The 90629-nt window shown below is 54.3% G+C and carries 86 protein-coding genes; 52 read left to right on the forward strand and 34 right to left on the reverse strand.

Features of this window, described 5'->3' with window-relative positions:
• Nucleotides 1-138: 138 nt before the first annotated feature.
• Nucleotides 139-1416: an MFS transporter gene (locus ACI2I2_RS18055; RefSeq protein ID WP_404659206.1), complete on the reverse strand. Its 1278-nt coding sequence runs from the start codon at nt 1414-1416 to the stop codon at nt 139-141.
• A 323-nt stretch (nt 1417-1739) separates the two neighbouring features.
• Here ACI2I2_RS18055 and ACI2I2_RS18060 point away from each other — a divergent pair, with 323 nt between their 5' ends.
• Nucleotides 1740-2828, forward strand: a complete 1089-nt coding sequence (locus tag ACI2I2_RS18060) for a potassium channel family protein (RefSeq protein ID WP_404659135.1) — start codon at nt 1740-1742, stop codon at nt 2826-2828.
• An 84-nt stretch (nt 2829-2912) separates the two neighbouring features.
• The gene (locus tag ACI2I2_RS18065) at nt 2913-4535 is read left to right on the forward strand and encodes an isovaleryl-CoA dehydrogenase (protein ID WP_404659136.1); all 1623 of its coding nucleotides are present in this window, start codon (nt 2913-2915) and stop codon (nt 4533-4535) included.
• 36 nt (nt 4536-4571) lie between these two features.
• Here the strand turns inward: ACI2I2_RS18065 and ACI2I2_RS18070 are convergent, their stop codons facing one another.
• Nucleotides 4572-4847, reverse strand: coding sequence for a DUF1471 domain-containing protein (locus tag ACI2I2_RS18070; protein ID WP_404659207.1), 276 nt, complete (start codon nt 4845-4847; stop codon nt 4572-4574).
• Nucleotides 4848-5097: 250 nt separating this feature from the next.
• A complete protein-coding gene (gene bsmA / locus ACI2I2_RS18075) occupies nt 5098-5409 on the reverse strand; it encodes a biofilm peroxide resistance protein BsmA (RefSeq protein WP_404659137.1) in 312 nt (103 codons plus the stop codon).
• 208 nt (nt 5410-5617) lie between these two features.
• Between bsmA and yjfP the strand changes: the two genes are divergently transcribed.
• Nucleotides 5618-6331 (forward strand): esterase, encoded by a 714-nt coding sequence (yjfP, locus tag ACI2I2_RS18080; protein WP_404659138.1) that lies wholly within the window; start codon nt 5618-5620, stop codon nt 6329-6331.
• Here the strand turns inward: yjfP and ulaR are convergent.
• Nucleotides 6328-7083 carry an HTH-type transcriptional regulator UlaR gene (gene ulaR, locus ACI2I2_RS18085; RefSeq protein WP_404659139.1) on the reverse strand — a complete coding sequence of 252 codons (756 nt, stop codon included), beginning with the start codon at nt 7081-7083 and terminating at the stop codon, nt 6328-6330. The two genes, yjfP and ulaR, sit on opposite strands and share 4 nt — an antisense overlap.
• Nucleotides 7084-7210: 127 nt before the next feature.
• Nucleotides 7211-8275, reverse strand: coding sequence for an L-ascorbate 6-phosphate lactonase (ulaG, locus tag ACI2I2_RS18090; protein ID WP_404659140.1), 1065 nt, complete (start codon nt 8273-8275; stop codon nt 7211-7213).
• Nucleotides 8276-8631: 356 nt separating this feature from the next.
• Between ulaG and ulaA the strand changes: the two genes are divergently transcribed.
• From ulaA to ACI2I2_RS18120, 6 genes are read left to right on the forward strand one after another with little or no spacing between them, the layout of a single operon-like run.
• Nucleotides 8632-10032 carry a PTS ascorbate transporter subunit IIC gene (ulaA, locus tag ACI2I2_RS18095; protein WP_404659141.1) on the forward strand — a complete coding sequence of 467 codons (1401 nt, stop codon included), beginning with the start codon at nt 8632-8634 and terminating at the stop codon, nt 10030-10032.
• A gap of 12 nt (nt 10033-10044) precedes the next feature.
• Complete coding sequence (gene ulaB / locus ACI2I2_RS18100; protein ID WP_404659142.1) at nt 10045-10350, forward strand: PTS ascorbate transporter subunit IIB; 306 nt, start codon at nt 10045-10047, stop codon at nt 10348-10350.
• Between the two features lie 9 nt (nt 10351-10359).
• On the forward strand, nt 10360-10827 hold the full coding sequence (gene ulaC / locus ACI2I2_RS18105) for a PTS ascorbate transporter subunit IIA (RefSeq protein ID WP_404659143.1): 468 nt from the start codon (nt 10360-10362) through the stop codon (nt 10825-10827).
• A gap of 12 nt (nt 10828-10839) precedes the next feature.
• A complete protein-coding gene (locus tag ACI2I2_RS18110) occupies nt 10840-11493 on the forward strand; it encodes a 3-keto-L-gulonate-6-phosphate decarboxylase UlaD (protein WP_404659144.1) in 654 nt (217 codons plus the stop codon).
• 9 nt (nt 11494-11502) lie between these two features.
• Nucleotides 11503-12357: an L-ribulose-5-phosphate 3-epimerase gene (locus ACI2I2_RS18115; RefSeq protein WP_404659208.1), complete on the forward strand. Its 855-nt coding sequence runs from the start codon at nt 11503-11505 to the stop codon at nt 12355-12357.
• Nucleotides 12358-13044 carry an L-ribulose-5-phosphate 4-epimerase gene (locus ACI2I2_RS18120; RefSeq protein WP_404659145.1) on the forward strand — a complete coding sequence of 229 codons (687 nt, stop codon included), beginning with the start codon at nt 12358-12360 and terminating at the stop codon, nt 13042-13044. It abuts the gene before it with no gap.
• A gap of 67 nt (nt 13045-13111) precedes the next feature.
• On the opposite strand, the gene yjfY is transcribed toward ACI2I2_RS18120, so the two are convergent.
• Nucleotides 13112-13363, reverse strand: a complete 252-nt coding sequence (yjfY, locus tag ACI2I2_RS18125) for a DUF1471 family protein YjfY (RefSeq protein WP_404659209.1) — start codon at nt 13361-13363, stop codon at nt 13112-13114.
• A gap of 362 nt (nt 13364-13725) precedes the next feature.
• Between yjfY and rpsF the strand changes: the two genes are divergently transcribed.
• The 5 genes from rpsF to ACI2I2_RS18150 all read left to right on the forward strand — a co-directional run bounded on the left by rpsF (nt 13726) and on the right by ACI2I2_RS18150 (nt 16240).
• Complete coding sequence (rpsF, locus tag ACI2I2_RS18130) at nt 13726-14121, forward strand: 30S ribosomal protein S6 (RefSeq protein WP_404659146.1); 396 nt, start codon at nt 13726-13728, stop codon at nt 14119-14121.
• A gap of 6 nt (nt 14122-14127) precedes the next feature.
• Nucleotides 14128-14442 (forward strand): primosomal replication protein N, encoded by a 315-nt coding sequence (gene priB / locus ACI2I2_RS18135; protein ID WP_404659147.1) that lies wholly within the window; start codon nt 14128-14130, stop codon nt 14440-14442.
• A gap of 4 nt (nt 14443-14446) precedes the next feature.
• Nucleotides 14447-14674: a 30S ribosomal protein S18 gene (gene rpsR, locus ACI2I2_RS18140; protein ID WP_000135199.1), complete on the forward strand. Its 228-nt coding sequence runs from the start codon at nt 14447-14449 to the stop codon at nt 14672-14674.
• A 41-nt stretch (nt 14675-14715) separates the two neighbouring features.
• On the forward strand, nt 14716-15165 hold the full coding sequence (gene rplI, locus ACI2I2_RS18145) for a 50S ribosomal protein L9 (protein WP_103177988.1): 450 nt from the start codon (nt 14716-14718) through the stop codon (nt 15163-15165).
• 145 nt (nt 15166-15310) lie between these two features.
• Entirely contained in the window at nt 15311-16240 is a 930-nt protein-coding gene (locus ACI2I2_RS18150; RefSeq protein ID WP_404659148.1) for a DMT family transporter, read from the forward strand.
• A gap of 38 nt (nt 16241-16278) precedes the next feature.
• Here ACI2I2_RS18150 and ACI2I2_RS18155 read toward each other — a convergent pair whose 3' ends face one another.
• Nucleotides 16279-16953, reverse strand: a complete 675-nt coding sequence (locus ACI2I2_RS18155; protein WP_404659149.1) for a LysM-like peptidoglycan-binding domain-containing protein — start codon at nt 16951-16953, stop codon at nt 16279-16281.
• Nucleotides 16954-17084: 131 nt separating this feature from the next.
• Between ACI2I2_RS18155 and fklB the strand changes: the two genes are divergently transcribed.
• A complete protein-coding gene (gene fklB, locus ACI2I2_RS18160) occupies nt 17085-17705 on the forward strand; it encodes an FKBP-type peptidyl-prolyl cis-trans isomerase (protein WP_404659150.1) in 621 nt (206 codons plus the stop codon).
• 307 nt (nt 17706-18012) lie between these two features.
• The gene (cycA, locus tag ACI2I2_RS18165; RefSeq protein ID WP_404659151.1) at nt 18013-19416 is read left to right on the forward strand and encodes a D-serine/D-alanine/glycine transporter; all 1404 of its coding nucleotides are present in this window, start codon (nt 18013-18015) and stop codon (nt 19414-19416) included.
• A 113-nt stretch (nt 19417-19529) separates the two neighbouring features.
• Here the strand turns inward: cycA and ytfE are convergent, their stop codons facing one another.
• The 4 genes from ytfE to ACI2I2_RS18185 all read right to left on the reverse strand — a co-directional run bounded on the left by ytfE (nt 19530) and on the right by ACI2I2_RS18185 (nt 23075).
• On the reverse strand, nt 19530-20192 hold the full coding sequence (gene ytfE / locus ACI2I2_RS18170; protein ID WP_404659152.1) for an iron-sulfur cluster repair protein YtfE: 663 nt from the start codon (nt 20190-20192) through the stop codon (nt 19530-19532).
• 82 nt (nt 20193-20274) lie between these two features.
• Nucleotides 20275-21249, reverse strand: a complete 975-nt coding sequence (locus tag ACI2I2_RS18175) for a DMT family transporter (RefSeq protein ID WP_404659153.1) — start codon at nt 21247-21249, stop codon at nt 20275-20277.
• A gap of 73 nt (nt 21250-21322) precedes the next feature.
• Nucleotides 21323-22147 (reverse strand): AraC family ligand binding domain-containing protein, encoded by an 825-nt coding sequence (locus ACI2I2_RS18180; protein ID WP_404659154.1) that lies wholly within the window; start codon nt 22145-22147, stop codon nt 21323-21325.
• A 79-nt stretch (nt 22148-22226) separates the two neighbouring features.
• Nucleotides 22227-23075, reverse strand: coding sequence for an SDR family oxidoreductase (locus ACI2I2_RS18185; protein ID WP_404659155.1), 849 nt, complete (start codon nt 23073-23075; stop codon nt 22227-22229).
• Nucleotides 23076-23165: 90 nt separating this feature from the next.
• Here ACI2I2_RS18185 and ACI2I2_RS18190 point away from each other — a divergent pair, with 90 nt between their 5' ends.
• On the forward strand, nt 23166-23546 hold the full coding sequence (locus tag ACI2I2_RS18190; protein WP_404659156.1) for a winged helix-turn-helix transcriptional regulator: 381 nt from the start codon (nt 23166-23168) through the stop codon (nt 23544-23546).
• Nucleotides 23547-23601: 55 nt separating this feature from the next.
• Here ACI2I2_RS18190 and ACI2I2_RS18195 read toward each other — a convergent pair whose 3' ends face one another.
• Nucleotides 23602-25545 (reverse strand): bifunctional 2',3'-cyclic-nucleotide 2'-phosphodiesterase/3'-nucleotidase, encoded by a 1944-nt coding sequence (locus tag ACI2I2_RS18195; protein ID WP_404659157.1) that lies wholly within the window; start codon nt 25543-25545, stop codon nt 23602-23604.
• Nucleotides 25546-25736: 191 nt separating this feature from the next.
• Between ACI2I2_RS18195 and cysQ the strand changes: the two genes are divergently transcribed.
• Nucleotides 25737-26477 (forward strand): 3'(2'),5'-bisphosphate nucleotidase CysQ, encoded by a 741-nt coding sequence (cysQ, locus tag ACI2I2_RS18200; RefSeq protein ID WP_404659158.1) that lies wholly within the window; start codon nt 25737-25739, stop codon nt 26475-26477.
• On the opposite strand, the gene ACI2I2_RS18205 is transcribed toward cysQ, so the two are convergent.
• Nucleotides 26471-27028 (reverse strand): YtfJ family protein, encoded by a 558-nt coding sequence (locus ACI2I2_RS18205; RefSeq protein ID WP_404659159.1) that lies wholly within the window; start codon nt 27026-27028, stop codon nt 26471-26473. The two genes, cysQ and ACI2I2_RS18205, sit on opposite strands and share 7 nt — an antisense overlap.
• Before the next feature lie 323 nt (nt 27029-27351).
• Between ACI2I2_RS18205 and ACI2I2_RS18210 the strand changes: the two genes are divergently transcribed.
• Nucleotides 27352-27558: a DUF1107 domain-containing protein gene (locus tag ACI2I2_RS18210; RefSeq protein WP_097162707.1), complete on the forward strand. Its 207-nt coding sequence runs from the start codon at nt 27352-27354 to the stop codon at nt 27556-27558.
• A 183-nt stretch (nt 27559-27741) separates the two neighbouring features.
• On the forward strand, nt 27742-28221 hold the full coding sequence (locus ACI2I2_RS18215; RefSeq protein ID WP_404659160.1) for a GNAT family N-acetyltransferase: 480 nt from the start codon (nt 27742-27744) through the stop codon (nt 28219-28221).
• Nucleotides 28222-28473: 252 nt separating this feature from the next.
• Here ACI2I2_RS18215 and ACI2I2_RS18220 read toward each other — a convergent pair whose 3' ends face one another.
• The 5 genes from ACI2I2_RS18220 to ACI2I2_RS18240 all read right to left on the reverse strand — a co-directional run bounded on the left by ACI2I2_RS18220 (nt 28474) and on the right by ACI2I2_RS18240 (nt 35080).
• Nucleotides 28474-29442 (reverse strand): carbohydrate kinase, encoded by a 969-nt coding sequence (locus ACI2I2_RS18220; RefSeq protein ID WP_404659161.1) that lies wholly within the window; start codon nt 29440-29442, stop codon nt 28474-28476.
• Entirely contained in the window at nt 29442-30818 is a 1377-nt protein-coding gene (locus ACI2I2_RS18225) for a NosD domain-containing protein (RefSeq protein ID WP_404659162.1), read from the reverse strand. The genes ACI2I2_RS18220 and ACI2I2_RS18225 overlap by 1 nt, the downstream gene beginning before the upstream one ends.
• A gap of 39 nt (nt 30819-30857) precedes the next feature.
• Nucleotides 30858-32543, reverse strand: coding sequence for a glycoside hydrolase family 32 protein (locus ACI2I2_RS18230; protein WP_404659163.1), 1686 nt, complete (start codon nt 32541-32543; stop codon nt 30858-30860).
• The gene (locus ACI2I2_RS18235) at nt 32527-33948 is read right to left on the reverse strand and encodes a glycoside-pentoside-hexuronide (GPH):cation symporter (protein ID WP_404659164.1); all 1422 of its coding nucleotides are present in this window, start codon (nt 33946-33948) and stop codon (nt 32527-32529) included. Before ACI2I2_RS18235 ends, ACI2I2_RS18230 begins: the two co-directional genes overlap by 17 nt.
• Nucleotides 33949-34069: 121 nt before the next feature.
• Nucleotides 34070-35080 carry a LacI family DNA-binding transcriptional regulator gene (locus tag ACI2I2_RS18240; protein ID WP_404659165.1) on the reverse strand — a complete coding sequence of 337 codons (1011 nt, stop codon included), beginning with the start codon at nt 35078-35080 and terminating at the stop codon, nt 34070-34072.
• A 609-nt stretch (nt 35081-35689) separates the two neighbouring features.
• Between ACI2I2_RS18240 and ACI2I2_RS18245 the strand changes: the two genes are divergently transcribed.
• Nucleotides 35690-35935 carry an ash family protein gene (locus ACI2I2_RS18245; protein ID WP_404659210.1) on the forward strand — a complete coding sequence of 82 codons (246 nt, stop codon included), beginning with the start codon at nt 35690-35692 and terminating at the stop codon, nt 35933-35935.
• Nucleotides 35827-36264, forward strand: a complete 438-nt coding sequence (locus ACI2I2_RS18250) for a hypothetical protein (protein ID WP_404659166.1) — start codon at nt 35827-35829, stop codon at nt 36262-36264. Before ACI2I2_RS18245 ends, ACI2I2_RS18250 begins: the two co-directional genes overlap by 109 nt.
• A 109-nt stretch (nt 36265-36373) precedes the next feature.
• On the opposite strand, the gene ACI2I2_RS18255 is transcribed toward ACI2I2_RS18250, so the two are convergent.
• The 6 genes from ACI2I2_RS18255 to ACI2I2_RS18280 all read right to left on the reverse strand — a co-directional run bounded on the left by ACI2I2_RS18255 (nt 36374) and on the right by ACI2I2_RS18280 (nt 43927).
• Entirely contained in the window at nt 36374-37711 is a 1338-nt protein-coding gene (locus ACI2I2_RS18255) for a hemolysin family protein (protein ID WP_404659167.1), read from the reverse strand.
• Nucleotides 37712-37861: 150 nt separating this feature from the next.
• Nucleotides 37862-39406, reverse strand: a complete 1545-nt coding sequence (locus tag ACI2I2_RS18260; protein ID WP_404659168.1) for an MFS transporter — start codon at nt 39404-39406, stop codon at nt 37862-37864.
• 76 nt (nt 39407-39482) lie between these two features.
• Nucleotides 39483-40505 (reverse strand): Gfo/Idh/MocA family protein, encoded by a 1023-nt coding sequence (locus tag ACI2I2_RS18265; protein ID WP_404659169.1) that lies wholly within the window; start codon nt 40503-40505, stop codon nt 39483-39485.
• Between the two features lie 12 nt (nt 40506-40517).
• The gene (locus ACI2I2_RS18270; RefSeq protein ID WP_404659170.1) at nt 40518-41582 is read right to left on the reverse strand and encodes a Gfo/Idh/MocA family protein; all 1065 of its coding nucleotides are present in this window, start codon (nt 41580-41582) and stop codon (nt 40518-40520) included.
• The gene (locus ACI2I2_RS18275) at nt 41579-42763 is read right to left on the reverse strand and encodes a Gfo/Idh/MocA family protein (protein ID WP_404659171.1); all 1185 of its coding nucleotides are present in this window, start codon (nt 42761-42763) and stop codon (nt 41579-41581) included. The genes ACI2I2_RS18270 and ACI2I2_RS18275 overlap by 4 nt, the downstream gene beginning before the upstream one ends.
• Before the next feature lie 9 nt (nt 42764-42772).
• Complete coding sequence (locus ACI2I2_RS18280; protein ID WP_404659172.1) at nt 42773-43927, reverse strand: Gfo/Idh/MocA family protein; 1155 nt, start codon at nt 43925-43927, stop codon at nt 42773-42775.
• 190 nt (nt 43928-44117) lie between these two features.
• Here ACI2I2_RS18280 and ACI2I2_RS18285 point away from each other — a divergent pair, with 190 nt between their 5' ends.
• On the forward strand, nt 44118-45176 hold the full coding sequence (locus ACI2I2_RS18285; protein WP_404659173.1) for a LacI family DNA-binding transcriptional regulator: 1059 nt from the start codon (nt 44118-44120) through the stop codon (nt 45174-45176).
• Nucleotides 45177-45301: 125 nt separating this feature from the next.
• On the forward strand, nt 45302-46639 hold the full coding sequence (locus tag ACI2I2_RS18290) for a Fic family protein (protein WP_404659174.1): 1338 nt from the start codon (nt 45302-45304) through the stop codon (nt 46637-46639).
• A gap of 49 nt (nt 46640-46688) precedes the next feature.
• On the opposite strand, the gene msrA is transcribed toward ACI2I2_RS18290, so the two are convergent.
• Nucleotides 46689-47327, reverse strand: coding sequence for a peptide-methionine (S)-S-oxide reductase MsrA (gene msrA / locus ACI2I2_RS18295; protein ID WP_404659175.1), 639 nt, complete (start codon nt 47325-47327; stop codon nt 46689-46691).
• A gap of 212 nt (nt 47328-47539) precedes the next feature.
• On the opposite strand from msrA, the gene tamA reads away from it, so the two are divergent.
• The 5 genes from tamA (at nt 47540) to ACI2I2_RS18320 (ending at nt 54200) form a co-directional block, all read left to right on the forward strand.
• Nucleotides 47540-49273 (forward strand): autotransporter assembly complex protein TamA, encoded by a 1734-nt coding sequence (tamA, locus tag ACI2I2_RS18300; RefSeq protein ID WP_404659176.1) that lies wholly within the window; start codon nt 47540-47542, stop codon nt 49271-49273.
• The gene (gene tamB / locus ACI2I2_RS18305; protein WP_404659177.1) at nt 49270-53046 is read left to right on the forward strand and encodes an autotransporter assembly complex protein TamB; all 3777 of its coding nucleotides are present in this window, start codon (nt 49270-49272) and stop codon (nt 53044-53046) included. Before tamA ends, tamB begins: the two co-directional genes overlap by 4 nt.
• A gap of 2 nt (nt 53047-53048) precedes the next feature.
• Nucleotides 53049-53393 carry a gamma-glutamylcyclotransferase gene (locus ACI2I2_RS18310; RefSeq protein WP_404659178.1) on the forward strand — a complete coding sequence of 115 codons (345 nt, stop codon included), beginning with the start codon at nt 53049-53051 and terminating at the stop codon, nt 53391-53393.
• A gap of 208 nt (nt 53394-53601) precedes the next feature.
• A complete protein-coding gene (locus ACI2I2_RS18315; protein ID WP_404659179.1) occupies nt 53602-53856 on the forward strand; it encodes an AbrB/MazE/SpoVT family DNA-binding domain-containing protein in 255 nt (84 codons plus the stop codon).
• On the forward strand, nt 53850-54200 hold the full coding sequence (locus ACI2I2_RS18320) for a type II toxin-antitoxin system ChpB family toxin (protein ID WP_404659180.1): 351 nt from the start codon (nt 53850-53852) through the stop codon (nt 54198-54200). Before ACI2I2_RS18315 ends, ACI2I2_RS18320 begins: the two co-directional genes overlap by 7 nt.
• Nucleotides 54201-54240: 40 nt before the next feature.
• Here the strand turns inward: ACI2I2_RS18320 and ppa are convergent, their stop codons facing one another.
• Nucleotides 54241-54771, reverse strand: coding sequence for an inorganic diphosphatase (gene ppa / locus ACI2I2_RS18325; protein ID WP_330983385.1), 531 nt, complete (start codon nt 54769-54771; stop codon nt 54241-54243).
• A gap of 294 nt (nt 54772-55065) precedes the next feature.
• On the opposite strand from ppa, the gene ytfQ reads away from it, so the two are divergent.
• From ytfQ to ACI2I2_RS18350, 5 genes are all read left to right on the forward strand, one after another.
• Nucleotides 55066-56022, forward strand: coding sequence for a galactofuranose ABC transporter, galactofuranose-binding protein YtfQ (gene ytfQ / locus ACI2I2_RS18330; protein ID WP_404659181.1), 957 nt, complete (start codon nt 55066-55068; stop codon nt 56020-56022).
• A gap of 218 nt (nt 56023-56240) precedes the next feature.
• The gene (gene ytfR, locus ACI2I2_RS18335; RefSeq protein WP_404659182.1) at nt 56241-57743 is read left to right on the forward strand and encodes a galactofuranose ABC transporter, ATP-binding protein YtfR; all 1503 of its coding nucleotides are present in this window, start codon (nt 56241-56243) and stop codon (nt 57741-57743) included.
• 13 nt (nt 57744-57756) lie between these two features.
• Nucleotides 57757-58779: a galactofuranose ABC transporter, ATP-binding protein YtfT gene (ytfT, locus tag ACI2I2_RS18340; protein WP_404659211.1), complete on the forward strand. Its 1023-nt coding sequence runs from the start codon at nt 57757-57759 to the stop codon at nt 58777-58779.
• On the forward strand, nt 58766-59767 hold the full coding sequence (yjfF, locus tag ACI2I2_RS18345) for a galactofuranose ABC transporter, permease protein YjfF (protein WP_404659183.1): 1002 nt from the start codon (nt 58766-58768) through the stop codon (nt 59765-59767). The genes ytfT and yjfF overlap by 14 nt, the downstream gene beginning before the upstream one ends.
• A 95-nt stretch (nt 59768-59862) precedes the next feature.
• Nucleotides 59863-61431 carry a methyl-accepting chemotaxis protein gene (locus ACI2I2_RS18350; protein WP_404659184.1) on the forward strand — a complete coding sequence of 523 codons (1569 nt, stop codon included), beginning with the start codon at nt 59863-59865 and terminating at the stop codon, nt 61429-61431.
• A 160-nt stretch (nt 61432-61591) separates the two neighbouring features.
• Here ACI2I2_RS18350 and fbp read toward each other — a convergent pair whose 3' ends face one another.
• Nucleotides 61592-62590, reverse strand: coding sequence for a class 1 fructose-bisphosphatase (gene fbp / locus ACI2I2_RS18355; protein WP_404659185.1), 999 nt, complete (start codon nt 62588-62590; stop codon nt 61592-61594).
• 180 nt (nt 62591-62770) lie between these two features.
• Here fbp and mpl point away from each other — a divergent pair, with 180 nt between their 5' ends.
• Nucleotides 62771-64144 carry a UDP-N-acetylmuramate:L-alanyl-gamma-D-glutamyl-meso-diaminopimelate ligase gene (mpl, locus tag ACI2I2_RS18360; protein ID WP_404659186.1) on the forward strand — a complete coding sequence of 458 codons (1374 nt, stop codon included), beginning with the start codon at nt 62771-62773 and terminating at the stop codon, nt 64142-64144.
• Nucleotides 64145-64260: 116 nt separating this feature from the next.
• Here mpl and yjgA read toward each other — a convergent pair whose 3' ends face one another.
• Nucleotides 64261-64815 carry a ribosome biogenesis factor YjgA gene (yjgA, locus tag ACI2I2_RS18365; RefSeq protein ID WP_404659187.1) on the reverse strand — a complete coding sequence of 185 codons (555 nt, stop codon included), beginning with the start codon at nt 64813-64815 and terminating at the stop codon, nt 64261-64263.
• Between the two features lie 94 nt (nt 64816-64909).
• Between yjgA and pmbA the strand changes: the two genes are divergently transcribed.
• The 12 genes from pmbA (at nt 64910) to ACI2I2_RS18425 (ending at nt 75759) form a co-directional block, all read left to right on the forward strand.
• The gene (gene pmbA / locus ACI2I2_RS18370) at nt 64910-66262 is read left to right on the forward strand and encodes a metalloprotease PmbA (protein ID WP_404659188.1); all 1353 of its coding nucleotides are present in this window, start codon (nt 64910-64912) and stop codon (nt 66260-66262) included.
• Between the two features lie 67 nt (nt 66263-66329).
• Complete coding sequence (gene cybC, locus ACI2I2_RS18375; RefSeq protein ID WP_404659189.1) at nt 66330-66716, forward strand: cytochrome b562; 387 nt, start codon at nt 66330-66332, stop codon at nt 66714-66716.
• Nucleotides 66717-67062: 346 nt separating this feature from the next.
• Nucleotides 67063-67392: a glycine dehydrogenase gene (locus ACI2I2_RS18380; protein WP_404659190.1), complete on the forward strand. Its 330-nt coding sequence runs from the start codon at nt 67063-67065 to the stop codon at nt 67390-67392.
• 10 nt (nt 67393-67402) lie between these two features.
• On the forward strand, nt 67403-67765 hold the full coding sequence (locus ACI2I2_RS18385) for an SFCGS family glycine-rich protein (protein ID WP_404659191.1): 363 nt from the start codon (nt 67403-67405) through the stop codon (nt 67763-67765).
• Between the two features lie 2 nt (nt 67766-67767).
• A complete protein-coding gene (locus tag ACI2I2_RS18390) occupies nt 67768-68067 on the forward strand; it encodes a DUF4312 family protein (RefSeq protein ID WP_330985380.1) in 300 nt (99 codons plus the stop codon).
• A 21-nt stretch (nt 68068-68088) separates the two neighbouring features.
• Nucleotides 68089-68865, forward strand: a complete 777-nt coding sequence (locus ACI2I2_RS18395; RefSeq protein WP_330985381.1) for a DUF4311 domain-containing protein — start codon at nt 68089-68091, stop codon at nt 68863-68865.
• Between the two features lie 11 nt (nt 68866-68876).
• Nucleotides 68877-69521: a DUF4310 family protein gene (locus tag ACI2I2_RS18400; RefSeq protein WP_097162682.1), complete on the forward strand. Its 645-nt coding sequence runs from the start codon at nt 68877-68879 to the stop codon at nt 69519-69521.
• Between the two features lie 18 nt (nt 69522-69539).
• Nucleotides 69540-70673 (forward strand): amidohydrolase/deacetylase family metallohydrolase, encoded by a 1134-nt coding sequence (locus ACI2I2_RS18405; RefSeq protein WP_404659192.1) that lies wholly within the window; start codon nt 69540-69542, stop codon nt 70671-70673.
• On the forward strand, nt 70657-71775 hold the full coding sequence (locus tag ACI2I2_RS18410; protein ID WP_404659193.1) for a DgaE family pyridoxal phosphate-dependent ammonia lyase: 1119 nt from the start codon (nt 70657-70659) through the stop codon (nt 71773-71775). Before ACI2I2_RS18405 ends, ACI2I2_RS18410 begins: the two co-directional genes overlap by 17 nt.
• The gene (locus tag ACI2I2_RS18415; protein WP_404659194.1) at nt 71772-72512 is read left to right on the forward strand and encodes a KDGP aldolase family protein; all 741 of its coding nucleotides are present in this window, start codon (nt 71772-71774) and stop codon (nt 72510-72512) included. Before ACI2I2_RS18410 ends, ACI2I2_RS18415 begins: the two co-directional genes overlap by 4 nt.
• 137 nt (nt 72513-72649) lie before the next feature.
• Nucleotides 72650-73795: a lactonase family protein gene (locus tag ACI2I2_RS18420; protein ID WP_404659195.1), complete on the forward strand. Its 1146-nt coding sequence runs from the start codon at nt 72650-72652 to the stop codon at nt 73793-73795.
• A gap of 53 nt (nt 73796-73848) precedes the next feature.
• Entirely contained in the window at nt 73849-75759 is a 1911-nt protein-coding gene (locus tag ACI2I2_RS18425; RefSeq protein ID WP_404659196.1) for a BglG family transcription antiterminator, read from the forward strand.
• A gap of 3 nt (nt 75760-75762) precedes the next feature.
• Here ACI2I2_RS18425 and nrdG read toward each other — a convergent pair whose 3' ends face one another.
• From nrdG to ACI2I2_RS18440, 3 genes are all read right to left on the reverse strand, one after another.
• Nucleotides 75763-76227, reverse strand: coding sequence for an anaerobic ribonucleoside-triphosphate reductase-activating protein (gene nrdG / locus ACI2I2_RS18430; protein WP_404659197.1), 465 nt, complete (start codon nt 76225-76227; stop codon nt 75763-75765).
• 279 nt (nt 76228-76506) lie between these two features.
• On the reverse strand, nt 76507-78645 hold the full coding sequence (gene nrdD, locus ACI2I2_RS18435; RefSeq protein ID WP_404659198.1) for an anaerobic ribonucleoside-triphosphate reductase: 2139 nt from the start codon (nt 78643-78645) through the stop codon (nt 76507-76509).
• A 372-nt stretch (nt 78646-79017) separates the two neighbouring features.
• Nucleotides 79018-79761 (reverse strand): MurR/RpiR family transcriptional regulator, encoded by a 744-nt coding sequence (locus ACI2I2_RS18440; RefSeq protein WP_404659199.1) that lies wholly within the window; start codon nt 79759-79761, stop codon nt 79018-79020.
• Between the two features lie 255 nt (nt 79762-80016).
• Between ACI2I2_RS18440 and ACI2I2_RS18445 the strand changes: the two genes are divergently transcribed.
• The 3 genes from ACI2I2_RS18445 (at nt 80017) to celB (ending at nt 83090) form a co-directional block, all read left to right on the forward strand.
• On the forward strand, nt 80017-80325 hold the full coding sequence (locus ACI2I2_RS18445; RefSeq protein WP_404659200.1) for a PTS sugar transporter subunit IIB: 309 nt from the start codon (nt 80017-80019) through the stop codon (nt 80323-80325).
• An 83-nt stretch (nt 80326-80408) separates the two neighbouring features.
• A complete protein-coding gene (locus ACI2I2_RS18450) occupies nt 80409-81716 on the forward strand; it encodes a 6-phospho-beta-glucosidase (protein ID WP_404659201.1) in 1308 nt (435 codons plus the stop codon).
• Between the two features lie 21 nt (nt 81717-81737).
• Nucleotides 81738-83090 carry a PTS cellobiose transporter subunit IIC gene (gene celB, locus ACI2I2_RS18455; RefSeq protein WP_404659202.1) on the forward strand — a complete coding sequence of 451 codons (1353 nt, stop codon included), beginning with the start codon at nt 81738-81740 and terminating at the stop codon, nt 83088-83090.
• Between the two features lie 85 nt (nt 83091-83175).
• On the opposite strand, the gene treC is transcribed toward celB, so the two are convergent.
• From treC to treR, 3 genes are all read right to left on the reverse strand, one after another.
• Nucleotides 83176-84834 carry an alpha,alpha-phosphotrehalase gene (gene treC, locus ACI2I2_RS18460; RefSeq protein WP_404659203.1) on the reverse strand — a complete coding sequence of 553 codons (1659 nt, stop codon included), beginning with the start codon at nt 84832-84834 and terminating at the stop codon, nt 83176-83178.
• Nucleotides 84835-84886: 52 nt separating this feature from the next.
• Nucleotides 84887-86305 carry a PTS trehalose transporter subunit IIBC gene (treB, locus tag ACI2I2_RS18465; protein WP_330985393.1) on the reverse strand — a complete coding sequence of 473 codons (1419 nt, stop codon included), beginning with the start codon at nt 86303-86305 and terminating at the stop codon, nt 84887-84889.
• Between the two features lie 140 nt (nt 86306-86445).
• Complete coding sequence (gene treR / locus ACI2I2_RS18470) at nt 86446-87393, reverse strand: trehalose operon repressor TreR (protein ID WP_404659204.1); 948 nt, start codon at nt 87391-87393, stop codon at nt 86446-86448.
• A gap of 188 nt (nt 87394-87581) precedes the next feature.
• Between treR and mgtL the strand changes: the two genes are divergently transcribed.
• Together mgtL and mgtA are read left to right on the forward strand one after the other, a co-directional pair.
• Nucleotides 87582-87635, forward strand: coding sequence for a mgtA regulatory leader peptide MgtL (gene mgtL / locus ACI2I2_RS18475; protein ID WP_404659212.1), 54 nt, complete (start codon nt 87582-87584; stop codon nt 87633-87635).
• Nucleotides 87636-87789: 154 nt separating this feature from the next.
• Entirely contained in the window at nt 87790-90498 is a 2709-nt protein-coding gene (mgtA, locus tag ACI2I2_RS18480; RefSeq protein ID WP_404659205.1) for a magnesium-translocating P-type ATPase, read from the forward strand.
• The last annotated feature ends 131 nt before the right edge of the window (nt 90499-90629 follow it).

Genomic DNA, 90629 nt, shown 5'->3' on the forward strand with positions numbered 1-90629 from the left:
GAATGAATATAGTTAATGCACTGAAATTATTAGGGAAAGAGTACAGTAATATGGTCACAGGCGAATGACCATATTACTGGGGATCCCTCAGCCCTGTGGGAGAGGGTCGGGGAGAGGGCACCAGACAGCACAGAACTTTTATTCATCCAGCGACCGTAAATGGTCATCCTTTCTCAGCGTCATCAACGCAAAAATACTCACCACGGCGGTTGCCATCACGTAGTACGCAGGAATATCAAGATTCCCTGTCTCTTTGATTAAACCAGTAATGATGAGCCCTGCACACCCGGAGAAAATGGCGTTCGACAGCGAATAGGCCAGCCCTAGTCCGGTATAACGCACTCGGGTTGGGAACATTTCGGACAGCATTGCTGGGCCGGGGCCTGCCAGCATACCCACTAATCCGCCTGCAACTAACACCACAACGGCTTTGACCAGCAACGTGCTGGATTCCGCCTGAAGAATTTTCAGCAATGGCAGGGCCAGAACCAGAAGTAACACCGCGGCCAGCACCATGACTTTTCGACGGCCTATTTTGTCACTGAGTATTCCCGAAGGAATGATGGTCATGGCGAAACCAATGTTAGAAATAACGGCGATCAGCAGCGCCTGGTTAAACCCGGTATGCAGGGCAGACTGCAGGTAGGAAGGCATGATAACCAAATAAGTATAACCGGCGGCTGACCAGACCATCAGGCGGCCAATACCGGTCGCAATGGCTTTAAAGGTGCTGCTGACGCTGGCTTTCACCACCGTAGCCTCTTCTTGTTGCTGACGGACAAAACTGGGGGTTTCCTCCATGTGCATTCGCAGCCAAAGCGCAATGACGCCCATCGGCAAGGCAAGGAAGAAAGGAATTCGCCAGCCCCAGTCGTGCAGTTCTTCAGGGGTAAGCACAAAGGACAGCAATGCGACAATACCGGCACCCGCCAGCAGGCCAAGCGCGACGGTGAAAGATTGCCAGGCACCGTACAACCCACGTTTACCTCGCGGCGCAAATTCCGTCATCAGCGACACGGCACCCCCATACTCACCGCCAGCAAACAAGCCTTGAAGAATGCGCAGGCAGGTCAGGATCAGCGGTGCCGCGATGCCAAGCGTGGCGTAAACCGGCACAAGGCCAATCGCCGTGGTGGCGAGCGTCATCATCACCAGTACCAAAATCAGCGTCGGCTTGCGGCCGATTTTGTCACCGATTCGACCGAAAACAATGGCGCCCAGAGGGCGGAAGAAAAAGGCTACCGCGAAAGAAGCGTAGGTCAGAATCAATCCAGTGAGCGGTGCTTCACCGGCCAGCTGGAAGAAGTTTTTGGCGATCACCGTTGCCAAAAAACCATACACCGCAAACTCGTACCATTCGATAAAGTTACCAATAGATCCAGCGATAAGAGCCCGCTTGTGTGCTTGTGCTGCCATTGATCCTGATTGCATAGAAAATTCCGCCCTGACCATCGCATTAACATGTGAATAAATTATTCCATACATAAATCACAAGAAAATTTAAAATTCTTATGGCTGTGATGAAGTTCACGAAGGAAGTAAGGTGGATACTCGCTTTATTCGAAAAGCAAATCCGGACACGCTGTATTTCATTGCTGCGCCGTAACGGGTAAACTGCGAGCTGTATGCATATAACGCAATGATTTTATTAAATATATAATTTTGATTTTTAAAATGGCGCGTCTGACACTCTTCCCTGTTTCTGTCCTTGCTCTGTGCATCAATGCGGCGAACGCCTGATGCAAAGCTCTCCCGTATCTGAATTTTGCCTGCGTAACCTGGCGCGATTGACCTGGCCAGGTTTACTGACCCTTTTTCTCTGTCACTACTGCATTTGCTATCTGGTGCTGCGTGGGCTCCATGAATATCAACTGACTACCCCGTTGAGCACCTTTATTTACTATTGCTCGGTGGTGGGATCTTCATTGGGATTTGGTGATATCAGCCCAAACAGTGAAGCAGGGCGGCTGTTTACAGGGTTATGGCAGATTCCCGTGGGCGTTGTGCTTTTTGGCACGCTGCTAGGGAAAGTGGTGAATTCAGTGCGAGGCGCTTTTACAAAAGGACGCAAAGGAATGGGGAATTTCAGCCACCTAAGAAATCATCTACTGCTGATAGGCTGGCGCAGCCAACAGACTGAGAAAATGCTCTCTTTGCTGCTGTTTGATAAGAAGCGTACGTTCGGACGGGTTTTGCTTTGCGCACAGAATGAGTTGCTTCACCATCCTGCGCCAGAGACTCAAGGGGTAGATTTTATCCGGGTCAGTAACTTTACTGCGCCTGAAGAGCAGCAGCGAATCGCGCTTAAACACTGTAACCGAATCATTGTTTTCGCGCCGGCAGATGAGCAGACATTCACTATCGCGTTGTCTCTTGCTGAGAATGTGCCTGAAAGCTGCCATATGGTGGTTTATCTTGAGGATGAGCGTTATGCCACGTTGCTCAGCCAGTATTGTCCCGAGATAGAGGTCGTCAGAAATCTCTGCGCTGAACAGCTGACGCATTCTGCGATGGAGCCAGGCTCTTCCCATTCCATCACTTCAATGCTCAATCCGATGATTGGTGACACCGGCTGTGTGGTTTATACGCCGATGGGCATTAAGCCTGTGCAATACGGTGCGATGATGCACTATCTGAAACTTCATCACAATGCGACGCTGCTGGGTGTCAGCCGCTCGCGGAATGGCCGAAATCTTGAATTGAATCCGGATATTAACACCGAGGTTGTGGGAGGAATGTGGCTGCATATGATCAGTAACGGGCCGCTTCAGACCGGGGCTATCGACTGGGCGCAAGCGTCTGCTATCCCTCCTTTCAATCTGCGCTAAGGTCACGTTTTCTGCCTTTTCCTGCGCGTGAACAAAAGTGGCTGACCATACTTACGGCTAACGCTGATAAAGGAGGGATGCACCTTGGAATGGCAAACACATACCGTTTTCAACCAGCCTCAGCCCCTGAACAACAGCAACTTGTTTCTGTCAGACTCGGCATTGCGTGAAGCCGTTGCCCGGGAGGGCGCTGGCTGGGACAGCGATTTACTGGCGAGCATTGGTCAGCAGTTGGGTACGGCAGAATCTCTCGAACTGGGAAGGCTTGCGAATGTGAATCCGCCGGAGCTACTGCGCTATGACGCTTCAGGCGAGCGCCTTGATGACGTGCGCTTTCATCCCGCCTGGCATTTACTGATGCAAGGGCTGTGCGCCAATCGTGTACACAATCTGGCATGGGAAGAAGACGCTCGTGAGGGCGCATTTGTCGCTCGCGCTGCGCGTTTTGTACTGCACGCTCAGGTTGAAGCGGGCACGCTCTGCCCGATAACCATGACCTTTGCCGCCACGCCGTTACTCCAGCAATTACTCCCCAAACCCTTTGCCAACTGGCTGACGCCGTTGATGAGCGATCGCTATGATGCCCATTTGCTGCCAGGCAGCCAAAAACGTGGTCTGTTAATTGGGATGGGGATGACCGAGAAACAGGGCGGGTCTGATGTACTCAGCAACACCACGCGCGCAGAGAAGATTGACGGTTCGATGTATCGTCTGGTCGGGCACAAATGGTTTTTCTCGGTGCCGCAAAGTGACGCACACCTGGTGCTGGCGCAGGCCAAAGGCGGGCTTTCCTGTTTCTTGTTACCGCATTTTCTGCCTGATGGGCAACGTAATGCCGTGCGTCTGGAACGGTTAAAGGACAAACTCGGCAACCGCTCTAATGCTAGCAGCGAAACCGAGTTCACCGATGCGACAGGCTGGCTGCTGGGTGAAGAAGGGGAGGGCATCCGCCTCATCTTAAAAATGGGTGGGCTAACTCGTTTTGACTGCGCTTTGGGCAGTCACGGGCTCATGCGCAGGGCGCTTTCCGTTGCGCTGTATCATGCCCATCAACGGCAAGTGTTCGGCAAGACCCTGATCAATCAGCCTTTAATGCGCCAGGTTCTCAGCCGTATGGCTTTACAGCTCGAAGGACAAACAGCCTTTCTGTTCCGACTGGCGCGTGCGCTGGGCAATCGGGTTTCCCCTGAAGAAATGATCCTGGCCAGATTGTTGACTCCCGTCGCCAAATTCGCGGTCTGCAAAGCAGGTATCCCCTTCGTGGCTGAAGCCATGGAGGTGCTGGGGGGAATAGGGTACTGCGAGGATAACGAACTGCCGCGCCTCTACCGTGAAATGCCGGTGAACAGTATCTGGGAAGGCTCAGGCAATATTATGTGCCTCGATGTGCTGCGCGTGCTGACAAAACAGCCGGGGGCATTGGAGGTGTTAAGCACAGAATGTAATGAGGTCAAAGGGCAGGACAGGCATTTCGATCGAGCCTGGCGTCAGCTTCAGCAGCGATTACGTAAACCGGATGAGGCGCAAGGGCGTGAAATTGCTCAACAGCTCTATTTGCTGGGAAGCGGTGCGCAAATGCTGAAGTTTGCCTCGCCGCCACTGGCTCAGGCGTGGTGTCGAATGATGCTGGATACGCGTGGGGGGGTTTTGCTCAATGAACAAACTCAGGATGACTTGCTGCTGCGTGCGACAGGCGGTGTCGGATAATGTGCTGGGGCAGGCTGCTAGGGCCTGCCCGTGCTCTCAGGCATACAGAATCGCCTGCACCCGCCAGTTGTCAGGATGCTGCTCTTCATACATCTGAATAATGCGATACCACGAAGCCCCCTGCTCATCCGCCTTGAGCGCAATAACATGTTCGACATCCTGAAGGCTGCCTTCAATGTTATTGACGGAAATCAGGCCGATTTCATTCAATCCGGTCACGCAATCGGCGCTGGCGAACTCCGCGGACTGGGCCGTGGTTCTTGAAAGTCCAGGTAAGAAAGCAAAGGCATGTTTCATCGTCGTCAGCTCCATTTCACGTAACCCGAGGGGAATCCGGGCATTCCATCGCAGACGCATATCCAATTATCCCCGTCATACTTCAAGCTGCAGGTGCGTTGGCTGCACTCCCTCACCCCAGTCACTTACTAAAGTAAGCTCCTGGGGATTCACTCCCTTGCCGTCTTCCTGCAACTCGAATTATTTAGGGGATATCATCACGTCATTGTGCACAGAGAAACGTGAATGGCTGAAAAGCAATGTAAAACAGGCTAAAGAATGATCGCTACGGTTTGCGATACAAAATTGCCTGTGAATACCATTGCCCCGGCACGACGGTGTCATCAATCATGACGACGACGTAGTAGTCTGCTTTGGCGGCTGTCACTTTTTCCTTGAGAGCGGCCTCAACATCCATCGGTGAGCCGTACACCAGCGCGCTAGCGGTGCCTATTTTTTGCAGGCCTTCCGTTTGATTCCGCTTAATTTCTTGCGGATGACTGGTCAGTGGTGGCGGTGCTTCAGGTGTACCTTGAAGCACCGTGCAACCACTCAGTAAAACCGCCAGCAGTATTGGCGCAAAACGTCGCATAGCCATATCCCGTTTCCTGATAACCATTAGTGTAGTGATTAATTGATTTGCCTTTGGGGGGAATGTTCCCGAACTGTTAGCTCCCGCGCTATTTTCGAATGAAAATAGCGTAAAAGCGTAATCCACCTCTCAACATTAGCAGGCCTGAGGGGCGCGATAAACTTGCACCTGCCACAGCCGCGTGTCATACCAGCATAAAAGAAGGAGACGGCGAATGATTGAACTTGAAATGCGCAACCTGGCGGGCAGCGAAGTTTTGCACGCCTACCCAAAGGCGGCGGCAACCTCCGCTTTACCTTGCATAGTTTTTTACCATGGTTTTACTTCGTCAAAAGTCGTCTACAGCTACTTTGCTGTCGCGTTGGCGCAGGCCGGGTTTAGGGTGATTATGCCTGATGCGCTCGATCATGGCTCACGGTATGAAGGTGATGCAGCGCAAAGGCTGCAGCGCTTTTGGCCTATTCTGCTTAACAGTATTGAGGCGTTTCCCGCATTGCGAGAGGCCATTATTTCGCAGGGTTGGCTAGCGGATGAGCGGTTAGCTGTGGCGGGTGCCTCAATGGGCGGGATGACCGCTTTGGGTATTGCAACGCATCATCCGGAAGTGAAGTGTGTTGCGAGCCTGATGGGATCAGGTTATTTCTCTTCACTTTCCCAGACGCTGTTCCCTTCACCGAATTTCCCGCAGACGCTACATCAGTGGGACGTTGGCCAGCATCTGGAAACCCTGGCTACGCGCCCTCTGTTTTTGTGGCATGGTGAAGAGGATGACGTAGTGCCTGCCATTGAGTCGTTCCGCTTGCAGCAGGCGCTGAAGCAACAGGGGCTGGATAAAAATCTCACCAGCCAATGGCAAGCGGGCGTTAAGCACCGCATTACTCCGGAGGCGTTGGAAGCTGCGGTAAGTTTCTTTCAGCAACACCTTTAAACGCGAAGGATTTTTACACCCTGAGCTTCGAGCTGTTTAAGAATTTCAGGGTTAGCATCTTTGCCGGTGATCAGCATATCGATTTCATCGGCACGGCTGAATAACATGCCTGCGCGTTCACCCACTTTACTGCTATCAACCAGCACCACCAGTTTCCCCACGCCGTTCAGCATTTTCTGTTCGGCCATGGCGGTCAGCATATCGGTTTTGTAGAGCCCATCAGCGGTAAGCCCCTTCCCGCTGGTGAACATCCAGTGGCCGGCATACAGCGTATTTTCGCTGCCCTGAGGGCTCAGGGTGATGGACTGGCTACGGTTATATTGCCCCCCCATGATGATCACGCTGTCATGCTCTTGATCGATAAGGTAATTCGCTAATGGTAGATAGTTGGTGATTATCTGCACTGGCTTGCCGCACATCTCGCGACCCAGCAAGAACGCAGTTGAACCGCAGTTAATCACCACGCTTTCGCCAGGGCTGACTAACTGGGATGCTGCACGGGCGATCCTGACTTTTTCGTCATGGTTCATCGCCTCATGAAGATTCATCGGTGTCCAGCGAGGGCGTTGCTGGCTGATAGCCTCAGCGCCATTGCGCACTTTCTTAAGCTTGCCGCTTTCGTCCAGCTTATTGATATCTCTGCGAGCGGTGGCCGGGGAGATGCCCAATTTTTCAATCACCTGTTCCACGGTGACAAAGCCTGACTGCGCCAGGTGGTCAAGCAGGATTTGGTGTCGTTGTGCTTCCGTCATGAGCTATTCCGGTCATTCGTGATTTTTACTGATGATATTTGAAATAGCCTGTAATTACTAAATCAAAAAAGTCTCCTGAACGGACGCTGCAACATCCCCCCGGATCGGTGCAGCGTCTGCGTGATGCTTACAGGAAGGATTTAAACGGCAGGTCAGGCTCAGTCGTAAAGCAATCTTCAAAACCACGAGGGTAATGATATTCAAAATTGTCTTTATCGAGCGGCCAGGTGAATTTGCCGCCAACCTGCCAGATGAACGGCTTGAAGCCATATTTCAGGCGATCTTTTTTCATCTCCCACAGCATGCGGATCTCTTGAGGATCGGCCTGGAAATTCGACCAGATATCGTGATGGAAGGGGATAACGACCTGAGTCTTGAGCGCTTCTGCCATGCGCAGAATGTCCGCGCTGGTCATTTTGTCGGTAATCCCGCGTGGGTTTTCACCGTACGAGCCCAGTGCGACGTCGATATGATGTTCATTGCCGTGTTTAGCGTAGTAGTTGGAATAGTGTGAGTCACCGCTGTGATACAGCGAGCCACCCGGCGTTTTGAACAGATAGTTGACGGCGCGTTCGTCCATTCCGACCGGAAGAATACCTTCTGCTTTCTGATCGGCTGGCAGCGTAATCAATGCGGTGCGATCAAATGCATCAAGTGCATGAATTTCCACATCCTTCACTCTCACCACATCACCCGGTTTGACCACAATGCAGCGTTCTTTTGGCACGCCCCAACCGATCCATAAATCGACACAGGTTTGCGGCCCGATAAACGGCACATCACTGGCGCAATTCTGCAGTACAGCGGCGGCCACGTTGACATCAATGTGATCGTTATGATCGTGGGTGGAGAGCACCGCATCAATCTCACGAATGGCAAAAGGGTCCAGCACAAACGGCGTGGTGCGCAGATTAGGCTGCAGTTTTTTCACTCCAGCCATTCGCTGCATCTGATGCCCTTGCTTCATCAAAGGGTTGCCGTGACTTTGCTTACCCGTTCCGCACCAGAAATCGACGCACAGGTTGGCATTCCCTTCTGATTTTAACCAGATACCGGTGCAGCCTAACCACCACATGGCGAAGGTCCCTGGTGCTACTTTTTCTGCGGCGATCTCTTCGTTTAGCCAGCTTCCCCACTCTGGAAATGTGCTCAGGATCCAGGACTCACGGCTGATTGTGTCAATTTTACTCATTGCATGACTCTCCGTTTTCAAAATAAATCACCAAATGATTGCTTTTGATTAACGTTGACACCCTTTGAACATAAAATCAAGAGTTGGTTTTGGCTCTTATGAGAGGCCGTTACGCTTTTCGTTCAACGACCACTCCAGCGCGTTTTAGTTAAAATAAACAACAGTATCAATTGTTTGATTGATTTTTCGTGTTGGGTAAGCCGCTCAGCTGCAAAACCCTTGTCGTATTGTGGAAATAAATTGCGCAGTCAATCACATTTAATCAAATGTGCTCTTGTGGTGATTAATTTTGATTATTAAGGTGGGCGCACTGCTCGGCGACGTTTGTCCTCGCCGTCTACAACATGGAGATCGTTATGGAGTTCCTCTACACCGTCTTTACCGTGTTCTTCAATCAGGTGATGACCAATGCTCCGTTGCTATTGGGCATCGTCACCTGTCTGGGCTACATCCTGTTACGGAAAAGCGTCAGCGTGATCGTTAAAGGGACCATCAAAACGATCATCGGTTTTATGCTGTTGCAGGCAGGGTCGGGCATTTTGACCAGTACCTTCAAACCGGTCGTGGCCAAAATGTCCGAGGTTTATGGCATTAATGGCGCTATCTCAGATACTTATGCCTCGATGATGGCCACTGTTGAAAGAATGGGAGAGGCCTACAGTTGGGTGGGGTATGCCGTCTTACTGGCGCTGGCCTTAAACATTTTGTATGTCGTATTCCGCCGCCTGACGGGCATTCGAACCATCATGCTGACGGGGCATATCATGTTCCAGCAAGCAGGATTGATTGCCGTCTTCTTCTACATTTTCGGCTACCCGATGTGGACGACGATCCTTTGCACAGCCGTGCTGGTGTCGCTCTATTGGGGCATCACTTCCAACATGATGTACAAGCCGACGCAAGAAGTGACTGAGAACAGTGGTTTCTCCATCGGGCATCAACAACAGTTCGCCTCATGGATTGCCTACAAGATCGCCCCGTACCTCGGTAAGAAAGAAGAGAGTGTTGAAGATCTTAAGCTCCCAGGCTGGCTGAATATTTTCCATGACAACATCGTCTCCACGGCGATTGTCATGACCGTATTCTTTGGGGCCATCTTGCTCTCTTTCGGTGTGGATACCGTGCAGGCCATGGCAGGCAAAGTGCACTGGACCATCTACATCCTGCAGACCGGTTTCCAGTTCGCAGTGGCGATTTTCATCATCGTTCAGGGTGTGCGCATGTTTGTGGCGGAGCTCTCTGAAGCATTTAACGGCATCTCCCAACGGCTTATTCCTGGTGCAGTCCTGGCGATTGACTGTGCGGCTATCTACAGCTTTGCGCCGAACGCAGTCGTATGGGGCTTTATGTGGGGCACCATCGGGCAGCTTATTGCCGTCGGCATTTTGATTGCGATGGGCTCTTCCATTCTGATCATTCCTGGCTTTATCCCCATGTTCTTCTCTAACGCCACCATCGGCGTCTTTGCTAACCACTTTGGTGGCTGGCGCGCGGCACTCAAAATTTGCCTGGTGATGGGAATGATAGAAATTTTTGGCTGCGTCTGGGCGGTGAAACTCACCGGCATGAGCGCCTGGATGGGGATGGCTGACTGGTCCATTTTGGCGCCACCGATGATGCAAGGCTTTGCTTCACTCGGCCTGATCTTTATGACCGTCATTATCCTGATTTCACTGGTTTATATGGTCTTCGCGGGCCGCACATTGCGCGCCGAAGAAGATGCGGAAAAACAACTGGCAGACAACCCTGCTCAATAAGGAGTTCCGATTATGACCGTACGTATTTTGGCTGTTTGTGGCTGTGGGCAAGGCAGTTCCATGATCATGAAAATGAAAGTCGACCAGTTCCTTACCCAGCAAAACGTGGTGCACACCGTCAACAGTTGCGCGGTGGGGGAGTACAAGAGCGAGCTCAGCGGGGCAGACATCATTATCGCGTCGACACATGTCGCCAGTGAAATCGAGGTCTCCGGGAATAAGTATGTGGTGGGCGTGCGCAACATGCTGTCGGCGGCGGATTTTGGCCCAAAACTGATGGAAGTGATCAACGCGCACTTCCCGGCAGATGTGAAGTAGGGGCCCGCCATGAAGCTACGTGATTCATTAGCGCAAAACCACTCGGTCAAACTGCAGGCAGAAGCCAGCACCTGGCAGGAGGCGGTGAAAGTCGGTGTTGATCTGCTGGTGGCAGCAGACGTGGTTGAGCCGCGCTATTACCAGGCCATCCTGGATGGCGTTGCCGCATTTGGGCCTTACTTTGTGATAGCGCCAGGCCTTGCAATGCCGCATGGCCGCCCGGAAGAGGGCGTTAAACAGACGGGTTTCGCGCTAGTCACCCTGAAAACCCCGTTGGTCTTTAACCATGAGGATAACGATCCTGTCGATATCCTCATCACCCTGGCGGCCGTGGATGCCAACACCCATCAGGAAGTCGGCATCATGCAGATAGTGAATCTGTTTGAAGATGAAGCCAATTTTGACCGATTACGTGCCTGCCGCACTGAGCAGGATGTGCTTGATTTGATTGATTCCGCCACCGTGGCGGCCGCTTAAGAGGAAATGGACATGTCTCAGTTACCGATGCTCCAGGTTGCACTGGATAACCAAACGCTGTCTCACGCTTATGAAACGACACGCCTGATTGCTGAAGAAGTCGACATTATTGAAGTGGGCACCATCCTTTGTGTGGGTGAAGGCGTTCGTGCGGTTCGTGACCTGAAAGCGCTGTACCCACTTAAAATTGTGCTGGCCGATGCCAAAATCGCCGATGCAGGCAAAATCCTCTCGCGTATGTGCTTTGAGGCGAATGCCGATTGGGTCACCGTGATTTGCTGTGCCGATATCAACACCGCTAAAGGGGCGCTGGAAGTCGCAAAAGAATTTAACGGTGATGTGCAAATTGAGCTGACTGGCTTCTGGACCTGGGAACAGGCGCAGGAGTGGCGTGATGCCGGGATTCAGCAGGTGGTTTATCACCGCAGCCGGGATGCGCAGGCGGCAGGCGTTGCCTGGGGCGATGCGGATATCAGTGCGGTGAAGCGTCTGGCAAGTATGGGCTTCAAAGTAACCGTGACAGGCGGGTTAGCACTGGAAGATTTACCCCTGTTCCAGGGTATTCCTATTCATGTCTTTATCGCAGGGCGAAGCATTCGTGACGCTGCCTCTCCCGTTGAAGCGGCGCGCCAGTTCAAACGCTCCATCGCCCAGCTGTGGGGGTGAAATGCGATGATGCTGTCGAATCCCGTGCCACTTGGCATCTATGAAAAAGCGCTCCCTGCCGGGGAGTGCTGGCTGGAAAGGCTCACTCTGGCGAAAACGCTAGGTTTTGATTTCGTTGAAATGTCTGTGGATGAAACCGATCTGCGGCTCTCCCGGCTTGACTGGAGCCGTGAACAGCGGCTGGCACTGGTGAAGGCAACCGCCGAAACCGGTGTTCGCGTGCCATCGATGTGCCTTAGTGCTCACCGTCGTTTCCCGTTAGGCAGTGAAGATGATTCCGTGCGTGAGCAGGGGCTGGACATTATGCGTAAAGCCATCCTTTTTGCTCAGGATGTCGGCATTCGGGTTATCCAGCTGGCGGGCTACGACGTCTATTATCAGCAGGCCAATGATGAAACTCGCCGCCGTTTTCGTGAAGGGCTGAAAGCCAGCGTCGAGATGGCAAGCCGGGCTCAGGTTACGCTGGCGATGGAAATCATGGACTCTCCGCTCATGAACTCCATCAGCAAAGCGCTGGGTTATGCGCACTATCTTAACAACCCGTGGTTTCAGCTTTACCCCGACATCGGCAACCTTTCTGCCTGGGATAACGACGTGCAAATGGAGCTTCAGGCGGGGATTGGGCATATCGTGGCGGTGCATGTGAAAGACACCCGTCCAGGTGAGTTTAAAAACGTGCCGTTCGGTGCGGGCGTGGTGGATTTTGAGCAGTGCTTCGCCACCCTGAAACAGCATGGCTATTGCGGCCCGTGGCTGATTGAAATGTGGAGCGAAACGGCAGAAGACCCGCTTGCTGAAGTCGCCAAAGCGAGAGAGTGGGTGCTGGCGAAAATGGCACTAGCCGGACTGCGGGAGGTGGCATAAATGCAGCAGCTAAAAGAGCAAGTTCTCGAAGCGAATCTTGCGCTTCCTCGCTTTGGGCTGGTGACGTTTACATGGGGTAACGTAAGCGCTATAGACCGCGAACGAGGTTGGGTAGCCATTAAACCGAGTGGTGTATCCTATGAGGGCATGCGCGCGGAAGATATCGTGGTGATCGACCTGCAAGTTAACGTCGTTGAAGGGAAATGGCGGCCGTCTTCAGATACGGCGACGCATTTGGCACTTTACCGGCGCTATCCTTCTCTTGGCGGAATTGTTCATACCCATTCAACCCACGCGACGGCATGGGCTCAGGCGGGGCTTGCCATTCCCGCATTAGGAACAACGCATGCAGATTATTTCTATGGCGATATTCCCTGCACACGTCCGCTAAATGAAGCCGAAGTGCAGAACGACTACGAGTTGAATACTGGCAACGTCATTATCGAAACGCTGGGCGAATGCGAGCCACTACATATGCCGGGTATGGTGGTGTATCAGCACGGTCCTTTTTCATGGGGAAAAGATGCTCATGATGCTGTGCACAACGCGGTTGTGCTGGAAGAAGTCGCCAAAATGGCGTGGATAGCGCGTGGGATTAACCCGCAGTTGAAACCTATCGACCGCTATCTGATGAACCAACACTATTTGCGTAAGCATGGCCCTGACGCCTGGTACGGGCAGAAATAAAAAAAGCCCCCGGAGTCCGGGGGCAGGGTTCAACTATGGCAAAGTGCGTTTTGGTGTTGTCCTGGTGCTAGCGGTAAACGTCAGCGCTGGCATGAATCAAGCCATTGCTGCCGGGTTCATGAAGAAGAATTGGGTGATAGTATTTGGCGCCGCGCGCGTCACTCTCCTCACTCAAGGCTTGATCTGCTTCGCTTTCAGTGGCGATGTTATGATTGATGTAGATAACGCCTAAGCTCTGCACATCGTCCATATTTCTGGCCTGTCGGCCGTCTATCTTGATGGCTGCCATCGCGTTTGCACTGAGCAAAACCGCAGCCATTACGGCGATTGCGATGTTTTTCATGATAGTCACTCCCTACAGCCTGCTGTGTTTAGGTGGGGCTCCTTCTGCGTCCAGATGGGGTCTGATTTAAGTGTAATCGCTCCTGATCGATTCTTAAGCGACCATTTCTGATGCAGTTGTTCAAAAAAATGGCGCATTCCGTGTTGATTAATTTTAAGCCACTGAGTCAACGCAGCTTTGCGCTTAGTGCGAATTATTTGCGCAATCACCTTGAGTTTCCTGGGTAGCGCAAGTATGATTACGCGTCAATTTTTCAGCCGCCCTTTAACACGTTCCTTGCCTCCATGGGCCGCGGCTGACCCAGACAGGAGGCTGAATAATCCGTAAGGAGCAATTCGATGCGTCATTACGAAATCGTTTTTATGGTCCATCCTGACCAGAGCGAACAGGTTCCGGGTATGATCGAGCGTTACTCTGCTGCCATCACTGGTGCAGAAGGCAAGATCCACCGTCTGGAAGACTGGGGCCGCCGTCAGCTGGCTTATCCGATCAACAAACTGCACAAAGCTCACTACGTTCTGCTGAACGTTGAAGCACCGCAGGAAGTTATCGATGAGCTGGAAACTACTTTCCGCTTCAACGATGCCGTTATCCGCAGCATGGTTATGCGTACTAAAACCGCTGTCACTGAAGCATCTCCGATGGTTAAAGCGAAAGACGAGCGCCGTGAGCGTCGCGATGATTTCGCAAATGAAACCGCAGATGATGCTGAAGCTGGGGATTCTGAAGAGTAATCGCTGATGGCCAACCGTCTGGTGTTGTCAGGCACAGTGTGCAGGGCGCCCCTTCGAAAGGTCAGTCCATCAGGAATTCCTCACTGCCAGTTCGTGCTTGAGCACCGTTCGATGCAGGAGGAAGCCGGTTTTCACCGGCAGGCATGGTGTCAAATGCCCGTGATTATTAGCGGACAAGCGAACCAGGCCATTACTCACAGTATAACGGTCGGCACGCAAATCACTGTTCATGGCTTCGTAAGCTGCCACAAGGCGCGAAACGGGCTAAGTAAAATGGTTCTGCATGCCGAGCAGATTGAATTGATAGATTCTGGAGACTAGCCAAATGGCACGTTATTTCCGTCGTCGCAAGTTCTGCCGTTTCACCGCGGAAGGCGTTCAAGAGATCGACTATAAAGATATCGCAACGCTGAAAAACTACATCACCGAAAGCGGTAAGATTGTCCCAAGCCGTATCACCGGTACTCGTGCAAAATACCAGCGTCAGCTGGCTCGCGCTATCAAACGCGCTCGCTACCTGTCTCTGCTGCCGTACACTGATCGTCATCAGTAATCGGGCACGGTCCATTAATACGACTTTAAGAGGATAAGGTAATGCAAGTTATTCTGCTTGATAAAGTAGCAAACCTGGGCAGCCTGGGTGATCAGGTTAACGTTAAAGCGGGCTACGCTCGTAACTTCCTGGTTCCACAGGGTAAAGCTGTTCCTGCTACTAAGAAAAACGTAGAGTTTTTCGAAGCACGTCGTGCTGAACTGGAAGCCAAACTGGCTGACGTTCTGGCGGCTGCTAACGCTCGCGCTGAGAAAATCAACGCACTGGGCACCGTTACCATCGCGTCTAAATCTGGCGACGAAGGTAAACTGTTCGGTTCCATCGGTACTCGCGACATCGCTGATGCAGTTACCGCTGCTGGTGTTGACGTTGCTAAGAGCGAAGTTCGCCTGCCGAACGGCGTTCTGCGTACCACTGGTGAGCACGAAGTGGACTTCCAGGTTCACAGCGAAGTGTTCGCTAAACTGGTAGTAAACGTTGTTGCTGAGTAATTCATTACTCTGAAATAACGACGAAGCGCCGGCCTTGTGCCGGCGTTTTGCTTTTCTGCCTCCCAACTTTTCACTTGTATGGTAGCTATTGCCTCGCCCTTTACGGATAATGAATTGAAACGCTATTTTGATTCAGGTGTCAGTAATGGAAATGGTTACACCCGCCCCGCTTTTTACCCGTAAGAATGTTGTCTACCTCGGCGCTACGCTTTGCTGTCTGCTGTGGGGGAGCTCCTATCCCGCCATTAAAAACGGCTATGAAATTTTCCAGATTGCGACGGACGATATTCCGTCGAAAATAATCTTTGCGGGTTATCGCTTCCTGTTCGCCGGGCTGCTTCTGTTGTTATTTGCCATGGCGCAGCGCAAACCGATCGCCCGGCTTAGTGGCCGTCAATTTGGCCAACTGACGCTGCTTGGCCTCACGCAAACGTCTCTCCAGTACGCCATTTTTTATATTGGCCTGGCTTTCACTACGGGCGTGAAAGGGTCAATCATGAATGCCACGGGCACGTTCTTCAGCGTCCTTTTGGCACACTTCATTTATCAGAATGACAAACTGAGCTACAACAAAACGCTCGGCTGTATCCTCGGTTTTGCTGGCGTCATGCTGGTGAACTTCAGCCATTCGCTGGTGGACTTCAGTTTTGTCTGGCAAGGCGACGGGTTTGTGGTGCTGGCGGCCTTCATCCTTTCCGCAGCAACACTCTATGGCAAACGTATTTCGCAGACAGTTGACCCCACGGTGATGACTGGCTGGCAGCTAGGCATTGGCGGTGCTGTGCTGGTGGCGGGGGGCTATCTGAGCGGTGGATCGTTGACGTTTCACGGCGTTGAATCGGTCGCGGTGCTGGGCTACCTGACGCTGCTTTCCTCGGTGGCCTTTGCGCTTTGGAGCACTTTGTTGAAGTACAACCGCGTCAGCATGATTGCGCCTTTCAACTTCGTTATCCCGGTGGCGGGAACGGTGCTTTCAGGCATTTTCCTTGGGGAAAATATTCTGGAGTGGAAATATGCGGTGGCGCTGGTGTTGGTGTGCTCGGGGATTTGGTGGGTAAACAAACGCACTGAGTAACGGATGGCCCGGCCGCGCGAGAGCTGCCGGGCGAAAACTTAGCGGACGCGGATGTAGCTTCCGTCTGCCTGACGGGTGAACAGAGCCTGTTGGCCATTGCCGCTATCGACGGTTAAGCCTGTCACCACGCCGTTGGCGTTCTGTCGCACCTGAACCATTTGCCCGGCTTGCAGCGAGCTCAGAGGCTTGCCGGCACCTTCCACTTTTGACATCGCATAAACATCGGTGGCGGGCAGGTTATGATCGCGGAACAACTGTGCCAGCGTTTTGCCCGGCTCAACGCGATAAGAACGCCATTGCTGCTCAATACCCGGTAAGGATTGCGATGTTTCTGAGGTGGATTGTGGTTGAGTCTGAACCTGAGCCTGAACTTGAGGCTGGTCGTCCGGTTGCTCTTCCTGCACGACTTCCGGTGCAACAGGTGCGGCCTGGCCCGGATCGTTGACCGGCGGAGAAGAAACAATCGGCGGCAGCGGCTGCTGAAGATTGCCCTGTTGCGGCTGAGATTGCGATTGCAAATCGAGCTGCGCATCACGGCTTACAGGTTGCGTAACGTTATCATTCGTGGGAAGCAGAAAGCCGATAATGACCAGGACAAACCCCGCGATGATACCGCGACGGTGCAGCGGAGGCAGCGGGTCCATCAGTCGAATGTTATCCGGAGCATGCCAGATTTTTTGTAATGTCGGTTTTAATGCGAATCGCCCGGGCATGGGTTACCTCCTGCTCCGCGTTTCCCTGTTTGCCCCTCAGTATATACATTATTTTGCCGAGACAAAGTTTTACCCAATGCGGCCTGGCTGATATGCTGCCCGCTGATTTTCATCCGATGAAAGGAAAGACCATGGCAACCCCGACTTTTGACACCATTGAAGCCCAGGCGAGTTACGGCATTGGCCTGCAGGTAGGACAACAGCTCAGCGAATCTGGCCTGCAGGGCCTGCTGCCAGAAGCGCTGGTCGCGGGCATTGCGGACGCGCTGGAAGGCAAGCAGCCGCAGGTACCGGTAGATGTGGTGCACCGTGCTCTGCGTGAGATCCACGAGCGTGCTGATGCGGTACGTCGTGAGCGTTTTGAAGCCATGGCGGCGGAAGGCGTGAAATATCTGGAAGAAAACCGTGAGAAAGAAGGCGTGAGCAGCACCGAATCCGGCCTGCAATTCCGTGTTCTGACTCAGGGCGAAGGCGCTATCCCGGCTCGTACTGACCGCGTACGCGTTCACTACACGGGTAAGCTGATTGACGGCACCGTGTTTGACAGCTCTGTCGCTCGTGGCGAACCTGCTGAATTCCCGGTTAACGGCGTTATCGCTGGCTGGATTGAAGCCCTGACCCTGATGCCGGTTGGCTCTAAATGGGAACTGACCATTCCTCATAACCTCGCTTACGGCGAGCGTGGCGCTGGCGCGTCCATCCCTCCTTTCAGCACCCTGGTCTTCGACGTCGAACTGATCGAAATCCTGTAAGTCCGCTGAATCCTCTCCCGGCAACGGGAGGGGAGCATAAAATCAGCGCTAAATCCTTAAGTTATAAATTTGTTAGCATTTAATCTTGCATTACTGCACGGTGAGTGTATTTTTGTGAGCTGTTTCGCGTTAACAGAGTGATATAACACTCACTTCCAACATCTTATTAACATAATAACCATTTCAGTGTATTCAACCCGCCGATTCTTACCTACTATCGATAAGTCTTAAAAATGAAACCTCAGCAGAGGTATTCAATGGCCAAAGAGCCAGCACAACACAACAGGAACAACAGGAAGAAAATCACATGGTAGATCAGGTAAAAGTCACCGCCTCTGAGGAACCGGAGACGGAACAGTCGCTACGGCGCAATCTCACCAACCGACACATTCAGCTCATTGCCATTGGCGGCGCTATCGGCACCGGCTTGTTTATGGGCTCCGGTAAAACTATCAGCCTCGCCGGGCCGTCGATAATCTTCGTCTATATGATTATCGGCTTCATGCTCTTTTTCGTCATGCGTGCAATGGGGGAGTTGCTGCTGTCGAATCTCGAATATAAATCGTTCAGTGATTTTGCCGCGGACCTGTTGGGCCCGTGGGCAGGCTATTTCACCGGCTGGACCTATTGGTTCTGCTGGGTGGTGACGGGGATGGCGGATGTGGTCGCCATTACGTCGTATGCGCAATTCTGGTTCCCCGGGTTGTCCGATTGGGTGGCATCACTCGCGGTTATCTTGCTGCTGCTGGGCTTAAACCTTGCCACGGTGAAGATGTTCGGCGAGATGGAGTTCTGGTTTGCGATGATCAAAATCGTCGCCATCGTCGGGCTGGTGATTGTCGGTCTGGTGATGGTGATGACGCACTTCACCTCCCCAAGCGGCGTGCAGGCCTCTTTCGACCATTTATGGAATGACGGCGGCTGGTTCCCGAAAGGGCTCAGTGGCTTCTTTGCAGGCTTCCAGATAGCGGTGTTTGCCTTCGTGGGGATTGAACTGGTTGGCACCACGGCGGCGGAAACCAAAGATCCGGAGAAATCCCTGCCACGGGCGATTAACTCCATTCCAATCCGCATCATCATGTTCTACGTGTTCGCGCTGGTGGTGATTATGTCGGTCACACCATGGGGTTCCGTGGTGCCGGATAAGAGCCCGTTTGTTGAACTGTTCGTTCTGGTTGGGCTGCCTGCTGCGGCAAGTATCATCAACTTCGTGGTGCTGACTTCTGCCGCTTCTTCAGCCAACAGCGGTGTGTTCTCAACCAGCCGCATGCTGTTCGGCCTGGCGCAGGATGGCGTGGCCCCGAAAGCGTTCGCAAAACTGTCTAAGCGTGCGGTTCCGGCAAAAGGCCTGACCTTCTCCTGCATCTGCCTGCTGGGCGGCGTGGTGATGCTCTATGTGAATCCAAGCGCCATCGCGGCGTTCACAATGATCACCACCGTGTCGGCGATTCTGTTTATGTTCGTGTGGACCATTATTCTGTGTTCATACCTGGTTTACCGCAAACAGCGCCCGCAGCTGCACGCGGCATCCAAATACAAAATGCCTCTTGGAAAGCTGATGTGCTGGGTGTGCATGGCGTTCTTTGTGTTCGTACTGGTTCTGCTGACGCTGGAAGACGACACCCGTCAGGCGCTGATTGTCACGCCGCTGTGGTTTGTCGTGCTGGGTGCTGGCTGGTTGTATGCGGGTAAGAAACGTCTGCTGAAATAATCGTTTTTACCCTCACCCTAACCCTCTCCCTGAAAGGGAGAGGGGACTGACCGGAGCCGGTTTTGGTTTTCTCCCTCGCCCCTTTGGGGAGAGGGCCGGGGTGAGGGGATAAATTACTCCCCTGCTAAAGCCCGGGGAAACAGCACATTATTCTCAAGACTGATGTGCTCCATCAAATCATCAATCAGCTCGTTAATGCCGTTGTACATCGCTTTCCACGTGGTGCACGCTTCCGGCGGCGGCGTCACGTTATTGGTCACATGCTTGATCACTTCCAGCAGTTCACCCGCCTCATCATGTTCGCTTTCCATCACGCTGATAGGCCCCATCGCCTGGTTGCCCATGCCTTGTTTGATCATCGGGAACAGGATTTGCTCCTCTTTAATCATATGGCTCGAAAGCTCCTGATGCAGCGCTGTCAGATATTTAGCTAAGCCGCGCGGCACGTTAGGTTTATCAGCATGAACGCGTTCGACTTTTGTGGCCTGCAGAATCAGCTCCGGCAACTGCTCACGATGCCTGTCGTGGTAGCGCACCAGAATATACTCGATGATTTCCGCCAGCGGCGTGGTGCGCCACTCTTTCTCCACTGGTGCTTCTGCCAGTGCAGCCAGTTCGGCTTCAATAACTGCCACGTCCAGCTCCTTGCGGGCGGCTGCGCGTTCCAGCGTCTGTTTACCGCCACAGCAATAATCCATATCGTATTGGCGGAACAACGCAGATGCGCGTGGAATGGAGAGTGCCAGTTCACCTAAAGGTTGATCGCGAAAGGCCATAGCCGTTACCTCATGTAGAAAATATAAGATGCATATTAAATGCATCTTTAAGTCAAGGGAATACCCCTTTGGGAATACGGCATTATTTGGCCGGATCTTGCTGGAGCGCCTGGAGCTGCGGTTTTTGTGGTTTAGCCCGAACGGCAACCACCACGCCGATAACCAACAGTGCGATGCCCGTCAATGTCAGCACCGACGGAAGGCTTTGGCGCAGCAAAAAGGTGTACAGCAATCCGGCCAGGATTTCGAAGACGATCAGCGGCCCGACGATCACTGTCGGCAGGCGTTGGCTGGCGATATTCCAGCACAGCGCCCCGACCCATGAACAAAAGACGGCAATGGCGATCATCAGTGTGATGAATACCGCCGGACGCGGCCCAAACGGCAGGGGGAAGCTTTGCCCCTGGCCGTTCAACCATAAACAAGCCAGAACATAGCCCAACAGCGATACGGGCAGTGTCACCAAAGCTTGTGCGGTCGCCCACATCATCGGATGCTTGTCAGGGTTATCTCGCAACCAGCGGGCGTTGCGCAGCGCATACCATGCCCAGCACACCACAGAGATGAGCGCCAGCCCAATCCCCGTGCTGTAGCGCCACCAACTGAAATCAGGCAGGCCATGGCTCAGTTCCGCGATGTTCACACAAACCAGCCCCGCCGCTGTGCACAACAGCGCAGGCGCCATCCGCATCCACGAGAGTTTGCCGTCATGTCGGCTGTACAGCAGGTTGGCAAAAATGGGAATAACGACCGGCAGCGTGCCGATAATCATGGTCGAGACGGGCGCGCCTGCACGTTGAATGGCACTGGCAAGGCAGACGTAATAAATCAGGTTACCCATCATCGTCAGGCCCAGCGCGGTGAACCAGTCACGTCTGGCTAGTCGCTTTAACTGCGCGCGGCCCAGCCAGGCTAAAGGCAGGGCAATTAATCCTAACGCCAGATAGCGGCCCATTGATTGCAGCACCGCCGGGTATTCTGGCACCAGCAACGGCCCAACAAAAATCAGTCCCCACATTAACCCTGCCAGCAGGGCGTACAACACACCACTCATCATTGTTCATCCCTTCTATGTTGATGGCGGCAGTGTAGGAAGCCTGGCGTGGGTGCGTATTGTATGAGGTTGCGCATTAGCGCGGGAAAACCTGCTTTTGATAGCGAACAGGCGTAATACCGTAGCGGCGAGTAAAGGCGCGGGTGAGATGCGATTGATCCGTCAGGCCCGTTGCAGCGGCCACTTCAGCCGCTGGCATACCCCGCGTCAGAAACTCTTTGGCGCGCCACAAACGAATGGCCATCAGCATTTGATGAGGCGTAACGTGATAACGAGCTTTGAACTGACGCTGGAAATGGTACGGGCTAAGTGACACCACGCTCGCGAGTTCGTCCAGCGTCATGGCATGCATATAGTTATCGTGCAGATAATCGCGAACTCGTTCAAAGCGGTGCGCGGCTTCGGCATGCAGAGGAGCATGGCGAGCGAAAGGGCGGAAGGTATCAATCAGATCTAACAGCAAACCTTTTTGCGCCAGCGGATCGTCAGTGTTCCACAGACCATATATTTGCTGGCACAACCGAGAGGAACGCTGCGCGTCGTGGCGCAAAACATCGCTGAACCACCAGTGACGAATGCCGGTGACTTCTTCCAGCAAATCAGGCTCCAGATACACCATGCGATAACGCCAACCGTCGGCGGTTTCTGCTTCACCGGTGTGCAACTCATCGGGGTTCATGGTGACGACAGAATTGACGGGCGCAACGTATTGCGTGCCGCGATAACGGAAGCGCTCAGCGCCCAGTTCAATAGCGCCAATGCCGAAGGCTTCGTGGGTATGGGGTTCGAAGGCGTAGCGTGAGATATGGGCGTGATAAAGCTCCACGCCCGGCAGGTGAGGCAGATGGCGGAAGCTCGCACTGTCTCTTTCATCGATGAACTGATCAGGAACGCCCTGCACAACACCCTCCCGTGAACTATCCCGTCATTATCGAAGATAGCCCACGGTGATGCCACAAAAATTAACCAACGGTTAACTTTTACAGCAGGGTTTTGACGCTCTCAGCCAGCGGTGTCGTCGGGCGGTTGATGAGCTTGCTCAGGGTATGACTGTCATCAAACAGGCCGCCTTTGGACGCACCAATGTCTGAATCCGCCAGCATATCTGCCAGTCCTGCTGGCAGGCCAACGCCTTTCAACGCTGCAGCAAAATCGGCTTCGCTCAGGTTCTGGTAGCTGACGGGTTTGCCGCTTTGCTTGCTGAGTTCCGCCGCCAGTTCGCTGAGCGTCCAGGCCGTGTCGCTCGCCAGTTCATACACTTTTCCGGCATGGCCGTCGGTGCTGATCACTTTCGCCGCAGCTGCTGCGTAGTCTGCGCGAGGAGCCGCAGCGATTTTGCCTTCACCTGCCGCCCCGATAAACACGCCGTGTTCGATAGCCGGTGGCGCACTGGCCAGATAGTTTTCGGTGTACCAGCCGTTACGCAGCAGCGCATAAGGAATACCGGATTCAGCCAGCATTTTCTCGGTGGCAACGTGTTCAACGTGCAGGCCAAGCGGCGATTTATCCGCATGAAGTAGGCTGGTGTAGGCGATAAATTTCACCCCAGCCGCTTTTGCCGCACGGATGGCATTGCCATGCTGTTCTGCGCGTTTGCCTACTTCGCTCCCGGAAATCAGCAGCAGTTTGTCCACGCCCTGCAAAGCAGCCTGCAATGAAGCCTGGTCGTTGTAATCGCCCTGACGAACAGTAATGCCTTTGTCACTCAACGCCTGAGCTTTCGCCGGGTTGCGAACAATCGCCACTAGCTGATTGGCAGGTACGGTGGTGAGCAGGTTTTCAATAACGAGTTGGCCAAGCTGGCCGGTAGCGCCGGTAATCGCGATCATGGGGTGACTCCTTCGTGTTTGTCTTCAGTTGTGATACGCTAACACTCAAGCTAACTTTTAGTAAGTACGTACAAAAAGGTAAGTATCAAAATGACGAATCCGACCCTGAGTGAGCAACTGCGTGATGGCAATTTGTTTGCGGAGCAGTGTCCGTCCCGCGACGTGCTTAAACATGTGACCAGCCGCTGGGGCGTGCTGATCCTCGTGGCCCTGCGTGATGGCACGCACCGTTTTAGCGATCTACGCCGGAAAATGGGCGGCGTGAGTGAGAAGATGCTCGCGCAATCATTACAGGCACTGGAGCAGGATGGCTTTGTCGACAGAGTGTCTTATCCCGTGGTGCCGCCTCATGTGGAATATAGCCTGACGCCGCTGGGTATGCAGGTGAGTGAGAAAGTGGAGGCGCTGGCGGACTGGATTGAACTGAATCTGCCGCAGGTGATGGCGAACTGGAACGAGCGCGCGGCATAAGTAGCCTGGCTGATTTTGTAGGCCGGGTAAGCGCAAGCGCCACCCGGCATTGAAATTACTTCGACAAATCAACCTGATACACCGCGAAACCAATCTCGTCGGTGCCCACTTGCTTCATCGGATACTGCGCTTTCTCTTTGATAAAGGCGGCTGCTTTTTCAGAAGGTGAGGTTTCAAAACGGATATCCAGCGGCGTGGTGGAATGGATTGGCGCCAGACGCCAGTTGTTATCCGCTGCCGGGTGAATTTCACCGTTTTTCTTCGACTCAGCACCAATCCACGCAGCCAGCACCGAACGGTTCTCATCCGGGGAAGCGAAGGCGATATGGCTGTCGCCAGTGCCCGCAAACTTCCCGCCGTAGGCGCGGTAATTGTTGGTTGCCACCAGGAAGGTCGCTTTCGGATCGATAGGTTTGCCCTCAAACGTCAGGTTTTTAATGCGCTCTGAGTTCGGATTCAGACTCTGACACTCCCCGTCATAGCGGGCAGGTTGCGTCACATCAATCTGGTACTTCACGCCATCAATCACATCGAAGTTATAGGTGCGGAAGTCGTTCCAGTTGATCAGCGACTGCGGCTTGCTGCTGGTCGGGTCAATCTGATTAAACTGCCCGGCGGAGCACTCCAGCCACTCTTTCACCTCTTTGCCGGTGATTTTCATCACCACTAGCGTATTCGGGTACAGATAAAGGTCAGCGGCGTTACGGAAGGTCAGTTGGCCTTTCTCGACTTCGGTATAGCTCGCAGGATCGTTTTTACGGCCACCTGCTTTAAAAGGCGCGGCGGCAGAAAGCACCGGCAGTTTTGCCAGATCCGGATCACCCTGAATAAAGTGTTCCACGTAGGCTTTCTGCGCCATATTGACGACCTGAACGGTAGGATCGTCCTGAACCAGCGACAAATAGCTGTACATATTGTCCGAAGATTTGCCAACCGGCTTGCTGACAAACGCGCGGGTGGCATCATGATCGGCTTTCAGCACATCAACCAGCTGGCTGTCTTCCGCGGCGAGAGATTTCTTCGCCACCGGATCGTAAATCGGGCGCGCTTCAGCTTTCGCCTGCGTCACCTGCCATTTGCCGTTGTCGTTATTAAGCACTAAATCAACCACACCAAGGTGATCGCCCCACATGCCCGGCATCACTGCTGGCACGCCATTCAGCAAGCCTTTCTCGATATCTGCGCCTTTAATGTTGGCGAAGTCTTTTGACGGGAACACGGCATGCGCGTGGCCAAACATGATAGCGTCCACGCCCGGCACCTGGCTCAGGTAGTAAACAGAGTTTTCCGCCATCGCGTGATAAGGGTCAGCCGACAAGCCTGAGTGCGCGATGACGACCACCACATCCGCGCCTTTCTCACGCATTTCCGGCACATACTTGCGTGCGGTCTCGGTGATGTCGTTGACGGTGACTTTCCCGCTGAGGTTGGCTTTATCCCAGGTCATGATTTGCGGGGGTACAAATCCGATGTAGCCAATTTTGAGCGTCTGCGTTTTTCCGTCCTGATCGGTGACCTGAGTCTCTTTAATCAGATAAGGAGTAAACATCGGCTTTTTGGTTTTAACGTCAATGATATTGGCATTAACGTACGGGAACTTCGCCCCATTGAGCGCTTTGTGCAGATACGCCAGCCCGTAGTTGAACTCGTGGTTCCCGAGGTTGCCCACCGCGTAGTCGAGGGTGTTCATCGCTTTGTAAACAGGATGCACATCTCCCATTTTTAAGCCTTTAGCGGCCATATAATCGCCGAGCGGGCTTCCCTGAATGACGTCGCCGTTATCGACCAGCACGCTGTTTTTGACTTCGCCACGTGCGGCATTGATCAGGCTGGCGGTGCGCACCAGGCCAAATTTTTCCGTCGCACTGTCTTTGTAGTAGTCAAAATCCATCATGTTGCTGTGCAGGTCAGTGGTTTCCATGACTCGCAACTCCACCGTCGCGGCCTGCACGCTGGCAGCAATCAGCGTGGCAAGGAGCGTTGCGCTAAACTTAATCATCAGAGAGGTCCTTTTATTGATCAGGGGCACAAAAGCCAAATGGGTATACATCCTGTTGCTTACAGAAGTGTGAAGGTTGCCAGAAAAAAGTGTCAGGAACCGGGCAGCGCTTCACAGATAGCGCAATTCGCTACGATGGGATATAACTAAAACAATGAGTTAACACCACTGTAATCAAACCGAGGTGGAAAATGCTGGAACAAGTATGTCAGCTTGCACGGAACGCAGGTGAGGCCATTATGCAGGTCTACGATGGCGCGAAGCCGATGGACGTGGTCAGTAAAGCCGATGATTCTCCGGTGACGGCGGCGGATATCGCTGCGCACAAAGTCATTGTCGAAGGGCTAAGCGAGCTTACGCCGGATATTCCTGTGCTGTCGGAAGAAGACCCGCCAGGTTGGGAGATTCGTCAGCACTGGCAGCGTTACTGGCTGGTGGACCCCCTGGACGGCACCAAAGAGTTCATCAAGCGTAACGGTGAATTCACCGTCAACATTGCGTTGATAGAAAAAGGAAAACCTGTGCTTGGCGTGGTGTACGCCCCGGTGATGAAAGTGATGTACAGCGCCGCGGAAGGTAAAGCGTGGAAAGAAGAGTGCGGGGTGCGCAAACAGATTCAGGTGCGTGACGCGCGCCCGCCGCTGGTGGTTATCAGCCGTTCTCACGCTGACAATGAACTGAAAGAATATCTTCAGCAGCTTGGCGAGCACCAGACCACGTCGATTGGCTCATCGCTCAAATTCTGTTTGGTGGCAGAAGGGCAGGCGCAGCTTTATCCGCGCTTCGGGCCGACCAACGTCTGGGACACCGCAGCAGGCCACGCTGTCGCCATGGCGGCCGGGGCTCATGTTCACGACTGGCAAGGTAAAACGCTCGATTATACCCCGCGTGAATCTTTCCTGAACCCCGGCTTCAGAGTCTCGCTCTACTGACCGAGCAGCTTATGCAGCAGGGCAATCACCTGCTGCACTTCTTCCTGTGTCAGTGCGCCATCTTTCGCCCACTCGACGCGACCACTTTTATCCAGTACCACAATCGCCGAGCTTTCTTCATCCAGCTGCCACGCTTTTCGCGCCAGGCCGTTGCTGTCGACAATAAACTGCGACCACGGGTAGAGCTTTTTATTGCTCTCAATGCTGCTGCGCACAAACATTCCGGACCCCGGAATCGCATCATCGGTGTTGACGATGGTGGTGGTCTGGTACTTGTCATGTGGGAATTTTGCGGCCTTGATTGCTTCAATCAGCGTTGCGTTTTTCTCTTTGGCAGAGGTACGCCCGGCAATATGTTGTACAACTCTCACTTTGCCAGGCAGCTGCGAGCTATTCCAGTTTTTATAGCTAAACTCATCATTATCAAGAACGAGTTCGCCACGGTCGGCGATGCCCACAGGCGACACGCGTTGACCGTTTTCAAAATTATGTGCAGAGGCCATCAGTGGCATTAACAGGCATGAAATCGCCATCAGCTTACGTAGAGTCATGGTGTTTCCTTATTTTATGCAGGTGATCCGACCACTTAGGTGTCAGCTTTAATCATAAGTGCGAATGATGATGTTTTCCCGCAAGCGCAATGCCAGTTTGCGGGTGAACGCACATAACCGTGAGAAAATGAAGGTTTATACTGCCTTCATCGTCGTTCTGAAAAGATAATTCTTAATTATTGTCATCAAACGGTAAATATACTTATACAGACTGGGTCCCCCGGTCGATATGGACTATAGTTTTAGTGCATTAATTTTGCGCCCCCTGGAACGCGGAGCTGATTGTGGCACCGTCTGGGCGTAAGACTCAGCAGGAGACAAAAATGAAAATTTTCCAAAAGTACAACCCGCTTCAAGTGGCGAAGTACGTTAAGATCCTGTTTCGTGGACGGTTGTACATCAAGGACGTGGGCGCTTTTGAATTTGATAAGGGCAAAATTCTTATCCCAAAAGTGAAGGACAAGCAGCACCTTTCGGTGATGTCCGAGATCAACCGTCAGGTTACGCGTCTGCAAACAGAGATGGCGTAATCACCCAACGTGCTATGCAGTAAGCAGTAAAAAAAACGGCTCCCCAAAATGGGAGCCGTTAGTGTTTCTGGCGTGCAGCGAGTGAGTTGTACGAAGAACGGTGTCATAAGAAACCTTTATTGGACAAAGCAACAACCCACTGTTTGTATGTTACTAATATGTAACAAATAAATGGGTCATCTGATGTTCACAATCAAAACCGACGATCTCTCTCATCCTGCCGTTCAGGCGCTAGTGGCCTACCATCTTTCCGGCATGCTGGAGCAATCCCCACCCGAAAGCAGCCATGCTTTGGATGTGCAAAACCTGCGCGATCCGGCGGTAACCTTTTGGTCAGTGTGGGAAGGCGAGCAGCTTGCAGGAATGGGAGCGCTGAAACTGCTTGATGAAAAACATGGCGAGCTGAAATCAATGCGCACCGCGCCCGATTTTTTGCGGCGTGGAGTTGCGAATCTGATTGTGCAGCATATCCTGCAAACCGCGCATGCCCGCTCCCTGCAACGCCTGAGTTTAGAAACAGGAACACAGCCAGGCTTTGCCGCCTGCCATCAACTCTACCGCAAGCACGGTTTCGTTGACTGCGAGCCGTTTGCTGACTACCAGCCCGATCCAAACAGCCGTTTTATGACTTTAGTTTTGCGTGGTGAAAATGAAGGATTGTGATGTGATTGGTGTTTAACGAAAGGGCGCTGGGTTTCTCTGATCGGAATCTGGGGGCGGTTTTGTGGCAGGAGCGGAAGTTGGTGCTTATCAGCAAGTTTAAGAGGTGACTGACGAAGTCGTGGCGACTCAATATTCCTGCATGGACGTTCTTCAGGCTATAGCCTAACAGGATCAATAACCACCTCTCCAGGAGGTGGTTTCAGGGGGGCTATTGTCACCTTCCGCTTACGACTTAGCAATTCCATTTGCGTTTCAGCGTTTGTGCTTTTCCAGCCAGTCATCCACGGCCTGAGCAAGCGGGATGGCATCAATTGCGCCAAATTTGGTGCAGGTCAGCGCACCGCAGATATTGGCCCAGCGCACGGCCTCCAGGCACTCCTGCCAGTCGTCTAACGTACAGCCGGATTGCACAATTTGCGCTAACAGTGCGCCGATAAACGCATCGCCTGCGCCGGTCGAATCGATCGCATCCACCGGCACCGAGGGGATCAGTTCCTGCATCCCGTCGCGATGGCTGACCCACGTTCCCCGACGACCGCAGGTGACGGCGACCAAGCTGACTCCCGCGTCGTGTAACCGACGGCATCCTTCGGTGCTGGTCTTCGCGCCGGTAATGAAGCTCAGTTCCTCTTCACTGACTTTGACGATATCTGCCTGCAGGAACCACGGCGTGCAACGGGCGATAAATTCTTGTGGATCCTGTCCCCACAAGCCGTCGCGATAGTTGGGATCAAATGCGATCAACAGCCCACGCCGTTTTGCTTCATGCAGCAGGCGCTGATAGGTGACGTACAGCTCGCCGTCCAGCAGTCCCGTGGCGGCACCAAAATGAACGATGCCGACATCCTCCAGAAAATCAGCGGGAATATCCTGCCAGCAAAGCTCGCCATCGGCGCCACGGCAGAAGGTGAAATCACGCTCACCGTCGTCTTGCAAACCGACAAACGCCAGCGTGGTGGGCGTCGCGCAACGCGTCACGCCCGCGCACTCGATGCCCTCGGCTTCGAGCGTATGAAGCAGAAATTCGCCGAAAGGATCATGCCCGACCTTCGACGCAAGCCTTGCGCGGCCGCCGCTGCGAGTGATGGCTGCCGCCACGTTGGCCGGAGCGCCTCCGGCTTTTTTCAGGAAGCGGGCCCCGTGTTTCAGGCCCAGCCCAATGTCGGTGCAGACAAAATCAATTAACAGTTCGCCAATGCAGGCGATGTGATGACCCTGCATTAGCGCTGTCCCTCCACCGCTCCGCCGGGCGTGGGCGTCGCTCTGAAGGCGTTTACGGACTTATCGAGAATCACCTGGTCGTCGGTACCGGAATCCAGCACCGTATTTTGCTGCGAGGCCGCTTCCACCTGTACAGCGGTTACAATTAACGTTTCAAGATCCTGGGTCGACAACAGCGCACTGACCTGGGTGGAGAAACAGGCGCTAGCGTCAGCCGTTACCTGTCCATCAGACGTTTCGGTGGTCGCCACAATATGGTTATTCGAAATCGTATTCCCTTTGCCGGAAACGATCCTGATAATCACCGGGGTTGCGCCAGGCGGTGTAATATATTGTGTGTCAATGGTCTCGGAAATATGGTTGGCAACGAGGGTGTTATTATCGCCGCTGATATAGATTAAACCATATAAATCATTCAGACCATTATTGTAGGCCTGCATTGGCGCCCAGGGCTCACGCTCGCGGAATAAGTGGTTGGATGACACCAGGTTCTCCGCGCTGCCGTTATCCAGAATCAACATGCCCGGGTAAAACGCATGGAACCGATTGCTGCTGATCGAGGAACGTACCACGTTCGAGAAATGAACGATACTTTTTCCGCGTGGGAAAATATTATTGGCGGTAATTAACAGGCCACCGAAGTTTTCAGCGTAGATTGAATAACCCCGGTAGCCCGCGCCGATCAGGTTATCGGTTATTTTGGATGCCTGGCCGGACTCGCGTAACTCAATACAGTTACCGCATTCAGCGATAAAGTTGTTATGGATAGCCAGGGCATCCGCATTATAAATCGTTACGCCGTGCTCAAGGTAGACCAGCCCCATCCCGCTGATGCGGAATGAGTCTTGCGCGCTGGCAATGTAAATCCCCGTCTTACCGTTGAGGTAGGTGTTCTCCGGGTCATCGCTGCCAGAACCATCGTCGACAAAGTGCATACCGTCAATGCAGAAGTCAGCAAACTCGACCGAACTGATGCGCGGGTCGCCGCTGCGTGCGATATAGAATGCCGCCCCGGCGGATTCTGGCGCGCCTACTTCTGGTGACATATCGACCAGAATACGACTGCCTCCCGGCCACAATTCGTGCCAGTTCGGCCAGTCACTCTCTGGCGTATTAAAGCGAATACTGGATGACGTAAAGCCGTGACCGGAGCCCATAATTTTCAGATAGCTAATATCAATGACCACTTGAGTGAGAAGATGATAATCGCCAGGCGGAATATAAATAACCGCTCCGGGTTTACCCCCTTCATTCACATCGGTATTGGTTTGTCGGCTTTTAATATCAGCGATAATGCTATTAATGACGACACCAATGTCATTATAGGGATTACCTGTGCCCCACTCCGTGACATCGTAATAATTATTACTCGGCATGTTTTTAATCCTTCTGTGGCATTAAATTTAAAAGAGGTATTACTTTTTATAAGCAGCACGATAGTGGGTGATCATTGCCGGGGCGCCGGTGAGCTTGATTTGGGTCAGTGCGCTGCATGAATAATAACGTCGCGTACCGCAGACGCTACCGTCGTTAGCAAAGACTTCAACGATCCCGGTATCGAAGCACAGCGTGACATCTTGCACGCTCGCCAATGGCACATGGTAACGCCCGTCATCCTGACCTTTTTCCCGCAGCGTCAGCACCTTGTCGTCATAATCCAGAACAATTTGCTGACCACTGTCGCCACTCAACGTCAGACAAAAATCGGCTGACGGCCGAAACGCGATGACGCAGGCCTTACTGCCCTCCGCGCTCGACCAAAGCACACTCTCAGCCACGTTCTCCTCGCTGTTCACCAGCGACGCTGGCGGTAAGATGGGGGTCATGCAGAGCTGTTGCTGGGCATTGAGGTGGAAGCGGCGCGGTAAAGACATTTCACCACACCAGGCGGAGTCGACGCTTTTTGGCGTGCCCCAGTTGTATAGCCAGGCAAAACCGGTGCGCGCATCGTCCTCACCCCAGGTTTGCAGGGCGTAAAAATCGGTACCGAAATCGAGCATCTGCAGCGGCTGTGCCGACGGAGTGAAGTTACCGTTACGGAAATCCCCGGTTTGCGCGAACAGAAGGTTATGGCGGCCGGTTACGGGCTCGGTATAACCCACAACGCCAATGATTAACACCCACACGCCGTCGAGGCAGAAAAAGTCCGGGCATTCGACGCAGCGGCCGCCGTTTTCACGAAAGTATTTGGGGGCCGTGTACAACACGTGATGGAATGTCCAGCGCTCGCTGTCTTCGGAGTGAAACAGCAGCATAGCCGGGTCGCCGTGGACGGCGGCACCGAGGATCATGTAGAAGGTCGCATCCGCCTCCTCATACCAGACTTTTGGATCGCGAAAATCACAGCCCACGCCGGGCGGCAGCTCCGTTAAGACCGTTTTCACTGATTCGGGCTTATCGTAACCCGGCAGTGGCACCGCCATTTTCTGAATCTCACGATAGCCGCGATAGAGATCGTAAGCGGGCAGCCGTTCGGTATACCAGAAGCGGGTTTGCCCCTGCGCATCGGTAAACGCGCTGCCGGAAAAGGCCCCCCCCGTTGCGCCCAGTGCCACCAGATTTTGCTCAGGTTGTAAAAAGACCGGATAGTGTCGCCAGTGATAAAGGTCTTTGCTCACCGCGTGATTCCAGTGCATCGGGCCCCATTCGGTGCTGTGCGGGTGGTACTGGTAAAACATATGCCACTCGTCACCTTGGCGATGCAGGCCATTCGGATCGTTCATCCAGCCGGTGCACGGAGAGAAATGCAGCGCCGGGCGTAATGGATCCTGCAAATAGACGTTGGCAACGTCCTGCGCACTCAATAACCGAAGTGCATTGCCTTCGGTGGCGATAAAACTGACGCCGTGTTCGGGCAGCGTATCCGGGTGCCAGGTGTAGCACAGTGAGATGTCGCTATGCTCCGCCAGCCAGTCCAGACAGGCGATACCGTCATGCCACGCAGTCCAGCTAAAATAGTGGTAGTAGCGCGGGGCGGTGGTGATTTTAAATGCCACCTCATTTCTAATGCGGACGGAAAACAGCGGTTGGTTGGCTGGCTTCGTTTCTCTTAGCCATACATCAATCCGCTGGCCTTGCTTAACGTTAAACGACAGGGACATCTTTATACTCCTGAGTCTGGTCAGCGCCGGTTTGCAGCTCGCGCTTGGCGAGGTCGACTTTGATGGTTTCGAGCAGGGTATTGTTCAGTTTGAAGTAGCGCACTATCCAGGCGCTGATGAAATAGCTCACCATCGGTAATAATGAGAACATGATGATAATGCCTTGCAGGGTCTGTTCATTTTGTTGCGGTTTATTGGCGATATAACCGGTATAGGCCAGGATCCAGGCAACAATCGCCCCGGCGACCGCTAATCCCATTTTCAGCATGAACAGGTTTCCCGCAAACGAAATACCGGTCAGGCGTTTGCCGAATTTCCAGTCCCCATAATCATCGACGTCCGACATCATCGCCCATAAAATAGGGCCGGACTGAATCAGATGCAGAATATTAATCACGATAAACAGAGCCAGCAGCGGTGTCAGCGAATGCGGATCGACAAACCACAGGGCGAAAGAAAGAATACCAAGAATGATATTAATAATGCGGAATAGCTTAATTTTATCAAAGCGGTCGGTCAGTGGTTTAGCAATAACACTACCCAACATATTACAGGCCACACCGAGCGCCATAAAGAAGGTGATAAATCCAATCGAGGCTTGCATCACGTAAGTAGCATAATAGATAGTTACAGCTCCGCGAATAAAGGCAGGAAAAACGTTCAGGAAGGTAATTGTAATCATCAACAACCATTGATCGTTTTTAATAATATCTTTCAGATCCTTCCGCAAGCTGTCATTGGCTTTAATCGACACCACCCGCTCTTTAATACTGGAGAAGCAGAACAGGAACATTAAGGTCGCCGCACCGCCCATGATCATCATCGTCATCTGGAAACCGGATGCCCGGTTGCCGTGACCCAGCCAGTCGGTTAACGGCAGAATAGAGGAGGAGACGATAAGTGTCGCGAGGCCATTGAGGAAGAAGCGCCACGACAGACAGCCCAAACGTTCTTTCTGGTTGAGCGTAATGACGCCTGCAACTGAGCAATAAGGGATATTGATGGCGGTATAAATCAGGGACATCACCAGATAAGTAACCCAGGCATAAATAATTTTTCCATTCATGCTCAGGTCAGGCGTGGTGAACATCAATACTGCGCCGAGGCCAAACGGCACGGCCATCCACAGCAGCCAGGGGCGGAACTTACCCCAGCGCGTTCGGGTGCGGTCGCAAATTGCGCCCATCACCGGATCGCTGAAGGCGTCAAAAATGCGGATCACCAGGAACAGGGTGCCCACGATCCCGGCATCGAGACCATACACATCGGTATAAAACCAGGTCAGATAGAGTGCCAGTACGCTCCAGATCATGCAGGAGCCGGCGTCACCCATACCGTAGCCGACTTTTTCTTTCAGGCTTAATCTTTCATAAGCACTGCGTTTTTCTGCGGCGATAGCAGACATAAATATCCCTCAATATTGTTCTGTCATAAATACAAAGCAGGGGGGATCACAACCCATGCCGTCGTAAAAACAGGGAGTATTCACTCTCTTTCAATTTTCATGCCATTCAAAAATGCAACGCTTACAGTACAGTAATATTAAGATTGATACTGCTCTCTCGTATAATCAGGCGAGAAACGATCTCATACATTTCAATACTTTCCTGCTTATTTTTATTACTGACCATCTGGAATGCCAGATGTGCAATTTCGCTGATCGGTTGCGCGACGCTGGTGATTTTCTTGGTTTGCGCCAATAGCGTATTATCGAAGCTGACAATGGCAATATCCTTTGGAACGGAGAGGCCCTTATTGTTTAACCCGTCAATAATATAATTGGCGGCGACGTCGTTATAGACCATCAGGCCGGTGCATACCGTTTCCCGGCTGGCTAATTTTTCGATAATCTCATCGAGAATACTGATATGCCCCGATATTTTTTCACCTTCACCTTTCGCTATCCAGAATTTATTCTGCGGGTCAATGTTTAATCCCTGACCGGTGATTTTTTTACTCCAGGCGGACACTTTGCGATTGTCCACGCCCTCTTGTGCAATAAAACCCAACGCCGTGTGCCCGGTTTGGATAAAATGCTCGGCAATGGTTTCCGCACCTTTACTCTGATTAATGGAAACCGAGTTAAAAAAGCGGGAAACCTGCGTGACCACCGCTACCGGGATCTGGGTCGCCGCCAGCCACTCCGCCAGTTCCGCCTCCGCTTCCGTGGGCACCCACAACAGACTGTCAATACCCATCCCGATCAACGTGTGAATGATCTGTTTATCCTGCTGCGGTTGGTTCTGGTGCGTTTTGACGATCACCGTCTTGCCGATGTAGCGGGCTTCTTCCTCAAAGGTGGCCAGCAGTTCGCAAAAGTGCGGATTGACCAGGTTCGGTAGCACAACGGCTATCAGGCCGGAGCGTTTGCCGCTCAACTGAAACGCACTTTTGCTCGGCACGTAGCACAGAAAATCCATCGCATCACGTACTGCCTGACGTGTTTCAGGCACCACGCTCGGATGGTTGTTCAGCACCCGCGAAACCGTAGCCGTCGATACACCTGCTTTTTTTGCGACATCTTTGATGGAAGCCATGTAATGAAATGCACCCTCTAAACCATGGAGTCACTATAAAGTGTGATAGAGGTCTAAAATGTAAGCCAGTTCACATGTTGTTGCGTTACATGAAACCGGGTTCATGCTCTCACTTTCATCGGTGCCAGGACGCAAAAAGGCCAGTCACTTGCATGACTGACCTTTAACATTCAGGGTCAAGAGCGGACATGACTAACGTGCTATCTGCATCAACCAGTTGGGAGCAGGCCCCTGTGACCTGCTCCCCGTTGATTCATACAGAATACTGTTGGCAATGTCAGCTGTTCGCTCAGAGCGGACATTGGACATAGGGTTTTGTGAGAACTCCCATCCCCTCCATTCCCAATCACCCAATGTTATCCGGCCAATAAACTAACCTAATGATTATCCATAACCAATTGATTTAAATGATGTAACCAGCAAGAGGAAATTACATCTCACAATGGGATCTTCCTTCCAGTAATGTCCCTTGTTGGGGTTGGGTTATCGCAGTATTCTCCCTTCGCACCTGAAAAATCAGATGTCGGGATTAGCCTCCTGTTTTACACTTACTGGCGACATATGACGCGCTTAGCGTCTTTTTCATGTCGCTTGCACGGTTATACCGCAATGGTGGGCCGGGCGGGGGCGTCGCAAGACGCGCCGGTGTCCAGTAAGGCCGGTAAGGCTAACTCCGCTCGACCTGCCACCCGGACGATTAGCCTCTTCTGTGGTGGTTCAAATCATCACTTACCGGAGGCTGTTTTATGGCCACGATTATTAGTACTGACTGCGACGTCCTTACCCTCCCGTTTAGCGCCGCAACAGATTTCACCGATCTCGCCGAATATTGCGATCGCTTTGCTGAAACTCTGATTGAGTGTGATGAGACTACGCAAAAACTGGCGCTGTTAGGCCGCATGGGTGCCTGTCTGGCAGTCCTGCGTCCGACGCTCGACGAGCCCATTCCACCGCACCTGATTGAGCGTTTCACCGTGGATACGCTCCCTGCGGCCTCCCAATTTTTTGAACCGGATGCCGAAGCGCTGTGCGACTACTGCCAGTCGCTGGTTCAGGTGTTGTGCCAGCAGTCTTTGCTGCCCGAAACTGAAAAATCGTTGAAGGGATTGCTGTGTGAACTGGTCTGGATGTTCGCTGGGGAGTTAAAAGCCCCTCGTTGGGATCGTTCACCCACGGCCCATTGAGTTGCGGTATCGCGGAGTCAAAAAGAAAACGCTCCAGTTTGGCGCTGGAGCGTTAGTAAAGCGGGTAGGGAATCAGACACCCTCTGATAGCTGAGGGTGTCTTGTGCTTTTATGCCACGTTCTGTTCTTCGGCATCAGGCAGTTTCGGGGCCAGCAGCGTCGGTTTGCTGTCGATACGCGTCACCAGCAGCTGATCGATGCGGTAGTTGTCGATATCCACCACCTCGAATTTGTAGCCCGAGAACTTCACGAAGTCGGTGCGTTTTGGGATCTTACGCAGCATAAACATCATAAAGCCGCCGATGGTTTCGTAGTTGCCGGACTGCGGGAACTCGTCGATATCCAGCACACGCATCACGTCATCGATTGGCGTGCCGCCGTCGATAAGCCACGAGTTCTCGTCACGGGCGACAATCTGCTCTTCCAGGCCCTGGCCGACCAGGTCGCCCATCAGGGTGGTCATCACGTCGTTGAGGGTGATGATACCCACCACCAACGCGTATTCGTTCATGATGACCGCGAAGTCTTCACCCGCCGTTTTGAAACTTTCCAGCGCTTCTGAAAGCGTCAGGGTGTCCGGCACAATCAGCGTATTGCGAATTTGCACGCCGCTGGTCAGCAGCAGGCTTTGGTTCGCCAGCACGCGATTCAGCAGGTCTTTAGAATCGACATACCCGATGATGTGGTCGATATCCTCTTTACACACCAGGAACTTGGAGTGCGGATGCTCGGCGACTTTGCTTTTCAGGCTCTGTTCGTCTTCGTTGATATCGAACCAGATAACATTTTCACGCGAGGTCATTGAGGACGGAACGGTACGCGATTCCAGTTCAAACACGTTCTCGATAAGTTCGTGTTCCTGCTTACGCAGCACGCCCGCCAGCGCACCGGCTTCCACGACAGCGTAGATATCGTCAGACGTGATGTCGTCTTTACGTACCATCGGCAGTTTGAACAGGCGGAAAATCATGTTGGCCATGCCGTTGAAGAACCACACCAGGGGGCGGAAGACGGCAAGACAGAAGCGCATCGGGTTGATGATGCGTAAAGCCACGGCTTCAGGCGCGATCATACCGATGCGTTTCGGCGTCAGGTCCGCAATCAGGATAAACAAGCTGGTGACGACGACAAATGACAGGATGAAGCTGATTTGTTCGGCCAGTTCGGCAGACATGTAGTTGATGAAGACGCTGTGGAAGGCCGGTGAAAACGCGGCGTCACCGACAATACCGCCAAGAATGGCGACGGCGTTAAGCCCAATTTGCACCACGGTAAAGAACATACCGGGGTTTTCTTGCATTTTCAGAACACGTTGTGCATTAACGTTGCCCTCATCGGCGAGTAGCTTCAGTTTGATCTTGCGGGAAGCTGCAAGCGAAATCTCGGAAATCGAGAAAAACGCACTGACGCCGATGAGGCAGAGTATGATTAATATACTGTTTAACATAGTTTTTCTGGCGGTTCACGCCAGGACCTCGGAAGGGTAGTTGATGATGATTTTGAGTGTGGAATTACACTTAAAAAAACCGGTCCGAAGGTTCTGGACCGGTAATATCGGGGATCAGTATAGCGTAAGGGACTGTAAATTCGCCAGAGGTTAACTTCCAGGCACTAACGCGGCCGCTTTTTTGTTGGTTTCCGGGCTGGCATCCCACACCTCATTCCAGGCGCGTCCTGTCAGTTCTTTGATCACCACGCGGGTCTCATCATCGCAGTCCTCAGCGTTGCCCCCGAGTTTGCGGCGGGCGATTTCTTTAATGAGAATTTTGTGATTCTTTTGGGTCAGCTTGAACTTGAAGGTTAACCAGAAGCTGATCGCCAGCAGTGCAGCAGTGGCGAAAATCATCAGGCCAATGATCGCGTGCAGAGCGCTAACAGGCTGCGAACCGCCGCCTTTCACAAATCCACTCTCTTGCAACACGATACCGATGAGCATGATCGCCAGCGCAACCGTGCTCTTACGGGTCAGCACCATCACGCCCGCGAAAATGCCTTCCCGGCGCTGACGAGTGACCATTTCATCCACGTCCGGGATGAAGCTGTAGATGTTCCACGGAATGTAATACAGGCCGGCACGCGCCGCCCCCAATACCACAAAGACCGCAGAGAACAGCAGTGTCGGCACCACGATATTATTGATGTACACCACGAACAGAAATGCCAGCACTGCAAAGATGCAGCTGTAGGAAAGGCGCAGTGCGCCGGAAGGCGTCATGTTCAGTTTGTTCATCAGCATCATAAAACCGAAAGTGCCAGGAATAGAGACAAAGGCGGCAATGCTCAGCAAGCCTGATACTGCGGCAGCATCGCGCCCCAGCCCGTACACCACAAAATAGGTGAAGACAGAGCCGAAGACATCCATCGCCGTAAATGAGCAGATGTAGATAATAATGTGCTGGCGAAAGGCTCTGATTTTAAAGGCAGAGAACAGGTCCAGAACCAGATATTTGAGGTGATTCAACAAGCCTGGCTGACGGTGATTATCGGGCGTAAATTCATACTCTTCCCGAACATCTTTGGCTTCCCAGGTGCAGGCCCAGGTGGTCAGCACCGCGAAGAAGTAAATAACGGCAAAGACACCGCCCGTCAGGGTATAGGTTAACGAGTTATCCTTGCCCGTGAACTGCATAATAATGCCGGGCACAGAGACCGCCAGAAAACCGCCAAGTGCAGAACACATCATACGCACACCGGCCAGGCGGGTACGTTCGCTGAAGCGGTTGGTCATTTCTGCCGCCAGCGTTTCCCACGGCACGAGTACCATCGCGGAAAGCAGTTCGATGGAGAGGTAAGTGCCGAGGTAATACCAGTAATTCATGTCTGTTATCCAGACGAGCGCGTACAGGAACATCAGCGGTGCGCTGATCAGCAGGAAGAAACGGCGGCGACCAAACTTGCGGCCAAGCCAGGTATTACCGAAGTTATCCGTGACGTAGCCCATGATTGGGCTCAGCAGCGCATCGATAACTCTCGCAATCGCGAAAATTGAGCCTGCTTCAAGGACAGACAGGCCGCAGTAGGTGGTATAGAAAAAGAGTAACCAGGTGCCGATAACGGCAAAAGCCCCTCCGCCAAAAAGGTCGGTCACGCCGTAGCCTATCGCTACGCCGTAACCCACTTTGCGTTCGGTTGGTTTTGTCATTTTATTATTCTCATGCTGGTAGTGATTAAGGTTGGCGTACCGCAGTACGCCCCATCGGAATACAGCAAAAGGGTGGTTAGTCGGTCAGCATGACCCATTGACGCAATTGTGATGAGCGGTAGATGGCCTCCACGAGCTGTAAGGATTTTGCGGCATCGTCAATGCCTGAAAAGTTAGGTTTTTCCCGGTGAGAGAGGGCGGCATAAAACTGGCTGATGGCCTGAAAATGCCCGACTCCCCAATAGCTTTTACTGTGGTTGTAAGGCGTGGTGTCACTGGCGATCATCACCCGTTTATCGCCAATAACGCGCCAGAGGGTGTTATCCCGCAGCTGTAACTCTCCCAGTTCGCAGTGGATATCAAGCTGAAGCGGGGCATCGAGCGTGTGGGTATTGCTGGCGAAAAACAGGCCGCGAGCGCCATTGTTGAAATCAAGCGTTGCCATCGCGGTGTCTTCGGTGTCAATGATGTCGGCTAGCCGGGCACAATCCACCACGCCTTTGACTCGCGTCACCCCGTCGCCAAACCACTGCATCAAATCCAGGGTGTGAATCGCCTGATTGATAAGTAAGCTGCCGCCTTCAGAGGCGAAGCGGCCGCGCCATGAGCTGTTGAGGTAATAAGGCGGCGTGCGTGACCAGGTGAGAAACGCTTTGATGCTGAGCATTCGCCCAAGCGCGTTTTCATCCAGCAACTGCTTTAGCGCCAGGCTGGTGGGGTTAAGGCGATTTTGATAGCACACGCCTAATTGTCCTTCGGCCTGCTGTTCTGCTGCTTTGATTTCCTCAATCTCGATACTGTTCATTGCGACCGGTTTTTCGCAGAACACCTGCTTTCCCGCCGCCAGTGCCGCGAGGATCATCGGCTTATGCAGGGCGTGCGGCGTGCAGATGTGCACCACATCAATGGCGACATCGAGCAGCATCTCCTGATAATCCTGATAAAAGCGGCAGCCGTACTCTGCGGCTAACCGTTGCCCTTTCTCGATATCGATATCCACGATGGCACGAAGCACCACGCCGGGTATCTGTTGCAGCGCTTCAAGATGGCAAGTGTGAATGGCTCCGCACCCGACAATGGCGGCAGTGAGTGTTCTCATGGCAGCCTCCCGTCAGCGAGCGTTCGCCAGCATTTGTGCCTTAATGCACAGCTCTGCGGCTTTGAAGGTGTGAACTTGCGTCATGGCGTTTTCGGTGCGGTTCAGGCAGTCCTTAATCAGCTCGCCGAAATAAGGGAAACCGACTTTACCCGCGACCGGATAACGGTGTTCGCCTTCGCCGTTCACCAGATAAACCACGTCCTGCTCACCGCGAGTCAGGTCGATGTATTTGCGGATTTCGATATAGCCGTCGGTGCCGAGCAGCGTCAGGCGGCCATCGCCCCATGTCGGCAACCCGGCAGGCGTGAACCAGTCGCAGCGAAAATAGCCGGTTGCGCCGTTCGCACCGCGGATCATTGCATCGCCGAAATCTTCAAATTCCGGGTATTGCGGATGATTCACGTTGCGCACCTGGCTGGCGACGATCTCCGCCTCTTCATTGCCGGTGTAATAGAGGAATTGCTCAATCTGGTGGCTGCCGATATCGCAGAGAATGCCGCCGAAATAGCGTTTTTCGTAGAACCAGTCCGGGCGGCCTTCGCCTTCACGGTGCGGCCCGGTGCCGAGCGTTTGGATAACGGTGCCAATCGCGCCCTGTTTCACCAGTTGCCCCGCGAAGACGGCACTTTCAACGTGCAGGCGCTCGCTGTAATACACTGCATATTTACGCCCGGTTTTTGCCACCATCGCTTTGGCATCTTCCAGTTGGGCGAGGGTGGTGAGCGGGGCTTTATCGACGAAATAATCTTTCCCGGCTGCCATCACTTTTAACCCCAACGGGCAGCGCTCAGAGGGAATGCCAGCGCCAGCAATCATTTGCACCTGCGGATCGTTGAGCAGCGTTTCCAGCGACGGCGCAACCTGCACTTGCGGGTACTGCTGCACAAACTTATCGACCTTCGCCGGGTCCGGGTCCCAGACCCATTTCAGGTCTGCGCCAGCTTCAATCAAGCCGTTGCACATGCCATAGATATGCCCGTGATCGAGCGCGGCGGCAGCAAAGACAAATTCACCGGGTTTCACAACCGGCTGTGGTTTCCCTGTTGGGGCGTAATTCATACCGTCGTTTTTGTTCATGCTGAGGCTCCTGAATCCAGATTTTTGCCAAGCGGAATGGCACCGACTTCGCTGAAGTTGGCCACTGAGGCAGATTTTTCGTGAAAATGCGGGGCGAGGGCGATCAGCCCGCCAGTGCGATAAAACGCGTCGTCTTCGGCTATCGGTAAAGTGACGACTGAACGGGTGATGGCGGATTTATAAATGGCGGTGATCAGCTCCAGCGAGCGTTTGCCCTGTAAGCCATCAACCAACGGTGCGGTTTGTTGTTCAATCGCACGGAGGAAATTATCGATTTGCCCAGTGTGAAGCGTCCATTGCAACGCAGGCGTACTGCGTAAGACGGTTTCCAGTTTGTCTTCCAGCGCGGTGTTATTCGTTTCCTGAGGGAAGCCGTTATCCGCAGACTGGCTGGCGAACACGTTCCAGGGTGCGGAGATTCGTGCCTTTTCCCCCTGAATCACAATCTTCTGATCTTCCCCGTGGTGCACAACGGAGGCGGTCAACTGCGTCAACGCACCGGAGGAATATTTGAAGATGGCAGCACTCAGGTCTTCCACTTCTGCGTTGTCGTGGGCGACGTTGCTCATCATCGCGACGACCTCGGTCGGGAAGCCGAGCATCCACTGAATGGCATCGATGTGGTGAACGGCGTGATTGAGCGTGCAGCCGCCCCCTTCTTTTTCCCAGGTGCCGCGCCACCACAGGTCGTAATAGCAGTGACCACGCCACCAGAATGAATCCACCTGCGCATGGCAGATTTTCCCCGCAAGCCCGGAATCTACGGCCGTTTTCAGCCGCCAAAAGGCATCGGTAAAGCGGTTTTGGGCGATAATGGACAGCGTTTTGCCGCTGGCCTTTTGCGCCGCAATCATCGCGTCGCACTCTTCCAGCGACGCCGCCATCGGCTTTTCGCACAGCACATGCTTGCCCACGTTCAGCGCATCAATACTGATTTCCGCGTGGACGTACGGCGGCGTGCACACATCGACGATATCCAGCTCGCGTTCTTCCTCCAGCATTTGCTGGTGGTTGCTGTACACGCGAGCCTGATGCAGGCCGTAGCGGGCTTTCTTCTCCTCGGCCTTTTCCGGGTAGATATCAACCAGCGCGACAATCTGACAACGCTCGCCCATCGCCTGATAGCCCTGAATGTGGTTATGCGAAATATTGCCTGTGCCCACAATCGCAACACGTAACATAAGCCCTCCTTACCAGGTGCCAGAGGCATCGAGCGTGCGGCTCTCAACCTGTTTGTCCACGGACCCGGCGATGCGCTCGTCGAGCAGCGTTTTGAAGTGCTGTTCATCAAACGGCAAATCGACCCAGTTGTCGGCCCAGGTGGAGAGGTGCATCGCATTGGAAAGCGTGAGCCCGCGAATGCCTTCGAGCCCCGGTGCGATAAGCGGTTCGCCACGCAGCACGGCGGCACAGAAATTGGCGGTAATCACGTGATGTTCACTGCATTCAGGCGCGACAGGGATGGAGACTTCCCAGCATTCCGGCTCGCCAAAACCGTTTTGCCAGCGGGTGTTAAAATCGTCTTCGGATTCGCGCAGACGCCAGTAGCGCAGACGGCCTTCTTCCACGACGATTTTGCCGCGTGACCCTGCGATTTCGAGACGGTTGGTGCCAGGTGTTTCAGCGACGGTAGTGATAAATACGCCGGTGGCGCCGTTGGCATATTCGGCGTAGGCGGTGACTTCATCTTCCACTTCAATCTGACGGTGTTTACCGAACTGGCAGAAGGCACGTACGCGAGTCGGCATGCCAACCAGCCATTGCCATAAATCCAGCTGATGCGGGTCCTGGTTGAGCAGCACGCCGCCGCCTTCGCCTTTCCACGTGGCGCGCCAACTGCCGGAGTTGTAGTAACTCTGCGAGCGATACCAGTTGGTGATAATCCAGTTAGAGCGACGAATTTCGCCCAGTTCACCGCTGTCGATCAGGTCTTTGACCTTCTGATACAGCGGGTTAGGGCGCTGGTTATACATGATGCCGAACACCACATCGCATTCGCGTGCGCAGGCATTCATGGCCTGAACTTGTGCCGTATAGACGCCAGCCGGTTTTTCACAGAGGGTGTGAATCCCATTGCGCATGGCGAGCATCGAGAGGTCGGGATGGGAATAATGTGGGGTTGCAATAAGCACGGCGTCGATTAATCCGCTTTGCAGCAGGTCTCCAGCGTCTTTAAAAATCTCGACTTTTTCACCCACAATCTGGCGAATCGCGTCGTGCTTATTTTCGTCAATATCACAAACTGCGGTCAGCACGGCTTCTTTAACGGTGTCAGCCAGCAAATAGCGTGCGTGAACGGTGCCCATATTACCCACACCAATTATGCCGAATCTGATTCTTTTCATGTCGCACCTTATTCAAAGTTAAGGAGAGGTCAGGTGAAAATAGAAAAGGCACAGAGGACAAACAAAAGGATTTTGTGAGAATGCTCGCAGGCCAATTATCAAAATCGCCTGCAACAATAAAATCTGTTTTAGAATCAGATCACTGCGTCTGCAAAAATTTGCAGATATTGATTGCTAGCGAGATCACATCATGTCCGGCAAGCTGAAAATGAATCAAATTGCAGAGGCCACAGGGTATTCGGTGAGCACCGTCTCTCGGGTATTGAGTGGCAAGTCATACACCAGTGAACAAGCGCGGGACGCTATTGTGGCCTGCGCCAGAAAGCTGGGCGTACTGGATGAACTGGCCAGCGGGCGTTTGCTAATTAATGGGATTGCCGTATTTGCTCCGGCGAGAACATTCACCGCGCGTGGGGATATTTTTTATCAGGAAGTGACGCGAGGTATTGCCGATGCGGTTGAGCCTCATGACGTCTGGCTTACCTATTGTGGGCTTGAAGAACAACACGCCGATATAAAAACCTTTCTCGATAAAGCCAATAATAAAAATATAAACGCGATAATTATCATTGGGACTGATGATTCAACCGTATTAAAACTCGCGCAAACCCTGAATAAACCCTGTGTTTTAATTAATACCAATGACCACGACCGGTTACTGGATGCCGTCTCTCCCGATCATCGGGCGATTGGGTTTAATGCGATGCGTCATATCTTCGAGCAGGGCCATCGCCGCGTATTGAGCCTGACGACGCTGCGACGTGAAACGCTGTATGCCCGTCTGGACGGCATTAAAGAAGCGTATCGGCATTATCATGTGCCCTTTAGCGTGCAGCAGAATTTAATCATCACCGAAGGTTTTACCGCGGATGAATCCGAGCAAGCACTGAGCCTCTGGCTGGACAGTACGCCGCGCGAACATTGGCCAGAAGTTATCTTCCCGGGCAGCACTCACATGACGATTGGCGTACAGCGAGTGCTGGAAAAGCACGGATTGCGGGTTCCGGAAGATATCTCGCTCATCACTACAGATTTTATCTGGCGCATGGACAACGAACTGCCAAAGCCTGTGACCAGCCTCATCGTGCCATGTCGGGAACTGGGTGTTGAAGCCGTGCATCTGTTGCAAAACCGACTGAACCGGCAGAGCACATCGGTACTGAACGTGTTATTGCAGGGAAAATTGCAGGATGCAGGCACGGTCAGCAACGCGACACGGCATGCAGCCCGCGTCGCGATGGAGAGCTAATCAGTGATGCGAAAGGATGTTTTGCTTGTCTTTTAGTCAGTAGAAATCTATCTTCATCTCAATATTCATGAAAATTGAGGTGAAGCGTGAAGGTTGTTAAGCCACCCACAGACTTTAAGGCGGGCATGACTCTGGTTGATGCCGCCAGACTGGCGTTCAGGCAAAGTCTGCCGAAAGAAAAATACCTTCACTATGATCAGCTCAGACACCGAATCTCTGCCAAAGAAGAGCTCGATTTGCTTTGGCGGGGGCTACATTTCGCAAGAATGCTCTCTGCTAAATGGCTGGATCTTAAGGCAGAAGGCGATACTCAACTCACTGCACCCGCGCCAAAAATCAATATTACCTCCTTGATGCAGAAATCCTGCTCCATCGTCGATCGCCTGACATCCTCCGCAGCCGAAGCCGAGCGGCATGCGAAATTTAATGCTGAAAACTATTTGATGACCGAATTAACGGCTGCCGAATCCATTGCATCGAGCCAGCTGGAAGGGGCCGCAACCACCAGCCGTGTTGCGCTGGAGATGATCAAGCTAGGCCGGCACCCTCGTGATGACAGCGAAAAGATGATCCTGGGGAATTATCGGATGATGCAGTACGTCTCTGCGCGAGGCGATAAGCCCTTTGAGGTTAAAGATATCCTTCACTTGCAGAGCGTTGCGGTGAGTGGCATTGACGATGAGAAGTACTCCCCAGGTGAGCTTCGCCGCGAGAGTGACAATGTGGTGGTGGTTGATCACGAGCAAAACATTCTGCACACCCCGATTGCGGCTGAGTATCTCGATGCGGCGTTAAAGCAGCTCTGCGTATTTATCAATACGCCGCACGAAACCGCCGAGGATGAAAGTTACCTCCATCCGCTGGTCAAAGCAGCCGTCATCCACTTTATGATGGGCTACCTGCACCCTTTCAGGGATGGCAATGGACGTACTGCCAGAGCGTTGTTCTATTGGTATATGTTGAAATGTGGCTACAGCGCGTTCCGTTACATTTCGATCAGTAAACTCCTTAAGAATGCGCCCGCTAAGTATGTCAGAGCCTATCTTTACAGCGAAACGGATGAACTGGACTTAACCTATTTCGTTGATTATCAATGCGAAATAGTCTCAAGAGCGGTAAAAGAGTATACCGACTACATCAGAGACCTCCTGATCGCTCGTGGTGAGCTAGCGGGCTGGTTATACAGCACCGGCCTTGCAGACAAAGTCAACACGCGACAACTCGCCCTGGCGACGTCAGCGATTCAAAATCCGGGGGTCATTTTTACGGCTGCGGAAGTCTCGCAGCAGATGAACGTGTCCGACAATACGGCGCGTGACGATCTCAAAAAACTGACTGAGTTAGGCTTAATGCGTTCGATGAAAGAGGGCAAAGGCCATGTTTATCTTTCGCCTAAAAACCTGCGTGAATTAAAGAAATGGAACGGGGATAAGGGAACACAAACTACCGCTCAGGATTGGTAGCCCAACCCTGAGCGTGTACGCAAAAATGCCACGTACACGCTGGCTATTTCTAGCCCTGAGGAGGCAGGCAAACGCCGATGCCGCCAATGCCACAGTAGCCGTACGGGTTTTTGTGCAGATACTGCTGGTGATCATCTTCGGCATAATAGAACGGTTTTGCCGTGGCGATTTCAGTGGTGATAGCCCGGTCGTCTTTCGCTTCATGCATCGCAGCCTGGAAGCGTGCCAGACTCTCTTTCGCCGCTTTTTCCTGTTCTGGCGTCAGCGGATAAATGGCCGAGCGATACTGGGTGCCGTGATCGTTACCCTGGCGCATCCCCTGAGCCGGGTCGTGATTTTCCCAAAAGACCTGCAACAGCTGCTCATAGCTGACGACTTTCGGGTCGTAAACCACGCGCACCGCTTCTGCATGCCCGGTGTCACCTGAACAGACCTCACGATAAGTCGGATTCGGCGTATAGCCGCCTGTGTAGCCTGCTGCTGTACTATAAACGCCAGGAATCTGCCAGTAGAGGCGCTCTACGCCCCAGAAGCAGCCCATGGCAAACAGCGCCACTTCCATCCCTTCGGGAACGTTGGTCATCGAATGACTGTTAACAGCGTGTAATGCGGCGACAGGCATCGGTGTATTGCGACCAGGCAGCGCTTCCGATTGAGCAACCAGATGATTTTTATCGAATAAGCTCACGGTTTAGCCTCCGGATAAAGGAAATTGGGGTTAAGGTTGTCACAGCGCTTCACTTTGAACACAATAAAGGCAATGAATACGTCTAGATTTAAACATAAGAAATATTGGGGTATACGTCTTTTTTTCAACCGATAGTGTTGAACTTTTGTTAAGTCGTGGATCGGACTTTGTGTTTCCTGACAGGGTGGAAACAAGGACATTTGGGAGATAACGTGCCACAAATTCGCCAGTTATGTTGGGCCAGCCTGTTGCTGGTCAGTGGTGTTGCCGGTGCGGCAAACATACGTTTGCAGGTAGATGGACTGTCGGGTGAGCTGCTGAAAAACGTTCGCGCTCAGCTCTCAACGATTGAAAGCGACGAGGTCACACCGGATCGCCGTTTCCGTGCGCGCGTGGATGATGCCATCCGCGAAGGGCTGAAAGCCCTGGGATACTACGAACCTAAGATTGATTTCGAGCTGAAGCCGCCGCCGAAGAAAGGGCGGCAGGTGTTGATTGCGCATGTTACCGCGGGCGAACCGGTGAAAATTGGTGGCACCAGCGTGATTCTGCGCGGCGGTGCGCGCACCGATCGTGATTATCTCGATTTGCTAAAGAAGCGCCCAGCGGTCGGCACCGTGCTCAATCATGGCGATTATGACGGCTTCAAAAAAGACCTGACCGGCGTCTCGTTGCGTAAGGGCTATTTCGACAGTGAATTCAAAAAGAGTCAGCTCGGGGTGTCGCTCGAACGGCATCAGGCGTTCTGGGATATCGATTATGACAGCGGCGAACGTTACCGCTTTGGCAAAGTAACGTTCCAGGGGGCGCAGATTCAGGACCGTTACCTGCAAAACCTGGTGCCTTTCAAAGAAGGTGACTACTACACCTCTGACGATTTGGCTGAGCTAAACCGCCGCTTATCGGCGACCGGCTGGTTTAATTCTGTGGTGGTGGCCCCTGAATTTGATAAAGCGCGTAAGACCAAAGTGTTGCCGCTGGAGGGCGTGGTATCGCCGCGTTCCCAAAATATTATTGAGACAGGGGTCGGTTATTCAACGGATGTCGGCCCTCGGGTGAAAGCGTCGTGGAACAAGCCGTGGATAAACTCCTACGGCCACAGTTTGACGTCAGACCTGAGTCTCTCAGCGCCGGAACAGCAGCTCGATTTTACCTACAAAATGCCGCTGCTGAAGAACCCGCTTGAGCAGTATTACACCGTACAGGGCGGCTTTAAGCGTACCAATCTTAACGATACCGAATCTGATTCCACCACGCTTGGCGTGTCACGCTTTTGGGATCTTTCCAGCGGCTGGCAGCGCGCGATTAATCTGCGCTGGAGCCTTTCTCACTTTACCCAGGCTGACGTGACTAACACCACCATGCTGCTCTATCCGGGCGTGATGGTCAGCCGCACCCGCTCGCGCGGTGGCTTGATGCCAACATGGGGCGATTCGCAGCGCTATTCCGTGGATGTGTCGAACACCGCCTGGGGCTCAGACGTCGACTTTCTCGTCGCCCAGGCGCAAAACACCTGGATTCGTACGCTGTACGATCGCCACCGTTTCGTGGTTCGCGGCAATATCGGCTGGATTGAAACCGGCGATTTCGACAAAGTGCCGCCGGACCTGCGCTTCTTCGCCGGGGGCGACCGCAGTATTCGTGGTTACTCCTACCAGTCCATTTCCCCGAAAGATGCTAACGGCAAACTCACCGGGGCCTCGCGCCTGGCAACCGGCTCACTGGAATATCAGTACAACGTGACCGGCAAGTGGTGGGGCGCGGTGTTCGTCGACAGCGGCGAAGCGGTGAATGATTTCCGTGATAACGACTTCAAAACCGGTGCGGGCGTTGGCGTTCGCTGGCAATCCCCTGTCGGCCCGATCAAGCTGGATCTGGCGGTGCCGGTGGGCGACAAAGAAGAGCACGGTTTACAGTTCTACATCGGTCTGGGGCCTGAATTATGAGTTTATGGAAGAAAATTAGCCTCGGCGTGCTGGTCTTTATCGTTCTGCTGCTGGGCACGGTGGCTTTTTTGGTGGGCACGACAACGGGCCTGCATCTGGTCTTTAAAGCCGCAGATCGCTGGGTGCCGGGTCTCTCGATTGGTCAGGTTATCGGCGGCTGGAAAGATCTTACCGTTAAAAATCTGCGCTACCAACAACCGGGTGTGGCCGTTGATGCCGGGCAGTTCCATCTGGCTGTCGATACGAAATGCCTGTGGAACAGCAGCCTGTGTGTGAACGATATCTCACTCAGCAACGTGAATGTGGCTATCGACAGCAAAAAAATGCCGCCGTCCGTCCCTGCGCCAGAAGAGGACAGCGGCCCGCTGAATCTCTCCACGCCGTATCCCATCACCCTGAGCCGGGTAGCGCTGGATCACGTCAATATAAAAATCGACGACACCACCGTGTCAGTGATGGATTTCACTTCCGGCCTGAACTGGCAGCAGAAAAACCTGACCCTGAAGCCGACCTCACTGCAAGGCTTGCTGATTGCCCTGCCGAAAGTCGCGAAAGTGGCGCAGGAACAGGTGGTTGAGCCGAAAATCGACAAGCCAAAGCCGGATGAAAAGCCGCTTGGCGAAACGATGAAAGATCTCTTCTCCAGACCGGTGCTGCCGGAAATGACCGACGTGCATTTACCGCTGAACCTCAACATTGAAGAGTTCCGTGGCGAGCAGCTTCGGTTAACGGGCGACACCGATTTGACGGTCTACAAGCTGCTGCTGAAAGTCAGCAGTATCGACGGCAATATGAAGCTCGATGCGCTGGACGTTGATTCCAGCCAGGGCACCGTCAACGCTACCGGGACTGCAAAATTGCAGGACAACTGGCCGGTTGATTTGACCCTCAACAGCACCCTGAACATCGATCCGGTGAAGGGTGAGAAGATCAAAATGAAGATCGGCGGCGAAGTGCGTAAGCAACTCGACGTGGGGATTAATTTGTCTGGCCCGGTCGATGTGGATTTGCGTGCTCAGGCACAGCTGGCGGAAGCCGGGCTGCCGCTAAATCTGGAAGTGTTGAGCAAACAGGTTTACTGGCCATTCACCGGGGAAAAACAGTTCCAGGCGGACAACCTGAAACTGAAGCTCAGTGGCAAAATGACCGATTACACCCTCTCTTTCCGCACTGCAGTCAAAGGGCAGGGCGTGCCGCCAGCCACCGTCACGCTGGATGCCAAAGGCAACGAGCTGCAGGTGAATCTCGACAAGCTGACCATCGCGGCGCTGGAAGGCAAAACGGAACTCAAAGCGCTGCTTGACTGGCAGAAAGCCATCAGCTGGCGCGGCGAACTGACGCTCGACGGGATCAATACCGCCAAAGAAACGCCTGAGTGGCCGGCGAAACTCAACGGGCTCATTAAAACCAGCGGCAGCCTGTACGGCGGCAGTTGGCAGATGGATGTGCCTGAACTGAAGCTCACCGGCAACGTGAAACAAAACAAGGTCAACGTTGAGGGCAAGCTTTCCGGCAACAGCTATCTGCAATGGAAAATCCCTGGTCTGCACCTGGAGCTGGGTCGTAACAGTGCGGACGTGAAAGGTGAGCTCGGGGTGAAAGAGCTGAACCTGGATGCCACCATCGATGCGCCGGGTCTCGACAATGCGCTGCCAGGCCTTGGCGGCACGGCGAAAGGCTTGCTGAAAGTACGCGGCACAGTCGATGCACCGCAGCTGTTGGCGGATATCACCGCGCGCCATCTGCGTTGGCAGGAACTGAGCGTGGCGCAGGTCGACATCAAAGGCGACATCAAATCCACCGACCAGATTGGCGGCAATCTGGATGTGCGAGTGGACAACCTTGCTCAACCTGGCGTGAACATCAGCCGCGTGCAGCTTTCGGCAAAAGGTAACGAGAAGCAGCACAAGCTGGAGTTGCGCATTCAGGGCGAACCGGTCTCTGGCCAGCTTGATTTGGCCGGGAGCTTTGATCGTAAAGAGGTGCGCTGGAAAGGGACGCTGAGCAATACCCGCTTCCAGACGCCGGTGGGGCCATGGTCGCTCTCACGCGCTATCGCTCTCGATTACCGTAACAAAGAGCAAAAAATCAGCGTCGGCCCTCATTGCTGGACTAACCCGAACGCTGAGCTGTGCGTACCGCAAACCATTGATGCGGGCGCAAGCGGGCGTGCGGTGGTGAATCTTAATCGCTTTGATTTGGCGATGCTCAAGCCGTTTATGCCGGAAGCCACTCAGGCTAGCGGCGTGTTTAGCGGTAATGCCGACGTGAGCTGGGATACCACCAAAGAAGGCCTGCCACAGGGCAAGGTGACGCTCTCCGGGCGCAACGTGAAGGTGACGCAGACCGTCAACGATGCGCCGCTGCCAGTAGCGTTTGATACGCTGAATCTGAGTGCCGATTTGCATAACAACCGTGCGCTGCTGGGCTGGACAATCCGCTTGACCAATAACGGTCAAATGGACGGGCAGGTTGAAGTCACCGATCCGCAAGGGCGACGTAATCTGGGCGGCAACGTCAACATTCGCAATTTCTCGCTGGCGATGGTTAACCCGATTTTCTCTCGCGGTGAAAAAGCAACAGGTTTGCTTAATGCCAATCTGCGTCTGGGCGGCAATGTTCTGAGCCCGCAACTATTCGGGCAGCTGGCTTTGAGCGGCCTGGATATCGACGGCAACTTCATGCCGTTTGATATGCAGCCGAGCCGCATTGCGATGAACTTCAACGGTACCCGTTCAACGCTGGATGGCGTCATTGCGACGAGACAAGGCCAGATAAGCCTGAGCGGAAATGCTGACTGGACGCAAATCGATAACTGGCGTGCGCAGGTGGCGGCGAAAGGCAGCCGCGTGCGTATCACGGTGCCGCCAATGGTGCGCCTGGATGTCTCACCTGATGTGGTGTTTACCGCGACGCCGAGCCTGTTCACGCTCGATGGCAACGTTGATGTGCCGTGGGCGCGTATCGTGGTTCATGATGTGCCGGAAAGCGCTGTCGGCGTGTCCAGTGATGAAGTGATGCTCGACAAAGATTTGAAACCGGTCAATCCTCAGACGGCCGGTATTCCAATCAACAGCAACCTGACCATTCACGTGGGCAACAACGTGCGTCTGGATGCGTTTGGCCTGAAAGCACGTCTGACCGGCGACCTGAAAGTGGCACAGGACAAACAAGGTTTGGGCCTCAACGGGCAGATCAACATTCCGGAAGGGCGCTTCCATGCTTATGGTCAGGACCTGATTGTGCGCAAAGGCGTGCTACTTTTCTCAGGCCCACCGGACCAGCCATTGTTGAATATTGAAGCGATTCGTAACCCGGAAGCCACGGAAGATAACGTTATTGCTGGCGTGCGTGTGACCGGTATGGCCGATCAACCGAAGGCAGAAATCTTCTCCGACCCCGCTATGTCGCAGCAAATGGCGCTTTCTTACCTGCTTCGTGGGCAGGGACTTGAAAGCGAAGGCAGCGATGGCGCGGCGATGACCTCGGCGCTGGTCGGACTAGGGGTTGCACAAAGTGGGCAGGTTGTGGGTAAAATCGGCGAGACCTTTGGCGTAAGCAATTTAGCGCTGGATACCGCAGGCGTGGGTGATTCCTCGCAAGTGGTCGTCAGCGGCTATATCATGCCGGGTCTGCAGGTGAAATACGGTGTGGGTATCTTTGACTCTTTAGCCACACTCACGTTACGCTATCGCCTGATGCCTAAGCTATATCTGGAAGCGGTGTCTGGCATAGACCAGGCACTTGATCTGCTCTATCAGTTTGAGTTTTAGCAATGCGAATATTTGTTTACGGCAGTTTACGACGCAAACAGGGCAACAGCCACTGGATGACCAACGCTCAGTGGCTGGGCGATCACAGCGTCGATAACTATCAGCTCTACAGCCTGGGCCACTATCCAGGCGCCGTTCCCGGCGAAGGAACAGTAGCAGGTGAAGTGTATCGAATCGACGCCTCGACGCTCGCCGAGCTTGATGCGCTGCGCACCAAAGGCGGTGAGTACGCACGCCATTTGATCCAGACACCGTATGGCAGCGCGTGGATGTATGTCTATCAGCGCTCGGTGGAAGGATTTACCAGGATTGACACCGGAAACTGGCTCGATAAAGACCAGTTCTGACAGGAATAACGCCACTTTCGAGTGGCGTTATTTTTGCGAGCAACGCAGAAGAATTTCCTGCAACGCATTCCCGTTTTCCTCCCTTCTCCGTATCGCCACGCAGTTCTGCTTAAAATCCCCAATCAGTTCTGGCAGGTTAAAAAAGAAGCGCGTAGAACATGACATCAGCTCATCAGAGGTTATACTTTGTCTAACTTCTGGAGGGGCTATGAAAATCGTCATCAAAAAATGGGGAAACAGTACCGGTATGGTCATTCCTGGCGTCGTGGTGAAATCGCTTGGCCTGATACCAGGCCAGAGCATGGAGGCAGAAGTGAAAAATAATCAGCTGATTTTAACGCCCGTGGCCCGCAAGCGTTACACGCTTGATGAATTGCTGGCGCAGTGCGATCTGGATGCGCCGAAGCGTTCGGAAGAGGATGTCTGGGGCAAAGATAAGCCAACGGGCAACGAAGTATGGTGAAAAGACCGGGTTTTGAACGGGGAGACATCGTGCTGGTGAGTTTTAACCCTGTGTCCGGACGAGAGCAGCAAGGGGAAAGCAGGCCAGCGCTTGTTTTATCGACCCGTGCGTTTAACCGGACAGGCACGGCGCTGGTGGCTCCCGTGACTCAGGGCGGAAACTTTGCCCGTGATGCGGGGTTTAGCGTCTCCTTGAGCGGAAGTGGCTCGCAAATCCAGGGGGTTGTGCTGGTTAATCAAGTGCGGATGATCGATTTGGAGAGTCGGGGTGCAAGGAAAGTGGAAACGGCATCAACGGAAATTGTGGAAGAAGCACTGGCAAGGCTGATGGCTATCTTAGAATGAAAAACACCGCCCGGAGGCGGTGTTCTCAAAGACGGAAGTCTTATTTCTTCTGAGCACGCTCGAAGGAGGCAACGATTTCAGCTTTTGCAGCTGCTGCGTTGTCCCAACCTTCTACTTTCACCCATTTGCCTTTCTCAAGCGCTTTGTACTGCTCGAAGAAGTGGGAGATCTGCGCTTTCAGCAGTTCTGGCAGGTCGTTCACATCTTTGATGTGATCGTACTCTTTGCTCAGTTTGGTGTGCGGTACCGCAACCAGTTTCGCATCTTCACCGGCTTCGTCGGTCATCTTCAGAACGCCAACCGGACGGCAGCGGATCACAGAACCTGGCTGCAGTGGGTATGGCGTTGGGACCAGAACGTCAACCGGGTCACCGTCCAGAGACAGGGTGTGGTTGATGTAACCGTAGTTGCACGGATAGAACATCGCGGTAGACATGAAACGGTCTACAAACAGCGCACCGGTGTCTTTGTCGATTTCGTATTTGATAGGATCTGCGTTAGCCGGAATTTCGATAACGACGTAGATATCTTCAGGCAGCTCTTTGCCCGCTGGGACGTTGAGTAAGCTCATGTCTGATTCCTTTAAAATGTAGGTCAATCAAGTGCCCGGTATTATAGCCAACTCACTGTAAATGTCTTCGCTTCTTTTCAGCGACCGCCCACGTCGGCGCTGATTTTCAGAGCCTTTAACCAGGTGAAAAATCCATAAACACAGCCGCTTCCTCGATACGTTTGTGGAAGCGCTTACAATTTGCCAATTCTCTTTTTGGAAGTGTGATGTAACGCATCCCGTTACATTTCCCATTGTCTATAGTTTTTCGGCAGATGTCGCTTTTACCAACAATAACCCGAAGAGGATACCCCTATGTGGAAGCGCTTACTTTTGGTCTCCGCTGTTACCGCAGCCATGTCGTCTATGGCGATGGCTGCTCCTTTAACCGTAGGATTTTCGCAGGTCGGATCGGAGTCCGGTTGGCGTGCTGCCGAAACCAGCGTGGCGAAAAGTGAAGCTGAAAAACGCGGTATCACCCTGAAAATTGCCGATGGTCAGCAAAAACAGGAAAACCAAATCAAAGCGGTACGTTCGTTTATCGCTCAGGGCGTGGACGCCATTTTCATCGCACCCGTGGTGGCGACAGGCTGGGAACCAGTGTTGAAAGAAGCCAAACAGGCGAAGATCCCCGTGTTCCTGCTTGACCGTTCCATCGACGTTAAAGACAAATCGCTGTACATGACCACGGTGACCGCCGACAACATCCTCGAAGGGAAACTCATCGGCGACTGGCTGGTGAAAACCGAAGCGGGCAAACCGTGTAACGTGGTTGAACTGCAGGGCACCGTTGGCGCAAGCGTCGCCATTGACCGTAAGAAAGGCTTTGCAGAAGCCATCGCCAAAGCGCCAAACATCAAAATCATTCGTTCTCAGTCCGGTGACTTTACCCGCAGTAAAGGGAAGGAAGTCATGGAGAGCTTCATCAAGGCTGAAAACAACGGCAAGAACATCTGCATGGTTTACGCCCATAACGACGACATGGCTATCGGGGCCATTCAGGCCATCAAAGAAGCCGGTCTGAAACCGGGCAAAGACATTCTGACCGGCTCCATCGACGGCGTGCCGGATATCTATAAAGCGATGCTGGCTGATGAAGCCAACGCCAACGTCGAGCTGACGCCAAACATGGCAGGTCCGGCTTTTGACGCGCTTGAGAAGTTCAAGAAAGACGGCACCATGCCGCCGAAACTGACCCTGACCCACTCACAGCTCTATCTGAAAGACAGCGCCCAGGCGCAGCTCGATAAGAAAAAAGATATGGGTTACTGATTCGTTGTGCCAGCGCCTTTGTCCCGGCTCATTTCCAAAAGAAGAGGGCCGGAAGGTGAAGGCGCTGGTTTTGTTCCCTCTGAAGGGCTGGGAGAGGAGGTTCAGAGCTGTCTGATCCCCTCTCCCCGGCCCTCTCCCACAGGGAGAGGGAGAAAGTCAAAACCTGCACCGAATCGTTCCCTCTCCCCGCGGGAGAGGGCTAGGGAGAGGGGTCACTCATGAGCACCCAGCAGCAGCAGGACATTTTGCGCACGGAAGGCCTGAGCAAATTTTTCCCCGGCGTAAAAGCGCTGGATAACGTTGATTTCAGCCTGAAACGCGGTGAAATCATGGCACTTCTTGGCGAAAATGGCGCCGGAAAATCGACCCTCATTAAAGCCCTGACCGGTGTCTATCACGCCGATCGCGGCACCATCTGGCTGGAAGGCCAGCCTATCTCCCCGAAAAATACCGCGCATGCTCAACAGCTGGGTATTGGGACGGTGTATCAGGAAGTGAATCTGCTGCCGAATATGTCGGTGGCGGATAACTTATTTATCGGCCGCGAACCACGCCGTTTCGGGCTGATCCAGCGTAAAGAAATGGAAAAGCGTGCCACCGAGCTGATGGCTTCGTACGGCTTTTCACTGGATGTGCGCGAACCGCTGAACCGCTTCTCTGTGGCGATGCAGCAGATTGTGGCTATCTGTCGCGCCATCGATCTTTCAGCCAAAGTGCTGATCCTCGACGAACCGACCGCGAGTCTCGACACCCAGGAAGTGGAAATGCTCTTCACCCTGATGCGTCAGTTGCGCGATCAGGGCGTCAGTCTGATCTTCGTCACCCATTTTCTCGATCAGGTGTATCAGGTCAGCGACAGGATCACCGTCTTGCGTAACGGCGGCTTTGTCGGCTGCCGGGAAACCAAAGCGCTGCCGCAGATAGAGTTGGTCAAAATGATGCTGGGCCGCGAGCTGGACAACAATGCGCTGCAACGTGCAGGCCGTACGTTGCTTAGCGATAAACCTGTCGCTGCGTTCAAAGGTTACGGCAAGAAAGGCGTTATCGAGCCGTTCGATTTGCAGGTACGGCCTGGTGAAATTGTGGGGCTTGCCGGGCTGCTCGGTTCCGGGCGTACCGAAACCGCGGAGGTTATTTTCGGGATCAAACCGTCAGACAGCGGCAGTGCGGAGATCAAAGGCAAACCGCAGACGCTGCGATCGCCGCATCAGGCTTCTTGTCTGGGCATTGGTTTCTGCCCGGAAGACAGGAAAACTGACGGGATTATCGCCGCCGCTTCAGTGCGGGAAAATATCATTCTGGCGCTACAGGCTCAACGCGGCTGGCTACGGCCGATCCCCCGGCGTGAACAAAATGAGATTGCCGAGCGGTTTATACGTCAGCTCGGCATTCGCACGCCGAGTGCCGAACAGCCGATTGAGTTCCTTTCCGGCGGTAATCAGCAAAAAGTGTTGCTCTCCCGCTGGTTGCTGACGCGTCCACAGTTCCTGATCCTCGACGAGCCGACCCGAGGCATTGACGTCGGGGCGCATGCGGAAATCATTCGCCTCATTGAAACGCTTTGCGCTGATGGTCTGGCGCTGCTGGTTATCTCTTCTGAACTTGAAGAATTAGTGGGTTATGCCGATCGGGTGATCATCCTGCGCGATCGTAAACAGGTGGCAGAGATCCCGCTGGATGCGCTGTCCGTTCCGGCGATCATGAATGCTATTGCGGCATAAGGGGTAAGCAGTGATGCCACAATCTGTTCCTCAAACCACCCCGCCGAAACGCCGCTTTCGCTGGCCGACGGGGATGCCGCAACTTGCGGCGTTGATTTTAGTTCTGTTGGTCGACAGCCTCGTCGCGCCTCACTTTTTCCAGGTGGTGTTGCAGGACGGGCGCTTGTTCGGCAGCCCAATCGACATTCTTAACCGCGCGGCACCTGTGGCGCTGCTGGCGATTGGTATGACGCTGGTCATTGCTACCGGTGGCATTGATTTGTCCGTTGGCGCGGTGATGGCGATTTCCGGAGCCACGGCGGCCTCAATGATTGTGTCCGGGCACAGTTTGCCTGTTGTATTGCTGGCTGCGCTGGGCACGGGTGTGCTGGCAGGATTGTGGAACGGCATTCTGGTGGCGATCCTCAAGATCCAACCGTTTGTCGCGACGCTGATCCTGATGGTGGCCGGGCGAGGTGTGGCGCAGTTGATCACCTCCGGGCAGATCGTCACCTTTGATTCGCCGTCGTTAGCCTGGATTGGCAGCGGCAAGTTACTGCTGTTCCCAACGCCGGTGATCATCGCGTTGGTCACGCTGATCGTGTTCTGGCTCTTCACCCGTAAAACCGCGTTGGGGATGTTTATCGAAGCCGTTGGGATCAACATTCGCGCGGCGAAGAACGCCGGGGTAAACACGCGCATCGTGGTGATGCTGACTTATGTCCTGAGCGGCATTTGTGCGGCGATTGCCGGGGTGATCGTAGCCGCCGACATTCGTGGTGCGGATGCCAACAACGCAGGGTTATGGCTGGAACTGGATGCGATTCTGGCGGTGGTGATCGGCGGCGGTTCGCTGATGGGCGGACGTTTCAACCTGCTGTTGTCGGTGATTGGCGCGCTGATCATCCAGGGTATGAACACCGGAATTTTGCTTTCCGGTTTCCAGCCGGAGCTGAATCAGGTGGTGAAAGCGGTGGTGGTGATGTGCGTGCTGATTGTCCAGTCTCCGCGTTTTATCAGCTTACTGAAAGGAGTGCGCGGCCATGATAAAACGTAACCTGCCGCTGATGATCACCCTCGGGGTGTTTATCCTCGGCTATCTCTACTGCCTGACGCAATTCCCGGGTTTCGCCTCCACGCGCGTTATCTGCAACATTCTGACCGATAACGCCTTTCTGGGGATTATCGCCGTCGGCATGACCTTTGTGATCCTCTCCGGCGGGATTGATCTCTCGGTCGGTTCGGTGATCGCCTTCACCGGAGTGTTCCTGGCCAAAGCGATCGGTTTCTGGGGTATGTCGCCGCTGGTGGCATTCCCGCTGGTGTTGCTGATGGGCTGCGCGTTCGGCGCGTTTATGGGGCTACTAATCGACGCCCTGAAAATCCCTGCTTTTATCATCACCCTCGCGGGCATGTTCTTCCTGCGCGGCGTGAGCTACCTCGTTTCGGAAGAGTCGATCCCAATTAACCACCCGCTGTACGACAAGCTTTCGGATATGGCGTGGATGATCCCCGGTGGTGGGCGCCTTAGCGCCATGGGTGTGCTGATGTTGCTGGTGGTGGTGGCGGGCATGTTCATGGCTCATCGCACACGCTTTGGCAATCAGGTTTATGCCATCGGCGGCAGCGCGATTTCAGCTAACCTGATGGGGATTTCTACCCGCAGCACCACAGTCCGTATTTACATGCTTTCAACGGGGCTGGCGACGCTGGCGGGCATTGTGTTCTCCATCTACACGCAAGCGGGTTATGCACTGGCTGGTGTGGGCGTTGAGCTGGATGCGATTGCTTCGGTGGTGATTGGTGGCACGTTGCTGAGCGGCGGTGTGGGGACTGTGTTGGGCACGCTGTTTGGGGTGGGCATTCAGGGGCTGATTCAGACCTACATCAACTTCGACGGTACGCTCAGTTCCTGGTGGACTAAAATAGCCATCGGCATTTTGCTGTTCATTTTTATTGCCCTCCAACGCGGGCTGACCGTGCTTTGGGAGAACCGTCAGAGCTCGCCGGTGACGCGTGTGGCTCCGGCGATAACAAAGCAATAACATACTGAATTTATTAATATCCCTAAAGTCTTTCCGGTAGCCGCCGATACTTTTTGTTTACGCCAAAAAGTCTCTTTGCTACCGGGAATGACCTCATGCTGAAAATGCTTTCAATCCGTACCGGCCTGCTTTCTCTACTGGCCGTGATGACCCTGCTTCTGCTGCTTGTCAGCGGCATCGGCATTTACGCTCTCACCAAAAGTTCCTCCTCTTTATCACGCATCAATCATCTCCAGGGCGAGCAGCTTGTGCAGCTCAACAAGGGCTACACGCTTATCCTGCGTGCGCGCAACGAAGCCGGTCAGGCTGTGCGTCAGATGGAAATTGGCATGCTTGATGATGCGGCAAAATCGGTGCAGAACATCAATCGTGAAGTCACCACCGCGCAGAAGACGCTGGCGAATGTGATGGCCTCAAACATCGACGATCCTGAGGGTGAGCAACTGCTGGCGAAGGTGGCAAAAAGCTATGCCGCCTACAATCAGCAAGGCATCACCCCGATGCTGGCCGCGCTGAATCAGCAAAGCGCCGACAGCTATTACGATCTGCTGGAGAACAAGCTGATCCCAGTGTCCCGCCAGTTTGATAATGACATGCAGGCATTCCAGAACTGGGTCGACGCGCGCGGTCAGGCGGAAGTGAAAGTGGTTCACGCCAGCAAAAACCGGGTGATGACGTTGATGTTTATCGCCATGCTGCTGACGATTGGCGCGATCGTGCTGGCGTGGCTGGCGCTGCGTCATATGCTGCTCAAACCGTTGAACAAAGCGATTGTCCAACTGGAGCAAGTCGCTGCGGGTAATCTGACTCACAGTGACAATCCGCCAGTCAGCCTCGAAATTACTCGCCTCAATGCGGCTATCAGCGAAATGCGCCAGTCGCTAATGGACTCCGTGTTGCGCGTGCGTGATGCCAGCTCGCAAATTGATATCGGTAGCCGCGAGCTGACCGCAGGCAACAACAACCTGGCGCAACGAACGGAATCCACCGCGACGTCGCTGGAGCAGACCGCTGCCAGCATGGAGCAAATCACCGCCACCGTGAAACAGAACGCCGATAACGCCGAGCAAGCGCACCAGCTGGCTAAAACCGTGTCCGATACGGCCGACCGCGGCAGCGAAATGGTGTGCTATGTCATTGAGAAGATGCGTGATATCTCCGGCAGTTCCAGCCGTATCGGCGACATTCTTAGCGTCATTGATGGCATCGCCTTCCAGACCAACATTCTGGCGTTGAACGCCTCTGTTGAAGCCGCTCGCGCAGGTGAGCAAGGCCGGGGATTCGCTGTTGTGGCGGGTGAAGTGCGTAATCTGGCAAGCCGCAGTGCTGACGCCGCGAAAGAGATCCGCACGTTGATTAGCGATTCTCAGACTCACGTCAGCGAAGGCAGTGACCTGGCACAGCAGGCCGGGGAAACCATGGATGAAATCGCGTCTGAAGTGATGCGCATGACCAAACTGATGCGTGAAATTGCCAGCGCTTCGCAAGAGCAAAGCCGGGGCATTGAGCAGGTCAATATTGCGGTGAGTCAGATGGATGAAACCGCGCAACAGAATGCGGCGCTGGTGCAGCAGTCTTCTGCGGCAACGCGTTCACTGGAAGAACAGTCTCGCGAGCTGATGGAAGCGATGGCCTCGTTCCGTTTGCAGAACCAGGCGGCTTGAGTTCTGCGTGAACCCCTCTCCCTAACCCTCTCCCGCGGGGAGAGGGGACTGTTCGGAGCGGTCTTTGGTTTTCTCCCTCTCCCCACCAAGAAAGGAGTGCCTGTTTTTTCTCCCTCTCCCTTTGGGAGAGGGCAGGGGAGAGGGGTGCGCTCGGGCTTAATTAAGCGTCCGGGTACTCACGCATAAAGCGCTCAAGGTCATCGACCATGTGCTCGGTGCCGACAAAGAACGGGCGGCGCTGGTGCAGCGTTTCCGGCACGATATCCAGAATACGGACTTCCCCGTCGCTGGCCTTACCACCGGCCTGTTCTGCAAGGAACGCCATTGGGTTGCACTCATACAGCAGGCGCAGTTTGCCCTGTGGGTGGCTGGCGGTGCTTGGGTAGAGGTAAATGCCGCCTTTCATCAGGTTACGGTGGAAGTCCGCAACCAGTGAGCCGATATAACGTGAGGTGTAAGGACGCTGGGAATTTTTGTCTTCTTCCTGGCAGAACTTCAGGTACTTCTTCACGCCCTGCGGGAATTTGATGTAGTTACCTTCGTTAATCGAATAGGTTGTGCCTTTTTCCGGGAAGCACATACGCTCCTGGCTCAGGCAGAACACGCCCAGGGAAGGATCGTAGGTGAACGCATGCACGCCACAGCCGGTGGTGTACACCAGCAGCGTAGAAGAGCCGTAAGCGACGTAGCCTGCGGCAACCTGTTTGTTACCGGGCTGCAGGAAATCTTCTTCTGTGACGGGCGTGCCGACAGGCGTGATGCGGTGGTAGATAGAGAAAATGGTGCCGACGGTGACGTTCACGTCGATGTTAGAAGAGCCGTCCAGCGGGTCCATCAGGACCACATACTTGGCGTGCTCGCAGCCTTCAAATACGACGATTCCGTCTTCTTCTTCTGATGCAATGCCAGCCACAATGTTACGTGCGCGCAGGGCTGCTTTCAGTTTTTCGTTGGCGAACAAATCGAGCTTTTGCTGCTCTTCTCCCTGCACGTTCTCTGCGCCGCTGGCCCCCAGAATATCAACCAGTCCTGCTTTGTTGACATCGCGATGGATAATCTTGGCGCCCAGCTTTATTGCCGACAGCAAAGCAGTCAGTTCACCGGTTGCATGCGGAAAATCATGCTGCTTTTCGACAATAAACTCACCTAACGTTTTCATAACACTTTCCCTGCATTTGATATTGAGTAAAGCGGTTGATGTCCAACAATCTTAACAAACATTCAAAAACTCGCGTACAGGTGAATCGCGCCAGCAAAGTACGGAATTAACCGAAATGCGTTTCTCACTCCTCCCACAAGAGGGTAAAATACGCGGCTGATGAAAGAGGAACAGTGACGTATGCGCATTCATATTTTGGGGATTTGTGGCACTTTTATGGGCGGACTGGCGATGCTGGCTCGTTCCCTTGGCCACGAAGTGACCGGTTCGGACGCCAACGTGTATCCGCCGATGAGCACGCTGCTTGAAGAGCAGGGCATTGATTTGATTCAGGGTTATGACGCGAGCCAGCTTGAGCCGCAGCCAGACCTGGTGATCATCGGTAACGCCATGACTCGCGGGAATCCGTGTGTTGAAGCGGTACTGGAAAAAAACATTCCGTTCATGTCAGGCCCGCAGTGGCTGCATGATTTTGTGCTGCGCGATCGTTGGGTTGTGGCTGTAGCGGGCACGCACGGCAAAACCACCACCGCTGGCATGGCGACCTGGATTCTGGAAGCCTGCGGTTACAAACCTGGCTTTGTGATCGGTGGCGTACCGGGCAACTTCGAGGTTTCTGCACGCCTGGGCGACAGCCCGTTCTTCGTGATTGAAGCCGATGAATATGACTGCGCCTTCTTCGACAAACGTTCCAAGTTTGTGCATTACTGCCCACGCACGCTGATCCTCAATAACCTTGAGTTTGACCACGCGGATATCTTTGACGATCTGAAAGCTATTCAGAAACAGTTCCACCATCTGGTGCGCATCGTGCCGGGCCAGGGCCGCATTATTGCGCCTGAAAACGACATCAACCTGAAGCAAACGCTGGCGATGGGCTGCTGGAGCGAGCAGGAGCTGGTGGGTGATCAAGGCCACTGGCAGGCGAAGAAAATCAGCACTGACGCCTCTGAGTGGGAAGTGTGGTTGGACGGCGAGAAAGTCGGGCAGGTGAAGTGGAACCTGGTGGGCGAGCACAATATGCATAACGGCCTGATGGCGATTGCAGCGGCACGTCACGTGGGGGTGAAACCTGCTGATGCCGCCGATGCACTGGGCTCGTTTGTGAACGCTCGTCGTCGTCTTGAGCTGCGTGGTGAAGCCAACGGTGTCACTGTGTACGATGATTTCGCTCATCACCCAACGGCTATCCTCGCCACATTGCAGGCGCTGCGTGGCAAAGTGGGCGGCACGGCTCGCATTCTTGCGGTGCTGGAACCACGCTCAAACACCATGAAAATGGGCGTATGCAAAGACGACCTCGCGCCGTCACTTGGTCGCGCCGATGAAGTCTTCCTGCTGCAACCGCCACACATTCCATGGCAGGTCGCTGAAGTGGCGGAAGCCTGCATTCAGCCAGCTCACTTCAGTGCTGACGTTGATACGCTGACGGATATGATTGTGAAATCGGCCCAGCCGGGCGATCACATTCTGGTCATGAGCAACGGTGGGTTTGGTGGCATTCACCAGAAACTGCTGGATGGGTTGGCGAAGAAAGCGGAAGCGGTAGAGTAAAACAGTGCCCGGTGGCGTTAATTGCCCGGTGGCGGCGACGCCTTACCGGGCCTACAAGCCGGGTTGTTGCTTTTGTAGGCCGGGCAAACATAGTGCCGCCCGGCAATACGCAAAACTTACCCTTCGTTCTCTGCCAGTTCGCGCAGATACTGGAAAATCAGGCGATAAGATTTCGGCGGTTTATTGCCTTCTTTCTCTTTTTTGGCGTTGCGGATAAGCGAGCGTAACTGCTGACGGTCAGCGTCAGGCCACAGTTTCAGCACGTCGGCAACGGCATCATCCCCTTCTTCAACCAGACGATCGCGCAGTTGTTCCAGTTTATGGAACAATGAAACCTGTTGGTTGTGGCGGTTCTTCAGCTTGTCGAGCGCCTGGCGAATCGGGTCTACGTCACGCTGACGCAGCATTTTACCGATCAGCTGCATTTGACGGCGACGACCCTCCATCTTGATGCGCTGTGCCAGTTCAATGGCGGCACGGAGGTCATCATCCAGCGGGATTTTATCCAGGGCGTTTTTGCCCAGATCAACAATCTCTGCGCCAAGCTGCTTTAGCTCCTCGGCGTCGCGTTTAATTTCACTTTTGCTGACCCAGATGATTTCATCATCTTCATCGTCGTTCTCGTCATCACCGGGCACGTCGTCGAGCCAGTCTTCGGGCTGCTTTGTCATCTCAGGCTCCTAAAAAAAGAGAAGCATGTTATCAGTTTCAGTGACCACTGAAAAACGGTTCTCTGTTAGACTTCACTAAACTCCTTTCTACATTATGGCATTAGCGATGAAAGTCATCACACAGGTTGCAGAACAGCGTAAAGCACTGGAAAAAGCCGTCTCTACCGCGCTGGAGCTGGCTGCGGGCAAGTCTGACGGTGCAGAAGTGGGCGTCTCGAAGACCACCGGGATCAGCGTCAGCACGCGTTACGGTGAAGTAGAAAACGTGGAATTTAACAGCGACGGTGCGCTGGGGATCACGGTTTATCATCAAAACCGTAAAGGCAGCGCCTCGACCACAGATTTAAGCCCGGACGCGGTTGCGCGCACGGTGCAAGCGGCGCTGGATATCGCGCGCTACACCTCGCCAGACCCGTATGCGGGCGTAGCGGAAAAAGATCTGCTGGCGTTTGAAGCGCCGGATCTCGACCTGTTCCATCCAGCAGAAGTCACGCCGGATGAAGCCATTGAGCTGGCGGCGCGTGCGGAACAAGCGGCGCTGAAAGCCGACAAACGCATCACCAATACCGAAGGCGGCAGCTTCAACAGCCATTACGGCATTCGCGTCTTTGGCAACAGCCACGGCATGCTGCAAAGCTACTGCTCCAGCCGCCACTCGCTTTCCAGCAGCGTCATTGCGGAAGAGAACGGCGATATGGAACGTGATTACGCGTACACCATTGGCCGTGCGCTGAGCGACCTGGACTCACCGGAATCCGTCGGTGCGGACTGCGCACAACGCACGCTTTCTCGTCTTTCACCGCGCAAGCTTTCCACCATGAAAGCGCCGGTGATTTTTGCCAACGAAGTGGCGACCGGGCTGTTTGGTCATCTGGTTGGGGCGATTGCAGGCGGCTCGGTTTATCGTAAATCGACCTTCCTGCTCGACTCGCTCGGGAAACAAATTCTGCCGGAATGGCTGACCATTGAAGAGCATCCGCACCTGCTGAAAGGGCTGGCTTCCACGCCGTTCGACAGCGAAGGCGTGCGCACTGAACGCCGTGACATCATCAAAGACGGCATTCTGACGCAGTGGCTGCTGACCAACTATTCTGCACGCAAGCTGGGGCTGAAAAGCACCGGGCATGCGGGCGGCATCCACAACTGGCGTATTCCCGGTCGTGGTCTCAGCTTTGAAAAGTTGCTTAAAGAGATGGGCACCGGCCTTGTCGTGACCGAACTGATGGGGCAGGGTGTGAGTGCCGTCACGGGGGATTACTCTCGTGGTGCGTCAGGTTTCTGGGTAGAGAATGGCGAAATCCAGTATCCGGTGAGTGAAATCACCATCGCCGGAAATCTGAAAGATATGTGGCGTAATATCGTGACCGTGGCCGACGATATCGAAACGCGCAGCAACATTCAGTGTGGTTCAGTCCTGCTGCCGGAAATGAAAATCGCCGGTCAATAATGTGTGTTCTCATGGTGGCGCGCTCTGCGTGCCACATAATTAAAATACCTGTAAAAGGAAGTGAGCGATGCGTAAACACCTGCTGGCAGTACTGGCTGTCTCCACCCTGATGATGGGTGCTGCACCGGCATTTGCCGACCTTGGCGATGACATGGACACCCTGTCCGAAAACCTGAAGATTGTGCAAAAAACCGATGACGCGACCGAGATGAAAGCGGCACTGGCGAAGATGCGCACCGCTGCACAAGATGCGCAGAAGCAGACGCCACCGAAGCTGGAAGGCAAAGCGCCTGACAGCGCAGAAATGAAAGATTTCCGCCATGGTTTCGACATTCTGATTGGTCAGATTGACGGCGCAACCAAGCTTGCAAATGAAGGCAAAATCAAGGAAGCGCAGGGCGTGGCTCTTGATTTGGCAGGCACCCGCAATACCTATCACCAGAAATACCGTTAATCAGTCGCCTGGTCATCCAGGCGAGCGCTGATCCCCTGACGAGGAAAATGACCTTTCCTCGTCAGGCCTTCCGTTTTCGCTTCCACTTTGCATAACAAAACCTTATCGACATCACAGTTTTACCTGTTACTTCACCGCGCATTTCCCCTTTAGCCGACCCACTTTCCAGTCAATTCCCGTGACCGTCATCACGCTAATCTCGCATTTATGCCGTATTCGGCCGAATTCTGTGGGACAGATCACTCCTGCCGCCCGCCTTTCCACTTTGAAGTGGAAAACAACTCGCTACAAACCTCCCTCTTGCCACGTTAGTTTTTACTCAGACGCAACAAACGGGGTCAGAAGAGTGAACAACGGAGCAGTCATTACCGACGCAGGGAGTCAGACCGAAGAACTTGCTACACGCATGCTGAGCCAGGTGTACAGCCTGCTCAAAGGTCACGACATCATCCCGAACGACGTCCAGGAGCAAATGCTGACATCACATGTCCGTGCCATGGCTCACCGGTCAATTACTGGTGAACCGTTGCCCGAAGTGGAAGCCAGCCTGTTTGAAGAAATTTCACCCGAATCAATGGCACTAGCCCGCGAAGTCGTGGCCCAGTTTGGCAACCTTCCGGACGAAGAAGCCTGGCTGCTGTCGGTGCACTTCGAAGTGGCAAAAGAAAACCTTTAAGGAGAGAAACATGGGACAAATTACCGTAGTGATTGGCGACCGTCTGGGCAAAGGCCAGAAAGTAGCAGCCGGTGTTGAGAAAGCGGGTGGACGTGCCGTAGTCGTACCAGGCGTTGCCGCTGATATGAAGCTCGGCGATGTCATGAAAGCAGAAGGTGCAACCTTCGGCATTTCCTTCTGTGGCAGCGGTGGCGCAGGCGCTATCACCGCACAGACCAAGCACGGCTACAAAGCGAAATACGGCATGCGTTCTGTCGACGAAGGCGTGACTGCCATCAACGAAGGCGCGAACGTACTGGGCTTTGGCTTTATGGATAAAGAAGAGCTGGGCGAGCGTCTGGTTCAGGCCTGGCAGAAGAAATACGGCGCGTAAGTATGAAAGAACAATTCACCACCACGGTGAGGGTTAAGGGCAAAGGCGAGGCGAAAGCACGTGCCTTTGCCGATGCACTCAACCAGGTACAAGGCACGGTGATGAAAGCATCACCGCATATCTTACTGCGCATTGAACCACAGGACGTGGTGGTTGTTCAGGCGCAGGAGGCGGTTCGGAAAGAGGCGTTTCTGTTTTTCTTTCTGCGCCGGGAACGTCGCACATTCAGTGTGGAGCTGGATGTCACCGTCAACGTGACAGCGTTAAACCTCGACAAAGTGGATTTCGTCACGACAACATAACCATTAGAAAAGGACAGACTCATGTTCCTGATTATTCTTTTTAAATCGCTGATCATCGGTGGCCTCGTGGGCGTCGGTGTGGGCGCTGGCGCAGCACGCATGTTTCATGCACCCACCACGCAAGGGATGGGTGCTTTTCGTACGTTGGGCGAACTCAACTCTTGTGAGGGCGACCCGGCTTCCCACTTCTCCTTTGGTCTGGGCTTCTTCTTCAACGCCTGGGCATCGTCCGTCGCAGCGGGTGCGTTCACCCAGGACGTCGACCACCGCATCATCCCGCACTGGGGTGCTTCAGCGCTGATGCTGAAAAATCGCAACGTCGCAGAAACCCTGCATGACCCGAAGAAAATGGCGATTGCCTGTGGCCTTATCGGCATGGTCGTGGTGGCGTTCCTCAACTCTACTGCGTCGGCGGTACCGGAAGCGTTGCAGGTCACTGCGGTTAAAGTGCTGGTGCCTGCGGCTAACCTGCTGGTGAACATCATCATGCCAGTGATTTTCTGGCTGGCAGCGATTGATGCCGGTAAGAAATCGGGCTTCTGGGCCACTATTTTCGGCGGCGCAGCGCAGCTGATTATGGGTAACGCCGTGCCGGGTCTGGTACTGGGTATTCTGATTGGTAAAGGCGTTGAAGACGCAGGCTGGAACCGTGTCACCAAAATCATGATGGCAGCCATTATCGCCCTGTTCGTTCTGAGTGCCTTCTTCCGTGGCTTCGACATGAAGATGATCGAGTCCTTCCACATGACGGTGCCGAACTGGCTGGATCTGCTGCATAACGCGTTGAGCGGCAAATAAGGGGATAACAGATGGAACAGAATAAAGGTTTTTGGTACGCGGACTGGTCATTCCCGATCTTTGTCGGCCTGCTTTCCTCCGGCGTCTTCGCCGGGACACACATGTACTACCTGTACGGCATCGGTGCTTTTAACGAAGTGGCCTTCGTGGCGATGCTGAAATCCGGCATCGACACCGGTGTCTACGGTGCGGTAGCCGCGTTTGGCGCGAGCTTCCTGTTTGCCCGAATCATTGAAGGTTCCCTGGTAGGTATCCTGGATATCGGCGGCGCGATTCAGACCGGCGTAGGCCTCGGCGTTCCAGCGCTGCTGCTGGGCGCAGGGATTGTGTTCCCGGTGGCTAACTTTGCCGCTTCCCTGGCAACAGGCCTGATTATCGGCCTGGCGATTGGCTACATCATCATTCTGGCGCGTAAATTCACGGTCAATCAGAGCAACTCCACCTACGGTGCGGATGTGATGATGGGCGCGGGTAACGCCTCTGGCCGCTTCCTCGGTCCTTTGATTATTCTCAGTGCGATGACGGCGTCCATTCCTATCGGCATTGGTTCGCTGGTTGGCGCGTTACTGTTCTACATCTGGCAGAAGCCAATTACCGGTGGAGCGATCCTCGGGGCGATGATCCTCGGTTCTATCTTCCCGGTGGCGATTGGTTAAGTCAGCAAGGAGAAAGCGATGTTTGATTTACTGCTTAAGGGCGCACGCCTGGTTGACGATACGGTAACGGATATCGCCATTAAAGACGGCAAAATTGCGGCTCTGGGCGACATTAACGGCGAGGCGACGAAAGTCGTCTCCCTCAATGGCGAGCACTACGTCAGCGCGGGCTGGATTGACCTCCACGTCCACTGCTACCCGAAATCACCGATTTACAATGACGAACCGGACAGCGTAGGTATCGCAACCGGCGTCACCACGGTGATTGATGCCGGCAGTACCGGTGCCGATGACGTAGACACCTTCTATGAGCTCACTCGCCCGTGCGCCACGGACGTTTATGCGCTGCTGAACATCTCCCGCGTGGGGCTGATTGCGCAGAACGAACTGGCGAACATGGCGAACATTGATGCGCAGGCTGCGAGTGCGGCTATCAAGCGCCACCCTGATTTCATCGTGGGCCTGAAAGCGCGTATGAGCAGCAGCGTGGTCGGTGAAAACGGCATCACGCCGCTGGAAAAAGCGAAGGAAATTCAAAAGGCCAACGGCGATTTACCGCTGATGGTCCACATCGGCAACAACCCGCCGAATCTGGATGAAATCACCGAACTGCTGACTTCCGGCGACATCATCACTCACTGCTATAACGGCAAACCGAACCGCATTTTGACGCCTGCTGGCGAGCTGCGAGCGTCGGTTTCCGGTGCGCTCAAGCGCGGCATCAAACTGGATGTCGGTCACGGCACCGCGAGCTTTAGCTTTGAGGTGGCAAAGCAAGCCATCGCGATGGGCATTCTGCCGCACACCATCAGCTCCGATATTTACTGCCGCAACCGTATCAACGGCCCGGTGCACTCCCTGGCGCGGGTGATGGCGAAATTCCTCGCCATTGGCATGTCGCTGCCGCAGGTCATCAACTGCGTGACCTCTAATGCGGCCGAGGCGATTCGCCTCAAGCAAAAAGGCCAACTGGCCGTCGGCTTTGACGCTGACCTGACCATCTTTACGCTCAAACACCAGCCGGTGACGCTGGTGGATGCTGAAAACAACGCCCTGCAGGCGGACCAGGATCTGGTGCCGCTCGCCGCCATCCGTGCAGGCAAGGGCTATATGACCGAACAAGGGAGTGCTGAACATGCCTTCGATTTATGAGAAATACCAGCTGAAACAAGTGATTAACGCATCAGGCCGTATGACGGCGCTGGGCGTGTCCACGCCGCGCCCGGAAGTGGTTGAAGCGGTGCTGACCGGCATGAACCACTACTTCGAAATGAAAGACCTGGTGAACAAGACCGGAGAATACATCGCGAAGCTGCTGGACGTAGAAGGCGCGACCGTGGTGTCTTGCGCCTCTGCGGGTATCGCGCAGTCCATCGCCGGTGTGCTGGTGAAAGACAGCGACTGGCTGCTCGAAAACCTGCACGTCACGCCGATTGAGAACAACGAAATCGTTCTGCCACGCGGTCACAACGTTAACTTTGGCGCGCCAGTTGGCACCATGGTGGCGCTGGGCGGCGGCAAGCTGGTCGAAGCGGGCTATGCGAACGAGTGTTCAGCCGATCAGCTGGCGGCGGCAATCACCCCGCGTACTGCGGCAATCCTCTACATCAAATCTCACCACTGCGTGCAGAAAAGCATGCTCAGCGTCGAACAGGCCGTTGTGGTGGCGCGTAAACACAACCTGCCGCTGATTGTCGATGCGGCGGCTGAAGAAGATTTGCAGTGCTACTACCGTTCCGGCGCAGACCTCGTGATTTACAGCGGCGCGAAAGCGATTGAAGGGCCAACCAGTGGTCTGGTTATCGGCAAAACCCAATATGTTGAGTGGGTGAAACGCCAGACGGCGGGGATTGGTCGCGCGATGAAAGTCGGCAAAGAAGGCATTCTCGGCCTGACCTGCGCCATCGAACATTACCTGACGGCGGAAAAAGAAAGCGGCGCGCAGATGGTTGAGAAGATGACGCCATTCATTACTGCGCTCAACAACCTGAACGGCGTGACTGCCCGCGTGGTGTGGGATGCGGCGGGTCGTGATATCGCGCGTACCGAAATCAAGTTCGATGAAGCGGTAACCAAAATCGCCACCGGCGAGCTGGTGGCCGAACTGAAGAAAGGCGAATACGCCATCTACTTCCGCGGCTACAAAGCTAACGAAGGCATTATTGAAGCCGATGTGCGCAGCGTGAACGCACAGCAACTGGATATCGTGGCCACTCGCATCGGCGAAGTGCTGAACAAGGAGAAAAACGCATGAAACTGACCCCAAACTTTTACCGTGACCGCGTGTGCCTGAACGTACTGGCAGGCTCTAAAGCCAACGCCAGCGCGGTTTATGAAGCAGCAGAAGGTCATGTGCTGGTTGGCGTACTCTCCAAAAACTATCCGGATGTCCCCGCTGCCGTTGCTGACATGCGTGAATACGCAAAGCTCATCGACAACGCGCTTTCCGTTGGGCTGGGCGCGGGCGACCCTAACCAGTCTGAAATGGTGAGCCTGATTTCCCGCGAAGTGCAGCCGCAGCACGTGAACCAGGTGTTCACCGGCGTGGCAACCAGCCGTGCGCTGCTGGGGCAGAAAGAGACGGTGGTCAACGGTCTGGTTTCACCAACCGGTACTCCGGGCATGGTGAAAATCTCCACTGGCCCGCTGAGCAGCAAAGAGCAGGATGGCATCGTGCCAATTGATACCGCCATTGCGCTGCTGAAAGACATGGGCTGTAGCTCCATCAAATACTTCCCGATGGGCGGCCTGAAATGCCGCGATGAGTATCAGGTTGTTGCTGAAGCCTGCGCCCGCCACGATTTCTGGCTGGAGCCAACCGGCGGCATCGATCTCGAAAACTACAGCGAGATCCTGAAGATTGCCCTCGATGCGGGCGTGAAGAAAGTTATCCCGCATATCTACAGCTCGATCATTGATAAAGCCAGCGGCGACACGCGTCCTGAGGATGTGCGTACTCTGCTGGATATGACGAAAAAGTTAGTGGGGTAATGTCCCCCTCTCCCTAACCCTCTCCCCAAGGGAGAGGGGACTGGATCGAGTCTGGACTTTCTCCCTCTCCCTGTGGGAGAGGGTCGGGGAGAGGGCATCAGGCCGCACCTACGTTCAACCACCGTCAAGGAGTCATCATGCTGTCTGCACGTCACCTGCTTGTCGCTTCATTCTCGTTACTTGCCACTGCCGCCACTGCACAGACACAGTTCGCCTGGGTTGGCACCTACAACCCCAACGGCGAAGGGCTTTATCGCTTCACTGTCGATCCGCAAACTGGCGACCTTCACGATAAAACGTTGGTCAGTTCGCTCCCTAACGCGGCGCAGTTGACCGTGTCTCACGATGGCAAAACGCTTTACCTTGCCAGCGAAGCGGAAAAAGGGCTGGTGCAGGCGCTGAAAATTGGCGCTGACGGGACGTTGACCGAACTGAATCAGGTTTCTTCTGGCGGGGCCGGGCCGGTGTATTTGAGCCTGACGCCGAACGGGCGTCATCTGCTGGTGGCGAACTACGTCAGCGGCACGATTGCGGTGCTGCCGGTTAAAGACGATGGCTCACTGGGTGAAGCGACGGATACGCATCAGGATGAAGGCCCGGCAGGAGCAGGAAAACCTGAAGCCGCCGCGGAAGGCAGCTTTGCCATCAGCGATCACAACGGGCCGCATGCGCACATGATCGCCGCCGATCCTCAGGGCAAATACGTGTTCTCCACCGATCTGGGGCTGGATCGCATCTATCAGTATCACTTCAACGACGAAACCGGAAAGCTGACGCCAAACGATCCGCCGTTTATCAATGCCTCCTCGAAAGGAGCTGGTCCGCGCCACTTTGTCTTCACGCCAAAGGGCGACGCGCTGTGGCTTATCAACGAAGAAGCCTCCACGCTGACTCACTATCGACTGGATCTCGCGAAAGGCACGCTGACGGAAGGTAAGACCGTCTCGTCACTGCCCAAAGAATTTAAAGGCACCAACTTTGCCGCCGGGCTGGTGTTGAGCCATGACGGCAAGCAGTTATATGTTGCCAATCGATTGCATAACAGCGTCGCACACTTTACGGTATCCGCCGACGGCGAACTCATTCATCAAGATGATGTCTGGACCCGGGGCGACTACCCACGCACCGTCACCCTGGACCCGAAAGGCCAGTGGCTGTATGTGATGAATCAGCGTAGCGACAATATCACCCGCTTTAAGGTCGCGCCGAAGACCGGCAAGCTGAGTTTTGAACCTGGCTATACTGCTGTAGGCAGCCCGTCACAGATGGTGATATCACCGTAAACCCTGCAAGGAACACGGGCTGACCTGGCCCGTTTGAGCAAAGAGGATAGTGAGTGCGATTCCCGAACCAACGCCTGGCGCAACTGTTCAGCCTGTTGCAAAACGAAACGCTGCCGCAGGACGAGCTGGCACAGCGGTTGTCCGTTTCCACACGTACCGTTCGGGCCGATATTACTGCGCTTAATGCTTTGCTGGCCGAGCACGGGGCGCAGTTTGTACTGAGTCGCGGCAATGGTTATCAGCTTCGGGTCGACGATCAGGCGCTCTTTCAGTCGTTGCAGGAGGCTCAGCCTCGTGCGCTGCGCATCCCTCGTACCGGGCCGGAACGCGTTCACTATCTGATGGTTCGCTTTCTGACTTCCGCCTTTTCACTCAAGCTCGAAGATTTGGCCGATGAATGGTTTGTCAGTCGCGCGACGCTTCAGGGCGATATGGCTGAAGTGCGTGAGTGGCTGGCGCGTTATCAGCTGACCCTCGAAACGCGCCCTCGTCATGGCGTGAAGCTGTTCGGCAGTGAAATGGCGATTCGCGCCTGCCTGACCGATTTGCTCTGGCAACTGGCCCAACAGGACAGCAATAATCCGCTGCTGACCGAAGAAGCGTTAAATGCAGGTGTGCCGGAACAACTCGCCGGGGTGTTGCAGGAGGTGTTCAACCGCTGGCACATCCGTCTGACCGATGAGGGCGAGCTGTTTGTGCGCCTCTACTGTGCTGTGGCGGTTCGACGCATCAGTGAGGGTTATCCGCTGCCTGAATTTACGGCCGATGATGTCGACGAGAAGGTGTTCCACGCGGCGCGTAACATTGCGGCCACGCTCGAAAAAATGACCGGCAAAACGCTGGCGGCTTCGGAAGAAAACTGGCTGCGGGTGCATATCGCCGCACGTCAGATACAAGAGATTGCGCCCAGCCACATCAATGCTGATGACGACGAAGCGCTGGTCAACTACATCCTGCAATTCATCAACACGCACTATAACTACAACTTGCTGAGCGACGAGCAGCTGCATGCCGACCTGCTGACGCACATCAAGACCATGATCACCCGCGTGCGCTACCAGATTATGATCCCCAATCCGCTGCTGGATAACATCAAGCAGCATTATCCGATGGCCTGGGACATGACGCTGGCGGCGGTGTCCGGCTGGAGTAAATACACCCCGTGGACCATCAGCGAAAATGAGATTGGTTTCCTGGTGCTGCACATCGGCGTGGGGCTTGAGCGGCATTACAACATTGGTTATCAGCGCCAGCCACGCGTGCTGCTGGTGTGCGATGCCGGTAACGCGATGGTGCGCATGATTGAAGCGGTGTTGCAGCGCAAATATCCACAGCTGGAAATGACCGCCACCATCACGCTGCGTGAGTATGAACAGCGAGAAAGCATCAGCGAAGATTTTGTGGTTTCGACGGTACGCATCGCTGAAAAAGATAAGCCAGTGGTGGTGATGTCGCCGTTCCCGACGGAGTATCAGCTTGAGCAAATCGGCAAGCTGGTGCTGGTCGACAGAACCCGCCCGTGGATGCTGGAAAAGTACTTCGACGCGCGCCATTTCCGCATTATCAACGAACCGATGGAAAGACAGACGCTGTTCAGCGAGCTATGCCAGCAGCTCAGCGCAGAAGGGTTTGTTGATGCGGGATTTTTAGATTCCGTGACTGAGCGTGAAGCCATCGTCAGCACCATGCTGGGGGATGGCATTGCGTTGCCGCACGCCTTAGGATTGCTGGCGAAGAAAACCGTGGTTTACACCGTGCTGGCCCCGCAAGGCATTGCCTGGGGTGACGAAACCGCCCACGTGATTTTCCTGCTGGCGATAAGCAAAAGCGAATACGAAGAAGCGATGGCGATTTACGATATCTTCGTGACGTTCCTGCGGGAAAGGGCGATGACGCGGCTGTGCGGCTGTAAAAACTTCAGCGAGTTTAAAACGGTGGCGATGGAGTGCGTCAGCCGCTTCTGAGGCTCATCGCAGGTGATGCACGACCTGATTACTGCTGCCTCGCCAGATAAGTGCGGGATCTTTCAGGTCCTGCACAAACTTCCCGTCGATCAGCACGTTGATCAGATTAACGACCTCCAGTTGAGCCTCAGTCAGCTCATCCAGCTTATAGCCCGTCCAGATCCAGATATCCTTCCCTTTGCATTCCGCATGAACGCGCTTCACCAGTCGCAGAATGTGCGGCACGTTCTGCGGATGCAGCGGATCGCCTCCAGACAGCGACAGCCCCTGACGTTTGATGCGAGTGTCGTTGAGATCGGCGATGATCCTGTCTTCCATTTCCTGAGTGAACGGTAAGCCGGAGTTAAGCCGCCAGGTGCTTTTGTTGTAGCAGCCAGGGCATTCGTGGACGCAGCCTGAGACAAACAGGGTGCAACGAGTGCCGGGGCCATTGACGATGTCGACGGGGTAGTATTGGTGGAAATTCATGTTATGACTCATTTATGTGAGAGCAATGCGGCCTGATGCCCTCTCCCTAACCCTCTCCCACGGGGAGAGGGGATTGTTTTTTTACTCCCTCTCCCTGAGGGAGAGGGCGGGGGAGAGGGGGAGCATCGCGCAGAGGATCATCCGCTTTTACTCCCTCTCCCTTGTGGGAGAGGGCAGGGGAGAGGGGGAGCATCGCGCAGAGGATCAGCCGCTTTTACTCCCTCTCCCTTGAGGGAGAGGGCAGGGGTGAGGGGGAAATCTTCCAGCGAACGCCGATGCTTAGCCGATCTGCCCATTTCCCAAATGCTTCACGCGACGCTTCACTTCTTCCTGCTTACCGGCGTTAAACGGACGCGCGTCCGGGCTGCCTAAATAGCCACACACTCGGCGGGTGACAGACACGCGGGCCGCGTCGTGGTTACCGCATTTCGGGCAGGTGAAGCCTTTGCTGGTGCACTCGAATTCACCGGTGAAACCGCACTCGTAACACTCATCAATCGGCGTGTTGGTGCCGTAATACGGCACGTGCTGATAGCTGTAATCCCACACGTCTTCCAGCGCTTTCAGGTTGTGCTGAATGTTCGGGTATTCGCCATAACAGATGAAGCCACCGTTAGCGATCGGCGGGTAACCCGCTTCGAAATCGATCTTGTCGTACGGGTTCACCTTCTTCTCCACGTCGAGGTGGAAGCTGTTGGTGTAGTAGCCTTTGTCTGTCACGCCGTCGACCAGGCCAAACTGCGCGGTATCAAGGCGGCAGAAGCGGTCGCACAGGTTTTCACTTGGGGTGCTGTACAGGCTGAAGCCGTAGCCAGTTTCTTCTTTCCACAAATCGACCGCATCACGCAGACGCTGCACAATCGCGATGCCTTTTTCACGCAAGGCTTCGCTGTCGTACATATGCTGATTGCCGAACAGCGCGTTGATGGTTTCGTGAATGCCGATGTAACCCAGTGAAATGGACGCGCGGCCGTTTTTGAATATTTCCGCCACATCATCGTCTGCTTTCAGACGTACGCCGCAAGCGCCTTCCATATAGAGGATTGGTGCGACACGGGCTTTCACGCCTTCCAGACGGGCAATGCGGGTCATCAGCGCTTTGCGTGCCAGTTGCAAGCGTTCGTCCAGCAGTGTCCAGAATGCAGCTTCGTCGCCCTTCGCTTCCAGCGCAATGCGCGGCAGGTTGAGGCTGATCACGCCGATGTTGTTACGGCCATCATGCACTTCTTCGCCGTTCTCGTTTTCCCACACGCCGAGGAAGCTGCGGCAGCCCATTGGCGTTTTGAACGAGCCAGTCACTTTCACAACCTGGTCGTAGTTGAGAATATCGGGATACATGCGCTTGCTCGCACACTCCAGCGCCAGCTGTTTGATGTCGTAGTTGGCATCGCCGACTTTGTGGTTCAGGCCGTCGCGGATAGCAAACACCAGTTTCGGGAACACTGCGGTTTTACGGTTTTTGCCAAGGCCCGCAATGCGGTTACGCAGGATCGACTGCTGGATCATGCGAGATTCCCAGCTGGTGCCGAGGCCAAAACCGAAGGTCACGAACGGCGTCTGGCCGTTGGCGGTGTGCAGGGTGTTGACTTCATATTCCAGCGACTGGAACGCGTCATAACACTCTTTTTCGGTGCGGGAATGGGCATACCCTTCCGCATCCGGAATTTGCCACTCTTCTGCAGTTTTACGGTGCTTCTCGTAGCTCAGGGTGACGAACGGGGCCAGCACTTCGTCAATGCGGTTAATGGTGGTACCGCCGTAAATGTGGCTGGCGACCTGAGCGATAATCTGCGCGGTGACCGCCGTGGCGGTTGAGATGGATTTCGGCGGAGCAATTTCCGCATTACCCATCTTAAAGCCCTGAGTCAGCATGCCTTTCAGGTCGATCAACATGCAGTTGAACATCGGGAAGAACGGCGAATAGTCGAGATCGTGGTAGTGAATTTCCCCACGCTCGTGCGCCTGCACCACGTCATACGGCAGCAAATGCTGGCGTGCGTAGTGCTTAGCCACGATGCCCGCCAGCAGGTCGCGCTGGGTGGGGATCACTTTACTGTCTTTGTTGGCGTTCTCGTTGAGCAGGGAGGAGTTGGTTTGCTCAACCAGACCGCGAATTTCCTGGTTCAGGCGACCGCGCTTTTCACGCTGGACGTCACGGTCGTGACGGTACTCGATATAGGCACGAGCCAGCTGTTTGTGCGGCCCAGACATCAGCTGGTTTTCAACCGCAGTCTGGATTTCATTAATATCAACCTGGTCGCGACCCTGCATTTGCAGGCTGACGGCTTCTGCGACGGTGGCGCAATAGTCTGCGTCATCGACTCCCGCTGCTTTGGCCGCACGCAGGATTGCTTCCTGGATGCGTGCTGAGTTGAAAGGCGCTTTACAGCCATCTCGTTTCATCACATGCGGTGTCATGATCACTCCATATTTAAAGAACAGGTTATCCACAGAGGGGGAATGCAAACCTCAGAGAGGATTCAGCTTGTCAGCCAAACACTTTCTTCAGTACCGGCCCTTTTTATCCACACTTCTCACCGCCAGTCTTTGGCAGTCATTGATGAGAGAATAGACGATTAATACAATATGTAGGGCCGGGGTGCATTCTAAGTTCTATATGTAGTGATTTGCATCAAACATGTTTGCGATTTTTTTGATTCAGAACAAAGTAAAAATGGCACAGCGCGGCAGACGGGCGGTTTCGCTTTAGGTGAAATGTCCGATACTGAGAGGTGGGTAAAAAAGCAACGAAATCAGCTGTTCACAGCGCCAGCAACGCTGTGAAAACGATCACGCAATCAGGGTATCGTTGAGCAAGTCTGCCAGCATCAATAGCGCGTAGCGCGCCGCCTGCGGTGAGGGGGCAAGCGGCAGGACTTCAGCGGCCATGTTACTGAGCGCGTGGCCGTCCGGCGTGAGGGCGAAAATGGTGGCTCCCTGCATTCGTGCCTGTAGCGTTGCACCTTGCAGAATGCTGTCGGCGGCGCCGGTGGCCAGCACCATCAGAACATGATCATCACTGAGCGTGCTGGCAATCATCCGCATCAGGTTACCGTCCTGACACAAATTGATGACGATGCCTAACGGCAACAGCTGGTGCTGAAGCAGTGTCGCCAGCGGAATGTCGTGTTCACCAAGTGCAAAACAGTGAACCGCACGGGCACTCAGCAGCCGAGCCTTCAATTTTTCAACCGCGCTTTCACTGGTGTGCTGAAGCTGATGCGCCAGCGTGAGGTTGATGACATCGAAACGGTCACGCCAGCTGGAGGGCAGCGCGGCGCTATTTTCCTGAAGCCAGGTCGAGCGACGCTCACTGGCCTGAGCCAGTTGCTTACGCAGGTCACGAATATCATCACAGCCCACCGAACGGGCAAAACGGGTGATGGTCGCCGGGCTGACGCCCGCTTTGGCCGCCAGTTCGTCAATCGAGGCGCTGGCGGTGAAGCTCATATTTTCCAGAATAAACGCCGCCACCCGGGATTCCTGAGCGCTAAAGCGTCTCATCCCATCCTGCAGTTGACCCACGATATCCATCGGCTGTTTTCCTTTGCGTGATGTCACGGTTTGAAAATATTTTTCAATTAGCGGTAATGCTGGTTATACCACTAAATCGAGATGACGCCTACGTTTCGACTTGATTCAGGGATATGTTGCGAACAAATAATACTCGGAAAGTGTACCTGGATCACATGCATGAAAATAAATTTCATATAGCCTTCACCATTACATAATCTTAACAATATAGTCGCACTCATCTGATTGGTGATGCGAATAACCCAAGGGGATGTTATGCAACGAATCGTCTTATGCTGTGCCGCTGGGATGTCGACCAGCATGCTGGTCAGCAAAATGAAAGCCGAAGCCCAGCAGCGCTCGCTGGAGCTGGATATTTACGCGGTGCCAGTGGCCGAATTTGAACGCGAGCTGCCCGGTGCGGACGTCGTCCTGCTTGGGCCGCAGGTCAAGTATGAAGCCGCGCGTCTGACCGCGATTGCCGCCCCGCAAGGCAAAGCCGTGGCGGTTATCGACATGGCCGATTACGGCCTGATGCGCGGCGCGGCGGTGCTCGACAAAGCGCTGGCACTCATCGCTCACTAACTTTTTCCATCACTCCTGACAGGCACTTCCGCGTGACGCTGGCGTTCACGCGCAGGCTTTCGTGTGCCGAAAATGAGGTCGTCATGCAACCATTGAAAATCGCCGTGATCGGCGGCGGCAGTAGCTACACCCCGGAACTGATTGAAGGCATCATCGTGCGCTACGAACAGCTGCCGGTCACGGAGCTGGCGCTGGTGGACGTGGACTCCGGGCGTGAAAAGGTCAACATCATCGCGGCGCTGACGGAGCGAATGCTCAAACACAAAGGGCTGGAACACGTCAAAGTTAGCGTGCATTTCACCCTCGATGATGCGATTCGCGGGGCGAAGTTTGTGCTGACACAACTGCGCGTCGGGCAACTTGCGGCGCGCGCTCAGGATGAGCGTTTGGGCCTGAAATACAATCTGTTGGGTCAGGAGACCACCGGCGTTGGCGGGTTTGCGAAAGCGCTGCGCACGATTCCGGTCATTCTCGAGGTGGCTCGCAAAGTGGAAGAGCTGGCTCCGGACGCTTTTATCCTCAACTTCACCAACCCGGCGGGCATTGTGACTGAGGCCGTCAGCCGCTACAGCAAGGCGAAAATTATCGGGCTGTGTAATGTGCCAATCAACATGCAGCACATGATTGGCAAAATGCTGAATGCCGATGAAGCCACGCTGAACCTGCGCTTCGCCGGGCTGAATCACATGGTCTGGATCCACAAAGTGATGCAGGGCGATAAAGACGTCACCGCGAAAGTGATTGAGATGCTGTGTGACGGCACTGCGCTTTCGATGAACAACATTAAAGAGTTGCCGTGGCCCGCCGATTTCCTGCGTGCGCTGAAGGCGATTCCGTGTCCGTATCACCGCTATTTCTGGCTGACGCCTGCGATGCTGGCCGATGAGATTGAAGCAGCGAAAAGCAAAGGCACCCGCGCGGAGCAGGTGATGAAAGTCGAGCAGGAACTGTTTGAGCTGTATGCCGACCCGAACCTCGACGAAAAGCCAGAACAACTAAGTTTCCGCGGCGGCGCGTATTACTCCGAAGTGGCGGTGGAATTGATCAACGCGATTCACAACAACCTCGGCAAAGAGATGGTGGTCAACACCCGCAACAACGGGGCTATCCATGGCCTGGACGAAGATGCGGTGGTGGAGACTAACAGCATTATCAATGCACAGGGCGCACGTCCATTGGCGTTCGGGCCGTTGCCTCCCGCCATGAACGGCCTGACGCAGCAGGTCAAAGCCTTTGAGCATTTAACGATTGAAGCGGCGGTTCATGGTTGCCGCGAGAGTGCGCTGCTGGCGCTGGTCACCAACCCGCTGGTGGGCAACGTGACGGATGCGCAGGCGCTGTTGGAAGAAGTGTTAACCCTGAATCGTCAGTGGTTGCCGCAGTTTAACTGATCTTTTAGACGGGATTTCACCATGTCAAAAACGACTTTGATTGAACGCTATGTCATGCCCGTCGCGCTGAAAATCGCCGGGCAAAAACACGTGCTGTCGGTGCGTGACGGGATCATCCTCAACATGCCGTTTATGTTGATTGGCTCGTTTTTCCTGATTTTCGCCTATCTGCCGGTGCCGGGTTATGCCGAGATGATGACGCATCTGTTTGGTGACGTCTGGCGCGATAAGATGCTCTACCCGGTGAAAGCGACCTACGACATCATGGCGCTGATTTCGAGCTTCGGGATTGCCTATCGCCTGGCGGAAAAATACCGCACGCTTGACCCGCTCACCGCCGGGGCGATGTCGCTGGTGGCGTTCGTGATGACCATTCCGCAGAACACGCTGTTCACGCCGGTTCACGGTGCGGCAGAAGTGGTGAAGGGTGTCATTCCGGTGAATCTGGTGGGCAGCCAGGGGCTGTTTGTGGCGATTGTGATTTCGCTGCTGTCGACCGAGATTTACCGCTTTGTCGCCGGTCGTAATCTGGTTATCCGTATGCCAGATGGCGTGCCGCCTGCGGTGGCAAAATCGTTCCTCGCGCTGATCCCTGGCTTTTGCGTCCTTGCCGTCGTGCTGGCGTTGCGTCTGGCGGTAGAAGCCTCACCGTTCGGCGACATTAACAGCATGATCGCGACGATTATCGGCATTCCGATGCACCATGTCGGCGGCACGCTGCCGGGAATGATCATCTCAGTTATCCTGATTGGCATTCTGTGGACGCTCGGTCTGCACGGCGACGCCATTGTGCTGGTGTTCATCCAGCCCGTGTGGCTCTCCAACATGGCGGAAAACCTGACTGCGTTCCAGCAGGGCCTGCCGATCCCACATATCATTACCCAGCAGTTTTACGATTTGTGGATTGCCCCGGGTGGCACGGGCGCGCTGTTAGGCCTGGTGCTGTTTATGCTGTTCAGAAGCCGCAGTGTGCAGTTGAAGCAGCTCGGGAAAATCGCGGCTCCGGGAGCGCTGTTTAACATCAGCGAACCGATGGTGTTCGGCATCCCGCTGGTGATGAACCCGTACTTCTTCCTGCCGTTTATTCTGACGCCAGTGATCCTGGTGATTGTAACCTACACCGCGATGGCCACCGGGCTGGTCGCGCCGCCTGCGGGGATTGCGCTGCCGTTCACCACGCCGATTTTTATCAGCGGCTACCTGGCAACGGGCGGGCATGTTTCCGGCACGGTCTTGCAGGTGGTGAATCTGGCGATTTCACTGGTGATTTACTATCCGTTCTTCCGGATTTGGGATCGCCTGAAGGCGAAAGAAGAACACGCTTCGCAGCAGAAAGAGAGTGCTGCGGCGGTGGAAGGGTTGCCGAACGCGTAATGGCAATGCCGGATGGCGCTATCGCTTATCCGGCCTACAAAATCAGACCTTGTAGGCCGGGCAAGCGCAGCGCCGCCCGGCAATGTTACGCTCGCTGTATCCACCAAATGGCTTCAAACGGGCGCAATGTCATCGCACCCGGCTTGTTTTGCGGTTGCGGGTAATTGCTCATCGCACTCTCCCATTCTCCATCCATTTCCTCAAGCTCACAGCGCTGTGTTTCTCGACTGAGGTTAGCCGCGACGATCAGCGTTTGCCCTTGCCATTCGCGGCGATAACACCACAGCGACGGATGCTCCGGCAGCAAGTCCTGATAGTTGCCCCAGGTCAACAGTGGCTCGTTTTTCCGTAGCTGTATCAGTTGCTGATACGTGAAGAACACAGAATCAGGATCGTTGAGCGCGGCCTGGACGTTGATCTCCCGCGCGTTGTCGCCCAACGCAATCCACGGCTTTCCTGTGGTGAAACCACCGTGAGCATCTGCGCTCCACTGCATTGGCGTGCGGCTGTTATCGCGGGATTTTCTGGTGAGGATTGCCAACAGCTCATCGGCATCGCGGCCCTGTGCACGCAGTTCGGCGTACATATTGTGGCTTTCTACATCGCGATATTCCGCGATACTCGTGAAATGCGGATTGGTCATGCCAATCTCTTCACCCTGATAGATATACGGCGTGCCCTGCATGCCGTGCAGCACCATCGCCAGCATCTTCGCCGCCGGAACACGGTATTCACCTTCATCACCAAAGCGCGACACGATGCGCGGCTGGTCGTGGTTACACCAGAACAGCGCGTTCCACGCGACGTTGTGCATCCCTTGCTGCCAGTGGCTGAACAGGGCTTTCAGGGCAACGTAATCCGGCAAGGCCTGCGTCCACTTTTCCCCGTTCGGATAATCCACTTTCAGGTGATGGAAGTTAAAGGTCATCGACAGTTCGCTGCCGTCGAGCGCGGCGTACTGCTGGCAGTTATCCAGGGTGGTGGAAGACATTTCACCGACGGTCATTAAGTCACGCGGGGCAAACACATCACGGCTCATTTCCTGAAGGAATTCGTGAACGCGTGGCCCATCGGTATAGAAGCAGCGCCCGTCGCCAACCGGATCGCTCGGGAAGCTCTGGTCTTTAGAAATCAGGTTCACCACGTCGAGACGCAGGCCGTCGACGCCGCGATCGGCCCAGAATTCACAGACTTTTTTTAGCTCGGCGCGCACTTCCGGGTTTTCCCAGTTCAAATCTGCCTGCTCGGTGGCGAACAGGTGCAGATAATATTGCTCACTTTCGGCGTGCCATTGCCAGGCGTTGCCGCCAAACTTTGAGCGCCAGTTGTTCGGCAGCTCGCCGGATTTGCCGTCGCGCCAGATATAGAACTGACGGTACGGGCTTTCCGGATTTAACGAGGCCTGGAACCACGCATGCTGGGTGGACGTGTGGTTCAGCACCATATCCAGCACGATGCGGATGCCACGCGCTTTGGCTTCGGCGACCAGTTCGTCAAAATCTTCCAGCGTGCCGTAAGCCGGATCGATGGCGGTGTAGTTTGCCACGTCATAGCCGTTATCCACCTGCGGGGAAACGTAGAACGGTGTCAGCCAGATGGCATCAACGCCGAGGGTTTTCAGGTAATCGAGGCGCAGTGTCACGCCGCGTAAATCACCGGTTCCACTGCCGGTGGTGTCCTGAAAACTCTTTGGGTAAATCTGGTAGATAACGCCGTTTTGCCACCAGTGGGGAAGGTTGTTCATAAGGCTGTCCTGGTCAAAAAGAGGAAGGGGCGCAAAGGCGCCCCAAAAAGAGTTACACAATCTGCAGCGTGCCCTGACGGAACTTACGCTGATACATCACGGTGGTGAGGGCGATTGGCACGATAATCGCGATAGCCATGGCGAGGGCAAACACCTGCCAGTAAGTTGGCTGAATGGAGAGGATGCCCGGCAAGCCGCCGACACCAATCCCGTTTGCCATCACGCCATTCAAACCACACAGCAGGCCAGCAAGGCCGGAGCCAATCATCGCGCACAGCATCGGGAAGCGGTATTTCAGGTTGATGCCGTACATCGCCGGTTCCGTCACGCCGAGGAAGGCGGAAATCGCCGCCGGGACCGAAATCTCGCGTTCGTTCTGTTTACGGCTACAAATAATGATGCCGACGACCGCAGAAGCCTGAGCAATGTTAGACAAGGCAATCAGCGGCCAGACTGGCGTGCCGCCCATGCTCTGGATCATCTGCATGTCGATGGCGAGCGTGGTCTGGTGCACGCCGGTGATGACCAGCGGCGCATACAGGAAGCCGAACAGCGCTGCGCCAATCGGGGCGAAACTGCCGGTCATCAGGTGGCGTACCGCGAAGGCCACACCGTCGCCAATCCAGCGACCGAACGGGCCGATAAAGGCGTGAGCCAGGAACACGGCAAGAATAAGCGAGCACACCGGCACAATCACCAGATAGAGATAATCCGGCACGATGCGCTTCATGCGCGTTTCAATAAAGCCAAGCATCAGACCCGCCAGCAGCGCCGGGATAACCTGTGCCTGATAACCCACTTTTTCAATGGTGAACAGGCCGAAGTTCCACACGTCCGGGATTTTGCTGCCGAGCTCATAGGCGTTCATCAACTGCGGGGAGACCAGCGTCACGCCCAGCACAATGCCGAGGATCGGTGTGCCGCCCATTTTCTTCACCGCAGACCAGCAGATACCCACCGGCAGATAGAAGAAGATGGCTTCGCCAATCAGCCACAGGAAGTCATACAGGCTTTGCAGGCCGGGGTACATTTTGGCCAGCGTCAGCCCGTTGCTCATCGGCACATCGCCAATGACGTTACGGAAACCGAGGATCAGGCCGCCGCTGATCAGCGCAGGCAGTAAGGGGAAGAAGATCTCCGCGAAGTGCGAGATCATCCGCTCATGCCATTTCATGTTCTGACGCGCGGCCAGTTTCGCCTGCTCTTTGTCGGCAGAAGCCTGGCCGGTGCTCGCCAGCAGCGCTTTGTAGTAATCGCCCACTTCGGTACCAATCACCACCTGGAACTGCCCGGCGTTAGTGAAGCAGCCTTTGACCATCGATAACTCTTCAATCGCTTTCGGATTGGCCTTCGCCGGATCGTTCAACACGAAACGCAGACGGGTAATGCAGTGGCTGACGGTGGCGATATTGTCGCGACCGCCGACCAGCTCTATCAGGCTATCAATATCCTGTTGTTTTACTTTGCTCATCATGAAGCCTCATGACCGTAGGGGAGAGGGAGTGTCATTTTCTGGCTGCAAGACTATCCGTTTCGCTTTTGCGGGAAAATGGGAACGTTCCCGAAATTGGGGAAAGATCACACTATTTCGTTTTCAGGCGGGGTTAAAAATCAGGCAAGAGTGGCGGGAATAACCAGTTGCTGCGGCTCGCTGCGCCCAGTGATCTGCTCGATCAATTGATTGGCGGCCTGACGACCGGCCTCGCCGTAGCCGGGATCAACAGCCACGATTTCTGGGTGCAGAAACTTCATCAATGGCGTGTTGCCGACGCTGGCAAGTTGCAGGGTGTCGATACGTTGATCCTGCAAATATTTGCTGGCGCCCATCGCAAGGGTGTCGGTGGCGCAGACCAACGCCGTCGTCTTCTCATGTTTGACGCTGGCAACGGCTTCATAACCCTGTTTCATTGCCAGGCCGGGCAGGGCAGCAACGGGGTCGAGTTTGTGTTTTTTGCAAAAGGCGAGATAGGCATCATGGCGGCGTTTACCGGTGGTGACATCGCTCTGCGGCACACCGAGATAGCTGATATGGCGATGGCCTTTGTCGTAAAGGCGCTGCATTAACAGGGTGATGGCCCCTTCGTCGTCGTAGCAAACGGAAGCAATGCCCTTGGCATCACGCGCCAGCATCACCAGCGTTTCCCGCCACGGCGTTAGCATACTTTGTGAAACGCCGGTAAAGCCAAACAGCACCACGCCATCGATGTTTCGCCGTTGCAACATCCCAAGGTGCTCTTCGACTTTCTCTGGCGAGAACTGGCTTTCCATCATGATCGGGTCGTAACCCTGCTCGTAGAACACCGGGAGCATAGTCTGCACCGCCAGGTTTTCTGACAGCGAATCAAGACGGGTGACGATAATCGCCACCACTTTATCGCTTTGACCGCGCATCGCACGCGCAGAGCGAGAAGGCGAAAATCCGTGCTGGTTCATCACCGCTTCCACCCTTTCACGGGTGCTGTCGCTGACACCGCTCTCATTGTTGAGGACGCGAGAAACCGTCGATTTTCCGACGCCGCTTAAGCGGGCAATGTCTTTAATGGTCAGCCGGTTTTGCATCTTTTTATCCGTATCAGCGAAGCGGTCAATGGTTCAGAGCGTAATCGTACTCAACGTAAGTTCAATGAGTAAAGTCTGGTATATGTGCCGTTTAGTTAATGGCGCGTAGAATAATGGCATTATCGCTACGCATTGTAAGGCCATCGGCGTATACTGCGCGGCGTTTTCTTTCACTTACCGGAGGCGTTATGGACCCAGATCCCACTCCCCATCCTCGATGGAGTCAATTTTCTTTCCGGTAAGCCAGTCTTTTCACTGCCTTGCCGATAAACCGTGAGGCAGTGACGTCACCTTTTTGATGTCCCTGTTTTAACTCAAAAGTGCCATTCGGGTGCGGATTTTCTGTGCCCGAAAGTTACCAGCGATCGCCGAACGGCGAGCGCAGAGGGACTTATTATGCTGAAAAACATCACCCGGCAGCTGCTCGCACAGCTTAGCCGCCATCTCCCACATCGTCTGGTTAGCCGCGATCCGCTGCTGGACGGAAAAACAGTCGCCAGCGGGCCGATCCCGGAAACGCTCGGCAAGCACTGCCTGAACGTCGCTGCGATGGATGAAAATGAAATCTGGCGTGCGTTCAACAGCCATCCAGAAGGGCTCAACCCGCAGGATGTGGCCGATTCACGTGAAAAACACGGGGAAAACGTCATCCCGGCGCAGAAACCTTCACCGTGGTTTGTGCACCTGTGGCTCTGCTATCGCAACCCGTTCAATCTGCTGCTGACCATTCTCGGTGTTATCTCTTATTCCACTGAGGATCTCTTTGCGGCAGGCGTCATCGCGCTGATGGTGGTTATCTCCACGCTGTTGAACTTCATTCAGGAAGCGCGTTCCACCAAAGCGGCCGATGCGCTGAAAGCGATGGTCAGCAACACCGCGACCGTGCTGCGAGTGGTTAACGATCAGGGCGAAAGCCGCTGGCTGGAGATCCCTATTGATCAACTGGTGCAGGGCGATATCGTCAAACTTTCTGCGGGCGACATGATCCCGGCGGATCTGCGCGTGTTCCAGGCGCGCGATCTGTTCGTGGCGCAAGCCTCGCTGACCGGTGAATCGCTGCCGGTAGAAAAGGTGGCGAGGACTCGTGAACCAGAGCAAACCAACCCGCTCGAAGCCGATACCCTGTGCTTCATGGGTACCAACGTGGTGAGCGGTTCCGCACAGGCGATTGTCTTCGCCACAGGCGGCAACACCTGGTTTGGTCAGCTCGCCGGGCGCGTTAGCGAACAAGAAAACGAACCCAACGCGTTCCAGAAAGGCATCAGCCGCGTCAGCATGTTGTTGATTCGCTTCATGCTGGTGATGGCACCGGTGGTGCTGATTATCAACGGCTACACCAAAGGTGACTGGTGGGAAGCGGCGCTGTTTGCGCTCTCCGTGGCCGTGGGCCTGACCCCGGAAATGTTGCCGATGATTGTGACCTCCACGCTGGCTCGCGGGGCGGTGAAACTGTCGAAGCAGAAAGTCATTGTCAAACACCTCGACGCCATTCAGAACTTTGGCGCGATGGACATTCTCTGCACCGATAAAACCGGGACGCTGACCCAGGACAAAATCGTGCTGGAGAACCACACCGATGTGTCCGGTAAAACCAGCGAACGCGTGCTGCATAACGCGTGGCTGAACAGCCATTACCAGACCGGGCTGAAAAACCTGCTCGATGTGGCCGTGCTGGAAGGTGTGGAACAAGAGCCCGCCCGTTGCCTGTCTGAACGCTGGCAGAAAATCGATGAGATCCCGTTCGACTTTGAACGCCGCCGTATGTCGGTGGTTGTCGCGGAACAGGACGACGTGCATCAACTGATCTGCAAAGGTGCGCTGCAGGAGATCCTCAATGTTTGTACTCAGGTGCGCTACAACGGTGAGATCGTGCCGCTCGACGACACCATGCTGCGCCGTATCAAGCGTGTGACCGATAACCTCAATCGCCAGGGGCTGCGCGTGGTGGCGGTGGCCACCAAATACCTGCCAGCGCGTGAAGGGGATTACCAGCGTATTGATGAGTCAGACCTGATTCTGGAAGGCTACATCGCGTTCCTCGATCCACCGAAAGAGACGACGGCTCCGGCGCTGAAAGCCCTGAAAGCCAGCGGCATCACTGTGAAAATCCTCACCGGAGACAGCGAACTGGTGGCCGCGAAAGTGTGCCATGAAGTTGGCCTCGATGCGGGTGAGGTGGTTGTCGGCAGCAGCATTGACGCGATGAGCGATGATGAACTGGCTGAACTCGCCAAACGCACCACGCTCTTTGCCCGCCTGACGCCAATGCATAAAGAACGCATTGTGACCCTGCTGAAACGCGAAGGGCACGTGGTCGGTTTTATGGGCGATGGCATCAACGACGCTCCGGCCTTGCGCGCCGCGGATATCGGCATTTCCGTGGATGGGGCGGTCGATATCGCCCGTGAAGCAGCAGACATCATTCTGCTGGAAAAAAGCCTGATGGTGCTGGAAGAAGGGGTGATTGAAGGTCGCCGCACGTTTGCCAACATGCTGAAATACATCAAAATGACCGCCAGTTCTAACTTCGGTAACGTCTTCAGCGTGCTGGTGGCGAGCGCCTTCCTGCCGTTCCTGCCGATGTTGCCGCTGCACTTGCTGATCCAGAACCTGCTGTACGATGTATCCCAGGTGGCGATCCCGTTTGATAACGTTGATGACGAGCAAATTCAGAAGCCCCAACGCTGGAACCCGGCCGATCTTGGGCGCTTTATGGTGTTCTTCGGGCCAATTAGCTCGATCTTCGACATTCTGACCTTCTGCCTGATGTGGTTTGTGTTCCACGCGAATACGCCAGAACACCAGACCCTGTTCCAGTCCGGCTGGTTCGTGGTGGGCTTACTGTCGCAAACGCTGATTGTGCACATGATCCGCACCCGTCGCATTCCGTTCATCCAGAGCCGCGCCGCATGGCCGCTGATTGTGATGACGCTGGTGGTGATGGCGGTCGGTATCGCGCTGCCGTTCACGCCGCTCGCAACCTATCTGTCACTGCAACCGCTGCCGCTGTCTTACTTCCCATGGCTGGTCGCGATTCTGGTGGGGTATATGACGCTGACGCAACTGGTGAAAGGGTTCTACACCCGTCGTTATGGGTGGCAGTAAGAATGGTGCAAACCCCTCTCCCTAACCCTCTCCCCGCGGGCTGAGGGATCCCCAGTAATATGGTCATTCGCCTGTGACCATATTACTGTACTCTTTCCCTAATAATTTCAGTGCATTAACTATATTCATTC

The sequence above is a fragment of the Scandinavium sp. NPDC088450 genome, assembly GCF_044900545.1.
Lineage (GTDB): Bacteria > Pseudomonadota > Gammaproteobacteria > Enterobacterales > Enterobacteriaceae > Scandinavium.

Excerpts from the sequence above, each read along its gene's own strand:
- ACI2I2_RS18055 (WP_404659206.1), bottom strand. The coding sequence starts at position 1,416 with ATGGCAGCACAAGCACACAAGCGGGCTCTTATCGCTGGATCTATTGGT.
- ACI2I2_RS18060 (WP_404659135.1), top strand. The coding sequence starts at position 1,740 with ATGCAAAGCTCTCCCGTATCTGAATTTTGCCTGCGTAACCTGGCGCGA.
- ACI2I2_RS18070 (WP_404659207.1), bottom strand. The coding sequence starts at position 4,847 with ATGGAGCTGACGACGATGAAACATGCCTTTGCTTTCTTACCTGGACTT.
- bsmA (WP_404659137.1), bottom strand. The coding sequence starts at position 5,409 with ATGGCTATGCGACGTTTTGCGCCAATACTGCTGGCGGTTTTACTGAGT.
- yjfP (WP_404659138.1), top strand. The coding sequence starts at position 5,618 with ATGATTGAACTTGAAATGCGCAACCTGGCGGGCAGCGAAGTTTTGCAC.
- ulaR (WP_404659139.1), bottom strand. The coding sequence starts at position 7,083 with ATGACGGAAGCACAACGACACCAAATCCTGCTTGACCACCTGGCGCAG.
- ulaG (WP_404659140.1), bottom strand. The coding sequence starts at position 8,275 with ATGAGTAAAATTGACACAATCAGCCGTGAGTCCTGGATCCTGAGCACA.
- ulaA (WP_404659141.1), top strand. The coding sequence starts at position 8,632 with ATGGAGTTCCTCTACACCGTCTTTACCGTGTTCTTCAATCAGGTGATG.
- ulaB (WP_404659142.1), top strand. The coding sequence starts at position 10,045 with ATGACCGTACGTATTTTGGCTGTTTGTGGCTGTGGGCAAGGCAGTTCC.
- ulaC (WP_404659143.1), top strand. The coding sequence starts at position 10,360 with ATGAAGCTACGTGATTCATTAGCGCAAAACCACTCGGTCAAACTGCAG.
- ACI2I2_RS18110 (WP_404659144.1), top strand. The coding sequence starts at position 10,840 with ATGTCTCAGTTACCGATGCTCCAGGTTGCACTGGATAACCAAACGCTG.
- ACI2I2_RS18115 (WP_404659208.1), top strand. The coding sequence starts at position 11,503 with ATGCTGTCGAATCCCGTGCCACTTGGCATCTATGAAAAAGCGCTCCCT.
- ACI2I2_RS18120 (WP_404659145.1), top strand. The coding sequence starts at position 12,358 with ATGCAGCAGCTAAAAGAGCAAGTTCTCGAAGCGAATCTTGCGCTTCCT.
- yjfY (WP_404659209.1), bottom strand. The coding sequence starts at position 13,363 with ATGGCTGCGGTTTTGCTCAGTGCAAACGCGATGGCAGCCATCAAGATA.
- rpsF (WP_404659146.1), top strand. The coding sequence starts at position 13,726 with ATGCGTCATTACGAAATCGTTTTTATGGTCCATCCTGACCAGAGCGAA.
- priB (WP_404659147.1), top strand. The coding sequence starts at position 14,128 with ATGGCCAACCGTCTGGTGTTGTCAGGCACAGTGTGCAGGGCGCCCCTT.
- rpsR (WP_000135199.1), top strand. The coding sequence starts at position 14,447 with ATGGCACGTTATTTCCGTCGTCGCAAGTTCTGCCGTTTCACCGCGGAA.
- rplI (WP_103177988.1), top strand. The coding sequence starts at position 14,716 with ATGCAAGTTATTCTGCTTGATAAAGTAGCAAACCTGGGCAGCCTGGGT.
- ACI2I2_RS18150 (WP_404659148.1), top strand. The coding sequence starts at position 15,311 with ATGGAAATGGTTACACCCGCCCCGCTTTTTACCCGTAAGAATGTTGTC.
- ACI2I2_RS18155 (WP_404659149.1), bottom strand. The coding sequence starts at position 16,953 with ATGCCCGGGCGATTCGCATTAAAACCGACATTACAAAAAATCTGGCAT.
- fklB (WP_404659150.1), top strand. The coding sequence starts at position 17,085 with ATGGCAACCCCGACTTTTGACACCATTGAAGCCCAGGCGAGTTACGGC.
- cycA (WP_404659151.1), top strand. The coding sequence starts at position 18,013 with ATGGTAGATCAGGTAAAAGTCACCGCCTCTGAGGAACCGGAGACGGAA.
- ytfE (WP_404659152.1), bottom strand. The coding sequence starts at position 20,192 with ATGGCCTTTCGCGATCAACCTTTAGGTGAACTGGCACTCTCCATTCCA.
- ACI2I2_RS18175 (WP_404659153.1), bottom strand. The coding sequence starts at position 21,249 with ATGATGAGTGGTGTGTTGTACGCCCTGCTGGCAGGGTTAATGTGGGGA.
- ACI2I2_RS18185 (WP_404659155.1), bottom strand. The coding sequence starts at position 23,075 with ATGATCGCGATTACCGGCGCTACCGGCCAGCTTGGCCAACTCGTTATT.
- ACI2I2_RS18190 (WP_404659156.1), top strand. The coding sequence starts at position 23,166 with ATGACGAATCCGACCCTGAGTGAGCAACTGCGTGATGGCAATTTGTTT.
- ACI2I2_RS18195 (WP_404659157.1), bottom strand. The coding sequence starts at position 25,545 with ATGATTAAGTTTAGCGCAACGCTCCTTGCCACGCTGATTGCTGCCAGC.
- cysQ (WP_404659158.1), top strand. The coding sequence starts at position 25,737 with ATGCTGGAACAAGTATGTCAGCTTGCACGGAACGCAGGTGAGGCCATT.
- ACI2I2_RS18205 (WP_404659159.1), bottom strand. The coding sequence starts at position 27,028 with ATGACTCTACGTAAGCTGATGGCGATTTCATGCCTGTTAATGCCACTG.
- ACI2I2_RS18210 (WP_097162707.1), top strand. The coding sequence starts at position 27,352 with ATGAAAATTTTCCAAAAGTACAACCCGCTTCAAGTGGCGAAGTACGTT.
- ACI2I2_RS18215 (WP_404659160.1), top strand. The coding sequence starts at position 27,742 with ATGTTCACAATCAAAACCGACGATCTCTCTCATCCTGCCGTTCAGGCG.
- ACI2I2_RS18220 (WP_404659161.1), bottom strand. The coding sequence starts at position 29,442 with ATGCAGGGTCATCACATCGCCTGCATTGGCGAACTGTTAATTGATTTT.
- ACI2I2_RS18225 (WP_404659162.1), bottom strand. The coding sequence starts at position 30,818 with ATGCCGAGTAATAATTATTACGATGTCACGGAGTGGGGCACAGGTAAT.
- ACI2I2_RS18230 (WP_404659163.1), bottom strand. The coding sequence starts at position 32,543 with ATGTCCCTGTCGTTTAACGTTAAGCAAGGCCAGCGGATTGATGTATGG.
- ACI2I2_RS18235 (WP_404659164.1), bottom strand. The coding sequence starts at position 33,948 with ATGTCTGCTATCGCCGCAGAAAAACGCAGTGCTTATGAAAGATTAAGC.
- ACI2I2_RS18240 (WP_404659165.1), bottom strand. The coding sequence starts at position 35,080 with ATGGCTTCCATCAAAGATGTCGCAAAAAAAGCAGGTGTATCGACGGCT.
- ACI2I2_RS18245 (WP_404659210.1), top strand. The coding sequence starts at position 35,690 with ATGGTGGGCCGGGCGGGGGCGTCGCAAGACGCGCCGGTGTCCAGTAAG.
- ACI2I2_RS18250 (WP_404659166.1), top strand. The coding sequence starts at position 35,827 with ATGGCCACGATTATTAGTACTGACTGCGACGTCCTTACCCTCCCGTTT.
- ACI2I2_RS18255 (WP_404659167.1), bottom strand. The coding sequence starts at position 37,711 with ATGTTAAACAGTATATTAATCATACTCTGCCTCATCGGCGTCAGTGCG.
- ACI2I2_RS18260 (WP_404659168.1), bottom strand. The coding sequence starts at position 39,406 with ATGACAAAACCAACCGAACGCAAAGTGGGTTACGGCGTAGCGATAGGC.
- ACI2I2_RS18265 (WP_404659169.1), bottom strand. The coding sequence starts at position 40,505 with ATGAGAACACTCACTGCCGCCATTGTCGGGTGCGGAGCCATTCACACT.
- ACI2I2_RS18270 (WP_404659170.1), bottom strand. The coding sequence starts at position 41,582 with ATGAACAAAAACGACGGTATGAATTACGCCCCAACAGGGAAACCACAG.
- ACI2I2_RS18275 (WP_404659171.1), bottom strand. The coding sequence starts at position 42,763 with ATGTTACGTGTTGCGATTGTGGGCACAGGCAATATTTCGCATAACCAC.
- ACI2I2_RS18280 (WP_404659172.1), bottom strand. The coding sequence starts at position 43,927 with ATGAAAAGAATCAGATTCGGCATAATTGGTGTGGGTAATATGGGCACC.
- ACI2I2_RS18285 (WP_404659173.1), top strand. The coding sequence starts at position 44,118 with ATGTCCGGCAAGCTGAAAATGAATCAAATTGCAGAGGCCACAGGGTAT.
- ACI2I2_RS18290 (WP_404659174.1), top strand. The coding sequence starts at position 45,302 with ATGACTCTGGTTGATGCCGCCAGACTGGCGTTCAGGCAAAGTCTGCCG.
- tamB (WP_404659177.1), top strand. The coding sequence starts at position 49,270 with ATGAGTTTATGGAAGAAAATTAGCCTCGGCGTGCTGGTCTTTATCGTT.
- ACI2I2_RS18310 (WP_404659178.1), top strand. The coding sequence starts at position 53,049 with ATGCGAATATTTGTTTACGGCAGTTTACGACGCAAACAGGGCAACAGC.
- ACI2I2_RS18315 (WP_404659179.1), top strand. The coding sequence starts at position 53,602 with ATGAAAATCGTCATCAAAAAATGGGGAAACAGTACCGGTATGGTCATT.
- ACI2I2_RS18320 (WP_404659180.1), top strand. The coding sequence starts at position 53,850 with ATGGTGAAAAGACCGGGTTTTGAACGGGGAGACATCGTGCTGGTGAGT.
- ppa (WP_330983385.1), bottom strand. The coding sequence starts at position 54,771 with ATGAGCTTACTCAACGTCCCAGCGGGCAAAGAGCTGCCTGAAGATATC.
- ytfQ (WP_404659181.1), top strand. The coding sequence starts at position 55,066 with ATGTGGAAGCGCTTACTTTTGGTCTCCGCTGTTACCGCAGCCATGTCG.
- ytfR (WP_404659182.1), top strand. The coding sequence starts at position 56,241 with ATGAGCACCCAGCAGCAGCAGGACATTTTGCGCACGGAAGGCCTGAGC.
- ytfT (WP_404659211.1), top strand. The coding sequence starts at position 57,757 with ATGCCACAATCTGTTCCTCAAACCACCCCGCCGAAACGCCGCTTTCGC.
- yjfF (WP_404659183.1), top strand. The coding sequence starts at position 58,766 with ATGATAAAACGTAACCTGCCGCTGATGATCACCCTCGGGGTGTTTATC.
- ACI2I2_RS18350 (WP_404659184.1), top strand. The coding sequence starts at position 59,863 with ATGCTGAAAATGCTTTCAATCCGTACCGGCCTGCTTTCTCTACTGGCC.
- fbp (WP_404659185.1), bottom strand. The coding sequence starts at position 62,590 with ATGAAAACGTTAGGTGAGTTTATTGTCGAAAAGCAGCATGATTTTCCG.
- mpl (WP_404659186.1), top strand. The coding sequence starts at position 62,771 with ATGCGCATTCATATTTTGGGGATTTGTGGCACTTTTATGGGCGGACTG.
- yjgA (WP_404659187.1), bottom strand. The coding sequence starts at position 64,815 with ATGACAAAGCAGCCCGAAGACTGGCTCGACGACGTGCCCGGTGATGAC.
- pmbA (WP_404659188.1), top strand. The coding sequence starts at position 64,910 with ATGGCATTAGCGATGAAAGTCATCACACAGGTTGCAGAACAGCGTAAA.
- cybC (WP_404659189.1), top strand. The coding sequence starts at position 66,330 with ATGCGTAAACACCTGCTGGCAGTACTGGCTGTCTCCACCCTGATGATG.
- ACI2I2_RS18385 (WP_404659191.1), top strand. The coding sequence starts at position 67,403 with ATGGGACAAATTACCGTAGTGATTGGCGACCGTCTGGGCAAAGGCCAG.
- ACI2I2_RS18390 (WP_330985380.1), top strand. The coding sequence starts at position 67,768 with ATGAAAGAACAATTCACCACCACGGTGAGGGTTAAGGGCAAAGGCGAG.
- ACI2I2_RS18395 (WP_330985381.1), top strand. The coding sequence starts at position 68,089 with ATGTTCCTGATTATTCTTTTTAAATCGCTGATCATCGGTGGCCTCGTG.
- ACI2I2_RS18400 (WP_097162682.1), top strand. The coding sequence starts at position 68,877 with ATGGAACAGAATAAAGGTTTTTGGTACGCGGACTGGTCATTCCCGATC.
- ACI2I2_RS18405 (WP_404659192.1), top strand. The coding sequence starts at position 69,540 with ATGTTTGATTTACTGCTTAAGGGCGCACGCCTGGTTGACGATACGGTA.
- ACI2I2_RS18410 (WP_404659193.1), top strand. The coding sequence starts at position 70,657 with ATGCCTTCGATTTATGAGAAATACCAGCTGAAACAAGTGATTAACGCA.
- ACI2I2_RS18415 (WP_404659194.1), top strand. The coding sequence starts at position 71,772 with ATGAAACTGACCCCAAACTTTTACCGTGACCGCGTGTGCCTGAACGTA.
- ACI2I2_RS18420 (WP_404659195.1), top strand. The coding sequence starts at position 72,650 with ATGCTGTCTGCACGTCACCTGCTTGTCGCTTCATTCTCGTTACTTGCC.
- nrdG (WP_404659197.1), bottom strand. The coding sequence starts at position 76,227 with ATGAATTTCCACCAATACTACCCCGTCGACATCGTCAATGGCCCCGGC.
- nrdD (WP_404659198.1), bottom strand. The coding sequence starts at position 78,645 with ATGACACCGCATGTGATGAAACGAGATGGCTGTAAAGCGCCTTTCAAC.
- ACI2I2_RS18440 (WP_404659199.1), bottom strand. The coding sequence starts at position 79,761 with ATGGATATCGTGGGTCAACTGCAGGATGGGATGAGACGCTTTAGCGCT.
- ACI2I2_RS18445 (WP_404659200.1), top strand. The coding sequence starts at position 80,017 with ATGCAACGAATCGTCTTATGCTGTGCCGCTGGGATGTCGACCAGCATG.
- ACI2I2_RS18450 (WP_404659201.1), top strand. The coding sequence starts at position 80,409 with ATGCAACCATTGAAAATCGCCGTGATCGGCGGCGGCAGTAGCTACACC.
- celB (WP_404659202.1), top strand. The coding sequence starts at position 81,738 with ATGTCAAAAACGACTTTGATTGAACGCTATGTCATGCCCGTCGCGCTG.
- treC (WP_404659203.1), bottom strand. The coding sequence starts at position 84,834 with ATGAACAACCTTCCCCACTGGTGGCAAAACGGCGTTATCTACCAGATT.
- treB (WP_330985393.1), bottom strand. The coding sequence starts at position 86,305 with ATGAGCAAAGTAAAACAACAGGATATTGATAGCCTGATAGAGCTGGTC.
- treR (WP_404659204.1), bottom strand. The coding sequence starts at position 87,393 with ATGCAAAACCGGCTGACCATTAAAGACATTGCCCGCTTAAGCGGCGTC.
- mgtA (WP_404659205.1), top strand. The coding sequence starts at position 87,790 with ATGCTGAAAAACATCACCCGGCAGCTGCTCGCACAGCTTAGCCGCCAT.